This window comes from Bacillus sp. BSL6, assembly GCF_052928345.1.
The window spans coordinates 288358-403700 of record NZ_JAVGCW010000005.1; the positions used below are offsets into that span (position 1 = coordinate 288358).

Here is a 115343-nt window from a genome sequence, read left to right on the forward strand (position 1 = left end):
ATAAGCTGCAATTCCTTTTAACCCAAACACAATCGTATCTTGTAAACTCGCAATCGTTTCATTCTTGCCACAAACACCCATTACTTTACATCCGCCTGTTGGGGTTTGCTCACATTGATAACAAAACATATCATCCCACCCTCTCCCAATCATTAATTACACCCTAAGCATAATATCCATTGAAAAAAAGTGATGTGATATCAATCACAATAATATATAAGAATTTGTGACAGTTCATATTGTTGACATAATATTTTTACTATATCCTGGCATTCATACTTGCACATGATTTATTTGCATCATATATCGGTGCACTTTTAAGGAATACAAATATCATATCCACCTAACATTTCACAAAATTTTCCTTACTGATGGTACAATTAAAGTTATGGAGGGATAATATGATGGTTTACTACGGAACACTGTTTCTTATACTCGGTATTGCAGTATTTCTGTTTATTATGGCTGGGTCACGAAAAATTAGAAATAAAAATCTTTCATTCGTATTGATCGCTTTAGGGATAAATATACTTGTAAGCCCAATGGCACTTTTTATAGGTGGGATGGCGACGGATTCTCCATATAGTACTGCACTTGATTTTTGGAAAGGATTTTTCTTTATTCAAGGAATACCTCTTTTCTTACTACTTATAGCTTTCGTTTGGTGGCTTATTCGCCCGCCAAAAGTAATAGCTCCAACGAGTATTGAAAAAGACCTTGAACAAAATAGTAAAAGCACTAAGAAAAAAAGAACACGAGGTCGTCCAATTACTGCCTTACGTATTGTAATTCCAATTATTTTAGTAGTAGGCTGTTTGTCTTACATTTTGTATTTACAGGACATTACACTTAAAAAAAGTCATTCTCCAAATAATAAAAATACGATTAAAGTAGTGAAAATAGATTCAGACTCTTCTCATGGTTCCTCTCCCGTCAGAATTAAATACGGCTTATGGGAACATTTTGACATAAGTATTGCAAATGAGGGAGAACGTCTCGATTCCTCAAACGTTTTCGTAGATTGGAAAAACGATTATGAAGCAACGATAACACTGCGAGGCAAAGAATCCGTACCTGAAGTTGTGGAATTTAATGTATCAAATAAATCTAATGGTCCTGTTTTTAAGAAGGTACAAAAAGTGGTCAGTTCCTTTACCTTTCAAAAAAGTGAATCTCCAAATTTAATAAATATTATCGAGCTTAGAGAAACAATAAAATCAAAAGGACCAAGTCCCAGTTCAACTGTAAGAATCTATTATGGGAAAAGAGGTAGCATTTTAGAAAAATATAAAGAGGTCACTCTTAAGGAAATGTATACGACAGATAACTTTAATATCAATTGGAGAAACGATGAACAAGTACAGGTAGAAGTATTAGAGGAAAATGTAGTAACAGCTACCATCGTGATTGATTTGTCAAAATGAATTTATTTTTCACATGTTATAACTGTGTTCTATCCGGCACACGAGAGATACATAGCATTTATAAATGAATAGATTTACAGACATGATGAACCGCCCCTTTCTTTACAATACATTTACATTACCTTAACATTGTTTACATTATTTATATGATATATTTATATAGAATCTACTTAATAAATTTCATGTACATTGTTATCTTTATAATCTCTGATTTAATTGGTAAGAGATTATGTTATATTTTTTATACCAGGGGTGAATGAGGATGACTGAAACTTTAAAAACACTTATTATGCTTGATGCTACTTACGTTGTTATCGCAATTATGACGGTACTGGTATTTGTATACTTGGAATTAAAATCTCAGTAACGTATGCGGACTTCGCATTTAAATATAGTTAGAAGAAAGCGAGGAGAAAATTATTTCTCCTCTCTTTTGTATTTCTACAATTTCTTATTTTAATAAATCTAATGTATGTAAAAGTAATCCCCTGTCCCCTACTTCTCCATGACCAGGTACTACCAAATTTATATTTCTATATCGCTTCAGCACATTCTCAATTGATGTGGACCATTCATTTACGTACGCATCCGCAACGTTTCCTAAATCTTTGGCATCTGCAGATTTTACTAAACAACCTCCAGCTAAAATGTTATATTGCGGTAACCACACGACGATATTATCTTCTGTATGTCCCTTCCCTGGATAAAATGTTTCTACTTTCATATTTCCAAACTTCAAATTCGTAATGGTTTGTAAGTCTCCAAGTGGTTCTTCATATCCATTTTTCTTTGCTAGTTCCGCAGTCAATGCTGTACTATGCGCTTTAATGCCTCTTTCTTTCAATGTTTTCATTCCACCAATTCGATCAGCGTGTGCATGTGTAATAATGACATCTGTTACGCGCTTCTTAAATTTCTTTTCTACTCCTAATGTCAAAATCTTAGTTCCTATCATTATAATTGGACACGTTATAATCGCTGCTTATGTAAACACACGTATGGTGCATTGAAAAAAGATCACCCACATGGATGATCTTTTTATAATTTATCAACATATTGCTTCGCTTCTAGTAAAGAAAAGCCAAAAGCTTCTCTTACTCTCTTAACTGCTGTAACTGTTTTTCCTTCTTCCATAAGCTGACGCAACTCTTTATTAATCTCAGGTTCTCTATCTATAATTTCCATTTCTTTCGTAATTAGCTGTAATCTATCTTCCATTCGCTTTAAACGCACATCCGTTTTCTTTTCAATTTTGTTTAACTTTTCAACGATATAAATAAACCCAAAGATCGCTATCGGTATGATCATCCAAAACTCCATGAATATCCCTCCTCATTAGCTTTCATTTGTTTTATTTCACTAACTTATGTAAATTTTACCATTAAACACATTTAATGTATAATAGTAATATACAACACTGTTGATAAACCTTTTATTTCAGGGGGACACTTTATAAAAAGATTTTTTAAGACGTTACTACAATTTGTAGTTCTTTCAATTACACTACATGTATTATTTGATATCGTTGGCTGGCTTGTTTTCAATGCGCCAATTCAAAACAAAGTAAGCATTATTTCCTTACTAACAGCCACATGGCTTATGTACATGTACCGAGACAAATTTTTTAAAGCATTCACTTCGAATTAACTAAAAAAACTTCATCGATAAAAGATGAAGTTTTTTCTTTTCTATCATTCTCTCTATTAAATACCATATAATAGAACTAATATTCTGTCTCTTATAAGAAAGGAGTCACTATGAACTTAAAAAGTAACAATATATACGAGAAAATGAACCAATATTCCGTTGCATGTTTAAGTCTTGCCGTTATACGCAACAGCAAACTAGACGAAGCGATTGCTTTCGGAACACTTGAATCCGGAACAACTAGAACGGTAACTACGAATTCTATATTCAATTCTTGCTCAATTAGTAAATTCATCACTACAATGCTCGTAATGACATTGTCAGATCAAGAAATCGTGCATTTAGATGCAGACATAAATGATAGATTCACATCTTGGAACATACCTAACAATCTACTTACCTCACAGAAAAAAGTCACATTGCGAAACTTATTAAGTCATCAATCTGGAATTATTGATCCCCCTAATAGTTTTGAACATTATACACTTGCACATGGGCAACCAAATATGTCTGAACTCCTTGCCGGTAAAACACCATATTGCCCAGTACCGATAGAAGTAACTTATAAACCAGAAAGCGAATTTCACTACTCGGATGCAAACTTTTGTATAATCGAAATACTACTTGAAGATATAACTGGAAAGCCATTCAACCTTTTACTAGAAGAATATATATTTCAACCACTGCAAATGAAGAATAGTACAATCTTCTCTCCTGAAGACATAGATAAAACCGATGCTTTTGCTTGCGGACATAATAAAGATGGCACCGTTACAAATGAGAAGTATCCATTTTATCCATTCGCAGCTGCTTCAGGTATTTGGACAACACCAACTGACTTATCAACTTTAGTAATTGAAATCATTCATTCCTTACAAGGAAAAGGCAAACTAAAACTTTCTCAAAAAACAGTTCAAGATATGATTTCTCCTCAAGGTTGCTCAAAATGGACTGGACTGGGTGTTTTTCTAGATGATTCGAATGAAGACTTACAAATTTATTCACTCGGATGGGGCGTTGGATTTCAATGTATGATGATATGCTATCCATACCGAGGTAATGGCGCTATTATAATGACGAACGCTGACTTAGGTGTTCATCAAATGGAAGGGATTATTGGTGACGTTTTAAAAACGTTATCCTTATAATGAAAAGAAAGAAGCTGTTCCTTTCAGCTTCTTTCTTATATAACATTTTTCGCAACAATTTTTATCTGTTCCGGTGCGATAATCTCCGTTATACTTTCTTGGAAATCTTCCCGCAACATTTCTTCAATATGTTCTAGCTGCACTTCAACATGTGTGCATTCTAAATTATGTATATTTAATAATGCATAATGATCTTTTTTCTTTATTACTAAATATTGATTTTCTTCTGTTACAAGTACAGAACCTAATCGTACTCCTAGTAGGCGTTGATCATCAAACTTCACAATCGCTTCCCCTTTCTACTTTAAAAATGTAAAGGCTATAAAAACCCAATTAAAGGAAATAATTCCTATATAGACTATATCACACTTTAGTAAAATATAAATATCATATTTCCTTTTACTAAAAACCCTTATTCTTTTATATATTTCGATACAAAAAACTTTCTCAACATAAAATTAGAATTTTCAGTTTTTATTCTTTTGAAAGTCTATTATAATAAAGTTAATAAATGTTTGACCTCTCCTAATTCATGTACATATGGATGATCAGTAGTCGCTGCTACTGATCTATTTTTTTGATTTCAGAAAGTAAATACGCCGCATCCTTTCCTACACCACAAATAAGTGCAGAACCCCTTTGAGATTGCCATGGCAAGCCGATATAATATAATCCTCTTACTGGACTTATTCCCTTTATATGATTAGGCAATCCATTCTCATTTACCGCCTTTTCTATTTCAATCCAATTATAATTCTGAATAAAACCTGTTGACCATATAATACTCCCTGCACTATACGTGCTACCATTTTGAAACATAATGCTATCTTCTGATGCACCCACCACTTTTCCCTCTAGTTTAATTGCTCCACTACGAATAAGTTCCTTACCTTCAAATCCAAAAATGGGATCCTTTCTTTTCTGAAACCATTTTCCCCTCTTTGTATTTACTTCAGCGTACAATAAACCCAATTTGTCTAACCAATTGAAAATACTTTTTCTAAAAAGATGTAATGGTAAAAACGTTAAAGGATGACTAATAGACATTGTAACTTCATGAGTCTTTGCAAATTCTACTGCAATTTGCATACCTGAATTCCCGCCACCTACTACTAGTACTTTCCCCTGTGGAATTTGCGATGGTGATTTATATTGTGATGAATGTATTTGAAAAACATGTGATGATAGATTTGCTGAAACTGAGGGAATAAACGGTTGCTGAAAACCACCTGTTGCAATAATAACTTTTTTCGTTTGTAAAATTTCTGTAGGGGTATGTAATTCGAATATATCTCTTTCTTTCTTTATTTTAAAAACTTTAGTTTGCAATTGGATCGGTAATTGAAAATGTCTTGCATATTCTTCTAAATATGTTGCAATTTCATCTTTATATGGAAATTCATTTTTTTCATCTATTAACGCCATACCTGGTAAACTACTGTAAGACCGCGGAGTAAAAAGCTGTAAAGAATCATATCGATTTCTCCATGAATCACCAACTCGGTTTCCTGCCTCAAGTAATAAAAAATTATATCCTTCTTGCTTCAAGTAATATCCCATTGTTAATCCAGCTTGCCCCGCCCCAATAATAATTAGGTCTTTCATTCTAACCCCTCCTCTTCTTAAACATATGAATAATTGTTCATATATTCATATGTTTCCATAATCATAACATTTTATTTTTATATAATTCAATATGTACTCAAAATAAAAAAGAGGAGTTTACCATAAAGTAAACGCCTCTTTATTCTACCTTACCAGTTCTTAATGCCTGAGCCCAATCATGCCTTTCATGTTGAGCAGCTAACCGAGCAGCTTCTTCCCAATTATACGGAACTGAAATTTGTTCAATTATCCATTCTCCCAAAACCTCTTCTATCACTACATATTTTGCATGCGGAGTTCCTGATTCCATTTTATGCATAACAGGTAACTCATCTTTGTATGCTGGAAGTCCTACACTCCCCGGATTTATAACGATTTTTTCGTTTGCTAAATACACAACTCTAGGAATGTGCGTATGACCGCATACTATTATTTTTTGCTCAATATTTTGGAGTTGATCCATTATATTTTTTTCATTCTTTAATATCGCACCATTCTCGTCCATCTCCTCTAGTAAATACACCTCATCTGAAGTTGGTGTACCATGACAGCATAACATATCGTCTACAATAAATTGTGCAGAATGTTGTTTTAACCAATCTATATGATTTTTTGTTAATTGATTTTGTACAAAAGTTAGTGTAGCAGACTGCTGTTGTATAGGTTCCCAGAGCATGCGGTCACAATTGCCCTTAATATGTATCATCTCGTTATTCATTAATAATTCAATTGTCCCTAAAGGATCTAACGGCCCATACACACTATCTCCTAAATTTATTATCATTTCGACCTTGCGACGTTCCAAATCTTTTAATACTGCTTGTAAAGCGTGACTATTTCCATGAACATCTGAAATGATTGCTATTTTCATCTAAACCCCCACTTTACTATATTATTTATAAACATCTGCCGCCAATTCTCTCAAAACTTCCACGTTTACTACTTCAAAACAACCATCATTCTTCTTTATTATCTCTTTATCACAAAAAATATTTAATGTGCGCAATAAATGCCGATAACTTGTCCCTAACAATTCCGCTGTTTCCGTTAAATTCCCACTAAATACAATTCGATTCCCATGCTGCACAGCTCGTTCTCCCGCTGCTAACATGTAACTCGCAAGTCTGTTTTCAAGTGGATATAGTAAATTAATTGTACTATTTTTTGAAAGTCGGTTTAATTTATGAGCTAACGATTCACAAATACATCGTAAAAATTTCGCATCATGAAATAGTTGATTTCTCACTTTTCCTAAAGGCACACCAACACAATATGAATCTGCCATTACTTGTACGTTTGAAGCCGTCTTTTGAGAATGAATTAACTCCACATCTCCTAACAGCTGCAAACTATCATAAAAGCATAATAATACAGATTTCCCGTTACTTAATGTATTAAACGCTTTCGCTTTTCCTTCAACGAAGAAAAACAAATAATCTATCTCTTCATTTTCTCTACAAATAAACTCATTCTTTTTAAAAAATATAAGTTCCATATACGGTTTCATATCATTACTAAAAAAGGAGTCAATGTTATTTTGTTTCATATACTCTGCTAATTTAATTGAATTACATATTTTCTTCATAGTCCCCCACCTTTACAACTCATCCCCATTGTAATCAAAATTTTCTTCCTCCACTATGACATATGTCATAGTAATACACAATTCCAGCATGATACATTCATTACAAATATGAAATACAAAGGGGATATTACATTGTATAACTTTCTTTCTGTCTTTATTGGCGTGCTTATCGCCGTTATGCTTCCATTGAATGGGATTTTATCTGAGTTAATTGGCAAGTATACAGCAAGCGTTGTCATTCACCTTGTCGGTTTAATTGCAGTTATTTTCGTTTTAATCATAAACAAACATAAAATTCGTTTCGATAAAGAGATTCCACTTTTTCTATATAGTGCTGGAGCGATTGGGGTATTCACTGTTCTTTTTAATAATATAAGTTTCTCCGTCCTTGGTGCCTCTATTACGATTGCATTAAGTTTACTCGGCCAATCCATTGCTTCCATCGTTATTGATCATTTCGGCTTATTAGGAATGAAAGTTGCTAAATTTGAAAAGAAAAAACTAATTGGATTATGTTTCATCTCTTCTGGAATTATAATCATGACAATTTATTAATGGAGGCAAGAAAATGTTATATGTTACGATCGCTATTTTAGCTGGTGTTTCTATCGTCGTTGCTAGAATTATTAACGCAAATTTAGCAGCGAAAATTGGAAATTGGGAGGGCACGTTTTTTAATTATATTACTGGCTTATTTTTCTCTATGTTATTTTTAATTTTCAGTTCAGATTCAATGTATATTCCAATGCATACGTTACAATCCATACCTATCGCTGTATATTTAGGCGGATTAGTAGGCGTTATCGTTATTTCATTATCGAACTATATCACTCCTAAAATATCAGCATTTTATTTAACGTTACTCATCTTTATCGGACAGTTATTTGCAGGGACTATCATTGATTTCTTCCTGACAAATGAACTCTCAACTGGAAAGATTATCGGCGGTGTTTTCGTATTAATTGGGCTTACTTACAATTTACTCGTTGATCGCCCTCTTAAAACTGTTAAGAATAGCCACGTTCAACTATAATACTTTACGCTTACCTATCATATATTAATAGAAAAGCTCTTCATACGAAGTAATAGAGAGGAGAATATTCTATTAAGAAAATTATTTTACTGCTTTGTAGCACATTGATTATTTGTGGAATCGTATGGTTTATAAACTCTGGAAAATCTATTCAAAATCTCTATACAGCAAATAAGCCTAAGAAAAAAGCTACTATTATTTCCACTCAAAGGGATCCAAATGAGCCCCCTGTCTTTTTAGGAAAACAGGAAATAAAAGATATACATGTCGAATCCATTAAAACAAAAAAAGATCTCTTCCTCACAAAAACAGATGAATTAAAAACGTTTATTAATAGTATGGATACCGCAAAAAAAGGAAAATTAACATTAGATGAAGAAGGATCAGATTTAATAGATTGTGATATGTGGATTACTTTCGAAGATGGAACTTATAAAAAATATTTCATATGGGTAGTTGATCATCACAGTAGCGAAGTGATGATTGCTCAGCAAGATACTCCTGATGATGTAAACCTCAAGTACTATCAATTAAATGAAGATAGCTCAAAAAAGGTTTATAACTTATTCAAAAAAATTATTTAACCGAAAAAGTCATGAGCACGTAAGCTCATGACTTTTTGCACTATACATATTCAGGAAATACTTTACAACCCTTTTCCTGTTCTATATCATGTCCAAAGAAAATAATTGGTTTCTCTTTTGTCACAACTTCTTTTAAACGTTTAATTGAAGATAAAGCTAATTCCGAATCAAATCCCGCAAACGGCACTTCATCTTCAAAATTTTCTTTCGTATAAGATGCATCAATCGTTAATAGTACAGGACCGTTTTTTTCCGTCTCAATTAATAATGACTGATGTCCTGGTGTATACAATAACCGAACACCAGGTACCACTTCATAATCACCTTCAATAATTTTGTAGTTTAAATTTGGCAGATATGCTATTGTTTTTCCACTGTAATATTTCCGTTATGTGTGTTTAATTTAATTACATTTTCTCCTTTTCCAATAACCGTATTTCCATTATATTTATCAAGGATATTTGCTCTGCCATTGTCAACAGAAACATTAAATTGAACATTAGTTGGTTCTTTTTCAGTTTCAATATTAATTTTTCCATTGTGAGTCGTAAAATTGAGATTTCGATCCAGTTCATTCGTTTTCAGAGTAAGACTTCCATTTTTAGTTTGCCCCTCTATTTCACCTTCAACATGGTCTAGCATTATTCGTCCGTTGTTCGATTTCACATGAATATTTTGTGCCAATACATCTTTGAAATCCATAATTCCATTGTTTGTTTCCGCAATAATTTTTGGCGAATTGATTTCTCTTAATTCAACACGTCCATTGCTTGTATTGATATTAAAATTTGTTGCGTTTAGTTTTTTAGCAGAAACGTAGCCATTATTATTGGAAACTTTTAATGATTCATATTGTTTTTCAGGTAGATACACATTTAATGTTAATGGCGCCAACACTTCAGAAATATTAAAGTTGAACCAACTCTGTTGTTTTTCTTTATAAGAAATAAGAAGCGTTGAATCTTTCTCATCCGTAGCTAATGTTCTTTTTACGTTTGGATTAACCTCACCATCTAATTTTATTTTCACGTTACTACCTGTTGTAGGGTTGATGTTAACACGAACATTATTCGTATCGATAATGACGCTTGACACATTATTATTAATGACCTTTTCTTCTGAAATTGGTACCGCAGCAATTGAACGATAAGTGAATAAACTTCCGATAATACCAATAATGAAAATAATACCTGCAATGATTGAGAAACTCTTCTTATTTATCATGCTTCAAACCACCTTTTACTAGTGCTATATTGAACTTTAAATAACGAACAAATCCTTTCGTTGCTAACTTCGTTAAAAATAACATAGCAATAACAATGAAATATCCAAGTCCACAAAGTGCTAAAGAAACGAAAAGATTAAATAACAAGAATGTATTTGGATGTATAATCGTATCAACTAAAACAAGTAATGGTGCACCTAAAAATGAGATACCTAGAACCCAACCTGAAAAAATCAATGCCGCTAATGTAATTGCAGGTGCAAGTACGATTAACAAATTGAAAAAACCTAATCCAATTACTGCCCAAATTGCACGAAAAACATTTCCTGTTGTTGCACTTGTTGTTACTTTCTCAATATGATAATCTGCTAATAACTCTTTGGCGATTTGAGCTGGAGAACCTAATGAAGCTACAATTTCTTTTTCACTTTTCCCTTCCTCTAATCCGAAAGTAAAATGTTCTTCATAATCTTTTAAAATATCTGCACGCTCTTTTTCAGATAATCTTTTTAGAGATGCATTTAATTGTTGTAAAAATTCATTTTTCGTCATTACTTACACCTTCTTTTATTAATTGATTGACACCTTGTGAGAACTCATTCCATTCCCTCAAAAGTTGGTACAAATACGTTCTACCTTTATCCGTCAGCGTATAATACTTCCTTGAAGGACCTTCTGAAGACTCCTGTAAATACGTTGTAAAATATTCTTCTTTAGTTAATCTACGCAGTAGAGGATAAACAGACCCTTCTGATATTTCAATTCGATTGGAAATACTTCGAACTAATTCATACCCATAACGGTCTTGCTTATCAAGTAAGACAAGAACACAAAGTTCTAAAACTCCTTTTTTAAATTGTACATTCAATATTCATTCACCCTATTCTAATTGATATTCACTACTATTTATTGTTCAGTACCGTTTTATAATAAGTAACCACAAGTATAATATAACACTCAGTATTGTTCATTGCAAGGTACACTGGAAAAATAAGTATAACTTTCATCCGACGCCTATAAAATCAAAACGATGGCGAATCCTCTCCAGTTACACGGTACTACATGATGCTGAAACAGGCCTTTTACAAAATAGAAAGGACTTAACTTTTTTACATAATGACACTCCACCTACTATAATAAAAGAGTAAATGACTCTTACTTTAATGGAGGGAATACAAATGAAAGCAATTGGTTTACATGAATACTTACCTATTGAAGAAGAAAACAGTTTAATTGATCTAGAAGTTGAAAAACCTGTTGCCACAGGAAGAGATATACTCGTTAAAATTAACGCTATTTCCGTTAATCCAGTTGATACAAAAGTTCGATCTCCAAAAGAGAAAAAAGAAGAGGTAGCGAAAATACTTGGCTGGGATGCGAGTGGTGTTGTTGTACAAACTGGCGAAAGTTGTACGTTATTTAAAGAAGGCGATGAAGTGTTTTACGCTGGAAGCATTACGAGACAAGGTACATATAGTGAATACCACCTCGTTGATGAAAGAATCGTTGGTAAAAAACCAAAAACGTTAAGTGATGCTGAATCTGCAGCACTTCCGTTAACAGCTATTACAGCTTGGGAAGGTTTATTCGAACGTTTAGGTATTGATTATAATAAGAAAGATACGAACTCCTTTAAAAACATTTTAATTATAGGCGGTGCTGGTGGTGTAGGTTCAATTGCCATTCAACTTGCGAAATGGGCCGGACTAAATGTTATCACAACTGCATCCCGCAATGAAACGATACACTGGGTTGAAAAATTCGGTGCCGATTATATCATTAACCATCACCAACCTTTACAAGAACAAATATTAGAGTTTGGGCTAAAAGATGTAGATTATATTTTCTGCCTAAACAATACAGATCAACATTGGCAAGCAATATGTGACCTCATTAAACCACAAGGAAAAATTTGCTCTATCGTAGAAAATGAACACCCTCTTGAGATGGGCATTTTAAAAAGTAAAAGTGCTACACTCGTTTGGGAGTTTATGTTTACAAAAGCGATGTATGAAACTGGAGACATGATCACGCAGCATGAACTATTAAATAAAGTAAGCGAACTACTAGATGAAGGCATTTTAAAGACTACTTTAAATGAAACATTCACACCAATTAACGCTGAAAATGTAAAGAAAGCACATGCACTACTTGAAAGCGGACGCACCATCGGGAAAATCGTTTTAGAAAAGTTTTAATAGTAAAAAGTCCGATTTCTAAATAAGAAATCGGACTTTTTATTATCTTTATTTACTTGAAATCTCTTGATCATTTTGAACGTCTAACGGAGTTCGCTTTCCTATTCCGAAAGCATAGAAACTAATTGTAACGATAGCTAAGAAAATGATACCTACAATTAATGAAATACGCGTATCATCGTTAAACCACATTCCGATTAATACCATAATTAAAAAGGCAATTGTTAAATAGTTTGTAACAGGAGCAAATGGCATTTTGAAAGGATGATCTTTCATCTCTGCCCCTTTTTCTTTTCTAAAATTAATTTGACTAATTAGAATGACAAACCATGGTACCATACCAGGAAGTACACTCGCACTATATACATATACGAATAAATTTTTCGGTGCGATATAACTTAATACAACACCAATCGCTAAACCGATAATTACGCCAACTGTACCGAATAAAGGTACACCATTTCCAGAAAGTTTCGTGAAATATTTCGGTGCTTGTCCATTTACACCTAACGTATATAGCATACGACCCGCACTATAAATACCACTATTACAACCAGACATTGCTGCTGTGATAACAACAAAGTTAATTAATCCCGCAGCAGCCGTAATACCAACTTTCGCAAAAGTTGCTACGAACGGGCTACCAATTGTACTTAATTGATCCCACGGATACACAGTTACAATAACGAAAATAGCACCGATGTAGAAAATTAAAATACGCCAAATTGTACTTTGAATCGCTCTTGTAAGTGTCTTCTTCGGATCCTTCGCTTCACCAGCAGTAATACCGATTAATTCTACACCTTGATATGCTCCAACTACAAGTGATAAAGCAAAGAAGAATCCTGAGAAACCACCTGTAAAGAAACCGCCATTTGACCAAAGATTTGATATACCAATTGCTTCTCCGCCGTTACCAATTCCAAAGAAAATAAGTCCAAATCCCACAATAATCATTAATAGAATCGTAACGATTTTAATCATTGCAAACCAAAATTCAAATTCACCAAATGACTTAACAGAAATTAAGTTAGCTGCGCCAAGAATAACCATTGCAATTACACCTGGTATCCAAGCTGGTAAGTCAGGGAACCAATATTGCATATACGCCCCAACCGCGATAATCTCTGACATCCCAACGATAACCCACTGGAACCAGTTACTCCACGCTGTCATATAACCAGCTAGCGGATGAATATACTTATGACCGAATGTCGCAAATGAACCTGTACTTGGCTCCATATACAACATTTCTCCCATGGCACGCATGATGAAGAAGATAAAAATACCTGCAATTGCATAAGCAAGCATTACTGACGGACCTGTCCATTTAATTGTGCTGGCTGATCCCATAAACAAACCAACACCAATTGTTCCGCCTAAAGCAATCATTTGAATATGACGTGCTTCTAAACCTCTTTTCAATTCTTTGTTTGCCACTTCACTTCCCCCTCTTAGATGATTCATAGCCGCATTTTAAAACAAGATGCTTTCCCCTAATTCTTTTCGGCCCTGAAAATGATGAAGCAAACGTCATTTTACACTAGCTTTAAAGCTATCCTAAAATCGTTTTTATCGCTTCTTATAAAATTCTCAAAACCTTTCATCTTCCAATATTCTATAAATCTTAAAATTACTTACCTTATATTAATTCATTAATCTGAAAAATTCAATTATTTTTTCAATAAATTAATATGCATGATTACGTTTGAATTTCAACTGAATTAACAATAAAATACATCTATTCAATATGATTCCGGTATGAATATTATTACAGTATAAATAACCGAGGAGAGCATTTTTTCCTCGGTTTCACATCTCATGTACTTCAATCGTTATAGTTGATAACGTAATTTCCCACGCGTCCGATTCATATACCAACCAGAAATTTAATATATTAATAAACTACTAACTTTTTTAATCTAATTTTGAGGCAGAAATCTTACTGCCTCAAAACAGCGGGATAAAATATAAAAGGGTCTCATTTTTAATGAGACCCTTTTACCATTACATATTTAAATCGTTTTTGAAGTTTGTTTACCTAAAATAAACACTTTAGTAAACACTGTCATGATAACGACTATAGCTAGAAAATAAAGTGGCATCACTAGTAACGAGCCCGTATGCAGCTGACTCATTCCCCAAATTGTCATCGTTACAATTACATAGTACCCTAAGCTAAACAATGCACTCGCTGTACCAATGACATCTTGAAAATCTACTAATGCTAAACTTAAACAGTTAGGTAGCGCTACTCCGATTCCTAATAGCAATATAAACATCGCTACTAAAAATACAACCATATATATTACATTCGGATTTGATCCAACAAACGTAATAACAGATAAAAGGATAGCTCCTCCTGTCATTACGAGACAACCGATATATATAATTTTCTCTGGTTTATAAGTAGCAAGTAAACGTTTCGAAACTTTCGCTCCAACAATAGAAGCAGACGCTACAACAATTCCTAGAAATCCATACATACTAGGCGATAATTGAAAGTATTCAATAAAGATAAACGGTGCTTCTGCATAATAGCTAAATAAAACACCATTTGCTCCTCCAATTAATAGCCCATACGTTACTACTTTCGGATTTGTAATTAACTTCTTTAAGACTGAAAACACATTTATTTTATTCGTTACTGAGTCCGTCTTTGTTTCTGGAAGAGAAACAAACGTATACAGAAAAATACCGATACTCATAACTACTAAACTTAAAAATACGATTTTAAATCCAAACATTTGATCAAGAAAGCCACCAATTAACGGTCCTATCGCTGGTGTAAAAGCAATAACTGCCGAAATTTGAGCAAACATAACGTGGCGCTTATGCCCTTCTACACTTTCACGTAGAATCGTTTGTGTCACAACTGATCCTGCACTTGCTCCAAACGCTTGAATAAAACGACTTACCAATAAAACTTCAATGGAATTTGCAATAAAGCATAAGAAACTCCCAACGCCATATACAACAATTCCAAATAACATCGCTGGGCGACGACCAATTATATCTGATAGCCATCCAATAAAAAATACACCTAAAGCAAATCCAGCAAAATACACACTAAGTGTTAACTGTACCTCATTATTACTTACATGTAACGCCTTTGAAATATCCGGTAAAGACGGTGTGTAGATTGTTTCACTAATTTGCGGAAATGCGACAAGAATAATCATTAACAAAAGTGATGGTACTGAGACTTTTTTCATTTTTCATACCCTCCTATAACTTTGAAAATCTCAGAAATAAAAAGACTTTCTTTAGCTACGGAACAGGAGGGGCCATTATAGAAATTCGATCATAAAACAACAAAGAAAACACCTCAATTACGTATGTTAATACTTATAGGAGGGTAATATTAACATTGATTTTTAAAATATACTTTTTCAATTATATTACATATTGTGTTTCTTTTTCTAGTACTCGGCCTTGGCAGATTTATTAAAGAGATAACTTGAAGTAACCACCTTTTTTATGGAATAATTAGAAATAGTTTGAATCAATAGATCTAATTATTAAACGATAGACTAGCATATTTCTAATTTCGCCAAGCTTACAAACAGGAGGCCTTTCGTAATGATTGAAATTTTAAGGACAATATTAAACTTCCTAATCTCTCTATTCTCAGGAGAATTACCAATTGTATATTATGTATGGATTATTACCCTATTCCTGATTCAAATAATCCAATCTACTCTGAACTACAACTTCTTTAACAAGAAAGACAATTTCAGCACTTATATATCGGAAGGATTACTTGCTTTTATTATTTTATTGTTTGGAGGAATATTAGTATCTAAGTTACTTGCTTACATAATAGACGACCCTACTATTAGTATGACGAATGTAACACATTATTTTGTTTCTCTTATCATATTAACTATATTTGTCGTAATAACCTGTATTAAAGACTTTATAGAGACATCTATAAAGAATAAAAATATATCTCTTTTTAGCTTGTTAGTAATTTCCTTACTAACAAGTATACTTTCATTCAAGTTTTTATCACCTTTAATTGAAGGTTCTTTTTCTCTTTCTAAATCTTTTATCACCACTTTAATCATTCTTGTAACTATATCAATCCCTCTATTAATTTCCTTAGAGGATAAGTATGCAGATGAAAAAGAAACGGAAAATGTATAGCTTCTTATTTACATAAAAGAAAGAGGGAGCTCCCCTCTTTCTTTTAAATCATCCCTTTTAATATCAATCCTAAAACTGACATTATTATCGTACTAATAATAATACGCAAAATCCAAGTTGTATTTGTACTTATTTTTTCTAATTGCTTATTAATTGTTGCTATGTCTTTCTCATTAATAGTGGTACGCGTTTCTAAAGCACGAATGTCTCTCATCATTTCTTTTTGCTCCGTCTTGAGACTGTCAATTTTAGCATAAACATCTTCCATATATTCACACCCTCTGTTCATCTTAATAGAAAAATCTATATATATTATGAGACAACCCTTTTACCGGTGAATACATTTCGTATATGTGCGCACCAAATTATTTGTACAATCTAATTATGTTTCCATGCTTCTATATTAAAATTAGCGTTAGGATAAATTAAATATAGAAAAGGAATCCCTTGTTTATGTAACAGCAAACAAGGTGCTCTCCAGCATACGAGAGCACCTAAGATAATTTCTATTGTTTTCATCACCATTTTCATGTTTACTAACTCAATATAGTCAGTATGATTTTATGAAGAGTCTACTTTGTTAGCTGCTTACTGTATACTAATAGTAATACGAAATAGTTCCATTGATAAACTCTCTAGAACAATAAATATACTGGCGGAAACAGACCTATACCCAATATTTTTTCCAGTAACATAAATGGTTATTTCTAATAAATGCGTTTGTATACCATTGTTTTCAAAAATTCCATCCTCAACCTTTACAATATCTGCTTCACAATCTACTTCTTTAAAAGTTTTCATTAATTTTCTTTCCAATAAACTACAATCAAAGTTCTCATCTTTTATTACAGCAAATTTAACCTTCATATCGATTTCCCCATTTTAAAAAAACTAAAATCATTAAATCTATATAAATATATATTATTTTATTAATTAATTCAAAATATATGTTTCTTATAAACCATTACTAAATTCCAGTTCTAAGGCTTTATATAAAAAAGAAAACAAATAAAGTGAAATTCTAATCATTAAGAGGGGTATCTATCCCCCACTAATTGTTTAGTTGAACTAACCAGACATTTACAAGATTAAAAAATTACTCTTTCAATCGCTAAACTAATTAATATATAATCCCCCTGTTTTCAGTGGCTCAAATTTTTTCATTTTTAATTCATGGATTCTGAGAACTTTTTGCTTTAATATTAATTAGTCGCTTCTTAAATTCTGTAATATTGGAAATAACTATATAGTGAAACAAATTAACTATTAGGAGTGCTATTGATGTTTGATATACTTCGTCTCTTAATTTTTTTTCTCATTGCTATCTTTTTATTTTTCTCCATAATAATGGAATTTAAAAAACCTCAAAAAAGTGTATTTTGGTTTTCGATTGAAGTCTTATCTCTTCTAGGAATTGTAATGCTTTTTAAAGATTTTTTATCAAAAATATAACTTAACCCACGAATAATCACGTGTTTCAAATACGATATCTTTATCTGTTGAACAACCTTATCTCTCCTTAAAAGCTCTTGTTTTCACCCTATTTCTTAACAAGAGTTCTAACCTTAAGTTGTCTTTTCTTTATAAAAAATAGCCTACCTATTTCTGTAGGCGGGCTATATCTTTATTACACCATACAAAAAGTATACTCTCTTCTCCACTCTAACTTTATGTAATGATATAGATTACAAATACACTATTATCTTTTCTATATTCTTATCATTGATTTTTCGTTCATAAATTCGTAACACATATATATAAGTTTTCATGCTAAAATTAGTTTATTCAAAAGAAATTATTCTTAATGAACCGATAATTTTTAATACCCTGTTTTAAAGCCTCGCCCCCCTGCGAGGCTTTTTCCTATTTAACTTGAATAGTAGTTATCAACCGTTACTATGCTGCTACACATTCTTACCTTTAATTATTCAGCATCAGCACACGAAAATTTCTTTCCTGCATCATTTGATTTACAAATTTTATTTATCGATTTTTCGGTTATCTTTTCACTTTCACTAGAAACTTGATCTAAATCCATTCGAAATATTTGTTTTGGATTCTCTTTTGAATTCCCTTCAATATGAATTGTACGATCGAACATCTCAGCCGTGAAGCTGCTAGATGTAGTTATCATTTTCACTCCATTATTTTCACCTACATAGCGTTCAACTACTTTTTCAGCTTCTTTAAGTTGCTGAGATGTAGGATACGGGATCGATTCCGCTAAAGTGACTACACCTACTAAATAAGTAATATACAAACCACCTGCAATTAAGATAACTTTCTTTACTGTTTTATGAATCATGCTCTAACTTCCTTTTCTTATTTAATTATTAAAATATATAATTTTACTAATTTCTATCAATTTCTTTTTAATACATAACATTCGTTTTACATTTCATAAAAAGCAACTCTCTTACTAATTTTCAATTTGATAATACCATGTTGTTTATCGTTTTTCAATAAATAATTATTATATTACATTATTTATTTGCTGTTTTTGTTTAAAATAATGATAAAACCAAATAACTTTCTTATAAAATTCTTATTCTAGTAAGAAAGTAGCTAAAGCTCTCCTATCTTTTACAAAGGATGATGCTAATGTTGTTAATGGCACAAAAAAGCACCGTCACAAGTGACGGCGCTTTTTCTATGTAAGAGCTACTAGAAGGTTCCCTTCTAGTCTACTCCCATTTATAAGTCCAAAATTGTTCCAGTTGCAGCCATTTTAATGTTGCTGCATCTTTGTTTTTGATTTTTACATGCGTTTCTTCAAGCATCGCTTCTGTTTGCGAACGGTGCGCACCTAGTGCAGCTAATTTATGCTCGAATACTTCACTAATATTATTTACAACATCCGGCTCACCTAGTACAGCTTCGCGATTTTTCGTAATCGCAACCGCATGAATAACTGGACGTTCTTCTTTTGACATACGTGATACAGCGCGAACGACAGCGCGGCCAAATGCATCATGATCTGGATGTACGCCGTGCTCTGGATAAAATGTAATAATTCGAGATGGATTTACTTCTTGAATGATCGCTTCAATTTTATCTGCTACGAAATCAACATCTTCAAATTCTAACGTTTTATCATGGAAACCAAGCATTCTTAAGTCTTGAATCCCCATCGCTTCACATGCATCTTTCAATTCTTTTTTACGGATATTTGGAATCGTTTCACGGTTAGCGAACACGTTTTTTCCCATGTTACGTCCCATTTGTCCTAAAGTACCACACGCATACGTTACAGGTACTCCTTGATCTGTTAATAAGCGAATTGTTCCTCCCGCCGCAAATGCTTCATCATCTGGATGCGGAAATACAACAAGTACATGTCTCTCCATAAGTTTCCCTCCTTCTTACTTAAATGGCGTTAAGCTTAACTCAAGCGCTACTGCTAAACGGCCTTGATTATCATGCCCTGCTAGTAATAAACGATCTTTATCGTCTACTTCCCAGTGCGTAATACCTTCAGCATATACCCAGCCGTGATCCATCTTTAAACCAACTCGGTATGGGTTTGTTCCAGTTATTTTCCCGCGCTCAAAGCGAATAATTGCATTTCGAATGAATGCTCCAACTGTCATCATCTTTTCATTAAAGTGTGACGCGTACGCTCCGTTCGTCGTTTCTAAATGAATATATACATCTTTATTTACAAAACGTTCAATTTCATTTTGAATAAGAGAACTATCTTTTACTATTTCCATCGGAATTCACCTCTTTAAACCATTTTACGCAAAAATAATGTAAATTGCTATCTCTATATTAGAGGACAACGCCCACTTTTCCTAATAATTTGCACTGTGTTTCTTCATTTTTTTATATCATATTTGACACTCCCACGGCTAAAGCCGCAAGCTGACTAACGTCAATGGGATTCTTGCTACCAAAGGCGACGTCTATTTCTAGTATCGCTGACGTGCAAGATTGCGGTGTGCCATCACCACTCCGTATCCAGTGCATCTAGCAGATACGGCACTCGTTCTATTACAAAACGAGTCAGATTGTGAGTTCTCAAATGTGTTTTAGCGTCTTGTACTTGACGACTCAATACATTTTACGGAGTAGAAGAATTTGTTACTCCAACCTCATATGTATTCTGTTTTCAGAGAACAAGATTGTTTTAGAGACTTTTACTTGTCTGTTATGAAAATTATACCATTTCAAATACTTGATGTACAGAACATACTTTCGGTATTTTATCTGTACATCGCATTTGAACTCACTATCATCCACCCCTAAAGGGGGTACTATCGCACCGTAGTGGGCTTTCCTATTCGGAAAATCTGTAAAATCATCATTTTTTCCTTCACTTTGTTAAATAGTTTTCTTTCTTTTTTGAATTTGCTACAATATAAATTATGCAGAAGGATGCATGTTTACAATTGAATACATACTTTAAAGAAGGTGACATGATTGGAACAATCAGCACATGAAGTAGCAAATTGGCAATATTATTTTGCAATTGCCGTATTTTTAGTCACGTACGGATTTATTATTTCTGAGAAATTGAATCGTGCTGTAATTGCACTATTCGGTGCTGCTATTATGATTATTTTTGGAATTGTAGATTTACACGCTGCTTTCACATCACATATTCAATGGGAAACGATCACCCTCTTAATTGGGATGATGATTCTCGTACATATTACAAGTCAATCAGGCGTATTTGAATTTGTGGCTATTAAAGCAGCTAAGGCAGCTGGCGGCAAACCAATCCGCATTTTACTATTACTATCCCTATTAACCGCTGTCGGTTCTGCATTTTTGGACAACGTAACGACCGTCTTATTAATCGTACCTGTTACGCTATCCATTACACGTATTTTAAAAGTAAATCCTGTTCCTTATTTACTTTCAGAAGTACTATTTTCAAATATAGGCGGAACAGCAACATTAATCGGTGACCCACCGAATATTATGATTGGATCAGCAAATAAGCATTTAGACTTTAATGCCTTTTTACTTAACTTAGCTCCTATCGTAATTATTATTTCTATCGTGACACTTGGCATTATTTACTTCATGTATCGTAACAAACTAAAGACAACACCTGAGCAAATCGAAAAATTAATGGCATTAAATGAAAGAGATTATATTAAAGATCAAAGCCTCCTTTTAAAATCGATCACGATTTTGGGACTAACTATTTTAGGCTTTGTACTTCATTCGATTATTCACGTAGACGCTGCCGTTATCGCGATGACAGGCGCTACACTTCTTATGCTAATCGGCGTGAAAGAACATGATATTGAAGATGTATTTGCCCACGTTGAATGGGTAACTATTTTCTTCTTCGCTGGACTATTCGTTCTCGTTGGCGGATTAATTGATATCGGACTTATTTCTTCACTCGCAAAAGAAGTACTCGACGTAACAAACGGGGATATCGGTTTCGCTGCCGTACTTATATTATGGGTATCAGGCATCGCCTCTGCGACAATTGACAATATCCCATTTGTCGCAACGATGATCCCACTTATTCAAGATTTAGCTACAGGGCTCGGACTATCTGTCGATTCTCCGCAAATCGAAGTACTATGGTGGGCATTATCACTTGGAGCTTGCTTAGGAGGAAACGGAACGTTAATCGGAGCATCAGCAAACGTAGTCGTTGCTGGTATTGCAAAACGTGAAGGACATGCCTTCTCTTATATGGACTTCTTAAAAATTGGTTTGCCGTTAACAATCATTGCATTACTATTATCACATGCTTATATATATTTACGTTATTTAATGTAAAAGCTATAGTGCGTGAAATTATATCGACGATTTTTAAAATATATCGATCGTTTCTTTGAATATATCAACGATTTTCTAAGTATATCGACGATTCGACAGAGAATATCGATTTACCGACAAATAACGACAACAAAAAAGGTATGCAGCGCTAAACTGCATACCTTTTTTCGTTCACCAAAATATACCGATAATTGCTAACCCACCTAATATCATACCGCCAATTTGTCCGATAATTGTTGGTGATAATTGAACACCTTTTCGCACTTCAACAACCGGTCTTTCGTGCCTTAGTTGCTGCACTTCGCTTTGCAATTGATGTACACTTCCGTGCAATTCTTTAATTAACTCCTTTAATTCAGCGACCTCTTCATTTACTGGTTTTGCTTTTTCTAAGTTCATTTTGCATAACTCCTTATAAGTTCAATCAGTACATTGTAAATTTTCGCCAATTACCGTTTTATCTCCTGCATATTACACATATAAGAATGCATTTTTAATCTTGCAGCTCTATCCATTCATCCCGCAATATCCCCATAATGATACGATCAAAACACTTTCCATCTCTTTGAACCGCTTCTCTCATACAGCCTTCCATCTGAAAACCCATTTTTTTATACAACTCAATAGCAGCTTTGTTATAAGAAATAACATCCAGACCGACACGGTGTAAATTCAATTCATAGAAAGCATATTTTAAGATAAGGTGGATCGCTTCTCTTCCATATCCCTTCCCTCTATCATTTGCATTTCCTATACCAATTGCTAATAAACCCGTCCTGTTATTCCACTCTATGCCATGAATTGCAACAAAACCAATTAAGCGATCATCTTGAACTGTCCTCAACATGAAAGATACACTATTCGATCTCCGTCCCTTTAATAGCCCATCACTTACTATTTCTTGTAACGATTGTGGAAACGCTACATCTGTATCGACATTTCTTAAATACTCACTATCTTCTTGCCATTTAGCCATTACTTCAGCATCGTTTTCTCTCATAGCTGTTAATTTCATCGTTTTATTTTGAAAAAGTTTCATTGTCATTTCAAACTCCCCCTTTTTTAATAACGGGGATACTTATTTTAGCCTATTTATCCCCTTGTTCCATAAACTGCGTTATAAACGGGATACATACAATAAGCGCTGACATTGGCACATCTCCTCTACACGAAATTAACTTTATTGTATAATTTCCTGTTTATTCTAACAACAATAAAAAAGCCCTCCAAATTTAGAGGGCCTTTCCTAATAGGAAAACTATATTATTTCGTAAACATTTTCTCCGCTTCATCCATTGCCATTTTGTTACCTAAAGCAGAATAGTCAAGCCATGGCTGGTCATTGATAATATATACGTGTTTGCCTTTAACAGCTTTTAAGTCTTTCCAAATTGGTGTTTCTTGAAGTTGCTTAAATGCAGCTTTTGCCTTATCATCTCTGTTTACAACAACGAAAATAGCATCTGCATCAAAGTCAGGTAATACTTCTTGTGAAATGACTTCGAAAGGACGGTTTCCATCGATTTTCTCTACACCATTTGCAGGTTGTAATCCTAAGTCTTGGAATAAAATTGGTCCCATCGGTCTTTTCGTACTAAATACACGTAATTCTTTTGCAGTAACGCGAATTGCCATTACTTTTTCGTTATTACCTAGCTCTTTATCTATTAAACCTTTTACTCGTTTTGATTGCTCTTCGTAATCTTGAATATATTGATCCGCTTCTTTCTCACGGTTTACAAGTTTACCAACTTGTTTTAAATGGTCTCTCCACGTACCTTCATCTAAATTGAAAGTATGTGTTTTTGCAATTTTTTCGTATTTCGCTACATCTTTACCCGCGTATTTTTCATCCACATAAATGTCAGTAGGCTTTAATTGAAGTAATGCTTCCATATTCGGATCAGTTACAACACCAAGTTTTTTCGTATCTTTCAGTTGTTCTTTTGCATGTGGTAAGAAATCTTTTAAATCTCCACCAATTACAGAACCTACTGGTGTAATTCCTAATGCAAGTAAATCATTTGTTAAATGAATAGACATTGAAGCAATTTTTGGGTCATTACTTTTTTCCGTTTTTTTCGTTGCCTCTTCATTAGATTTCGTTTGACCACATGCTGCTAATACTAAAATACACATGATGCTAAATAAAATAGTAAGTTTCTTTTTCATATGTTCTCCTCTTTGAAGTATTTATTTTGTTTTTGTAAGTAAATAAAGAAAATACGGTGCTCCTAATGCGGCCACTACTACACCAGCTGGAATAGAATTTGGCTCAAATATAGAACGACCTATCGTATCTGCTAGTACTAAAATAATCATTCCGATAATACCAGCCAGTGGAAGGAAATGTTGATAGGTAGTACCTACTAACTTTCTTGCAATATGCGGAGCAACTAAACCGATAAAACCAATCCCTCCTGCCATTGATACACTCGCGCAAGATAATCCTACCGCTGTAGCCAAAAGGAATAACCGTTCTTTTTGAACAGAAACACCAAGTCCTGCTGCCACACTATCACCTAGTGACAATGCATTTAACGTTTTAGATTTTAGCCATGCATACGGAGTTAGTATGAAAATCCAAGGTAATAATGCAAGGACATGAATCCAATCCCTTCCCCACACGTTACCAACTAACCATCTGGAAGCGAATGTATATGTCTCATCATTTAACTTGAGAGAGAAAAATAACGAAATCGCACTAAATCCAGCTGAAATAGCAATACCAACGAGAATAAGTCTAATAGGAAGTAGACCTTGTGACCGATCATTCGCAAGTATAATAATTAAAAATGCAGCTAGCACTCCCCCGCCAAATGTAAATAACGGTATTAAAATCGATGCATTCTCATTAATAGAATGAAAGAAAGTAACGAATATAATTAGCCCGAAAGATGCACCTGAATGCAATCCAAGAATACCAGGATCGGCCAACGCATTCCTTGATAACCCTTGCAAAATTGCACCGGAAATCCCAAGGCCAATACCAGCTAACATTGTGATTATAATTCTTGGCATACGATAATCGTATAGCACGGTTGCACTCTCAAAATCACCATAACCGAAAAGCGTTTGAATTACTTTGAGCGGTGCAATGCTAAGTGTCCCCGTATTTAAGCTAAGCAAAATGACAGCGATACCAATACAACCAAATATTGTAGTTACAGTAATAACTCTCTTCTTATCTGTGTTTAAAATCTTCTTCACTTACAACTCCCTCCCAACTTTACGTGCTATATAGAGGAAAAACGGAACTCCAATGAGAGCTACCATAATCCCTATCGCAAGTTCTTTAGGAGGGTTTACTGTTCTTGCCCCTAGGTCAGCTAAAACTAATAACATAGCTCCTAATAATGCTGACATAGGAATAATGAGTCGATAATTCACACCAACTATTTTTCTAGCAATATGCGGGATAACGAGTCCTACAAATCCAATAGAACCAACAGCTGAAACAGAAACACCTGCTAGAATAACTACTATAATCATTCCAAGTATCCTCGTTCGATTCGTTTTCACACCTAAATTCGTAGCAACATCATCCCCCATTGATATGAGTGAAATAGACCGCCCTAACACTGTCGCAAAAACAATCGTTATAAAAATAATAGGAACTAAAAATTTCAAGTGTTCCCACTTAACTCCTGCAACACCACCAGCGTACCAAAACGCTAAATCTTGACTTAAGTCATAATAAATTGCAACACCTGAACTTAATGAATGTAAAAGTGCTGCCATAACTGCCCCAGCGATCGTTAACCTCATCGGTGTTAATCCGCCTGCTGTTGCTGATCCGATAATAAAAATGAGTACTGTACTTAAAACCGCTCCAATAAAGGAAACAACCATCAAAGAGGAATACGGCATATGCGGGAAAAAGGCAAAACTAAGTGCTACTACAAACATCGCACCTGCATTTATGCCAAGCACACCTGCATCAGCTAAAGGATTTCGTGTTACTCCTTGCATAACAGCGCCAGCTACTGCAAAAGCCGCTCCTACAACTGCTGCGCCAATTACCCTTGGGAGCCTTAATTCGTAAATGATTTGATGCTGTGTTAATTTCGGATTGTAATCAAAAACCGCTGCCCACACCGTTTGCAAATGAATATCCTTTGCACCAAATGCAACGGCCAAAAATATAGATCCAATTAAACATATAATTGTTAAGCTCATAAAACATATAAACTTAAGATGCATCCAGCGGTTATTGCCAGCACGTATAGTAGACTTATGTAACATGTTTCATTTCATCCTTTATATTCAGTTGTTTTTTATAATTATTTTTTATTTATAATTAATATTGATAATAATTATCATTTTCATTTAGATATTATATCCCCACTTTTTTTAAATAGCAAACTATTTTTTACTTTGTTACATATTAAAATATTTATTACAATTCCCCTCTAAAACTTACAAATACATGCAAAATAAACTACTGGTTTATTTTTTAAATTGTAGTATACTTAGTCATTATTTTTCGTTTTCAAACAAAAAACATCGAAGGAGACACAATGTTCTATATAAAACAACTACTACATTTCACTTACGAGCAAGCATTATCTTGCTTATTCCCAGTCGTCATTTTTTTAACACTAGCTCTTTCAAAACTCATAATGATTCCAGGTTTATATCGGTATGATTTCATACTCATCGTATGTCTTCTTATGCAGTGGTTTATGTATAAGACTGGACTTGAGACGAAAGACGAATTAAAAGTAATTACTGTCTTCCATCTCATCGGTCTTTTACTTGAAATATATAAAGTACATTTCGGTTCATGGAGTTATCCTGAAGAGGCGTATTCAAAGGTTTTTGGAGTTCCACTTTACAGCGGTTTTATGTATGCGAGTGTCGCGAGTTACATATGCCAAGCATGGAGAAGAATGCATTTACAAATGTATCATTGGCCGAAAGCTATTTTTGCAATACCTCTAGGAGCAATGATTTACTTCAATTTTTTCACCCACCATTTCATATACGATTTTAGATGGGTATTAACTTTACTTTTATTCATCGTTTTCTTTCGCACATTTGTGGAATTTTCATTACGAGGCGTTACATATAAAATGCCACTCGTTCTCTCCTTTTTCCTTATCGGATTCTTTATTTGGATTGCCGAAAACATCGCAACATTTTTCGGAGCATGGCAATATCCAAATCAACGAGAAGTATGGAATCTCGTTCACTTAAGCAAAATTAGCTCATGGTTTTTACTCGTTGTTATTAGCATTATGATTGTTACACAACTTAAACATTTGAAGCAGTTGAAAAAATAATGCTGATTATGTAAAAACAAAAAAACACTCTCATTATCTGTCGTACTTACTTTCGTCTTTTTTACTTTTAAATCACTTCCTTTTTTTCTTTTTAAGGACTTTTCCAATCATTTTTCTCTATCCTGCTCAACCTCTTCTTGTAAGCTTGTAATTTTCTTCTGTTACATCTGTGCCCTCATATTACAAAGAAAAAAGACAAAGCATCGAATAATCAAATACTTTGTCTACAGTCCGAGGTTGAGAAAGTATTTTCTCAACCTTTTTATTCGTTGTTTTTATTTTCACTCCATATTTTCTACATTTAAACACTTAGTTTCACAGTAATAGCCTTTGCCGCCAACATAAACCTTTTCTATTTCATTCTTGCTATTGGTTGCTAATTTAACTAATATTTCAGAAGGCGATTCCAAAGAATAACCTTGTTCAAATACATAGACTTCTTTTTGCAAGTTGTGCTGTTCATGAAGGTAGCAAGCTAATGCACCATTTGAAGTTCCAGTCGCTGCTTCTTCATTAATGTCGTATAGTGGCGCAAAATTCCTGCATATAATTCGATCGTCATTAAAAGTATATAGATGCATCCCAACAACATTATAATACTTGCTGATTTCTTTAATTTTTTCAAAACTAGGTTGCAGTGCATGTAATCGTGTTTCGCTTTTTATAGGAATTAAAATATCTTTTAAGCCCGTGGAGACAATTTGAATTGGATATTTATTATCTATAGCTTTCATGTCAAAACAGTCGATGAACTCGTTTGGAGATACAACATCATAGAATATCGGATTGTTTTGTTCCATGAATATGCTGTCATCTTTTATGGTAATAGTAAGAACACCGCTGTTTGTTTCAATTGTATAGCGATTCCTGAAGAGTTTATTTAAATGCATCAGTATCGCGAAAGAGCCAATTGTAGCATGACCACATAAATCAACTTCTTCTTTTGGTGTAAAATACTCAAATTTATAATCAGCAATTTCAGATTCTGATATAAATGCGGTTTCCGCATAACCCAGTTGTTTGGCTATTGCCATTTTTTGAGTAGTGGTCAATGAATTCTCAATAAATACCACTCCTGCTTTATTTCCGCCTTTATGATCCTTACTAAATGCACTTGCAACATAAACAGATATTTTCATAAGATACCTTCCTCACTTATAGTAAGTTGTAGCATAGAAAGCACTACGTATAAATCTTGCATAAAGCAAAAGACAAACTATTTTTTAGCATCTGGACTCTCCAAAATAGCTTATCTACAGTCTGAGCCCATCACTCATTAGAAAGTGACGGACTTTTTTTAGTAATATTTTTTAAACCATCCTTATCAAAGGACTTATAATTTACAAAAGCATAAGCAGTTACACATCATGAACTACTACTAGCAGAAGAAGTTGCTACAGATGAAGCGGCAATCGTGGCCACCATAGCTGCCTGTTGTGCTTGTATGAGGACTTCTATCATTGTTTGTAAACCTGTGTTGGTAGCTTTACTTTCCTCACCTTTTTGACTTACGAATAGTTGAATAGCAATAAGAATATTCGTATCTGTATGCCAACGGAACAATTTCTCTCCCTGCAATTTTTCAATCAACGCTTTAACAGAATGAATCTCTTTTTCTCCATCCTCAAGTAACGCTAGTAGCCCGATAGCTGGATAATGCATCTGTTTCACTTTTACCTTCTCTTGCTTTAATAACTTCCATATGTTTGTACATGTTGCAACTAACATTTCTTCACGGACATCCTTCTTTAGTGAAAGGATATGACTTAGAAATTGAAGATCATTCCCTTTACGCAGACCAGCTTCCGCTAGTTTTTTATAAAGACGTTCCACTCGGTCCATAAGCTTGTCTACATTCTCTGATTGTCCTGCTAGTAAAACCGCGAGCGGGTAATCATTTGTACCTGTAAGAAAAAGATGATCCTCTTTCATGCGTTTATATACTTGCATCGAACGCTGAATGTGCGTGCTATGCTGTTCATTTTCTTCTGTTAAAAGCACAGCTGCTGCAAGATAAGTAAATATACTGCGGCTAAAGCCACCAGCGACCAATTGTTCATATAAGTCTAAAAACTCTCGAAAAGCTTTCTTATAATCTGTAAAGTGAATATCTAATGTTGCGGCCACTACAAAGCGATGATAAGACTTTAAGTATGAAAACATCCCTACCTCATTCTTAATATAACTACTAATTTCTAAAAAACGTCCGAGATCAAGCAATTTATCACTACTTGCATACATAGCAGCAATCATCATTCCTGTTCGAGAATCACTCGTTTTCCATTTTAGTTCTCCCTTTAACTGTGAATATGCATGTATATATTGCTCTAGCTTTTGTTCTAATGTAATCATAGTATTCACCCCTATTTCTAGTTCCTCTCTATTATTATACGTATATTCCATATTTAGGAATACTATATTTCATAATCACACCATAAAAATTAGAAGGTTTCTTTATCCTAATAGATTGGTTTCTTGTCCTTCTTCATCAGTAGCACGATGATAATCCCTAATCCTTCAAGAAGTTATACAAAAAAGGTAGATAATAATTTATCTACCTTTTTTGTAAAAAATAAGAGTGTAACTATTTACAACTCAATTTTGACAAAACTACTGTCATTTCGTTTGTTATATGCAATTCAAACTAAAGAGCCTTAATAATACGTTCCATTGCTTTCATCTGACCAATATGATCTGCTTCATGATAAAGCATCATACCGTAAAGCTCTCCTACTGTTTCCAATCCTAGGAATGGCTCTGGCAGTTTATTCTCAAATGCTTCTGCTGGAATTTCGTTAATACGTTTTGCTTGTTCTTGTAATTGGGCTGTTAATACTTCTAATGATGGTCCTTCTGTTTTCCATTTAGATGGTCTTGATCCATATCCAAACATACCTGGATATTCCGTTGGTAATTGTTTGAATTCTTTTCCAAACATGAAAACTTCTGCTGCCGTTAACACATGACCGATATGCCAGCGAATTGTATTGTTAAAACCCTCTGGCTGCGTATCCGCAGTTTTATCATCTAACGTTTCCATAAATTTAAGTAACGCCCCGCGCGTTATTTCAAATTGTTTTAAACCAATTATTCTATTCATTTTATCGTTCCCTTTCTCCATGTTCAATTTATTATGAACTAAAAATGTTCAATTTATTAAACTTTCACCTTGTTTAATCTATCAGAAACAATGAAGAAATACATCTAATATGCTTAGTAAAAATAATAAAAAGGTTCCACCCTCGTAAATATAGAATTACTTACTACACAAATAGTTTAGTAAGTAAAAGAGGAGTGTTAATTTCATGTTACATGTTTTAAAACAGCAATATAATCTTATTAGCGCTACAAGAGAAACTCTATTCACATTTTTAGAAGAAATCCCATTAGAAAAATTACATAGCACTGTTCCGAATTTCGGGAGCGGTAGCATTATAAAGACACATATTCATGTAGCCGATTGCTATCGATACTGGCTTGGATCATTCGCATTTAAACAAAAGCGAGCAGATTTTTCATTCGCTAGTAATTATGAAATTGAGCATGCAGATGTCACGAAAGTACGTGCTAGATTTAAGTTAGTAGATGAAACTGTACAACGTTTTTTAGATGAATACAATGACCGTTGGCTCGAAAATATAGCAAATGAAGTGAAATGGCAAAAAGAACCTTGGAGTACAACACCGCTATGGCTTTTAACTCATACAGAGACGCATGAGTTTCACCATAAAGGACAAATTGTATCTATGGCTAGACACCTTGGATATGTTCCTCCTGATACAGACCTGATTAGTTAATATCAAAAAGCTTAGGATGAATACAAATCGAGCATGTTTTGAAAACCAATCAAAACATGCTCTTAAAATATTCTACCTTACAATCTCCATATCCTCATCAATACCAAATAGTCTCAGCATAATTATATGCATCACTATTCGGAATTGCATGTTTCCCCTGCGCTTGCGCTTTTCTTGGATCTAAATCATATACCATTGGCGTATAGCATGATGTTTGCCCTTTATTCACAACACCATTTCCTCCCGCACTCCCGCAAGTATATGCTTTTCCATCGGTTTTTCTGACTATCCTTGCATCAGCTTCGCTATTATAAACTGCTGGGCGGGTTACAGTAACTTTTGACCATGCTGTCTTACACGTCGTGCTAAATTTTAATTCCACATAAGAATTTGAATCAATCCACTTCTTCTCTTTCGTTACTGCTGATTGATCACAACTATTGTAATACGGACTTTTCCCATCATACGTATGGTCTTCCGCATATGCTTTATTATTATCGGTCGTACTAAACACACTAGTTACAACGAGCAACGCCAGACAAAGACATGCACTTACTTTTTTAAAAAGTTTCATAGAATTCCACTCCTTTATTAATAACGTCCAGTTTTCCCGTAACCATTATTAATCGTCACCGCTTCGGCATCAGCCGTATAACCAAAATCAGCAGTTAAATCAAATACCATTCCTGTATACGTACTCGTTTGACCTGTTTTTATTGCTCCATTACCACTATTAGAATCTACTGATTTTTGAAATACACCGTTTTTATATTTATTAATAACAGCGTAAGCATATACTCCTCCAGAAACGGAAGGTGCTGGTTGATCTAAAACAAGCTTAGACCATGCTGCATGACATTTATTACTGTAACGTAAATAGACTGTTCCTACTTTTTTACTACCTTCGTACACCGCTGTAGACTTTGCATTAAATCCATCAGCATCACACGTTGTACTTCCACCGTATACCTTTGTTGTTGCTGGATTTTTTCCGTCATAATAACTACTTAAATCAGTAGCTGCAAATGTACTTTCTTGAAAACTAAATAATACACCTACACTAGCTACACTTAACACACATACTTTCATTAGCTTTTTAAACATTGTAAATCTCCTCCCTCAAAATAAGTACGTATATCTTTCCCCTATGTACGCCCCTCCTTTCATGCTGCCTAGAGGCATCTTACAGAAACGAATAAAAGTTGTAAATTCCCTTACGATTATTGGAATATACGAAGAAATTTACTTACCCTTGTAAGAAAAAAAGTTGAGAAATACACATTTGAAAACATCCTTTATTTAAAACATAAAGAACCGATACTCGTTTCATGCAAGCATCGGTTCTCAATACAAAATTACCATTTTTTCTTTTATAGAAAACAAATATTTCTCCACTTAATCCGTTGTAAAAAACTCTCTTGTTACATCAATAAATTGCTGCAGTGGCACTGTCATCCATTTGTCTTTATGCCAAGCGATTTGTGTATAAATTGAAGGAATTGTTTCTTTTAAAACTAACTCCTTTATTGTCCCTTCTCGCATATCTTTTTCTACTACTATAGCTGGTAACACAGCAACACCTAAATCTGCAATGACGCATTGTTTAATTGCCTCGACACTAACAAACTCAATCTTATTTGCTGGATATATGTCTTTCGCACGAAATAACTCCTCAAATAAAGTCCGATATGAGCACCCTAGTTCTGTTAATAAAAGTGTTTCCTTCTCTAAATCTTTTATAGAAACGGAAGTTTGCTGGAGTAAATGATGCCCTGGAGCAGCTACTACTTTTAATTCTTCTTTCATAAGCGGCTCCACATGTAAAGCATCTTCTGTTTTACATTCATCCAAAATAAATGCAAGATCGACTTTTCCCTTCATCAATTGTTCCTTCGCATCTTTATTAGAATGTGCTGGTTTAAATATAAGTTTTATTTGAGGAAATTGTGCTTTAAATCTCTTTAATATAGATGGAAGCCTATATGTACACTGACTTTCTTGTGCACCAATCGTTAACGTACCAGCTATTTCTTCATCATCTTTCACAGCCATTTTCGCTTCGTTACTAAGCCCAATCATCTTATCAGCATATAATTGAAACTTCCTCCCTGCTTCAGTTAAGAAAAGACGTTTTCCTAATCTTTCAAATAACGGCGTACCTAGCTCAGCTTCTAACGTTTTAATTTGCGCCGTTACGCTCGATTGAGCAAAGTTTAATTTCTTCGCAGTTTGTGTAAAGTTCAAAGTATCCGCGGCTATTTTAAAGGTAATTAATTGTTTTATCTCCATTTATCATCCCTCTTTTCAATCGGAATTTCCGATTGATATCATCAAAATAATCCTCTTTGTCTATTGATATTTGTATTGTATGATAAAGAGCATCGACAAACAATATAAATGGAGGTATTCCATATGAAAGCACTTTGTTTCGAAACATTCGGAAATGCTGATGTACTTCAATATAAAGAAATCCCCGATCCAATCATTAATCCAAATGAAATTCTTGTCCGTACGAAAGCAATTGGCTTAAATTTCGCTGATATTTATAGACGCCGAGGCGATTATCATCTCGCTGGTAACCCGCCTTATATATTAGGTTATGAAGGGGCTGGTATTGTTGAAGAAATAGGAACTAACGTTACTACCATCAAGCCTGGAGACCGTATTGCATTTGCTGATGTTCCATTTGCAAATGCAGAATTAGTTGCCGTTCCAGCAGAAAAAGCAATCCCGCTTCCAGATTCAATTTCTTTTGAAACAGCCGCTTCTGTCTTATTGCAAGGCTTAACAGCACATTATTTAACGAAAGATAGCTATCAACTAAAACAAGGTGACACAGCTTTAATCCATGCTGCGGCTGGTGGCGTTGGTCAACTTCTTATTCAAATGATTAAACTGCTAGGCGGAAAAGTAATCGGCCTAACTTCATCAAACGAAAAAGGAAAAGTAGCCACATTAGCTGGTGCCGATCACGTATTTTTATATACGGAATCATGGGCTACGAAAGTACTTGAAATAACAAATGGTACCGGGGTAAATGTTGTATATGAATCAGTAGGCTCTACACTTGAGGAAAGTTTTAACGCTACTAAAGTTGGTGGTACTGTCGTGTTTTACGGAATGGCCGGCGGTAATCCTGCTCCCGTTGATCCGCGCATGCTTATGGATACTTCAAAAACTTTAACTGGCGGAGACCTTTGGAATGTGCTTACTACCTTTGAAGAACGTAAGCAGCGCTCCACTCAATTATTTGATTGGAGCGCTAGTGGAAAATTAAACATTGCAAGCCCTACTACATTCTCTTTACAAGACGGTGCTCGCGCCCATGAATTATTAGAGAGCAGAAAAAGTACAGGGAAGATTTTATTGATTCCATAATTCATAAAATGAAAAGGAATCTAGGTTAAGTTTTATGAAAACCTATAGTGAAAAAAGTTGATAAATGGAAGGACATAACTAATGTGTTATGTCCTTTCTTCTTCAAATCACTCGGATAATTTTCGATCTTTTTTCTCAATTAAAAGCATATGTTTTTTATTTATATATTGCTAGAAAATTATCATTTTATTTATGAATAAGGCTACATACCCATTTAAGCTAAAAACTAGCTTTCGACCCTATAACAACAGTAGCATCTAATTCCTCATTTCGAGCCACTTTCGTGGTAAGCCCAGCACCAGCAAAGATTTCAAAGGTCTGATCTGCCTGCATTTCGCTCGTCTCTATTAAAAGATGACCTCCAGGTGCTAGCCAGAGAAATGCTTCTTTCGCTACTCTTCGCTGAATGTCAAGTCCATCCTCTCCCCCATCAAGCGCCACCTTTGGTTCATGTAGGCGAGCTTCCTGTGGGAGCAGTTTTATTGCATCAGTAGGAACATAAGGTGCGTTTGCAAGTATGGTCTTCACGTTGCCTTTAAGTGAATGAGGCAACGATTTATACAAATCACCTTCAAAAACATGGCCACCGAAACTCGTTACATTGTGGCTTGCACATCGTACTGCAATAGGGTCAATATCAACACAATATAATTCAACTCTTCCTAAAGCTGCCGCTAGAGCTGCACCGACAGCACCTGAACCACAACAGAGATCAACGACAATATCACCAAAACATGACAGCGCTTCGGCTTGGTGAACAAGAAATTCGGTTCGTTGACGAGGCACAAAAACACCCCGCTCCACTTCTATCCGCATCCCACAAAATTTTGCGTATCCAACAACATATTCAAGTGGTAAACCATCGGCTCGCATTTCCACCATTCTCTTGAGGTCTTCTGGAGTTCGGGCTGCTGAAATAAGTAACCGGGTCTCTTCTTCTGCGAAAACACAACCCGCGCTCTGAAGCCTGTTAATTATACATTTTTCTGTTTTATTGTCCAAAAAGGAATTACATTCTTTTCCTATTTACCTCACCACTTTTCTTATTTATAACCCTGTATTCGCTAAAAATTGGAGATATCCTTTTTCAACAAAATGACCCTATTGTTGAAAAAAGAAACACTCTATATAATTTCATTAAAATATTCCAATACACTATATAAATGACATACTAAAAAATAAAAAGGAGGTTAGATTTCTCTAACCTCCTTTTCTTATCTCTATTTAAGATCTAATTATATTTCCACACTTTCTTTTCCTTTTGCAACATAACTCATATCTCCAACTGACTCGACTGTATATGTTCCGTCTTGATATACAATCTTCGTCACACTAGCATTTTCCACTCCAAGTTTTGTTTTACTACTGTCTAGCATTTCTATTAAGGTTGTAATCAACAGCCCATGAACAACAACTAAAACGTTACCGCCGCCATTTTTAGCTGCTTCTTCACTAATATTATCTATCTCTGCTTTTATACGAGTAGAAAATAATTCCCAATCTTCCGCCTGTTTCGTAGGATCTGCTGCTCTAATAAGATCAATAACTTCTTGAATAGAAAACTTCATAAGTTCTTCTGGTGATGCAACGCCTGCAGCTTTTCCAACCGCATCCCACATATTATCAAGTTTTTCACCTTCAAAAATACCAAAATTTAATTCTCGTAATTTTTTTCTTTGCTCAAGTTTCAATTTTGATTGCTCACTATATTTTAATACTAAATTAGCAGTTTCAATCGCGCGGCCGCTATCACTACTATACGCACTTGTAAAATGAATATCTTTTAATCCCGTTCCTAAATTAGAGGCAACTTCCACACCTTTTTCTACTAACGGAGAGTCTGCCCAACCTTGCGCGCGATGGTTCGTATTTAATATTGTTTTACCATGTCTTGTAACATATAACGTAACTACGTTGCTATCTGTTTCTCGATTCTTCATTCTTTTTTCTCTCCCTTTACATTTCTATCTCAATTTTAACACCTCAATTATTCATTGAGCAAAATATATGTAAGTAGCTTCGCTTAATAAAAAACGCTACCTTTCTGTATATCCATACAAAAAGGTAGCGTCTTTTATGATTATATTTCTTAACCGATACTCCTACTCAGCAAATGCACTCGAATATTGCACAACTCCTTCTATACTTTGCAGAGCGTTCTCACTTAACTCAACCGCCATAAACGCTTCATCTGGCACTTCAAATGGTGCTTTTATATTCCACTCACTTGCTTTCTTAAAACCAAATTTCGGATAGTACTCTGGATGTCCTAATACTATAACTGATCCGTATCCAAGTTCTTTCGCTTTTTCTAACGCAGCTACTATAAGCTTTCCACCAATTCCTTTTTTCTGATATCCCGTAGCAACTGATACTGGTGCAAGCGCTAATGAATCTACAGAAGCTCCATCTTGTTCTATCGTAATTTTAGATAATATAATATGACCGACTATTTCTTCATCTACTGCAACGATTGATAACTCTGGAATAAATGCGTCACACTCTCTAATACGTTTTACAAGTTCATGTTCCTTTTTATCACTAAATTCTTCATTTAAAAATGCTTGTTGTACAACTTCTTCCGTTTTTCTATAATCGGTTTGTCGTTCTTGTCTAATCGTTACCACTCTGGATTACCCTCTATTCTTTCTCATTTCTTTTTGAATTTTACGAAGTGCTTTTTTCGATCCCCGCTCAATATCATGCTGCATTTTTCTTTCTTTATAATCGACAAATAGTGTATTTAAATCGTATCCCTCTGGGTATAATTCCTTCGCTGCTACCTCTAACGTAATACGTTTTATATTTACTTCAACAAATTCACCGTTATAATATACAACGACGTTATAGAAATTATCTATTTCCTTATAGATAATACCAAAATCATCATAATCCAATAAGTTTACACGATCGCCAATTTTGTACTCATAATAATTTTCTCTTTTTTCTTGCACAAATTTTGGTTTTCTAATTTTACTTTCATTCAGTTTTTCTAGAGCGTATTCTTTATTTTCCATGTACTCTTTCGCTCTTTTCAGTACACGTTCTCTTACGTTCATTTTATTGGCAATCCAAAGTGCATTACTTTCACCTGATTTACCGATCACTAATTTATAAAGCGGTTCTAGCGTCTCACTATTAAATTGCATTGCTGCGTTCATGAAATCATCGTGCATTTCTGAGAAGCGTTTAATTTCACCGTAATGCGTACTCGCAACTGTAATACATCCTGCAAGATAAAACTCCTCTAAAATAGAAATTGCAAGTGCTGCTCCTTCATTCGGTTCAGTCCCGCTTCCTATTTCATCAAATAGTAGCAACGTATTATTATTTGACATCCTCATAATCTCAGATAAATTTTTCATATGTGATGAAAATGTACTTAGTGCATTTTCAATACTTTGATTATCGCCAATATCTACAAATACATTTTCGAAAATAGCAATTTCTGTTTCTTTATCTCCGGCAATATGCAAACCTGACATTGTCGCTAATGTTAACAATCCAATCGTCTTTAACACAATTGTCTTCCCGCCCGCATTCGGCCCTGTAATAATTAAACTACGATAGTTTTGACCAATTTCAAAGTTTAATGGTACTACTTTTCCACTCAAAAGCGGATGCTTACAATTTACTAAATGAACGTAGCCATGATCATTTAACTTCGGCTCTATTCCATCAATCGATTTACTAAACTTCGCTTTCGCAAACACCATATCATACTGACTAATTAATTCCATATTAATTTTTATATGATAAATATTTTCTACTACCATTCCTGATAAAGTCGCTAAAATTTGATATTCTTCCATCGCTTCTTCTGCTTTCAAACTTGCGAGTTCCGTATTTAGCTTTGTAACTATATGCGGTTCTACAAATACAGTAGAACCTTTAGCAGAAGCTTCAACAATACTTCCGGCAACTTGATTTTTATAGGAAGATTTAATCGGAATCGTATAACGATCATCTTTTTTACTAATAAAGAACTCCTGAATATACTTCTTATTTGCACTGCTATTTAAAAACTTCGTTAAACGTTCTTTTATTTTCCCATCTACCGAATCAATGTTATTTCGAATTCGTTTTAACTCTTTACTAGCGGCAGAATCAATACTATTACCTTTTATTGAAAAATTAATTTCCTCTTCAATACTTTTAAATTCAGTCATTGAATTTGCATAAGAAGCTAATACTGGCGCAAAAAATTCTTTATCTAACATAAACTTTTTAATCTTTCTACATCCACGTAAAAAGTCTGAAACACTGACTAATTCTTCTGGATCTAAAATCATCCCTTTTTCTAATTTTTGAATTGTACTAGCAATATTTGAAATACCGAAAAAAGGCACATGCCCTTCCGCATCTAATATAGCTCGCGCTTCGGTTGTTTCATTTAATCGGTTCCTTACTACTTTTATACTTGCACTCGGCTCTAATTTATTTATTAATTCTTTTCCTAATCCACTTACACAATAAGATTTCACTATATCCTTTAATTCGTTATATTGTAACTTTTCAAAAGTCATCGTATTCATTTTGTTTCTCCTCACTATGATTAATTTTTATCATAAATGAAGATACCTACCCATTAGATTCCAATGAGCCCTACATTATCCAATTACCATTTTTATACATTAAAAACATATACAAAAAAGCTGCGGGGATACCGCAGCTTTTACATTTACAAGGCATGAGTAATAACATATGAGGAAATAAGCCATAAAAACGGATGGCAATCCCCTTATTACACGCTTTATAAAGTATTGTAGGTATCTTCATAGGTATCGAAATAAATCCATGACAAAATTAGGGGTATGGTATACATAAAAATCCCCTGTTCTTATCCGATTTATTTCATTCAATTTTTCCTATTTAGTACCTACCGCACTCACAAAAAGCACCTCTCATTAATTTATATTATAGTCATTGAAATCTAATTTACTGAAATCATCATACTATATGTATAGCAAGAAGTAAAGGTGTCATACTTTAGTCGTACGCACATATGCAGATGTTTTCTTCTTAATGATTCAATATAATTTATTTAGAACAAATTTTGGAGGGATTTCTATGACCGACTTTCAAAAACAATTTTTCGCACGATTACATATAGAAGAAAAAGACAAAGTTTCATTTGAAGATTTACCTAACATTATGTACGCAATGGCACAAACTGTCCCATTTGAAAACTTAAATGTTCTCGAAAAGAATTTTAAGGAAATATCAAAAGAAAATCTAAAAGAAAAAATTTTAGTAAACAACCGTGGCGGTCTTTGTTATGAACTCAATCCTACTATGTATCACTTCCTTAAAGACGCTGGATTTGATGTTCATCTCGTTTCGGGAACAGTGTATAACGCTGCAAACTCCATATGGGCTGTTGATTCTGGCCATATCGCAACCGTTTTAACACATCATAATGAACTTTACTTAATTGAAGTAGGATTCGGATCATACTTACCGCTTGCACCTGTTCCTTTCTCAGGTGAAGTCATTCACTCCGTTACAGGAGATTATCGTATTCGTAAAGAAATGACCGAAAAAGGAAACTACCTGTTAGAGATGCGTAAAAACAATGAGTTTTTGGATCAATCTTCTACTGATGATTGGACGTTAGGCTATGCATTTTATATAGAAGAAGTGGATGAAGAAAAAGCAAATGCAGCACAAAAAATTATTGTTGAACACGATGGCTCACCATTTAACAAAGTACCTCTTATTGTAAAACTAACTGAAGATGGGCATGCATCTTTAACGAAGGATAGTCTGACAATAGCGAAAAACGGTAAAAAAACGAAAGAAAAAGTTACAGATATGCAATATAAAAATCTTTTACATTCAAAATTCGGAATTACATTATAATTTTTTTAGCCTTGCCTTTTAGCAAGGCTTTTTAATTTTCAGCAGGGATTTTTTGCAATTTGTTGTATTTCATAGTTATATAGGAATATAACTACATATTTAGAAAGGAAATGATTATGACAGAACTTAAAGATCGACTACAAGTAGCTGATAAAGAAAAATGGGATTTAACGGATATTTACGATACCATTGAAGATTGGGAAAGCGATTTTCATAAAATTGAAGTATTAACGAAAGAATTACACGAGTTTAATGGAAATATTCACGATGGCAATAGTTTATTAGCCTATTTAACAAAGAGTGAAGAAATTTCTAGCATAATAACTTTAATGTTCGCTTATGCACGATTACAATCTGATCTTGATACACGCGATACTGACGCTCAATCTCTTGTCGATAAAGTAACACAATTACAAGTGAAAGTAAGTGCAGCTAAATCTTTCTTTTTTCCATTCTTACTTAGCGTAGATGAAAACACATTACACACTTACATAGAAGAAGCTGAAGGCTTACAATATTATAAAGAAGATTTATTTGAATTATACCGTTATAAAAAACACGTATTGAATAAGGACCAAGAAGAGATTTTATCACAAATGGGCGAAGCACTCTCCTCTCCGCAACATACATATGGCATGCTAAATAATGCAGATATACTATTTGGTGAAGTGACTACTAATGATGGAGAAAAAGTTACTTTAACACGAGGAATGTATGCAAAGTTAATAGAAGATGAGAACCGCGAAAAACGTAAAGAAGCCTATAAAGCTTATTACAAACCATACGTTCAATTAAAGAATTCTATCGCTTCTACTTTATCTGCAGCTATTAAAAATAATGTTACTGTTTCTAAGCTAAGAAAATATCCATCAGCGTTAGAGAAATCATTATTTGGCGACATGGTTCCGAAAGAAGTATATGAAAATTTAATTGAAACGACGAAAAAAAACATTCAATCTTTACATACATATAATGAACTTCGAAAAGAGAAATTAAATGTCGATGAACTAAGACAATATGACTTAAGTGTCGATTTAGTAAAAGGTGTAAAACAAGATATTCCATATGATAACGCGTTTGACATCATGATTGAATCACTAGCTCCTTTAGGTGAAGAATATATTGAAACATTAAAAAGCTTTAAAGATAAACGTTATATTGACGTAAGAGAAACGCCAGGAAAACGTTCCGGTGCTTATAACTTTGGTGTATACGGAGTTCATCCTTTCATTCTTTTAAATCATCATGATGATTTAAATAGCCTTTTCACTCTTACTCACGAATGTGGGCACGGTATGCATACGCACTACTCACACGGATACCAACCAAGAATTTCTGCACACTATACTATCTTTGTCGCAGAAGTCGCTTCTACAGTAAATGAAGTGCTATTAATTCATCATTTATTAAAAGAAGCAAAAGATGCTAACGTACGTAACCATTTAGTAAACCATTTCATTGAGAAATTTAAAGGCACTTTCTTTACACAAATCATGTTCGCTGAATTTGAAAAAATCACGCATGAAATGGCACAGCAAGGTAAACCATTAAATGCCCAAGTCTTTAGCGAGGTTTATGAAAACTTATTTAGAGAGTATAATGGCGACTCCCTCGTATTTGACGAAGAAGTAAAATACGGATGGGCTAGAATACCGCATTTCTACCGTCCATTTTACGTATACAAATACGCAACTGGATTCGCTTCTGCAATCCAAATTGCTGATAAATTATTAAGCGGCGATCCAAATGCACAGAAAAACTATCTCGAATTCCTTAAAGGTGGAAGTTCAGATTATCCATTAAATCTACTCAAAAAAGCTGGCGTTGATTTAACTACGCCAGAACCGATTGAAAGTGCATTACATCGTTTTAGTGAACTTGTTGAAGAGTTTTCAACTTTATAAAAAAGAAGAGCCTCTCGCTAGAGGCTCTTTCTCTTTCATGCTCCCTTTCCTTCTATTAAATCATTCGCCATTTTCCTAAACTCTTGATTAAATGCATCATTCATACCATTTTGGACGTTAGAGAACAATATGACAAACGTTCTTTTATCCCAGTTAAAATTATTAAAAGTATTCCAGCCTGCTAATACCCCGTGGTTATGATAATAATCTGGATACGTATAGAAACTAAATCCATATTTTCTTGCAGGTGATGCAGTAAACATATCTAATACACTTTGTTTAGATAACAGCTTTCCATCCATTATTGCCTCATCTAATCTTTTCATATCTTCAACAGTTGTATACATTTCACCACACCCATACAACCAGTTCATTTTTAAGCGGGGAGCAGCTATTAATTCATTATCTTTTCTCGTATAACCTTCTGCTAAAAAAATATCTTCTGGGAGAGTCGCCCCCATTCCAGATTCATACATGCCAGCAGAAGTAAAAATATTTTCTTTCACGTATTCAGCGAGCGGTTTATTCGTAATTTTTTCTACAATATATGCAAGCACCATATAATTATAGTCTGTATATTTCCAGCCTGTCCCTGCAGGAAATTGCAATTTTTGCCCTCCAATCCACGTTACTAACTTTAAACGTGACCCTGCATCCACCCTACCTTGTCCTTGATCTGGCAAGCCAGATGTGTGTGTTAATAGATTTCGTAACGTAATGTTTTTATCTGCTGGAAACGATGGAATATACTTATTTACATTGTCCTCAATATTTAATTTCCCTTTTTCTTTTAGCTGCATAATAGATATTGCAACGACCGTTTTCGTAATAGAACCAATACGATATTTCGTTCTTGGCGTTGTTACTACTTTATCTTTCACATTCGCATATCCATAACCTTTTCGTAAAATCACATGATCTTTACTAGCTACAAGAACGCTCCCATTAAATCCTTTATCTTTTAAATATTCATCTAATTTACTAGCTACAACTTCATAGCGTTTTTTCTCAGTTGCATCAACTTCTTGCATATCGTCCTTTTGCTTACTATTTACATTAGAAAATGCCTTTATATCATATTTCTTACCTTTATTTGCATGTATTAGTGCAACGACACTCCCACAAAAAATAGCAAAAACAAAGAAAACGATTAACCATTTCTTTAGCATAATAGGAACCCTCTTTTATATAGTTTCACTTAACGTACATCCATTCTGTTCTATATCTTTTAATTTTCAAATATTTTATAATACTACCTATTATTCACCTAAATGAACTAGATTCCTTTTTCTCATATTCAGTTTTTGGCTACTCTCTATTGTATTTCTTTCTTGCAAAATTTCCACCCTACAATCGGATGCACCCTACTATAATTTCAACATATTATGTAACATTTGTTACACAAGATAAGAAACGGAGTTGTTACGATGAAAAACAGAGATAGAAACAATCGTTTAAATGATATGACGTTTCATTATCCTACAATAAAATATAGTTATAATTTAATATTAAGTAAAATAGATTATAACTTTAAAAGGAAATGATACTAAAAATTTTCAAACAAAATAAATCATGTAAATAACGATAAAGAAAAACAAATCATTATAGCTAAAATTACAGGCAATGAACTTCATTGAAAATGAATCTCATTTATACTTTGATTATACAACAAATAAAAAAAGAAATGTCGCTCACTCGGCATTTCTTTATATTTTCTTCATAAAAAATTTACATTGCTAACTTTCTTTTATTTTTTTGTTTTTTCTATATAAACTGACTGCCGAGATACTTAACAATACTACTATACATAACCACGCATACGTATACCCTTTCTCATCCACAATATAACCAAATAAAACAGGGGCAATAATAATTGCAATTTGATTTAATGTAAGTGCTACACTCACTGTTATTCCTACAGATTCTTCACTTGCCAATTCAGCAACTTCGGCTATAAAAAGACTAAACCATCCAATTGAAAAAAATCCTAACAATGCACTTACACTATACAAGATTCCACTCGTTATTGTATGTATATTCATTACTAACAATAAAATCAAGCCGATAGAAGCGCAGACAGCTATAAATAAAGGTATACGCCGATTCCCCTTATACAACACATCACTAATAGTTGCTAATGCAATACGACCAATCATTCCAGAAAAGAACATAACTGAAAATACTGTTCCGGCTACAATAGATGTAATCGATTGTTCCCCTGCTAAAAATTTCATGAAGTGTCCAACTAACACCATTTGTAATGAAATCATGCAAATACCCGTTATATAAATTGGATACAACTCTTTTTTGCATATCACTACTTTTAGCTCCATCCAAAAGGAAATTTTAATATGTCCTTTCCTCGCTTCCTCCTGAACATATGGCTCTTTATAAAACATAAAAAATAATAGCCCTCCAATTATACAAATGCATGCGATACTATTGATCGCGTAAGTCATATTATATTGTACGGTAAGAAACGGGATTAACACTCCCGCTAACGCGCCACCAATCGGTATACCAGCTTGCCTTATTCCCATCGCTAACCCACGATTTTCTTTTCGGAACCATTTTAAAATCACTTTACTTCCTCCTGGCTGGGAAACACTATAAAACATTCCTATTAATAAAAGTACAAATAATAACCCATTAAATCCACTTACTATATTAGTCAGTAAAAGCGAACTCCCTAGCAAAAATGAACTGATAGAAATTAATATTTTTTCATTATATTGATCAAGTAGCCGACCGACAAAAAGCATACAAAATAACGGTCCAACATTTACAACACTTACTAATAATCCACTCTCCGTATTCGTAAGTGCATATTCTTCTTTCCAAAATAAAGCGAAAACCCCGACACCATACGTTATAAGTGTCGCTGTTGTTTGAGCAATCGTCGCAACAATTAACATAACCCATTTATAAGTACTATTCACCCTTTCTTCAATCAACATAATAATCCCTCCCCCTTCCATTGTATGAAAGTTCTGATATCATATAAAATAAAGATTCATCATATAATCCATCAAAAAAATTGATACCTTTTTGGAGGAATGATACGTGGATATAAAAGATTTAACTGTATTTTACGAAGTCGCGAAGGAAAATAATATTTCTCACGCAGCAAAAAATTTGAACTACGTACAATCAGGCGTAACGATGCGTATGAAACAACTAGAAAACGAATTAGGTGTTCCTTTATTTTACAGAAACGGAAAAGGTGTAACTTTAACTTCTAACGGTGAGATTTTATTAACATATGCCAAACAAATTATCCACTTAATGGATCAATCTATAAAAGCGATTCAAAGTAATGGAACTGAACCAAAAGGCACTTTAAAAATTGGGTGTACAGAATCTACAACTGCGGTAAGGCTCCCCTCTATATTAACGGCCTACTATGAGAAGTACCCAGAAGTCGAATTGATTTTAGAAACAAATACGACTGAACAACTAATTAAGCTTGTATTAGAGCGAAAACTAGACGGAGCGTTTATAGCTGGCTCTACTCAGCATAATGAACTTCATACAAATGTATTTCGTGAAGAAGAATTGGTTCTCATTAGTAAAAAACCTCTATCCTCTCTTACAGACATAGAAGATATGAATTTACTCGCTTTTAGTCACGGGTGTTATTATAGAAGTTTATTAGAAGACTGGCTTCAAGAAGTGGGGATCTCCCCTAAACGAGTATTAGAATTCGGAACAATTGAAGCGATACTTGCCTGTGTAAAATCAAGTATGGGCGTAGCGATTATGATGAAATCAATTTTAAAGGAGCATGAACATGACGTATCATTCAATCCTTTACCAAATAGCTTCAAAAAAGTTCCTACTACTTTTATTACTAGAAAAGATATATTTCGCTCAGCTGCATTACAAAAATTTATGGAGATGACTCACAATGCATGAAAAGAAAATACGTAGGATGAAGCGAAAAACAAACGCTATGATAAAACAAATTGAGGAACATACAAAAACGTTCCCTTCTACTTTCTATAACGATGAATATTGGTATATGCCTTTACCAGTTTCTCAAGCTTTTATCGAGTCTCATAAAACACCTAGAAAAGTAAAACGATTATGTATACAAACCTTAATAGATCGAGTAAATCATTTAATAAAAATAAAACCGAGTGATACACATACATATCGAGTTGTTACTATAATTTCTATAGAAAATTTATGGAGATCGCAAATTATCGTATTTAAAAACGATGACTACTTTCAAAATTTTTTCAATAGAAATAATGAATTTCAAACATGGATCCCTCTTTCAAATGAAATTAATTTTTGGGAAACATGGGGAATTTCAATTCGCCCTACTGCCCAACTGTTGCACTTTCAAGAAGTCATTTATGATGAAGATGCAATCGATAAAAAAGAGATTTGGTTTATTGGAGAGTTATCTTAAAAGGGGTACTTTCAAATGAAAAGCTTCCCTTTTTTCACCTAACAAAATCACTATATAATGAATTTATCATTTTACTATATAGGAGGTTTTCACATGGTAATCCCTAAATATCCTGATGTCCCTACTCTTACGAAAAAACAAATCGATCAAATTACAGAAATCGCTTTTCTAAAAGAAATAACACCACAAAAATGTGATGCCATTTTCGTTTTCGGCGGTTCTCATCCCGGCAATTGGCAAGCTCCTCTAGAAGCTTATCGACAAGGTTTAGGAAATAAAATTATCGTTACAGGTGGTACTAGTTTGCATGGCATGAAACATCCGAGCTGGAATTACGGGGATTTGTCAGATGCAGAAGTAATTGTAAATAAATTACTTGAACATGGCGTACCAAAAGATGCTATCCTATTCGAGAAAAACTCCCTCCATTCTATCGCTAATGTAATGGAAGCGAAAAAGATTTTTGATTTTACAAAGATTAATCAGCTACTATTTATTTGCAAAAGTTTAGGCGCTGGTCGGCAATACAGAGTATTAAAAAAACATTTACCTAAAACTATTACTTGTATTCCATATACATTTGATACAAGTTTCGATGGTGAGTTTATCATTAATAGATATAATTGGATGAAAAATGAGAAAAGCCGCTCTATGATTTTTGGAGAATACTTGAGAAATGTTTGCTACGGTAGAAAAGGTGGTATTGAGCCACCTGAAAAAGAAGTTCAAGGCTTAGAAGAATATGTATCCTATTACTATAATCTAGCATAATAGAAAAAGGTATACCAAAACGTCGGTATACCTTTTCTCCTATTTATTTTTCTTTTAACACACTATGTAACCGATCCGGATAATTTGTAAACATTCCTGTAGCGCCCCATTTCATTAACAATCTCATATCTGGTTTCTCATTAATTGTATAAGGGTGAATTAACAATCCATTATTTCTAGCCATTTTCATATATGACTCATTGATAATTAAATCTCCGCTATCATTGCGTAAGTTCGGTCCAATACCGACTGCATACTTTTTAATTTCTTGAAAATCTTCATTTGTTACACTTTTCGGTTCATGTGTAATGCCAGACCATTCAACAATCTCATTGTTTTCATTTGGATAATACCAAAGCAGTTGAACTAACGGAATATTTTCATTCATACTATGAATCTTTGTTAAACTATCTTTACTAAATGATTGAATCATAACACGGCTAGAAGACATGTTTTGACCTATTAAATTATATTTTTCTAATAAAGCTAATAATTTCTCTTCCATTCCTGGATACACATCTGGTGATTTTGTTTCAATGTAATACTTCATGCTTCTTCCGTACTTTTGGAAAATTTCTTCAAGAGTCGGAACTTTTTGACCAACATACTCTTGCTTAGCCTTTTCTGGATACGCTTTATTGAACCACGATCCTGCATCTAAACTCTTTATTTCGCTTAACGTTTTATCTCGTACTTCACCTGTTCCATTTGTCGTGCGATCAACTGCTGTATCATGCATTGCAATTAATTGGCCATCCTTAGTTAATTGAATATCTAACTCCAAATAATCCGCTTTCATTTTTTTCACTAAATCATAAGAAGCAAAAGTATGCTCAGGTGCATGTCCACTTGCTCCGCGATGTGCAATATTTAAAAACTTATTCGTATTCCATTCATGCTTCCCTTCTGCTTTCGCATGAACAGCTCCCCCAGCAAAGATACTTCCCGTCATAAAGAAAATAACTAACACGCTAATAATTTTTCTCATCCTTCTAACCCTTCCTACGCTGCAAATTTCAACAAGTTAATGAGATTTACACGAAATAGAAGATATACTTTCATCATTTTTATAAGTTTATATTAAAATTCCAATCTTACAAATATAATTCCCCTATGTTATTACTATACTATTTATTTTCCATATCCCCCCTATTCACATGTAACTTCCTATTGATTACATTTCATCAATAAAAAAAGCCATAAATTATTTAGAGGACACTTCTATATCCCTAAATAAATTTATGGCTTATCTCAAATATCTCCGGCCTCGATTAACTTGTCGAAATTAATCATACCAAACCTATTAATATTTGTGAATATTATTTTTTCAGTAAAGTGAAGCATATAAAACAATATACTTCCATAGCTACTTAAAAACTACATAATAAATTACTCATTACCTTCTCCAGTATTACATCTGGATTTACCACTGCTTTTTCCGAACACCATCCAATAAAGCCGTCTGGTCTAATTAATACAGTTCCTTCATTTTCTATCCCATATAATTCACGAAAAACATTTTCTTGAGCAATAAAATCTCCGCTTCCCCCTACTCGATACACATTAATATTTATCCCTAATTTAGATGAAACATCATATACAGCTTCAGCCCAAGAACTATTGTCTACTCCAGTAAGTAATACAAAATTGTTACCAAATAAGTCTAATACAGAAACTTCTTTCCCTTTATACATCCCCCAAAAATGCGGTGCTCGTGTTCCAGGTCTTCCATTCAAATCTACGATATCCATTCTATGTGGAGTGCCTGATTCATCTATTATTGCATCTGAACTATAATGATACCCAACAGTCACAGCTAAACCATCCATATTATTCAAACTGCCTTCCTCTCTATTCGCAGCACGAAACAGTAAACTACTTGCATAATCTGTCGTTAATTTTGCAACAGGGTATCTCTCTTCATGATATGTTTCTAACAATTTCGGGTTTGCTTTTCCTTTTATAACAGCCGCTAATTTCCAAGCTAGATTGTGCGCATCTTGTATTCCTGTATTGGAACCAAACCCTCCAGTTGGCGGCATAATATGCGCTGAGTCGCCAACTAAAAAGATTCGATTATCTTGAAATTTTGCAGCAGTACTTTCAGTCGCTTCCCACGGTAAAACACTTACTATTGCTGACTTAACATTTGTGCTTCCAATTGCGGTTTGAATAATTTGTTTACAACGTTCTATAGTGAAATCCTCTGGTCGCTCTCCTTTTAATGGATCATAGGATACATGGTAAATCCATCTTCTTTCGTTATCAACTGGAATAAGCGCACCAATAACGTCTGGATGGAGTACCATAGAAAAACCAAATGCATCTCCTTGTATAAATTCACTTAAATCCGCTTCAAAATAAATATTCATATAATAACCACCAATTGTTCCACGGCCCTCGGTACTAATCCCTAACTGCTCACGTATTTTACTTTTCGCTCCATCTGCTGCAATTACATAGTCACAATGTATGACACTTTCTTTTTCTGTTTCACGATTTCGAATGGTTGCTTTTACCCCGTTTTCATTTTGTTCAAATGAAACTAATTCATGATAAAAAGATAGTTGCCCGCCTAGCGTTTTCGCTTCCTGTAACATCATTTCTTCTAAAATTATTTGATAACACGCAGTTTGTTTTGATGGACTAATCTCTTTTACTTTTCGAAGTAATTTTTCATCGTTTTCATACTGAGTCACCCTCAATTGTGCGAATTCTTCCTGATTCGCCTCAGCTATTGTATGAACAGCTATTCTTCCTCGGCAATTTTCTAATGTTTTACCCGCTGAACTAATTCTTTGTTCTAAACCCAATTCTCGAAATAACTCCATCGTACGAAAAGTGATTCCACCTGCTTTTGGATGAATTGCAGTAGACGGATGCCTTTCAATAAGTAAGTACTCAATATTATGTTTTGCAAGAAATAACGCAGATGCTAATCCTGATAATCCCCCTCCAACAATTAAAACTGGTACATCATTCAATTCCATATACTTATCCTCCACATCATTGTTCTGAGCTCAGTGACATAAATATAATCAAAAAAACAACAAAGATATAGACTTATATTTCATTTTAAATTATCATATAGATAGATTACGCCCCAAATTACTTTTACTTTTTCATACATCTATAATCCGTTTGAATTGTGCATGTATGCAAGAGTAAAACGAAAGAACTCACTTTAGTAGACATCAAAACAATAAAAACATGATAAGCGGTCGTAACCCTATAAATTATATAGGGTTACGACCGCTTAATTTTTTGCCCAATGACTTAACCATTCTCATTTGGAAACAACGTATTATTACAGCCTTTTTTATCCCCTACCATTTTCAACTCATAAAATTTCATTCGTCTCGATTTTCTTTCCCAATATTGCAGCTCATATAACAATCATGTAGCATTACCGTATCGAAGTAATGGTCCATCATCTTAAACCTTTCGATTAATTTTTTGGAGGTATAGTGATTGAAATGAATAAACAAGAACAATTAAATGTTATAAAAAAAGATTTTATTGATTCTCAAAAAGTATTATTGGCAATTGGTGATGAAACACGTCAAGCTATTTTGTTAGTTCTCATGGAAACGGAATGTCAAACCGGATTACGTGTAGGAGAAATTACGAAACAAACACACCTTTCTCGACCAGCGGTATCACATCACCTTAGAATTTTACGAGAAGCCGGTATTATTTTAATGCGAAAAGAAGGTACAAAAAACTTTTATTATATTGATATACGTACAAAATTAAGTTTATTAAAAAATCTTGTATTAGATATCGAAAAGCTATTGCACAACTTTTATCCCACTTTAACGGGCAGTAAGACCCCCACCTCAGAATTCAGCGAAAGCAAAGAATTTAGATAGGGGATCAACTGCCCATAAAAGTCCGATTGGTTCAACTAATAATCAGTGGGGGATGAAGAACCCCCCACTGATTAAAGTTTCACTTTATTGAAATTTGGAGGTATAAGAAATGAAAGCGATGATAATTGATAAGTACGGAAAAGTTCCAATGCGCATGGCAGAGGTACCTATTCCTGAAATAAATGAGCATGAAGTGCTCGCAGAAATTCATGCAGCTAGTATTAACCCAATTGATTTTAAAATACGCGATGGAAAAGTAAAGATGTTACTTAAATATGAAATGCCCCTAATCCTTGGGAATGACTTTGCCGGTGTCATCATAAAGGTTGGATCCAAAGTAACTCGTTTTAAAGTCGGTGATGAAATATATGCACGTCCAAGAAAAAATAAGATTGGTACTTTCGCGGAGTATATAGCCATTCATGAAGATGATATAGCTTTAAAACCGAAAAATTTAAGTTTTGAAGAAGCTGCTTCAATTCCACTTGTTGGCTTAACATCATATCAAGCATTACATGACATTATGCAATTACAAAAAGATCAAAAGATTTTAATTCACGCTGGATCTGGTGGTGTTGGTACTTTCGCAATTCAGTTAGCAAAAATAATGGGCGCTACCGTTACAACAACTGCTAGTGAAGCTGGTTCCGATTTAGTAAAGTCTCTTGGAGCAGATCAAATTATTAATTACAAAACAGAAAAATTTGAAGAAATACTAAAAGATTATGATGCAGTATTTGATACCATTGGTGGTACAACACTTGAAAAATCATTCAATATTATAAAAAGCGGCGGCAACATTGTTTCCGTTTCAGGAATGCCAAATGCTCGTTTCGGTAAAGAATTTGGTTCTGGATTTTTTAAAACATTCTTATTTTCATTAGCAAGTAAAAAACTTACTGCACTTGAAAAAAAGCATAATGCTCAATATTCATTTTTATTTATGAAGCCAAGCGGGGATCAATTACGCACTATTGCAAATTATATTGAAGCTGGAAAAATCAAACCGGTAATCGATCGCGTTTTCCCTTTTGAGGATGCTCAAAAAGCAATGGAATATTCAGAGGCTGGAAGAGCAAAAGGAAAAATAATTGTAAAAATAAAATAATAACAAAGACCCCATTTTCTTCAAATGGGGTCTTTATATTTACTGTTAAATAGACATAGTGCAGTGAAGTCCTTACAATAGATTGCAAGGGGAAATATCATATTATACTTTTAGCTAATTTTACAAAGAATACATACGTACAAATACATAATAAAAAAATAAACAAGGAGGAGATAAAATGACTAAAAATAATGAAGCTGGTTGGAATTTAGACCATAGTTATACGACTTTACCACAATCATTTTATACAGAAATCCCCCCTACTCCCGTAAGTTCACCGGAGCTAGTTAAGCTAAACCATTCACTTGCGATATCTCTTGGCTTTAATCCTGAAGAATTGAAGAAAGAAGCCGAAATCGCTATTTTCGCCGGTAATGCACTCCCAGAAGGAGCTCATCCATTAGCGCAAGCGTATGCTGGACATCAATTCGGACATTTTAATATGTTAGGCGACGGTCGTGCTCTTTTAATTGGTGAACAAATTACTCCTTCAGGTAAACGCTTTGACATTCAACTGAAAGGTTCTGGCCCTACTCCGTATTCACGTCGTGGTGATGGTCGTGCTGCACTCGGTCCAATGCTACGTGAATATATTATAAGCGAAGCAATGTATGCACTTGATATTCCAACTACCCGCAGTTTAGCAGTTGTCACAACTGGAGAACCTACATACCGTGAAACAAAGTTACCTGGAGCAATTTTAACTAGAGTAGCAAGTAGCCATATACGCGTTGGTACATTTCAATATGCTGCAGCTCGCGGCTCAATCGAGGATCTTCAATCGCTAGCTGACTATACAATAAAAAGACATTACCCAGAAATTGAAGATCATGAAAACCGATATACTGCATTGCTACAAGAAGTCATAAAGAAACAAGCAAGCCTCATCGCTAAATGGCAACTTGTTGGATTTATCCACGGTGTAATGAACACTGACAATATAACAATTAGCGGAGAAACAATTGATTACGGTCCTTGTGCATTTATGGACAATTACGACCAAGGAACCGTATTTAGCTCCATTGATACACAAGGTCGCTACGCATATGGAAATCAGCCGTATATGGCCGCATGGGATCTCGCGCGACTAGCAGAATCTTTAATACCAATTCTGCATGAAGATGAAGAAGAAGCATTAAAAATTGCTCAAGATGAAATTTCAAAATTTAGCGTACAGTATGAAAACCTGTGGTTCCTTGGAATGAAAAAGAAATTAGGACTATTTAGCAGTGAGGAACAAGATCAATCACTTATTGAGCAACTTTTAAAAATGATGGAGAAATTTAAAGCGGATTACACAAATACATTCCGTTCATTAACTCTTGATACGTTAGAAAATACGCCTCTATTCGAAAGTCTAGAATTTAAAGAATGGTACAAACTGTGGCAATCTCGATTAGAACGACAAGAAGAATCGAAAGAAAATACCTACGAGATGATGAAAAATAATAACCCATCCATCATCCCAAGAAACCATCGCGTAGAAGAAGCACTAGAAGCCGCTGTTACAAATGGCGACTATAGCATAATGGAGAAACTTCTTGAAGCTCTAGCAAATCCTTATGCGTATTCTACAGATCAAGAAGAATACTGCGTTCCACCTGCGCCTACGAATCGTCCTTATCGTACTTTTTGTGGGACTTGATGGTTTAATATGTAAAAAAGGTGTGTTCATACAAATTGTATGAACACACCCTTTTTTATATTTTCACCTCTCAACTAGAAATTTAAAATGCCCCCTCCCCCGACACCTTTTCTTTACTCCAAAACAAATTAATACTATTCCAATCGGCTTACTGAAAAGTTTGTTAAACAAATATTGAGAAATAAAAATCGTATTTCTAAATATTGTTATTTTTGATACTATATTTTATAAGAATATTCAAAAAGCGAGGGGATTTCATGAACGTTCAACTACAAGGTAATGAACAAATTACAAAATTATTTAATGATTGGTATTTGGCTATGCTAAAACAAGATGTGTCCCAAGCGACAAACTTAAAGCATGAAATTGAGGAAAAGGAACTAAACTTCGAGGAAGATAAAAATTTAGCATTATATCATTCCTTACTAGAGTTTCGACATAAAGTTTTGACAGATAGTTTAAGTATTTCAAAAGATAGCTTTGATAAAATAGATTCTTACGTAATCTCATCCAATCATCCACTGTCTTACTACTATCATTTCTTTAAAGGCATTTATGCAACTTTAACCACAGACTATAACTTAGCTAGCGAACATTATGAACAGGCTAAGTTATTATTAGTAAATAACACTGATAATCTAGAGCATGCTGAATTTTATTATCGAATGGCGATTTTCCATTATCACTTTTACCAACCAATTGAATCTATTGAATATGCAACTAAGGCTAAAGAGATTTTCGATAAACAAACTGGCTTTGAAGTTAAAGTTGGATTATGTAAAAATACATTAGGTGCCTCATTTGTCTATTTAAAACAATATGAACAAGCGGAAGAGCAATATAATTCAGCAATACACCTTTTACAGAAATCTGATGAAAAAGAATTAATTTTAAGTGTACGTAATAATTTGGGTTGGTTGTATGCCAGTCAAAACCTCTCCACACTTGCAATCCGTCACCTATCAGAAGTGACCGAAAAGAAACCTACACATTTCAAGGCTCTCTTCTTGCAAGCAAGAGAACACTCTAAACTAGATGAAACAAGTATCGCTGAAGGATTAATCCAAAAAGGGTTAAAAATTTGTACGGAATTAAATAATGAAGAATATATATATCATTTTAAAATTCTAAACGAACTAAATAATAATGTTGGTTCTGAAGAATTAGAAACAATTATCCTTAAAGGAATTACGTTTTTCGACAAAGAATTATTATATAACTACACTCAAGAATACTCAGAAAAATTAGCTGTTAAATTTCATAGTGAAAATAATCACATTAAGGCAAGTGAATATTTTCATAAAGCGTTACAAGCAAAAGAAAAAACGTTTGAGAAAGGGGCATTGAAATGATTAAAAAAATTAGCTCTGTTTTTTTAGGACTATCTGTTTTCGGTATTTTGGCTACTGGCATTCATAGTTCATTTACATACCAAGCGGGTCATGCTGATCTTCCTGCACCACAAAGACCTGACCTTGTTCAATCCGTTGACGTAAGTAAAGACTACAACTCAACAACAACTGAAAAAGCACTTTAAAAAACGAAAGACCTTCCATTAAGAAGGTCTTTTTAAATACGCTTATTTAGAATGTTTCCCTTTCAAGTAAACTCTCTTTTCTCATCAACCCTGCAATCGCCCTACTCTCCTCACTACCAACTTTCTCAAGTTTCTCCACAACTAATTTTCTTCTTTCCACAGAATGATTTTGACTTAACTTCGCTTTTCCTTCTATTTTATTTATCTTTACTTTGAACCCAACTATTCCCTTACTTAATCCTGCTATATAATTCGGGTCTACATCATTAAGTGAGTAGGCGCTCTCTGGATCTTCATACTTATGTACTAACTCTTGAAGAGAATCTATTAATTCCTGTTCATCTTCAACAATTTCTAATTCACCATATACATGCACTGCAACGTAATTCCATGTTGGTACTGCATTGTTTGTTTCATACCATGACGGAGAGATGTAACTATGTGGTCCTTGAAATATAGCTAGTACTTGCTGAGTCCCAATATCTTTCCACTGTTCATTCGGCCGTGCGAAGTGACCATGTAAAGTAAGGGTCTCTCTATTTAATAACAATGGTAAATGCGTTGCATATGGTTCCCCATTATGTTGAGAAAATAACGTTGCAAAGCTATTTTGTTCCATTATTTCGTACTTCATTTCTTCATCTTGTATTGCGAAATATTTTGGTATATACATAAACTCCCTCTTTTCCGGTCTTTTATTTCTCATTATATTTAAGTCTTGTGGCATTCAACAGGGCCAGTTTGTATTTGTTTTATAATGGCAGCGTTCTATTTCAAAAGAATAGGCAGCATGTATTCCATGCTGCCTTAGTTTATCTTTTCTAATATATTTGTAATAAATGCTGTCTTACCTTCACTATAGCTCCTTCTACTTTTTGCCTCTCTTGCTAACTCTTCCTTTAAATATCCATATTCAACAGCAACACCTTCATGTTCACGAAGATAATCCCGAAACGCTATATGTCTTCTTAGCTCTTCACTTTCTTTATCACACACATACAAATGATGTTCCATCCAATCTGTACTTTCTCCGTCCCACGGAACGAAAGCGTCCTTTCTGCCAAACGCCTCTCTCCCTTTGTAGCTCCATTCTGCCTGATGATAGTATCCTATCGCTTCAAGCTTTGTTACTACTTTAGGAAAAAACCCATAATCTTCTATTACGATATCAATATCTAATATTGGTTTTGCTGCAAGTCCTTTAATAGATGTAATCCCAACATGTTCAATGGATAAAATACTGTCTTCCATTACATCGTTAATGAGAGTTTGTAACTTATTAAATTCACTTTCCCATTTGATGTTATACTCTTCGATAGTAATTCTCTGTTTCAAAGTATCCCTCTCCTCAAAAGCAACTATAACCTCTGAATATGAGTATCCTTAAAATCCGTCTCATATTTCAATCCATATCCAAACATTCGATCCATTCCAATATGTGCGGTCCATATTAAACCAATCATAATAACTATATCTATCTTAAAATAAGCACCTATGATAACAATTAATATCGATATGATATATGTGTGAAATAAATTATAAATGTTAGCCCCAACATGATTATTTATACCATACGCTAACATTGATAAATCCGGAGCTAAAAGGAACAGAAAAAATATTATCCAACTAAATTCATATAATGAATACGCATAAATCGCAGCTATGAAAACAACTAGCCCTTCAAAATGTACAATACGTTTTTGCATTCTTTATCATTCCTATTTTTCTATATTTACCGATAAAGTTTCATCACTGAAAGTATCCTTTGCATTTTTTGACCAGATGGTTGCTAAAATCGGTCCTGCAATGTTATGCCATACCGCTGCTAACACACTTGGGAGGGCGGCAGCTGGTCCAAAATGTGCTGTTGCTAGCGCAACACCTAAACCTGAATTTTGCATTCCTACTTCTATTGAAATAGCTCTTCTTGTCCCTTCGTCTAGTCTAAGTATGAATGCTGTTATATATCCGAGTAAAAAACCGAAAGCATTATGGAGCATAACGGCAATAAAGATAAGAAGGCCTGAAGAAGTAATACTACTTACATTTGCTGAAACTACCGCTGAAACAATAATGATAATTGCTAAAACTGATATGAAAGGAATAACAGTCATTCCTTTCGTAACAGTTTTTGGGAAAAACTTCTTCACTACTAATCCTAAAATAATAGGTATGATAATAACTTGTACGATAGAAAGAAACATAGACATAGGATTAACCGGCATCCATTGTCCTGCAAGTAATAGTAAAATAAGAGGTGTAGCAATTGGTGCTAGTAACGTTGATAATGATGTCATTGCAATAGACAACGCTAAGTTCCCTTTCGCTAAATAAACCATAACATTTGATGCGGTGCCACCCGGTACTGAACCGAGCAACACTAATCCAGCTGCTAATTCTGCTGGCAGATTCATAACGTAGGCTAGTACGTATGCGACAAGTGGCATAATAATAAACTGAGCACATACACCGATAATAACTGGCAATGGTTTTGTAGCAATAATTTTAAAATCAACAGCCTTTAATGTTAACCCCATCCCAAACATGACAACCCCGAGTAAAATCGTTATGTAACTATTTAACCCGAGAAATGGAGCGGGAATAAAATACGCAATAGTTGCAATACAAATAACCCAAAATGCAAAATACTTTCCAGCTATATTACTTATCGCTTCTAGTACTTTCACCCCATCATCCCCTATCCTTTAACTGAAAAACTTTATTCGGATTCAAAATATTTTGCGGATCAAGAGCTTTCTTTATTTTTTCCATTACGAGTAATGCCGCCCCATGTTCTTCTTCCTGATACTTCCGTTTTCCAATACCAACGCCATGTTCCCCTGTACATGTTCCTCCTCGTTTAAGAGCATATAGAACGATACTTTCATTTATTTCATCTGCTTTTTCCACTTCTTCTTTATCGTTTGGATCAACCATTAAGAGCACGTGGAAATTCCCGTCTCCTACATGACCAAGAATACCACCAACAAGCCCAACCTTATCTAATGTATCTTTCGCATGTTGAATTGCCCCAGCCAATTCTGAAATAGGTACACATACGTCTGTACTCATAAGCTTTTTACCAGGATAGCTATGAACGTAAGCGTATGCTAGGTTATGCCGTGCATCCCATAATTTATTTCTCGCTGCAGTTTCCGTTTCAAAAGCAACTTCTTTACATTTATGATCAAAAACAATTTCTTTCGTAAACTCAACATCTTGCTTTAACCCTGCTTCATTACCGTGAAACTCTAAAAACAATGTAGGTTCTTCTCTGTAACTTGTTTCACTATAATGATTGACTTGTTTCATAGATAGTTCATCAACGAGTTCAATTCTCGCAATCGGAATACCCGCTTGCAATATGTTAATAACAGCTTCTACTGCATCATTTATAGTTGGAAACGATGCTCTCGCGGCCATAACATGCTCTGGTATGCCGTATACTTTTAATGTTAACTCTGTAAAGCATCCAAGCGTACCTTCTGATCCTACGAAAACACCATTTAAATGGTAACCTGATGACGACTTCACAGCTAAATTCCCAGTATGTATTACTTCTCCATTAGCAAGAACGACTTCTAAATCACGAACTTGATCACGCATAACGCCATATTTCACGGCTGTCGTTCCACTCGCATTTGTAGCGGCCATTCCACCTAACGTTGCATCTGCTCCTGGATCTACACTAAAAAACAAACCGTATTTCTTCAATTCTTTATTGAGCTGAGAACGAGTCACTCCTGGCTGTACTTTCACCAGAAAATCTTTCTCTCTTATTTCAAGAATTTTGTTCATTAATGAAAAATCAACCGTAATTCCTTTTTCATAAGGAATTACATGTCCTTCTAAACTAGAACCTACCCCAAACGGAACGACGGGTGTCCCGTGCTCACTCGCTATTTTCATTATCGCGCTAACCTCTTCTGTCGTTTTCGGAAAAACTACTACATCAGGTAAACTACTGGCATGATAAGATTCATCTTTACTATGTAACTCTCTTACTGTCGTATTGATTACTACTCGATCTTCGGGAAGCACACCCTTTAATTCATTTACTAAACGCTCTACTGTTATTTCCATCGTACACTCTCCTACTTTCTATAAATTTGAATTACAAAATATGTTAAGTATTTTATACATAATAATCCGAAAAATTAAATAATTCAAGTTTTATACATATGCAATTCGTTTCATACTGTCGAATAAACGAAAAGAACTTGCAATACCTATCGCAAGTTCTTTTCTATAAAACTACATTTTAAACGACTTCTTTATTAACAACATAAACCAAATTAAAGTAAATGCCATCAGCGAATGAGAAAAACCAACAATATAAGTTAATCCTTTAAAGTCCGCTCCATTTAACTGAAGAAGCCCTCTTGCTGCTAGCGAACCTAACATTAAAATTAATGCGATATTATGTACAACAAACCACTTATTAAAACTTTTCGCTTCATGAAACGCGAATACTTTTGCTAATCCTAAAGCAATTAAAAAGAAGAAAAAGCCGAGTACAAGTGTATGTGTATGTAAAAGGTTTAACAAAGTAGATCCTACAATCCCTTTATACTTTCCATACTCCCTAGCGAAAATCCCTGATAATAAACCGATAATCAAATACGTAAACGATGCATTATATAATTTCTTCATTATGTACCTCCTTGAGTAGAATGTGTAGTGTGTCATATTTAGTAATAATGATAGTTATATAGTAAAAACTCCTAGTCACCTAGGAGTCATTGTATAAGCATCTCACTCTTTACAATCAATTCTAATTATAAAATATCCCTTTATACAAAACAAACGAACTTTATGTGAACAATCCAGGCTCTTTTAAAATATGTTGCGATTTTGTATTACACAATCCATACTAATGATTATAAATGTTAAAGGTGGTGCAGTAGATTGTGATAGTTCTTGAAACGGAACGACTCGTTCTTCGCTGGTTTCATATAAAAGATGCTCCATTTATTCTCGAGTTAGTAAACGATTCTGCATGGATTCAGTATATCGGTGATAAAAGGATTAAAAACTTAGAAGATGCAAAAAAATACATCTTAAACGGACCCGTTGATATGTATAATAAAATGGGCTTCGGCCTTTACTTAGTAGAACGAAAAGAAGATCTCACTCCGCTCGGTATGTGTGGCCTTATTAAAAGAGATTCATTAGAAGATGTTGATATCGGCTTTGCCTTTTTAGAGAAATTCCGTTCGAAAGGATATGGCTACGAGTCAGCTTCTGCTGTAATCGAATACGGAGTACAAAAACTAGGTCTGAAACGAATTGTAGCCATTACTACTACTGATAACATCCAGTCAGGAAAGCTTTTAGAAAAAGTAGGATTGAAGTTCGAAGAGATCATTTCGAACTCAGGGGAAGATTTAAAATTATTCGGCTATAACGCGTAAAAAGATTTCGAAAGAAAAACCCTTGATTTATCTACGCTAAGCAGAAAATCAAGGGTTTTATTTATGTTCTAAGAGGCGTAATGATCAAATAGCATGCTCTTCAATATGTAAATCTGTTTCGTGATGTAGTAAACCATCAATGACATGAACGGCATCCCTAGCATTCGGATTAATCACTTTTGTATGAAAGCTAGAGAATTGATCACTCATAAAGCGATAAAGTGAAACTTTAATTAGTGGGGGTTTTCTTCATCCCCCACTGATTATTAGCCTTCACTAATCGGACTTTAATGGTAGCACCTTTACCTGTTCCGTACTGTGGATTTGCGTCTGCATGTAAAGATGAACCCCCCATTTGCATGCCCATCCCATCTGAAGACGAAGTGGTACCATCTCCCCAATAAGAAGCTAAATCTAGTTGGTACTGGTAATTTACTAATGTTGCTCGTGCCTTATTCATTGAATCTTCACTACTCGTTTTTTATCGGACTTCTTTTTACTGTACTTTTATTTTCTTTATGAGTTATTAGAAAAATAATTGTCTATATAAGTCTTTATTTTTTCAAAATCCTTTTCCATAAATAAGTTTGCTGGTACTTCAATTATTGGAAGATTATTTTCATTATCAAAAGGTGGACACGGTTTGGGAACTACCAAATAGTCAACTGAGTTTTTATCCCTAATATAATTAATCGAAACATCGTAATACTCAGAAAAATATTCCTTCAAATCATCCTGATTCCTTAAAAATGGTAGAGAAAATATTGAACCATAATTTATACCAGCGTCGACAATTAATACAAAGCATATTTTTTTCATGATACACCCTCCTCGTATAATAAGTTTTAAGTTAATAACTGTTCCTTGAAAATTAAATAGTTTTTATCTTCAAGAGCTACATCAAAAAAATGATGTATGGGTAAAATTTAGTCTTGGATACCAGGGGATTCCCCTAGGTAATGGAAGTACAGAAATGGATCCATCGGGAATATGCTTACTCCTCCTGTAGTTCGAGCACGTTAAAAGACTGCGACCCAGACCAAAATGCACTGCATACGCACAAGCTGTATCGGTTTCCTTTTTCTTTATATTCAATTAAATTATATCATTATTTTACATAAATTTACAGACTTTGTTTTTTATTTTATTGGTAAACTTATGCTTAGCGTATAATTTCCGCGTTTCGTCGGCAGGCCCCCTTATATGGAATCTTGTACAATACCGTATTGAAATTAAATATGCCTAAATGGACTGCACATATGGTAGCTACGTTATTTTCTCTTGGTAGTGCCTATCAAGCTTTTGTAAATTTTTTTGTATAACACGCAACAAAAAGGTCGCCACTTACGGCGACCTTTTTACTATTTCACTTCTACCGTATAATTCCCTGTTCCCCCGCCATACTGATACACATGTAAATAATATTTCCCTGGATACGTGTAGTAACTTCCTACTAACTTATTCCCTTCTTGCTGGGCATACGTAACATAATTATTTAAATCTGCTTCCGAATAAAGAACCCAGTTTACTCCAATATTATTTTCCTTCGTTACATTAATTTGCAGGTTTTTCGCCGTTTCCACATTTATTTCAAAGTAATCACTCGTATCACCGTTTCCTAAACTAGCACGTAAAACTTGATTGAATTGCAGTTTATTTGCTGTCTGGAATGAGTTATTCGGCTCTTTTTCCACATTGTTATCTTCTTTCTTTTGAACCGTTACATTCGTTGTAGCAGTATTCGTTAATCCTTTGTCATCTGTTACTGTTAATTTCGCTGTATATGTTCCTTCTTTTGTATACACGTGAGTCGGATTTTGCTCATTACTTACTGCTCCATCACCAAACTCCCATTTATACGAAGTAATTTTCCCATCTTCATCTTTTGATCCATCGCTTTTAAACGAAATTGCTTCATTTACATTTCCACTATAGGGCCCATTTATAACCGCAACTGGCGCTTTATTCACAGCACCTTCTTCTGTATTAATCCCATGGAATACAACATCATACTCAAATTGTCCTGCTGCATTCACACGGTAATTTACGAAATAAGCTGTTACTGTTTTATAGCCTGTCCATTCTTTCGCACTTAAACGTTTTAACGTATCATTTACGTTTTGTGTAATTGATTTCCAGTCTTCATATTCTCCTTTTGCAGTCGTACCTGTATATGTTCCTTGTAGTGTAAATGTATGAAAGAACTGTGATTTGTTTTTCTTAACTGATACATTACTTAATTTTGCTTCTGCTGTAATTTCTGCTGCAATATCTGAAACTGGTTTCGGTGCGTGCGTCGCTAAATAATCATCTGATACTAATGGAACATTATATTTCTCACGGTTATCTACTAACATTTGCATATAGTCTTGATACTCTTTATTTAAATTCGCATCTTTACTTAAAGCAGAGCGGTATGCATCATATGCTGTTACATCATTTTTCCTAATAAGATCATGAATTTTGTCAAACATATCATATCTCTTATTGTACATGTACGATTGTAAAGCGAAGGAATAATTATAGAAATCCCACGTTCCATATTTTGCGTTTAACGTTCTCTCTGCTGTATAACGTTCTGCTGGATTTGAAGATATGCCTCCTATAATACTCTTTCTCGGTACAACATTATCTGTTCTCGTTGCACCTGCAAAAAACTCCGCATTCCCTTCTTCAAACCAAGATAATCTCTCATTCTCATACATCTTCCCTTGTCCCCAAAGTCCTGGCACTTCATATCTACCTTGTAAATAATGCGTGAACTCATGTCGGAACAATTCTTCCAAACTATAAATGCTTTCTTCTGGCGTACGTTCATAAGTAAAGAACGTACCTGTTCCTTCTATATAAAGACCGCCGTTATTCGTTTCATACCCGTATAATTGACGGTTAAATTGATATTCAGCTGGGCTATTATAAATAACCATCGTTAATACATCATCAGGATTGCCTTTTTCTAACGGCTGGTCACTTTCAACCGTACGATGGAATTGTGCCTTCACTTCTTTTGCCGCCCAATATAGACGTTTTACTTTTTCCTCAGTCACCTTATCTCCAGCTTTTAACACAATTGCTCCATCATCGAACGTATACGTTTTCGGTAAATATTTTTTCTTACCATCTTCTCTTATTTGATCTAGATCAACCACTTTACCATTCGCATCTTTCCCGCCATAATTCGTCGCAATTTGCTCAGCAGCTACGAAATATTGCTCACCTAAATACGGATAGATTTTCATGGCATCTGTTACAACTTGTAATCCTTTCGTTTCTGTACTATGGAACGTACCAAGTCTACCTGTATAATAAATACCATTATTAATTAACCAACCATTTTTCGCTGTCACCGTTCCAATTAAGGCAGAACGACTTAATTCATTAATATAGCTATCAATTTTTTGATACCATATTGTATCTTTCGGTGCTTTTCTCGTATCGTACAAATACGATTGAATATCGTAATCAACACCTTGCATAATATCGTAAATCGCATTTCCAGCTGAAAGATTATCTACCAATGTAGAAAAATTATCATTATATTGTTTAAAAATCTTTGCAGCTGCTGTGATCGTTTCCACATCACTTGAAGCATTTCCAATTAATTTTCCATATGATGAGACAACTCTATTTTGTTCTAATGTACCGAGTTTAAAATTCGGGTTATTCGCAATCGTTTTTAGTGCAGGTAAGCATTTATCATGATAGCTTCGCTCATTTAGTTTACTTAATTCTGTATGATAAAATCCTAAATAAAAACCAGATCGTAACACCTCTACTAAAGTCTCAATCCCTTTTGAATCATCTTTCGTATAAGCTTGTCCTTGCTGGTTCAATTTATCAATAATTGCCTGCATTCTACTATCATTTTGATAGAATGCAAGACTATCCTTATTAAACTGAAATAGCCCAGTAATTTGCTCCCAATCAATTGTTACAAGTAAGTCCACTAACTGCTGATTGCTCAATTGATTTAATTCAGCAATTGTATACGTTTTCGCTACAGCTAATGGCTTACTTTCCTTTTTCACTTCAGGCGGTCTTTGTGACAAATCAGCAAATTTTAGCCTTTTCTCAAAAGACTTATTTTCCAACACTTTTGATGAATGAGCTAATTCTTGCACAGGTAATTGTACACCAACTGGTTCCATTTTGAGCACATTCCGATATGAAACTTGCTCTCCCTTTGTACCTTCTGCCAATGCGCCCCCTTGAAAACTCCCTAACATGAAACTAGCAAAACTTACCCCTACTAACACTTTTTTTGAATAGCCTTTCATGCTCTCCCCTACCTTACATTTTTTAGTGTACCGCACCATTATTTTACTATTTTTACTTTTTATACTGTATTGAGAAAAAATAAGGTAACGTTCACACATGTATCCATACCATGCAAAATTAACACTTGACTTTATGTGCGCTTTATATCAAAAAAAGATAGATTATAGCGAAATTCCCGCTACATCTATCCTCGTTTTCAAAACTATGATTTTAACTTTATGAATGTAACTTCTGGTAATGTTTGCATATGCTGAATAAATTCATTCTTTTCTTCTGACGATATGTTTTTCAGTTGCATCCCTACCTTATAAACAATTTCTATCCCTTGCTGTGAAGCTTCCACTTCATATGAAAGTATTGGAATGCCTTTCATATGAAGTGTTTCTAATATTTGTTGTACTGCTTCACGTTTATTTATACACATTTGCACCATTATATTTTGCGGAAATAAAAATTGCACCTTAAAAATACGACTTACAATCTCTAAACCAATTAAAACAAGAATCGTCGCTCCAATTCCTACTACATACATACCAGCACCAATTGCTAATCCAATTCCTGCTGTAGCCCATAAACCAGCTGCTGTCGTTAATCCTTTCACCGCCTGCTTTTGAATAATAATTGTACCTGCACCTAAAAAACCTACTCCACTAACAACTTGCGCTGCAATACGACTCGGATCTAGTGCCATATGTTCTTCATTCATAATATCTGAAAAAGCATATTTCGAAACGACCATTATTAATGCACTCCCTACCGCTACTAGGAAATGTGTTTTTAAGCCCGCTTCTTTTGATCGAATTTCCCTTTCAATACCGATTATTGCTCCTAACAAACCAGCAACACCGATTCGTATAATGAAATCAATATTTACACTCACGAGCCCTTCCCCCTTTCATTCATTATAGATAGATAAAATAAAAATTATCACACACATCCATGTATCGATATGAAGGAATTTTACTAAAATACACTTAATACCTAGGCCATTTTATGTTAATATTTTAAATATTAACATAAAATAAATAACTTCTAATTTTAAACATCCACTCATTTTCTTGAAAAAACAAAGGTGGATAACATGAAATGAGGTTGAGAAAATTAAGAAAACGTTTTCATTTCATGTCGTGATTTTTTTATACATACTACATAAATAAAGGAGCTTACTCACAATGAACGTCTCTTTGCTTACACCTACTACCGATTTACAAGACGAATACTTAGATTTTTATAACGAATGGAAAGATAGCGGTGAAACGATGATTCCGTGGGTTATTACAAAGGATCCTTCTAACTTCCCCGCTATGGTGCAAGAACTACTCGATGCACATAATGGAATAAATCTTCCTGACTCTTGGGTACCAGATTCTACGTATTGGCTCGTTACAGATCATAATAGGATCGTAGGAGCTGTTAATATACGTCATAGTTTAACCGAACATTTATTTAACGCTGGCGGTCATATCGGTTATGGCATTCGCCCTTCTGAAAGAAGAAAAGGTTACGCTACGAAATTACTAGCATTATCACTGGAAAAAGCGAAGCAATTAAACATCACGAAAGCACTGATCGTTTGCGATGAAGTAAATACTGCTTCAGAAAAAACAATTTTACATAACGGCGGGCTTCGTGATGAGGATTTCATTGAGGAAGATGGGAATGTAGTAAGGCGTTTTTGGATTGAGCTATGAAGAAGTCATCCAATGAACATAATCTTGTTATAGAGAGTTATAATAAAAGTAATGAATTAAAAGTAAAACAACTTATTGATTTATACAATGAAGAATCGTACCTATTTCACTTATTACGAAATAATAAAACAAAATGTGCATATGTTGCCTACTATAAAAAAGATGTAGTAGGCATCTTTTTCACCTGGGGCAGTAACTTCCATCCATACTGCACATACTTTCGAATATATACGAATCCTTTCTATGCAGAGCTACACATTGAAGAATTTTTATTAAACGAGATTCAAAAGCGAGAAAACTTTAAACTCCCATTACAAACCTCTATATGGGAAACATCAGCTCATTTAAAAACGTTTTTTGAAGAACATAATTTTACGGAAATTCGAAGAACCTATATGCCGATATTAGACTTACAAAAAATAGTTTCTATCGATATAGTTCCTAATTCAAATTATCATGTACAAACTTTATCGAACATCGTATCAAATAATAATTTATTAGAAAAACTAGCCTACTTAGTAAAAGAAAATTATGAGCAAACCCACCTAGCAAATCCCGTTGCCTCATTCCCACTACAAACTTGGCAAGAGATGATTTTAGCTGATGACGTACTACTAGATGGGAGCTTTCTCATTATAGATGAAGAGCATCAAATTATGGCATACTCTTTCCTCCATACATCAGAAAAGGATAATACGGTAGAACTAGGATGGTGCGGAACTCACACGAAAGACGATTTATCCTTACTGAAACTGCTCGTTTTCGAACAATTTATGTATGCAAATAAACACGGCTATTCTTTCATTCAAGGTGAATTCGATTCAACAAGTATATATGCAATGGAGATATTAAAATCCGTTCCTTTCAATCCTTGTGCTACCTGGATTACGTATCAAAAAGAAGTCGGAAGGTAATTATACACCTTCCGACTTCTTTTATGCTGTTTCTATTTCAAACTGTACTGTAATACCACTCGGATCGACTACAGTAAATCCATTTGTAATTTCGTGTATTTCATGCTGTTTTTCTATTAATCTTTCTTTTACTTCATCTAATGCTTCTTTATGCGGTAATACAATCGTATATACCTTAAGTCCAGTTGCATGTGCTGGTGGATGCGGGTTATTTACTCCGTTCCACGTATTTGCGCCTATATGGTGATGATATCCTCCTGCAGAAATGAATAAGCAGTCATCTTCACGTTGCTGCACTTCCAAGCCTACTGTATCTACATAAAAGTCATGTGACTCTTCTACATTAGCTATTCGTAAATGTACATGTCCAACGACAGTATTAGCAGGTAATCCATCGAACTCATAATCAACAAGCGTTGCTAGTTCTTTTAAATCCAGCGGGGTACTTCCTCCTGGCCCTTCCCCCCATTGATCGCGCGGACGATCCGCATAAATTTCAATACCATTTCCCTCTAAGTCTTGTAAATAAAACGCTTCGCTATACGTATGATCACTCGCGCTATTAAACCTTGAAATTGGTAAAATTTCATTTGAATATGTATAACGTCCCTCTTGCTCAGCCGGACTATCAATTACATTCTTATTACGAATCACACCAAATAATGCCGACGCAAAAGCCTCACGAGTCGGAACCAAAAAGGCTACATGATATATACCAGTCGTACGCGGCTCTTGCAGTACCCCGTCCTCTAACTTTTCAAGAACAAGTAATGTATTCTTTCCACCTTTTCCAGATAAATATGCTTTATTCCCCTCTTGCTTAATTACTTCTAAGCCTACAACATTCTCATAAAAGGAAATTTGACGTTCTAAATCTATCACCTTAAATTCAACATGACCAATACGTGTTTTCGGATGAATTTGTACCATAAATAACTCCATCTCCTTATCCCAATATTCTTCCATTACATATAACCGTTACTATGAAGGATACAACTAAAATCATCCTATGTAAATAAGAAAAGTCAGAATTTACAATTATTTTTATATTCATAATAAAAAGTCACCTCTTCTAACTTTCAGAAAAGGTGACTTTACAAAAATAGTCTGTTCTAATTCTTATCGCATTTTATGTACTTCAGCAACTAACTTTCCGCCCTGAATGCCCATATAAAGTTTCACAGGTGCATCATTCGTGTTTTCAAACACTAAATCTAAGTATGGATATGCAATTGTAGCATCTCTTCCTTGTGGAACGTAACCTACCGTTTTAGAATGTGTTGTTCTCTCTACCATTTTCAAACCAGCTTGATCTGCCGCATTGTATAATGTTGATGATGTTTGACAAACACCACCGCCATATCCATCTACTAATTTACCATCTACAATTTCTTTTCCTAATTGATATCCTTTATCTGGCGTTGTATCACCAATTAATGCATTGAAAGAGAAACGGTCTCCTTTTGCTAATACAACTCCATTTATGCTCGCTGCTGACAAACGAATATTTTCAATACGGCCACCTGTTGAGCCACCTAAATTCGTTTCATATCTACCAATTACCGTACCACTTCCTTGCGCATCACTTAATGTTGCAGTAGGCTTCTTCTCAACAATAGGTAATTGATAGGAAGAATCCCACATACCTACGTTTAATAGTTTATCTACTAATTCTTTTTCCATTAATTCATAAGAAGGTTTCCCTTCTTGCCAACTTCCATCAGATCCTAGACGTGAAGGGACCATCTTTTTGTCAACATTTTTTCCAACTTCCCTAGCAACCTTCTCAACTGATTTTTTAAATTTCGCTTCATCTTCAAAATAACCTAGACTCGACAAATCTAACTTTTTTACTTCCGTACCTGTACGACCATCTACTAAACTAATAGAATCCTGTACTTCTGCTTTAACCTCTACCGTGTGGCCACCAATATCACTTACTAATGCAACATCACTTACTTTTGTACCACAGCCACTCACTACAGCTACACATAAAACCCCAACTAATATACCCTTTACTTTACGGAACAATATACTCTCCCCTTTTCCCCAATACTACTTTTATGTATTATTTCATTTTTATGTATGTTTTGTTACAATCATTTTACAATATATTTATAAATTGTTACAAGTTATTTTTTACTCTATATAAATTACTCTTTTCTTTTCCAAATGTCTATATATATTTACATAAAAGTTTGAGTTTGATAGAATTGTAACCTTTACGTAACCTCTCCCTATTATCCAGTATATACCATAAAACGAACGAAATACAAATGTAAAACTCCATATTCGTATTTATAAAAAACATCCTGTGAACATAAATAGGTATTTGCCGTGCCACACTCCGCTTTTACACATACATTATGGTGAATTAACCTATTTTAAAGAAATGGAGGATGTTTTTATGTACCCCTACAATCCATACGATCCATATAACCAAACTGGTTATCAACCTCAATATGATTTACAAGCACAATACCAACAATATATAGATCCAGTAGAACAAGTTAATCCATATGATCAAACTCGACAATTCCAACTTCCAATCTCTTTTCCTGGTGCTGGAAACCGTCAATTAGAAAGACGAGTAAATGAGCTTGAACAAAGAGTACGTCAATTAGAAAACACGGTTGAACGTCATACACGTAGATTAAACCGCTTAAACCAACGTTTACGTACAGTAGAAAACAGACTGAACATTCCATTTTCAGCATTAGAAGACGGATTTTAATTTCGGAAATAAAAAATATATGAAGGAAGGGGGCTTCCCCTTCCTTATATAAATTGACGAAAGTTTTTTCCATCTCTATACTGATAAGAGTTAATGAAATGAAACAAGGTGATAAATATGGATTTTGAAATAAATTATCTTTCCTTTTATGTTGTACAAGTAGAAGGAAAAGGTGAAGCTGTTGATAAACGCTACAAACATTTTCAAACATTAGACGCTGAAGAGTATGAAGATAGCTCCTTAAAAGAATTTTTGAATGGAGAATTATTAAAAATTTCAAAGAGAAAAGTAGAACGTCATGCGAAAACAGAACAAGCTCCGACAAAAATCGGTCGCTTTATTGTAGAAGAAGGGCACGAACTTGATTCAAATCCTCATTACAACTTATTTAATCGCATCCGCTTTGCAGAAACGAAGGAAAACTTCAAAGATATGAGCGAACCTCTCGTTTATACATATCTTGACACAAGTGCTGTGCGCGGTGGTGTATTTTTAATTGCGCAAGCAAAACTACGCAAATACTTTGATGATCCATTCGTCTTCGTTATGAAATGTGACTTCGAGCCAAAAGTCGCTTCTATTTCCGATGAATCCACACTAATTCGTAACGTTGAAATGGCCATCACAACAAAAAATATGAAATCTATCCAATATCCGTACATGCCCGAAGAAGGTATGGTCGAAGTGGGCGAGCTAAAAATTCACCAAGCATCACACGCCCGTTACTTTGAAGACTTCTTAAAATTCGTCGAATACGAACGCTCTATGCCTGAAATTATGAAAACACAAGTAATGGACATGGTATACGACCAAATTGAAGATGTATTTGAAGAAGGTACGGAAGAACGTGAACAATTCGACCAAGCGATGGAAGTATGGGCTGCCAGTCCAAAACGCGAAATTATGGAACAATTTTCAACCGAAGAAGTAATGGAAGCTACCGCTCAAATCGTCGAGCATGCTCCTGAAGTGGAATTAAAGCTAAAAGCAGATCATATCTCTGTGAAGGCCCTGCTTGCTGATTTCGGGGATCAAATACATATCGCAAAGGTAAATGACCGATACGTATTAATGATTGAGGCTGATACACTTACATTTGAGAAAGGCTTCTCTCCAATTGAGTTTCTGAAGCCAGACGAGTTGCAAGACGTAATTGAGCGGATTGAGAATAAGCAGCAGTATTCTTATGATCCGAACGGGATTGAATAAATTCTTCCATTTAACTGTTTTTACTGGGCGCTTTTAATAAGCGCTCTTTTATTTGGGGCATAGTTTTCATTTATATTAAAAACCGATTCTACTAAGAATCGGTTTTTCTGCTTTATAACAAAATATGTTTATGTTTAAAAATAATTTTGATCCAAGATGACTTTTGTTGCAGAATCAAGTCCATCCCTTTCTGGTTATACAAACGTATTTCCATTAGAAATATCGGCTTCAATATTCCTTATAGACCAAACCCTTCTATAAGTTTTTGGTATTTTTCCTTTTAGTCACTATGTATGTTCTCAAAATTAAAATTTCATTTCACTACCTCAAACTTATTGTACTCGTAAAAAGATAACTGAAAACGATATTCCGGATGCTCTCTCACCCAATCATAGGCTTCTTCTAAAATTCCCATTTTATTTTGCAAGTCATTAAGTTCACTACATTCATTCCTTTTCTGTTTGCACAGAGGACAGAATCCATTCACTATTTCAGCACTCGTCGCCCTAATCGTTTTACTTTCTAAATCAACTACTAAACGAAGAAGAAAAGAATGCTCTTCTTTTGTAGTCACCGTCATTTCAGCAATCCCATCCTCATTCCAAAAGACTCCGTTTAATTCCATCTGTACGTTGACGTCTTTAATATCTAAGTCTATCACTATCACACCCACCTTTTCTAAAACTCTTATCTTACTCTTCTATTTTTATCTTTAACACACCACGACTTAAAGAGATATTAAGCTTTTTCCAATTCTTCTTCTTTGCTATGAAAGGAAGTGTAATTACCGCTAATAGCGTGGTAAATATTATCCCAAAAACTAAAACTGTTACAATGTTAAAGATTGCTTCCATTCAACTTTACCCTCTTTCATTTCTATGGGCTCTAATTTTATGAATATATTAAAAAATTTCTTACCACACCTTAAATTTCAAAGTAGCACAACAAATCAATTCCTATTTATATGAATACTTTATTCATCCATCAATACAATGACAGTAAATTTATGTAGCTAGAAATAGAGAAGAATGTTATTTAACCTCTGCATTCTTCTCCATCTCAGCCAAATACCTAATCTGCCTTTCCGCTTTTCGAACCGCCGTACGAAAATGTTTTTTCAGAAGTTCTATTGTAGGTTCACTTATATAATATCTTTCCGTTATACTTTCCCACGTGTCACTACTTTCAAATGTACTCCAAACGAAAGGACGCTCTGTATTTTTTCTCATTTCTTTAAATACCCATTTTCGCATCTTTTTTTTCGCTTTTTCTGTTAATTTTCCGTCCTTTACAAGCTCGAGTTCACCATGTCTTTTATACCTTTTAGTAATATCTCTCTCGCTATATGCTTTAAGAAGTATGTTCGCTGTATTCTCAGCATCCGCTAAAGCTCGGTGCTGCTTCCCTTCCCATATTAAACCGAGCTGTTCTACTGCAGATTGTAAACTTGGTGTATGCTCAAACAATTCTTCATACGCTTGAAAAACAAATTTTTGTAAATCAATTCTTCTTTCTTTTTCCATACAAGGGCATTCTACACTATGTAACGTACAATCATGAGATAGAAATCGATAATCTTCTTTTCCCCATGTAACAAATATAGAATCTTCTCCGATAAACCGAATAAATTTTTCTATAATTTGCGGGAATTTCTCGACACCAATTAAATCTTTCTTTGTAATTCCCGTTAATTTTGTCGTATGACGAGTAAGTCGTGCCCCCGGTTTTACTAACTCCGAAAATTCTCCAATTACCTTCATTGTACTTGCTTCTATTTTTACAGCTCCGATATCAACTATCTCTGACGGATCTTCTGATTTATACGGCCTAAAATTTCTCTCTATATCAAACACAATAAAATGTGTAGCGTTTTCCAATTTATTTACCTCTTTCTACATTCCTTTTCACACACATACTTTATTTTCAGTATTTATTTATTCATACACTTTATGCATGTAATACTTCGTCTAAAAAACGAAAATTCAATCTCATTATGCTATGTACATAGGAGGTTATTCAATAAAAATGCAAAAAAAAAGAAGGGCAAGCCCTTCTTTTTTCCACAATTACTTCTTGTTAACGTTTGTAGCTTGAGGTCCACGGTTACCTTGTTCTACTTCGAAAGTAACTTCTTGACCTTCTTCTAAAGTTTTGAAACCTTCGCCTTGGATAGCTGAGAAATGAACGAATACGTCTTCTCCGCCTTCAACTTCGATGAATCCGAAACCTTTTTCTGAGTTAAACCATTTTACTTTACCGTTTTGCATGTAAAAAATCCTCCTACAATGTACCTATATGTACATATTCATTTTCAACCACTTTACAAAAATAAGTCAGACATTAAAAAAACTGCAACTCTGAGGAGATTTAACATTGCTATCCTCCTCGGAAGTTACAGCTCATTTAAATCTCTATATTATTAAAAGTAAAATGGTTTAAATATAATATATCATATCAATATAATAAAAGCAAAGTTTTTTTGCTATACAACTTTTTTCTTCCACTGCATCGCTTTTGATTCACCTGATCCCGCTACAAAATAGGCTTCTTTTTGGTTCACAATGCGCCAGCCATGCCCTTTAACTGAATCACATACTGTTACAATTCCTTCTTCTAAAAGTACACGACAAACAGTACTAATCCCAGCCTTATTTTGCGTTGACGTTGTATATAACACATGTTGATCTACACTTAAGTCTAAATAGCTACTTGCTTTCTGCTCGCTTTGACATGTGTGCCAATATGTTTTTTCACTCTCAATACTTTCTTCTATTTTACAAAAAGAAATATTCCCGCTAATCCCTTTGCACGATCCACTGGCTGCTACTAAATAAGAGTTGTGTAAAGTCAACGCTGAGATCATTTGATTCATCACGATTTTAATCCTATTTAATTTACGTGTCTCCAAATTAAATAGCCAAACACCACCATATTTAGCATGTATTTTCGTACCGATAAATAAGTAATGTTTATATAAAAACAACGATCGAATAGATGGTGCCCCGCCACCATACTCAAGAAATGGATGAATGGTTTCCCATGTCGAACCAAAATCATTCGAATGATACAACGTTTTATCTCCATGAGCAATGACAGTTCCTTCTATATTACTACACACATTCCAACTCGTTGCCTTTGTTGGAAAACGTTGAACTGTCCAATTCTCTCCACCATTCATACTACGAATAAAAATTCCTTCATCACCTACACCATACACTACATTATCTTCGCTATGTAAATCCCTAATTCGTTTTTGAAAACCATTTAAAATTTGTTTCCATTCTCCGTTTTGTTCAATAAATAAACCATTATATGTAGTAGCTAACATAAGCTTCCCATCTCTTAACTTTGTAATAGCGGTCGCACTTAACATTGTCTCCACGTTGACACTCCCATTCTTAGAACTTCTCAGCAAATGCAATTGCAAAATTACTGCATTTTTCAACATCCTCTTCATCTTCTGGAGCTAGTTCGATTTTCAATCCTTCTTGTACAAGCTCTGCACCGCGTTCTACAAGCCTTTCTTCAAATATCGTTACCGCTTCACAAAACAGTTCATACGCCGTATCACCTGATCCAAATACCGCTACTTTCTTCCCTGATAAATCAATATTTTCTAAGTCCTCATGGAAATCTTCCGCTTCAAATGGCAATTCACCATCGCCCCACGTATAAGATCCTAAAATGATTCCATCATAAGCTAATAATTCTTCAGCATCCATGCCTTCCATTTCTTGCAATACTACTTCATGATCAAAAGCATCTAAACTAACTTTAATTAAATCAGCAATACTCTCTGTATTTCCTGACATACTTGCATAAGCTATTAAAATTTTCGCCACTTTGGCATCCCCCTCTAACAATAAACGATTCTCATTCTCATTATATTAATAATGAGAATCAATTTCAATTGTATTTTTTATTATTTCTGTTTACTTCATAAAAAAAGCACAGATGACTATACAATCATCTGTGCTTTTTTATTACTTTTTAAAAATACCAAACGGCTTTCCAACTGGTAAAACAACTTTTCCGAAGTGTGTATTTAACACTGCTGCTGCTGAACCATAGAAAGATAATAATGAAATAAGAAGTTCTGAATATGCTGCTAAATTATGCATCGCATGCGGCATAACACCTAAAGTACTTAATGAAAGACCGATAAATAAGAAATCAATAAGGACGAAAATCATAAATAATACTTTATGTGTTTCCATTGCACCAATTGTCATAAAGATTGTGAAAATTAAATATCCGATAAAGGCTACACCAAGCTGTTTTGAATCTGCAGCTTGTGCTAATTTTTCGCCAAATACTCCAAGTTGAATTAACCAAGTCATTCCAACACCTAGCCAAAATAGACCGTATGCACCGAATGCTGTTGTACCGAATGTATTGTTATGCTTTGCATCGTGAATGCAAGCAAAGATTTGTGCAAATCCTCCTAAAAAGATTGCCCATGGTAATACTAGTGAAACGCCATCTGTTAAGCCTAACTTTTGAGATGATGCTACAAGTGTTACCATCGCTAATCCAAATAGACCAATTCCAGATGGATCTGCTGTTGTCATTTTCACATGATGTGTAGTTGTTTGATTGCTCATATAAACCTCCTGATTATAAACATACTCGAATACAATACTTAAATCAGAAGACTATGTCAATGGTTTTTTTTGTATGTTGTCAGACCTTATATTTTATAATGTTCTAATATACTTTCAACCACTTCATACGGTTTTATATTCACTTTTTCCAACTCATATATCGGCAACCATAACGGAATATAAATCCCTCTATCTTTCATTTCGAATTCTTCAGGTGTTTCTCCTTCTTCAATTCCTCCACCTGGAAAAACATAGTACGTTTCATCTTCTCGGATACGTTTTATAAGAGCAATTTTCCCTTCCTGCACAATGATAGCCGCGCCACGATTTCTTGTCATTTTATTACCTCAATACCGATCGCAACTGTTCCCCACTTTTGTTCTTGTTCTTTCGTATATATTTTGTATGTACTTTCTAACATTTCCTCTAAACTATCATTTTCACAATCCAATAATTTTTTATCAATTTGTTCGTACATTGCTTCAAAGTTTTCATATCGTTTTATCTCCGTTACTTTTACAGCCATCGTTGCTGCTGTCGTAAGGTTCGTAAATACAATATGATCGCCTTGTTTTATGAGTTGACGCTTTTTATCGTATAAGCGCACTTCATACACTTTTTTTCCTGATTGAATTGACTGAAAAGGTTTATTATATAATCCCATTTCATATCTCATACATTCCACTCCCATTTATTCATTTTACCTATTAACACTGGTCACCTTACTACACCTTGCATATAATATTCCACGCTTATTTCTTGATTGAGAAAGAAGGTTGAAGAATCATGTTATATTTAAATCAAAAACCTGAATATAGTAAGTATGATATCGGTGATTATACTTATAGTAAAGTAGGTCCAACTATTTTTTCTTGGAATGATGAAACGAAATTAAAAATAGGTAAGTTTTGTTCATTAGGAGAAGAAGTTGTTTTCATACTTGGCGGAGAACATCGCGCGGACTGGATAACGACTTATCCATTTAACGCTCTTTTCAGCGAAGGAGCCCATATTACTGGTCACCCCTCTTCAAAAGGTGATATTGTAGTCGGCAATGATGTATGGATTGGTTATCAATCCTGCATTTTATCTGGTGTTACGATTGGTAACGGTGCCATTATTGGCGCAAAGAGTGTTGTTACAAAGGATGTACCGCCATATGCAATTGTAGCTGGTAATCCTGCAAAATTTGTTCGATATCGTTTCCCTCAAGAAACAATTGACAAACTAGAAAATATCGCATGGTGGGACTGGGACATTTCTGTTATAAAAGGAGCTATTCCATTTCTACTCTCCGACAAAATTGATGAATTTTTCAGCTCACCCGAAAAAGAATCTACATGATTCATACAGAAAGAGCATCCTTCTCTTACAGGATGCTCTTTCTGCATTTATTTTCTCTTTATTTGCAAGTGATCACACGGAGAACATTGAAAAGAAATTTTCCCTAAACAATTAAGATTCGTTTCGCAAATTTGTTCTATCGTTGGAACAAATGGAATAACAACTATATTACTTTCTACTATTTGTGTAACAGGTGGTAACACTGTGCCTACTTGATGTTCGAAACGAATACTTGCTTGATTTATATAATTCCCCGAACCACTTGGGGCACTCTGCACTACTACTTGGAACGAAACTGTTCGTGCTTCACCTGGATTTAAATTCCCTATAAGAAATCCTGATACCGGGCTTACATTTGGTACTGGTGCATTATCAACCGTTACACTTCCAAGGACAAATCGTACACTACTATCTAACATATCTTGAAAACGAATATTTTGTATGACAGTATCACCCGTATTTGTAATAACTGTCGTAAACGTAATGACATCTCCAATCGTTGCTGCCTGTAAATCTGCCGTTTTTACGACTGTCGTTGAGACATTTTGAGGAATAAACGGGATAACAACTGTATTGCTATCACCTTCAACTACTACTGGCGGCTCATTCGGGTTTACAATTGCAAGCCCATTTGCTATAGCAGTATTTGTAACTAAATTATTTATTTGTCCTCCTGTTATTACAACTTGGAAATTAATAATGGCTGCATCATTTGGCTGAAAATCACCTAACGGAATACCAGTATTCGGATTGGCAAATGGGAGAGGTACATCATTTACCGTTACCGTGCCATTTATAAATAACGTATTCGGATCAATGATATCTGTTAAAATAATATTCGTCACAGGAACTGTACTGTCATTTATAACGGCGATTCCATAAGTGATAACATCTCCTACCATCGCTACTTCAAAGTTTGCTCCTTTTGCAACGAATAAGATTGCAGTATTTACCGTTACAATAACTGTATTGCTCGTGTCCATCACTATAACTGGAGGCTCTCCTGGTACTAAAATATATTCTGCTAACGCCCCAGCAACGTTTACTACTGTACCACCATCTGGAAAACTGGTAATCGTAGCTTCATATGTTACAATCGCTGTCTCACCGACTGGAATGTCTACAATCGTAAATCCAACCTGAGGATTTACTCCCGGACGCGCTACTCCATTTACAGTTACACTATTTGGTACAAAAACAGCTTCCGGAGATAGCACATCGATAAATTGAACATTCATCGCATCAGCAGTACCAGTATTTAATATACGAACCGTATACGTTACCGTTTCTCCTACTCCAACGATTGAATTGTCTACTTCTTTCTGCATATCTAAACTACCTCTATTTACTGGTGTGACTGTCGTATTACTTGAATTCGTAATTGTAAACGGAGGTTCTCCTGGAATCAATTCGAAATCACCCGTTACTCTCGCTGTATTCATAATGCTACTAGAAGGCGGAATTGCGATTACATTTACTGCAAATGTAATTAATACGCTATCCCCTACTGCAAGATCCGGTAATGAAAAGCCTATAAATGGATTTAAACCTACTTGCGGAATCCCATTTATTTGTACACTTCCAGGAACGAATTCTAAGCTAGGTGATGGAACATCAATAAACTGAACATTCGTTGCTGTTACCGTTCCCGTATTTGTAACTTGCACACTATACGTTAACGTATCTCCTAAACGTGTCGCTTCTTTATTTACAGATTTTATAACGCTAAATCGTCCTCTATTCACTCTAGTTATCGTCGTATTACTCGGCTCTGTTACTACAACTGGTGGTTCTCCTGGCACTAAAGTAAAGCTTCCTGTTATATTTGCAACGTTCGTAATTGTTCCTGATGACGGGATGTTTGTAACTGTCGCTTGAAACGTCACTATAACCGTTTCACCAACTGGTATATCTCCAACTCCAAATCCAGTAATCGGATTTAAGTTTGGTTGCGGGGCTCCATTTATCGTTACACTATTTGGTACAAATGACGCTCCTGCTGAAATGGTATCAATAAACTGAACATCATTAGCTGTTACTGTTCCTGTATTCGTTATTTGCACTGTATACGTCAATACATCTCCAACTAGAGTAGCGGCTCTATTTACTTGTTTAATAACATTAAAGCGTCCTCTATTTACAGTTGTGAGTGTTGTATTACTTGGCTGGTTTACTATAACTGGTGGTTCTCCTGGTACTAATACAAAACTTCCAGTTACATTTGCCGTATTAGCAATTGTTCCGTTTGACGGAACACTAACAACAGTTACTTGGAATGTGACTTCTACACTTTCACCTGGATTTATATCTGGAAGCGGGAATCCATTATTCGGATTGAATCCAGGTTGTAACACACCGTCTATCGTTACACTGTTCGGCACGAATGCTATAGAAGAAGGTAGTACATCACTATATTGAACATTCGTTGCTGGCACTGTCCCTGTATTTTGAACGACTGTTGTATATGTGATTGTATCACCTACTGCAACAACCGGCTGACTTACTGATTTTAAAACATTCAAACCAGGCTCATTGATTTCTGTTAATGTCGTATTACTTGTCGTCGTCTCCGTAATCGGTGGTTCTGTTTCACTTACAGCAAATGTAGCTGTAACGTCTACAAAGTTAACAATCGTACCACCTTCTGGTATGCTTGTAACCACTTCCTGATATGTGACAAGTACAAAATCATCTACAGGTATATCTGGAACTGTAAAACCGATGAAAGGATCTAATCCTGGTGCAGACACCCCGTTGATGCTCACACTTCCTGGTACAAATGCTACACCAGCAGAAGTCGTATCGATAAATTGAACATTGGTCGCTGGCACTGTTCCGAAATTAAATATCAATACATCATACGTTAAAATTTCTCCTACAGTGGCTACTTCTTTATCTACTAGTTTTAACGGAAAAATAGACGCTATATTAATTGTCGTAACGACTAAATTCGTTAATATCGTTTCCGTAATCGGTGGTTCTTGCGGATTTGGTTGTGAAGTAAATGTAACGTCTGCATCATTTAATATGACTTCATTATCTGGAATTTCTGTAATCGTCACTTGGAATGTGATCTCAATACTTCCACCAGCGATTAATAATGGCGTAACTGTAAATCCTATTTCCGGATTTAAACCAAGTTGCTGCACTCCACCTATCGTTACACTACCTTCTACAAATGTCGTTCCTTCTGGGATGACATCTTGGAAGAACACATCTGTAACTGGTATAATTCCTACATTTGAAATGAGCACGGTATACGTTAATACATCCCCAACCGCTCCAGCTGCAACGTCAACTGTTTTTGTTGCTGTTACTTCACCAGGAGGAGGTAATGGTATTGTAACTACCGTTGTATTACTTGAGTTCGTTGTTGTTACAGGTGGCTGTAAAGGATTTAATAAGAAAGTGGCTGTAGCAGATGCTGTATTTAATACTGCTCCACGTGTAGACGGTGCAACTACCGTAACTTGGAACGTTACTGTCACTGATGTTCCAGCTGCAATATTAGGAAGCGGAAAACCAACATTTGGGTCAAATCCTGGTTGTGGCGTTCCATTTATCGTTACACTATTTGCTACAAATGTTGTTTCTGGAGCAATTGGATCAAGGAAAGAGACATTCGTTGCTGTTACTGTACCGTTATTTCGAATGACAACAGAATACGTGTAAATTTCTCCAAGTGCTGCTTGTTGTACAGAAGAAGATTTTTGTATATTTAACTGTGCTGTGTTTACTTGCGTCACTACAAAATTACTATTTGTAACAGTCGTTATTGGAGGGGTTGCTGGATTTATAAGAAAACTGGCAGTAACGTTCGATTGGTTTCTAACATTTCCACCGCTCGGAACACTCGTCACTGTAACTTGAAACGTAATCGTGGCCGTTTGCCCAACCGGAATATTTGGTACTGGGAAACCTGCCATAGGATTCGCGCCTTGCTGAACGACTCCATTTATCGTCACACTATTTGCTACAAACGCAGTACCGGATGGAATTGGATCTTGAAAAATAATATTCGTTGCAGGAACAGTTCCTGTATTTTGAATAAGAATCGTATACGTTAATGTATCCCCTACTCCTGCTTGTGGTGTATTTACACTCTTCATTATATTAAGTGATCCTACATTCACTCGCGTCACAACAATATTACTAATCGTTACAATTGTAATTGGTGGCTGGAGAGGACTTACTTGGAAATCAGCAGTTACATTCGCATTATTCGGAAGAACTCTATTTGGCGGTACACTCGTAATCGTTACTTGAAAAGTAACTGTTACTATCCCTCCTACTGGAATATTAGCAAGTGGAAATCCAGTTGTTGGGTTTAAACCGGGTTGAGGTAGCCCGTTTATTGTTACACTATTCGCTACAAAAGTGGTTCCAACTGGAATCGGATCAAGGAACGATACATTAGTTGCTGCTACTGTCCCACTATTTTGTATACGTACTGTATACGTTAACGTATCTCCTACACCAGCTTCAGTAGCGCTTACACTTTTTATTACATTTAATCCTGAAGAATTTACGACCGTCATAACAGTATTACTTGGTTCTGTTACAGTAATCGGTGGCTCTGTTGGATTTACAAGGAAATCTCCTGTAACATTCGCACTGTTTACAACATTATTTCCAAGTGGAACTTCATCAATTAATACTTCAAATGTAACAATTACACTCGCACCAGCGGGCAAATTATTTAATGGGAATCCGAATTCTGGATCTGCGCCTTCTTGTAAGATCCCATTCACAAAGACACTGTTTTCAATAAATAATGTACCTTGTGGAATTGAATCTTGGAAAAATACATTTGTAGCTGGTACACTACCTGCGTTTATGACTTCTATTGTATATACTAAAATATCCCCTACCGTTGCAACATCCGTATTTACTGATTTCACAACTTCAAAGTTACCTGATTGTACAGTTGTATTCACAATGTTACTCGGAACATTGATTGTTACGGGTGGTTCACTCGGATTCACTTGAAAACTTGCTGTTACATTTGCTTGATTTAAAATATCTTCATTTTCTGGATCCTGTATAATTAATACATCAAATGTGACTACAACGGTTTGAGCCGCAGGAATATTCGGAAGAGAAAATCCTGTATTCGGATTCAATCCACTTTGCGGTACTCCATTAATTGTTACAGAATTTGCAACAAATGAAACAGCGGAAGAAATAGCGTCTTGGAAAAACACATTTGTTAACGGAACATTCCCCGTATTTTGAACGGCAATTGTGTACGTTAAAGTGTCTCCTACTGCTGCTTGCGTTGTATTCACTTCTTTTATTACATTTAAACCGCCTGTATTAACTTGTGTCACAACTGTATTTGTTTGTCTATTAATCGTTATTGGTGGCTGATTTGGAATAACGACGAAATTAGCAGTTACATTTCCGCGATTCGCAATCGTGCCTCCTGATGGCGTCGATGTCACTCGTACTTGAAAAGTCACTCTCCTACTTCCGCCGGGAGATATATTTGCTACTGTAAACCCAGTAGCTGGATTGGCCCCAGGTTGAGAAACACCATCCACAGTCACACTATTTGTGATAAAAGTCGTTCCAATTGGGATCGGATCTTGAAAAACAACATTCGTTGCAAGTACATTTCCTGTATTTTGAATTGTTACCGTATACGTAAGAACGTCGTTAACCGTTGCAAAAGCTTTATCCACTGTTTTTCTCGTTGTTATATCAGCTATATTAATTGTCGTAACTACCGTATTACTTGTCGCTTGCCCTGAAACTGGTTGTTGACCAGGCACTGGAGTAAAGGTAAATGTTGCACTTGCACGGTTCGGAATTGGATTGACAAGAGGGTTCGATGTTACTCGAACTTGAAAGCGCACTACGGTCGTTTGCGAAGCATTAATACTTCCTAGATTAATACTACTTGCTGGATTCGCTCCTGGACGTGCTACTCCGTTTACCGTAACGCTGTTTGCTACAAATGTTGTTCCTGCAGGAATACTATCAACAAAAATAACATTGTTTGCAGTAACGTTTCCATTATTCGTCACATTAACCGTGTACGTTAATATATCATTAAGCGTTGCCGTCTGTAAATCTACAGATTTTTGCATACTTATAGTTGCTTGATTCACTGTCGTTTGTACTGTATTCGAAGAAGACATACTAGTAATAAGTGGACTACCGACGAAAGGACGGAATTGATATGATACCATTGCACGATTTGGAATAGGATTTGGGTTCGGAAACGATGTTATTCGCACTTGAAAGGTAACAATTCTTTGCGTATTATTTGGGATTGTACCTAAATTAATTCCAGTAGCAGGGTTCGCATTCGGCTGTGTTGCCCCTCCTACCGTTACACTACCAGCAACAAACGTCGTTCCATTCGGAATACTATCACGTAATACAACGTTTTCTGCACTTCCTGTTCCTGTATTTGGAACCGTAATCGTATAGGTAAGAGTATCCCCTACCCCTGCGACTGTTCTATTAACCGATTTAACAGGATTAATAATCGGACCTGTTGCATCAATTTGAACACCAAAACCAGCTGCAGCATATCCATCCCCATTTGTAACAAATCGAACCGTTGCTGACGTTTGGTTGTTTACTAAAGATGAGGAGGCATCTACATTCGTAATATCCCACCCTTGCCTTCGGACGGCCAAAGCTACTCCTAACGGCTGATTCAAATCTCCAAATGTACCGCTCGTATCTAAATTTCCACTGTCATTACAAATTTGTGACTGAAAGAAATTATTCGCGGGATTTCTCGGTCCAAATAAAGCAACTGTAGTATTCGCATTCGGTCCAAAACGAAGTTGATCTCCAGAAATGTTAGAATCACCTTCTTGTGCAGTTACAAGTACCCTTCCTGTTACAGCTCCTGTTGCGGGAGTTGCAAATCCTGAAATAGTGGCATCAACCGGTGGTGATGAAGCATCGATAATTTCTTGCCCTGCATATACTGACAAATTTCGAAGTGGTAAACTTGCATTTTGATACACAACCTCAAGCGTCCAGCCAGCTGAACGACTAATTGTTGGATCAGCTGAAGTTCTTGTAGCTGGCACGGCACCTGTTGTATATGTGCCCGCCCCACCTGCACTAACAAGGTTCGTTACATTGGCAGAACGAGCATAATAAAACTGGTTTCCTACTGAACCTTGCTGCGCGGTAGCAGGATCTGGCGTAACAGAAAACGTCCCTGCTGGCGTTGTAAATGTAATGCTATCATTTAAAAATGGTAAAACATCTTCCGTATCAGTCCGGAAAGTACCAGCCCAAACTAATTCTGCATATAACACACTGCTTCCCGCTGGAAGATTTAAAATTGCACTAGAAGAATTCAATCGCCAGTCATCCGTTGTACCCGCTGGGAATCCTGGTACTTGCAACGCTGTATTTACTGTCGTAAACACAGCAAGTGTACCAAAAATATTACCTGGTGCAGGTGATGTAGGGCTAAGTCCCAGCGTATTCCCAGTAAACGTGACGGCACCAGGCACTGTTGTCGTAAACCGATTTATAAAAGGCACACAATCATCTCATTTCAATTATAGTAAAAATTGCTCTATACTATAAAATGTAGACAAACTATACAATGTACGTTGTCCAACAAAATTCCGCACATATGAGAGGAGTTTATAAAACTATGCGCTACGTTATTATAACAGGAACTTCACAAGGTTTAGGTGAGGCTATTGCCACACAATTGTTAGAAAAAAATACAACTGTCATCTCTATTTCTAGAAGAGAAAATAAAGAGCTTACGAAAATCGCAGAACAATATAATAGCAATTGTGTTTTCTACTCCTTAGATCTTCAAGATGTACATAATTTAGAAACAAACTTTAAAGAGATTCTTTCATCTATTAAAGAAAACAGCGTATCCGCTATTCATTTAATTAATAATGCGGGTACAGTTGCTCCTATGAAGCCAATTGATAAAGCAGAAAGTGAACAATTCATTACAAACGTTCACATTAATTTACTTGCTCCAATGATTCTTACATCTACTTTCATGAAACATACAAAAGACTGGAAAGTAGATAAACGCGTTATAAATATTTCATCTGGCGCAGGAAAAAATCCTTATTTCGGATGGGGCGCTTATTGTACGACGAAAGCTGGTGTAAATATGTTTACACAGTGCGTAGCAACGGAAGAAGCAGCAAAAGAATTCCCAGTAAAAATCGTCGCTTTTGCACCTGGTGTTGTTGATACAAATATGCAAGCACAAATTCGGGAAACAAATAAAGAAGACTTCACAAATTTAGATCGATTCATCGCATTAAAAGAAGAAGGAAAGCTATTATCACCTGAATACGTTGCAAAAGCTATTCGTAACTTACTAGAAACCGAAGACTTCCCTCAAGGCGAGGTTATTAGAATTGATGAATAACAAAAAGGCGTGCTATTTTAGCACGCCTTTTTGTTCTACTTCTCTAAAAATATAAGCACAGACTCCGCAATTTGTTCATAACCAATTTCTTGATAAATTTTATTCGATGTTGGATTTGCCAGGTCCGTATATAATGTCGTTGTTTTGTAACCTTCATCTAACATACGTTGACTAAGTGCCGCTACACAATTAGATGCGTATCCCTTTTTCCTTTCTTCTTTCGGCGTATATACGAAATTAACTGTTATATTATTTTTAGTTGGACGTGTTTTTGCTGCTACAGAAACAAGTTTTCCATCTACTTCTAGACCAAATAAACGATGATTAGTAATTAATGTATGTGCCGTTTGTTTTGTTTCCTCTTTCGTAGTAGGAAGATTCACATCTTCGCAAAATTGGTATATCCACTGTTCTATTAATGTTAGCTCATCACTATTTACTTCTCGAAAGACTTCATCTCCGTTCCACTTTTTCTTCACTTGTTTTAATTCATATATACCTTGCTCCATCGCAACAGTAGTTTTCTTATTTTCTAACACTGCAATCTCTTCGGCTAATCTCTGTACAATTTTCTTATTACCGATTAATCCAGGAACATCTGGATATACTTCCGCTAATTTTTTGGCAAGTTCCACGATGTCCTCTTCCACCATTTCAGACGTAGCAACAATAATTTGTTTCTTCTCTTCTGTTTGAAGAAATACAACCGCAATTTCTTCTCCTTGTTTCGCTATCCCCATAAATATCGGTTGGTGGACCATTTGTAATACGCCTAATATGAGATTATTTTCCTGCTCATTCTTTTCTAGAAATGGTTTAACCTCTTCTTTAAAATTAAAAATCTCTTCATATACATGCAATTGAATCATCGACAATCTCTTCTCTCTATTTATAGTTTTATTAAGGTATTGGCGATTAATTCACTAAATTCCTCTTTTACGATTCAATAATATTCGAAGCTAACGTATTCAAATTATTTTCAGCTTGTAAAATTCTCTGTTTTTCCTTTTCAAATACCTCTTCTTGTCGAAATGACTCTTTTCGATTGTTAATCATGCGCTCCATTTCTTTTTTACTCGGCCCACCGTATACATTTCTTTTTTGTATAAAAGCTTCTGGCGATATAATTTCTTTCCACTCTTTTTCTAATAAAGTTATATTAAATTTTTCTTGTAAGTACATATTCACATCTTTCAAATGTAATTCATGAAGCTCCTTTTTCTGCTCCAATAACATATTTGCAATAGCACTCGCTGCATGATGCGCATGCCGAAATGGAATGTCATAGTTTTTTGTTAAAGCATCTGCGAAATCAGTTATCGTAATTGCATGTTTATAGGAACGATTTTTCAACGTTTCTTCCTCTACCTTCATCGTTCGAATAACTGCATTCATAATAGAAAAAACACGAATAGTCTTTTCAATCCCTTTATATAAGTATGGCTGCAAGTCATCCTCTGTATCAACAATATCACCAAATGGTGTATTATGAATCATTTGAAATACTGTAAATGCTTCTCCTAAAGCACTACTCGTAATTGCACGGGCGTGTTCAATCGAAACTGGATTTCGCTTTTGCGGCATAATACTACTAATTTGCACATATGGCTTCGCCACAGTAATACCATCATATTCTTTCGTCGCTAATAGTAAGAAGTCATGGATCCATCTGCTCGTATTCGTCATCATTACCATAAGTAAAGAGCTAACTTCTAATAAATAATCCGCTCCAGCAACAGCATCATATGAGTTCTCAATTACATTTGTAAACCCAAGTAACTCGGCAACTCGCTCTCGTTTAATTGGGAAACTTGTTGTAGAAAGCGCAGCCGCTCCCATTGGGGAATGATTTAAAAGTTTGTACGTTTTTTTCATGCGTTCTAAATCTCTCTGCATCGTATCATAAATCGCTAACGTATAATGACCAAATGTTGTTGGCTGCGCTGGTTGTGTATGTGTATAAGCTGGCATAATCGTTTCCTTATGATCAGCAGCAAATTGCAGTATACTTTCTTGCAATAACAAATGATGTTCCATTAATCGTAGCACATATCGCCTTAAACTCATGCGATACATCGTAACACCCATATCATTTCTACTTCTACCAATATGCATATTACTTACAAAATCGCTTTTCGCTTCTTGAGAAATTAAATGTTCCACTAAAAAAAAGAGATCTTCATGCTGCTCTGTATAGAGCAATTGCTCTTTTGGAATTTCCTCAACCTTTTTTAGTGCTTGTAATATAAATTTAGCTTCTTCCTTTTTCATTAAATTTTCTTCCATCAGCATCACAATATGCGCTTTATGCACTTGAAACATATCTTTCAATAAGTAATTTCGTTGAAACTCAAATACATGTTGTAATACGCAATTCACGTATGTTTTCCCAGGGAAATCAGCGCCTTCACTCTTTATAAACTCTTCTTTACTTTGTTTCATCACCTTTTCCCCTTTCACCTAAGTATTACTACCCATCATACCCAGAGATAGGAAAAAAGTGCTTGTACACAAAAATAAACTCGGTGCTCTTTGCACCGAGTTTATTTAATAAAAGTCGCATCATACTTATCACTTTGCAACACTTGGAAATGTAAGTTTGCTAAATGTTTCCGTATTTCTGCACTGTCATCTTCATTTAAATTATTTGCTAAGAACACTATTTCTGTACAGTTCCCGCGTTTGTCCATCGCATAAACTGCTTTTGTAACTGTCCATGGCGTATAGCCATTTTTTTGCCCTGCATGTCTAAATGTTTTACGGTATTTCTTAGCGCTCATATCTGTTTCAACGATATTGGCCCATACTTTTTCTTCTGCTTCTGTCAGGTCGCCTTTATGATTCGCCTTTTGAAGTAGTACCATATAATCGTTTGCAGAAGCAGCTGGCAATCGATCTGACCAAATTTTATCGTAACGTTCCTCTAAATAAAGAGGAATTTCCTTCTGTAATAATGGCCCCTTCTTTTTTAAACGCTCATGAATAATCATCGCATATTGACGATATTGCTCTTGAGACATTTCTTTTAACTTTTTCTCTATTTTATATTTCGGAACGTGTAGTTCTTTATGCAAATATCCTGGAATGTATAAAGATGAAACGATTGGAAATAGCGGCTGATGTGCTGGAAGCGATAAACTTTGTAAATTCCGATTAATATTATCTAATCCTAACACTTCCATTAAATATTCAGCATTCGCATTCGAACTAAACTTAACCATTCCTTTTGCCACTTCTTCTAAAGAAATCGCTCCTTCAGTTATCTTACCTGTCTTCTCCAAATACCTTTGCCATCTATCTTGCGCTCCACCATCTGTATTCGGCACATAATAACGATTCACATCATTAATTGAAACAAAACGAGACGAATCAATCTTCCCTTCTGTAACTTGTTTCGTATATTCAAGCGCCACAATTAATTTCATTGTACTAGCAACTGGCAATACAACATCTGGATTTACAGAATAAACAATTTTATCATTTCTCTTTACTAAAAGTGCACTATTTTTTTCATCTTTATGTTCTTCAATAAAGGATGCGATATACTGCGCATCATCATTATTTGAACTCCAAACTTTTTTCACTAAAAAATTACCCGATATTAGCAAAACGAAAATACCCACAATCACTGCGCATACTATAGTTTTTTTCAAGTAAAATTCCTCTCCTATTGTGTAGCTCTTCTCTATCTATCTCTTACAAACAAAATAATGGAGATGATTATTTTAGTAATCATCTCCATTATTTTAACTTGTATTCTCCCATTATGTCTACGTCATAATTTTAACGAAATCTTCGAGGAATTTTTTATAGTGTAACGACCAACCAATTCGAACCCAATTCTTTAAAGCTTTTGCATCAGGTTGAGGACGAAAATCAGCAATACTCTCTCCTTTTGCAATCCCTACTGTATCTACATCGACACGGCGGTATACATAGTCCAAAATAGAGGGATTTGCCGCAACCATCATTGTAACGACGTCATGTACTGGACTCCCTGTTATTTTCGGATTTAATTTTCTATAAGCTTTATAATAATACGTAAAAATCGGTTCAATTAATTTATTAAAACTCGTTTTAGAATGTTTCGTAATGTACTTTACCATCTCTGGCGTAATTATAGCTTCAGATGTAACATTAAGCGGCACCAATGTCACATTCTTGGCATTTTGCATTACTAATTGTGATGCAATAGGATCACCATGAAAATTCGCTTCTGCGACTGGTGTAACATTTCCAGGCATTAAAAAAGCACCGCCCATTATATAATATTCTTTCACATACTTCATCAATGGTTTTTCTAAAATAAATGCTGTCGCAAGTGTCGTTGACCTCCCGGCATCAACTATAATTAATTCTCCTTTATATTTTTCAAGAATGTCAAAAAACTCACAAAAAGGCCTTATATTTGGAGAAAGATTTTTTGGCGGTCGAATTGGTCCTAAACCTTCCGCCCCATGAATTTCTGGATAATACGTTGTAATATCTCCAGATAAAGGGATTTTCGCACCATTAATAATAGGTATATCTTCCCGCCCTGCCAGTTGCAATAAATATGCCGCATTACTTGTCGCCTTTTCTTGCGTTACATTTCCATATCCAGTTACTACACCAACAATATCAATATCAGGATGCAACAATCCATACATAATTGCTAAAGAGTCATCAATTCCTGGGTCTCCTAAAAATAATACTTTTTTCATCGCCCTCAACTCCATCCCCTCAATTGTTATTAATTTATGAATATTCACAGGATTACAGAATAAAAAGAACAAATTTATACGAAAAAACGCAGTCCTGTAAGGACTACGTTTTTCATCTAACCTATACTGTTTTTCTTCACAGCAACCATGCTTCCTAAGATATAAGCGATAAACGCAAAACAAATCGGGAAGACAACTGTATGTATACCGAACGGATTTGAATAGAAAAGATGAATGCACATATATGAGCTTACTCCAACTAAAATGGAGGCAAGCGCTCCTGTTGCATTTCCTTTCCTCCAATATAACCCTAATACAATCGGCCAAATGAATGCTGCTTCTAATCCACCGAAAGAAAATAAATTTAACCATATTAAAAAATCTGGTGGTTTAATTGCTGCTGCATAAACGAGCAATCCTACGATAGCCGTAATCCATAAACTTCCTTTTCTAATCGTACTGTCTGCCGCATCTTTATTTATGTAATTTACGTATATATCTTTAATGATTGATGAACTTACAAGTAATAATAGCGAGTTTACTGTAGACATAATTGCCGCCATCGGTGCGGCTAAGAAAACTCCAGCTAACCAAGGAGGTAACACTTCCATTGCAAGTAGCGGCATTACTTTGTCTGGTACCGCTATACCCGGAAGTACGACTCGTGCAAATACACCCGTTAAATGCATACCAATCATAATGGTACCGACAACAATCGTCCCAATTATTAACGCTTGATGCATCGCTTTTGAATTTTTATAAGACATGGCACGCACACTAATTTGCGGTAAACCGACAACGCCAATTCCAATTAAAATCCAAAATGATGTCACATATGATTTTGTTAAACTACCATCTGCTCCGAATGGTGTAATTAAATTCGGATTGATTTGAACAAGTTCCTGCATAATCTTTTCAATTCCACCACCGGCAACGACAGTAGCGATTAAAATGATTGTCGTTCCAACTAGCATAATGATACCTAATAACGTATCTGATAAAGCAACCGCACGAAATCCACCAATTAATACATACACAAGTACAGAAAAAGTAAATAAAAATAGTGCTGTTGTATAAGAGAGACCCGTTAGCGACTCAATTAATCGACCACCGCCGACCCACTGAGCTACTGTTGCTGAAAATAAAAAGATAATAATACATACCGCAGAAAGTATAACAACTGCTTTATTATTGTATCTTCCCTTTAAATAATCAATAAGAGTAATAGCTTCCATCTTCCTAGCGATAATTGCAAACTTTTTACCGATAACCGTTAAAACGATATATCCTGTTACAACTTGAATCGCAGACAACAATACCCATCCAAGCCCCATATTGTAAGCAATACCAGGACCACCAATAAAGCTACTAGCACTACCGTACGTAGCAATCATTGTCATTGCTAATAATAAACCACCGAGCTCACGCCCACCTAAAAAATATTCTTGCAAAAATTTATTATGGGCAGTCGCTTGTACACGTCTTGAAGCATATACACCAATTAAAAATACAACGATAAACGAAATTATCATTGGAATGATTACATACCAATTCATCTATTATTCCTCACTTTTTTCTTCCTCATCGAGTGAAATATCTTGAAATACAAAACGAACAACTAAACTAAGTAAAATAACCATAACGATAAATCCAACGATACAGCTATAAAAAAACCATGTTGGAAAACCGAATACATATGTATATTCACTTGGATTTTTACTACCAAGCCCATAAGCAAATCCGTACCATATTATAAAATTAATAATTGCAAGTCCAAGACCAATTAACGCTTCTCTATGGGCGATTCGAAAGCGTGGATCATCATGATAATTCTTCATTTTTCTCCCTCCTCTCACGATGTATTATTGTACCACTGTTCCTCTAGTTTTTCCTACTAGAAAGCAAAAACAAGCAGGATTTTTTATAATTATATAGAAGATTCTCTTACATTACATATTTTTTACAATTGTAACACAAATGAAATTTGAATTTTCAGTATTTGTTAATTATGATTTAAATTAGAGGCTTTCCATCTAGTTCCTACATCCTTGATCTCGGAATAAACGCCGTCTCGTACTGCGTTTACATTATATTTTCAAGGGGGTTATACAATGAGTCAACTAGCTGTAAATCTTCATGAAAAGGTAGAAAAGTTTCTTCAAGGTACGAAAAAGTTATATGTGAATGGATCATTCATTGAAAGCGCTTCCGGAAAAACGTTTAACACACCTAACCCAGCAACTGGCGAAACACTTGCCGTCGTTTCTGAAGCTGGTCGCGAAGATATTCATAAAGCTGTCGTTGCAGCTCGCATGGCTTTTGACGAAGGTCCTTGGTCTCGCATGAGCACTGCTGAGCGAAGCCGGCTTATGTACAAGTTAGCTGATTTAATGGAAGAACATAAAGAAGAGCTTGCACAGCTTGAAACGTTAGATAACGGAAAGCCAATCCGTGAAACAATGGCAGCAGACATACCACTTGCAATTGAGCATATGCGCTATTATGCTGGCTGGGCGACGAAAATCGTTGGTCAAACAATCCCTGTTTCCGGTGATTACTTTAACTATACACGTCATGAAGCTGTTGGTGTCGTTGGTCAAATTATCCCTTGGAACTTTCCACTTCTTATGGCAATGTGGAAAATGGGAGCAGCGCTTGCTACAGGATGTACAATCGTTTTAAAACCTGCAGAACAAACTCCACTATCTGCCTTATACTTAGCTGAATTAATTGAAGAAGCTGGATTCCCGAAAGGTGTTATTAATATCGTTCCTGGATTCGGTGAATCAGCTGGACAAGCTCTTGTTAATCATCCACTCGTTGATAAAATTGCATTTACTGGTTCTACTCCAGTCGGTAAGCAAATTATGCGCCAAGCATCTGAAACATTAAAGCGCGTTACACTTGAGTTAGGCGGTAAATCACCAAATATCATCTTGCCAGATGCTGATTTATCTCGCGCGATTCCTGGTGCACTTTCTGGTGTTATGTTTAACCAAGGACAAGTATGCTCTGCTGGATCACGTTTATTTGTTCCGAAGAAAATGTATGATAATGTCATGGCTGACCTTGTCCTTTACTCTAAAAAATTAAATCAAGGTGCTGGCTTAAGTCCAGAAACTACAATCGGTCCTCTCGTTTCCGAAGAACAACAAAAACGTGTAATGGGCTACATCGAAAAAGGGATTGAAGAAGGTGCTGAAGTACTTTGCGGAGGAAGTAATCCATTTGATCAAGGCTACTTCGTTTCTCCTACAGTATTCGCTGACGTAAATGATGAAATGACGATTGCAAAAGAAGAAATTTTCGGTCCAGTTATTTCTGCTATACCGTTTAACGATATTGATGAAGTAATTGAACGTGCAAATAAATCACAATTCGGCTTAGCAGCTGGTGTGTGGACAGAAAATGTTAAAACAGCACACTACGTTGCAAGTAAAGTACGTGCTGGTACAGTATGGGTAAACTGTTATAACGTCTTTGATGCAGCATCTCCATTTGGAGGATTTAAACAATCCGGTCTTGGTCGTGAAATGGGATCTTATGCATTAAATAACTATACAGAAGTGAAGAGCGTTTGGCTTAACTTAAATTAAAGAGAAAGAACCTGACCTATCCGGTCAGGTTCTTTTCATTATGTATGTCTTTAAACTTGCAGTCCCCCGCTCACATTTAATACTTCTCCTGTAATATAGGATGCGTATTCTGATGCTAAGAAGGCAGCTGCGTTCGCGATATCTTCTGGCGTTCCAATTCTACCAACCGGAATCGCGCCGACCATCTTTTCTTTCACTTTATCTGGTATCGTTTTTGTCATATCTGTATCCATAAATCCTGGGCAAATCGCATTACACGTAATACCGAAATTTCCAACTTCTTTCGCTGCCGTTTTCGTTAAACCTACAACGCCTGCCTTCGTAGCTGCATAGTTTGCTTGACCTATGTTTCCTTCTCTACTAATTGAAGATATATTAATAACACGTCCATATCCTTGTTGTCTCATGTAAAGCAGCGCTGGTTGCATACAATAAAAAACTCCAGTTAAGTTCACTTGTAATACTTGTTCCCAAGCAGACTTCTCCATTTTATGTAACATTGCATCTCTTGTAATCCCAGCGTTATTCACCAAAATATGTAATGTTCCGAATTTTTGAACCGCATATTCAATTAACGACTTTGCTTCATTTTGATTACTCACATCACATCGATATAAGCTCACTTCATATCCTTCATCCAAGAACTCACGTGTCGTTTTTTGTAATTTCTCTTCATTTACATCGCTAATTAATACTTTCGCCCCTAGTCTTGCATACACCCTTGCAATCTCTTTTCCAATTCCCTGTGCAGCTCCTGTTACAACAGCTGTTTTCCCGTTTAAAAACTCCATACCTATCCCCCATTTCTATTACTTATACTGTATATTTCGGCTTTTTACTTTCCAATTCCTCTTTGTATAAAAAAGTCTATTTGTGTCAAACTAACTTTGCAACGTCGCATAAAGTGAAACTTTAATCAGTGAGGATTTTCTTCATCCCCACTGATTATTAGCCCTCACCAATCGGACTTTTATGGGCAGCCCGCCCCCCACCTAACTTCTTTGCTTTCACTGAATTTTAAGGTGGGGGGCTTACTGCCCATTAAAGCGGGATAAAGTGCAAGGAGATTGTGTCGAATGAACAAAAAAAATTTCAAACAAAACAAAGCTACTGATGGCATTGATGTAGAGTTCTCTCGTGAACTTGCTGACCACAATGACTTAGAAGCAAACGCACGTGCAAATGCCGCTGATGCACGTCAAAAACGCCAGTCAACTGAAAAATAAGGAAAGCACAACCTTATTCTTTTCAACAGGGACCTACTACCCAACAAAATAAACCGAGAAACATCTCTCGGTTTATTTTCTATATTTTTTTGTATAATGTGCCAAAGTAAGTAGCGGATAAATTTGGGCATAGCTATGATAACGAATATAAAACCCACCAGGTAAACCTGTTCCAGTAGGATATTTTTCATTCACATAAGGATTCGTAAGCAAATATGAAATGCCTTTTCGAATAGCTGGCGTTTCTGTATCATAGTAAGAAATGAGAGCATCTAACGCCCATGCTGTTTGAGATGGTGTACTAAATGGTAAAGTAATGAATCTTTTCTCCATACTACTTTGGCATGATTCCCCCCATCCACCATCTTCATGCTGTATATGTTCAAGCCATAAAGCTGCTCGTTTCAATGATGGATTGTTAGATGGAATTCCGAGTGACCGTAAACCTGTCATAACAGCCCACGTACCATATATATAACAAATCCCCCATTTCCCATACCATGATCCATTTTCCTCTTGTGCATTCATTAACCAATTTATCGCACTTTGTTTTTGTTTCTCAGGTAATTCATTTTGCGTATATGTCCCGAAAAGCTCTAACACTCTTCCTGTAATATCTGGTGTGGAAGGATCTGTAATCATATCACTTGCATTTTCGATTGGTAAATTTGCTAATAATTTGCTCGTCACACCTTTTTCAAACGCTCCCCAGCCCCCATCATTATTTTGTAATCCTTTAACCCAATCAATCCCTTTCTGCCAAGCATTATTTACCTTTTCATTCTCTCTACTTCTTGCCAACACTCTTAGTACAGCGGTTGTATCATCAACATCTGGAACTGTCGTATTTACATCCGAAAAACCCCAACCGCCAGGAGTAAGTGCGGGAGCATGTACGCTCCAATCAGCTTTTTTTGTATGCTGTTTTTTTAATAAATATGTTATTGTCTGTTGAATCATCTTGTGATCTTTCGGAACGTGTGCCTCTTGTAACGCATAGCTGAGTAAAGCCGTATCCCATACAGTTGAAGGAGAGTTTTGCAAGTGACTCCCTCTTTCCATCTTCCATATATAAGATGTTATACCAGCTATAGCCTTTTGAATCAGTGATGATTGAAGAGAATGCCCTAACGCAAGTAAAGCATAAATCATATAAAACGAGGCAGTTGCGTAACTATATAACGTTCCATTTTCATCAATACGCTCTTTCATGAAACGTTCGACTTCCTCATATCCTTTATGATGTAACGAAAGTGGATACGAGATAATTTGTTTTACATCACTTAATAACGTTTGAAACAAAGGAGACCGATCCTCCCGAAACCATTCTCCACCCCCGCCCGCAATGTGATTTAAATTTGGCAATAACTTTTTCCCTACTCGAAATCTTTTATTTAAACACACCATCATCGGAATTAAATGGATACGTGCTGAGCTACTCAATTCAAATATACTGAGGGGGGAATCATTCTGTAGAAACATGATTGGTGTTGGTAAATGAAAGAGTGAAGGATATTCATATTCTCCATGAATTGCTAATAAAAACTTGGTCATAAAATGAGCACGCGCCACGCCTCCGCGTTCCTTAATAAAATTTTCCGCTCGCTTCATATTCGCATCTTCTTTTGTATATTTTTGCGAAGCAAGTAAGGCAGCATAAGATTGAATGGTAGCTGATAAATTACCTCCCACTTCATCTTCATACAATTTCCACGTTCCTTCATTTGTTTGAAGTGATGCTAACCTTTTTACAAACGGTTCTATCTCTTTATCTCTACCTAATAATTTTAATAAAAAAATCATATGGCAATCTGTTAATGGAGCTCCTTCAAAACAAAATCGCCACGTACCATCTTGCCGTTGCATCGTTTGAAGTGCAGTTGCTCTTCTCGCTATTTCTTCATGCACTTTTTCATATAATAACAAATTACTCACCCACCCTTTCGAAATCCGTATAACGATATTCAAGAAAGTAGCTGAATATGTATGAATACAAAGAAAAGCAGAACATATAAGATGCTCTGCTTATAAACAATATCCTACTCCGACAATAATCCCTAATAAAGCACCAACTACTACTTCATACGGCGTATGCCCGACAAGTTCATTTAACTTCTTATATTCTGTTTGTCTACCGTGAAAAAACTCATTCAATATTTTCGCCTGTTTACTTACTGCAAGCCTTACTCCTGAAGCGTCATACATAACTATAATGGCAAAAATAGCAGCAATTGCAAATAAAGTACTTTCCACACCTTCCACAACGCCAACACCTGTCGCCAGTGCTGTAACAGTTGAAGCATGAGAACTTGGCATCCCACCTGAAGCGAAAAACTTTGCAAAATCAAATTCACCCGTTTTAAATAATTTAAAGACTACTTTCGTTAATTGTGCTAAAAACCATGAAATTACAGCGGCCATAAGCGGATCGTTATGTAAAATCGTTTCCACGTTCTCAGCTCCCTACTAGCTATAATGGAAATCCTATAGTATCAGTATAAAGAAAAATGCGTAGAAAATACTACGCATTACGATACTTTTGCTGATTTATTTTTTATAAATTTCGGTTGTTTCTGCACCAAGAACTTTGTTTTCGCTACCGAGAATACAACTAATGCAACCCATATACAGAAAAATGCAATCATATGAGTAGATGTGAAATGTTCACCAAATACGAATACACCTAAAATCAAACTAATTGTTGGTGCAATATATTGTAAAAACCCTACCATATAAAGCGGAATAAGTTGGGCTCCTTTTGCAAAATAAAAAAGTGGCAATGCTGTAACAATGCCCGCCCCTATTAATAGTAATGTCGATGACATTGAGATCGAGCCAAATGAGCCGAAACCATGTACTCCTGTCATTACTAAATAAATAATCGCAAACGGCGTTACTAACATCGTTTCCATCGTAAGTCCAATTGTCGCATCATAGTTTAACATTTTTTTTGTTAATCCATATAATCCAAATGAAAGGGCAAGTGATAAAGAAACCCACGGAATAGCCCCGAAACGTACTGTTAAAATGATAACCCCTACTCCAGCTAAACCAACTGCAACGTATTGCCAAAAGTTTAACTTTTCCTTTAAAACGACTGTACCAAGTAAAATACTGATAAGCGGATTAATATAATAGCCAAGACTTGCTTCAATGACATGATTATGATTAACGGCCCATATGTAGACAAACCAGTTTCCGCTAATCAAGACTGAAGCTATTGTTAATGACATTAATAATTTAGGTCGTTTAAAAAGATTCACGAACTCCCCAATAAACTGACGAAATCTCTTCGTAACACCTAATACGATTAACATAAACACGAACGCCCAAACGATGCGGTGTGCTAATATTTCATCTGCTGGAACTTCCTCAACCCATTTCCAATAGATTGGTAGTATTCCCCACATCGTATACGCACCAGCCGCATATATAATCCCTTTTTTTTGCTCTGCTGATTGACTCCCCATCTTCCTTTTCTCCTCTTCTCGTTTTTCTCCATTATACGGCCCCACGTGCTCACTTTACCAATAATCAATCTTCAATTCTTTCGACATTTCTCATACAACAAAAAGTAAACATATTGTGATAACGACAAGTAACGGTATACCGAAAACAAATTTCTTTTTATGAGTTTTATGGTGAAACATATACATACCGATCCAAGCACCAACTGCGCCCCCAGCTGCCGCTGATAAAAACAACGTACTTTCTGGCGTTCTCCACTGTTTCTTCTTCGCTTTCCGTTTATCAAGCCCCATAAGGCTAAAAGCTATAACGTTAATAAGAATAAAATAAATCCATTTCATCGCTTTCTCTCCCTATGAAAAATTCGCTTAATCGTAACATGAAAAAACGATGGAAACAACTGAAGAACACTTTTTATCAAACTAGTTTAATTCATTACTTGCATATTTATATAACCAATTAAAATCGCAGTTATAGCAATTAAATAGAAGAATGTTATGAGCAAAATCTTATACTTCATTTCCTTCACCCACGACCATATCATCGAAAAAACTTCTCCCAATCACTTTTTCATCAAAGTGAAGAACTACAATTAGCCCTACATATAAAGAAACGAAATTTAAAAACCATTCCCCATTATCATCCTTATTAGCTAAACATTTAAATATCTCTTGAAATTGCATACGCTCGTCTATAGCAACAACCGGTCGCACACCAAAATATTTCAATACGAAATGTAAATCAAGCTGCACGGATAAGGATAAAATATATTTTAATAACTCCGTATAATGAGCAACATTTTTTTGACTATATAACTTCACGAGCTTTTGATGTAAATGAGCAATCGATAATTCTTCATCAGTCATTTTTGTTGCTTCTATCGTTTCAATCATCTTCTTCATATTCATTACATTTACCCCTCCTGTTACAAAACAAAAGCCAAAGCGTATTTATTTTATAATCAGCAATAATTGAGTATTTCTCGTCTCTCTCTCTTCTTCACTAACTAAGTCATACTTTTTTAGAAGGTGAAAGACATCATTTAATATTTCCTGTGAATGATTACCTTGCAAAAATCCCTTTACCTCTTTAAAAATCACTTCCGGTAAAAAACTCTTTTGGCTTTCAAGCTTACTCATTACATCTTCAATAGAATGATCGATATTACACCCCATAATAAAATTCCTCCTCTATCCTTTATAAATAATATCTTCTGCTAACGATGTAAACACTTCTCCAACAAGAGAATCTTCATCATATACAGATGAACCGTTATTTTCTTCACGTTTTGCAAAAGGTACTTGTGCGATTACTTCTGTTTGCAATTGTTCTGCTAACATTTCACCGCCGCCTTTTCCGAAGAGGTAATTTTTCGATCCATCTTGTTCTTCATAATAAGCCATGTTTTCCACAATACCTAAAATCTCGTGTTTCGTATGTTTTGCCATTACCCCTACTCTAGATGCTACGAATGAAGCTACATTATGTGGTGTTGTAACGATAATTTCTTTCGCCTGCGGAATCATTGCTGCAACATCAATGGCAACATCTCCTGTACCAGGTGGTAAATCAAGCAGTAAATAATCTAATTCTCCCCAGTGCGTATTCGCAAGGAAATTTTGAATCCATTTATTTAACATCGGTCCGCGCCACATAACCGGATTATTTCCTTCTGTAAAAAATCCCATAGACATGATTTTAATACCATGACTAATAACTGGAATTGCTGTTTGATCAATCATCGTTGGTTTTTGATTCGTTTCCATCATAGCAGGAATGCTAAAACCATATATATCTGCATCTAATATCCCCACTTTTTTGCCCATACGAGCTAAAGCAGTTGCAAGATTAATTGTTACAGTTGATTTTCCGACTCCACCTTTTCCGCTCGTTACAGTAAGAAATTGTACTCCTGAATCAGGACGAAGCATGCTTGGCATACCAGTTTCTGTTCTAGTATTTTTCTTTAACTTCTCTGTTAAGACTGCACGTTCTTCTTTTGTCATAGAACTAAATGTTACAGCCACTTTAGAGGCACCAATTGCGTGAAGCGATTCTTCAATATCTTGTTGAATTTTTGATTTTAACGGACACCCTTGAATCGTTAGCACTACTTCAAGTTTAACCTCTGTGCCATTCATTTGTATATTTCTAACCATGTTTAACTCTACAATACTTTTGTGTAATTCTGGATCCTCTACATGTTTTAACGCATTCATTATTTGTTCTTGAGTAAGCATAGAACTCATCCCTTCTCGTATTCGAATTTATATATAGCATCTTCTTATCGTTTCAAGAAACGCTTATTATCCACCACTAACAGGCGGGATGAATGCGACAATATCTCCAGCTTGTATCATCTCGTCATTCGTTACAAACTCTTCATTAACAGCCACCATCACTCTATCAAGCGATTGTAAACTATAGTTTGCTTTGAGCCATTCTTTTAATTGCTGCACAGTCATTTCTTGTTTTTCGGAAATTACGAATCGATCTAACCCGACTTCCTCACGCAAATTTGCAAACAGTAAAATTGTAATCATTTTCTCATTCTTCCTTCTTCGGTTTTCCTTCTGGATAAGGTGTATTTTCAAGCTGATCGCCAATCCACATCGTCCCATCTTCCCAAAATTCTTTTTTCCATATTGGAACGATTCGCTTTATCCGTTCAATTGCGTATTCATTCGCTTCATAAGCTACTTTACGATGCGGTGATGAAACTGCAATGACTACCGCAATATCCATTATTTCTAGCCGCCCTACACGGTGCGTAATTGCTACTTTTGCGTCCGGCCATCTTTCACTAATTTCTTCACCAATTCTCATAAGTTGCTTTACTGCCATCGGTTTATATGCTTCATACTCTAAATGTAGCGTTCGTTTTCCCTTTGTTAATTCTCTCACTGTACCAATAAAAGTTGTAATCGCACCTGCGTCTCTTCTTGCAACCTTATTTGTTACTTCTTCAACTACAATCGGTATATCTACAATTTCAAATAGCACTTGTCCCATTAGAATCACCTCTCACTTTATAAAATGTCCAAGGCCATTCACTACCTTCGTTATCTTCCAACAAGAGAACATCTACGAACATATCTTTTTTATACCCTCTCGTACCACCTGGAAGTACAATAAATATATTTGTCTCTGCTAGAGAAGAAACTGAGCTAGATTTATCAAACCCTGACGGATAAGCGATTAACTGCCCTTCGTTATATGTTAGTTTTCCTCGTACAAATCTTGTAAATGGATTTGGCTTTAAAAAGTCTTCTCCTAATAACGCTTTTTCTCTTTTTACATGTGCTTTTTCACTAAACATATACGTTCGAATACAAGGTCTTACAAACAATTCAAATCCTACGTAACAAGCAGATGGATTTCCTGATAATCCAAATAATAACTTGCCATTTAATTGCGCTACAGTCGTAACACTTCCTGGCCTCATTGCAACTTTATTGAAAAGAACTGATGCACCTAATTTTTCATATATAGCTGGCAAATAATCGTAATCCCCTACTGATACACCACCTGTTGTAATGAGCATATCTACTTGGCTTAATGCTTCTTTTACAGCCGTAAAACACGTATAAAAATCATCGCTAAACTTCCCAAAATATTTTACTCTTCCGCCTGCTCTTCGGATTTGAGACAATATCATATACGTATTACTATTTCGGATTTTCCCTGGCTGTAATGAATCGTTTACATCCAGTAATTCACTGCCAGTCGCTAATAGTCCAACTACAGACTTTCTCGCAACTGGCACCTCGCTATACCCGAACGTAGCAAGAAGAGCTGAAATACCTGGATGAATGTATGTTCCTTTCTTTGCAAGAACCGTTCCTTTACGAGCATCTTCACCTTGAAAAGAAATATTATCGCCCGTTTTGAATGACCGTTTCAATTCCATATACTTACTGCCAGCCTCCTCATATTGACGAGTCAGCTCTAGCATAACAACTGCATCACATCCACTCGGAATCTGTGCTCCCGTCATAATTCGAACTGCTTGAAACGGACCTACTTTCTCATCGAATAGCGATCCTGCACCAATTTCACCCACTACTTCAAATACAATTGGCGTTTCATAACTTGCTAAATTCGTATCTTCTGCTCTAATAGCAAATCCGTCATACGGGGAACGATTGAATGAAGGTACGTCATGGTCAGCTACTAAATCCTCCGCTAATACACGTCCATAAGCTAATTCAATAGGTAGTAGCTCCTTTAAACCCCCATTAGCAAATTCCATTACTTTACGAACAGCTTCTTCAACCGTAATTGGCACTCTTCTTTCCATTATTGACACCCCTTTCTATTAACCGAATACGTGATAATATAACTGTTTTGCTTTTAAAATATCATTTGTACCATGAATGAAAACACGACCATCTCGAAAAATAACGACGCGGTACTCATCTAATTGGCAAGATAGTAAATACGGATTCCGATCTACTTTCCCCAGTTTATTTAATACTTTTTCTATATCATCAAAATTGTACTGTCTATTTTCTACCGGTCTAATTTGAACTGTATTTCTTCCGCACAAAACAGCTACCTTCGTTTGGTTTTCGTATGATAAATAAGGATAAGTTCGATTCAAACCACATGAGAGACAAGCATCTGTTTTTATTTTCCCTAATTTTATAAAATGGTTTTGATTACTCCATATATCAAATATGAAAAATGTTTTTCTAATTGCTGCAAAATCTTCTACTAAAATTTTGAGTGCTTCCGCCACTTGATATGCTGCGACGATTTGTACAGTCGGGCTAATAATTCCAGCTGTATCACACGTCACACCTGTAACTGGAACGTTCTTCAGCACACAATGTAAACACGGTGTCTCTTGCGGAATAATTGTACAACTCATACCGTACGAGCCAACGCAAGAACCATATACCCACGGGATATTATGTTTTTGTGATAAGTCATTTATTATAAATCGGATATCGAAATTATCTGTTGCATCAATAATTACATCGACATTTTCTAATAGCCCTTCCAAGTTTTCTACACACGCATCCATTACGAAAGCATGTATTTGTACTTCCGAATTAAGTTTTTCTAGCCGATTTTTAGCAGCGATTGCTTTTGGCAATTTCTCTCTTACATCTTGTTCAGAGTACAATTGTTGCCTTTGTAAATTACTCCATTCAACGTAATCACGATCTATGATCGTCAACTTGCCAATACCTGCACGTACGAAACTTTCGGCACTTGCACTTCCTAATGCGCCTACTCCTACAATTAACACATGTTTATTTCGAATTTTTTCTTGCCCTCTACTCCCAATTGCTTTAAACAAATGTTGTCGTGAATACCGCTCAGCCATTGCATACCCTTCCTCTCACGCACTCTATTTCATATTAGAATGTTGTTTTTGATAACAAGCAAAGTACGCAAATCCAACAAAACCAGCTCCGCCAATTACATTTCCGATAAAGACAGGAACAAAATTTTTAGCAAGATCCATCCATGTGAGATGACCTGCAAAAATAACTGCTGAGATGACAAACATATTTGCTACCACTTGCTGAAATCCAATCACTACAAATGCCATAATGGGAATCCAAATTCCGATTATTTTTCCGACAAAATCACTCGTCCCATAAGCGAGCCAAAGCGCCAAACAAACGAGCCAATTACACCCAATTGCTAAAATTAAAGTTCTTCCAAAAGATTCATGTAACTTGCCTTCTGCTATCGCTACTGTTTTATTTAAATAATCCCCCTCTGTTAATCCGCCAAGATGACCGAAACAATACGCTACGAAGATAGCTCCTACAAAATTCATGAAAGTAATCCAAATCCAGTTATTTAGCACACTAACCAATGTAATTTTCTTTGCATATAGCGCCATAGACAGTGACATCATATTTCCGGTAATTAATTCTCCTCCCGCTAATACAACGAGCATGAGTCCAACAGGAAAAACCGCTCCTCCTAAAACATTTACTAAACTCCCCCAGCGCTCAGGCAAATTACCTAAAACGCGAATGTTAAGTAAAAAACCTAGCGAAATAAACGCTCCTCCTAAAAAACCGAGAATAAGCATTGCTGGCAAGGTCTGACTTACTTTTTGAACACCGGCCTCAATGACAAGCTCAGCAATTTGTTCCGGTTTATGAAATGCCATTACTAATTCCTCCATTTTCTCCAAATAAAAAAGCAGCTTCAAAAAACCTCCTCAAAATAAAGGTTTTTGAATGCTGCTTAATTTCTCTGCACATCTTTTACAGAGAGATCAACCATCACTTTTACTATAAAATAGAAAATCTACAACCGTTGCACATCTTCCATTTTGTATATACTTCATCATATTGTCACTTATATATATCAACCACCAATATGTGACATTTCAATTTTAGGTGCTCTTTTTTTACTTGTATGACTTAAGCGTTCATCTGAATAACGATCTTCTCGTTTGTTCCATATATCGCGTACGACATCTGTTATTTCCTCGTCAGTGTATTCTGATCGAAGCAGTTCTCTCAAATCATTTCCTTTAGAAGCGAACAAACAAGTATATAATTTTCCTTCTGCAGAAATACGAGCTCTCGTACATGAGGAGCAGAAGGAGTCTGTTACTGATGAAATAATACCTATTTCTTCATCACTTCCAATATAACGATAGCGAGTCGCAACCTCTCCTGCATAATTCGCTTCTATTCGTTCTAATGGCATAACTTGATGAATCGTATCTACTATTTCTTGTTTAGAGACAACCTCTTTTAAATCCCAACCGTTATAATTTCCAACGTCCATATACTCAATAAAACGAAGAATATGTTTATTTTCCTTAAAGTATTGCGCCATCTGCAAGATATCCTGTTCGTTTTTCCCCTTTTGAACGACCATGTTTATTTTAATTTTCATACCGACTTCAGCTGCAGCTTGTATTCCTTCCAGAACCCTTTGTACTTTGCTTCTATTACCATTTAAATAGAAAAACCGCTCTTCTTCTAAGGAATCTAAACTAACTGTCACACGTGATAAACCCGCCTTATATAAATCAGGAGCAAACTTTTTAAGTAACGATCCATTAGTTGTTAAACCGATATCCTCCACACCATCTATTTTATTCAGGCGCTCGATAAGCTGCGGAAGACCTCTTCGAAGTAACGGTTCTCCGCCTGTAATCCGTAATTTTCTAACACCTAAAGAAACGAAAATACGCGTTATCCTTTCAATTTCATCAAAAGATAAAATTTTATCATTAGACAAAAACGAGTAATCAGGACCAAATATTTCTTCTGGCATACAATATCGACAGCGAAAATTACAGCGATCAGTAACTGAAATACGTAAATCCTTTAACGGACGTTGTAGTTTGTCTAATGTGACAGATTTCATATTTATTGCCTCGCTTTTACTTATTTTATATTTAAAACACGCTCCGGATGCGTATATACATTTAAGGATTCATTCCGAATAAATCCTATCGTAGTAATACCTAATTCTTCAGCTAGCTGTAAAGCCAACTCAGTTGGAGCTGATTTTGACAGTATAATTTCACAACCAATTTTTGCAACTTTCAATAATATTTCCGAAGAAATACGACCGCTAAAAACAATGATTTTATCTCTTATAGAAATATTATTTTTTAAACAATAACCGTAAATTTTATCTAACGCATTATGCCTTCCGATATCCATTCGACTTAAAATAATACCATTCACATTGCACAAAGATGCATTATGAACGCCGCCTGTATGACGAAATGTCTCCGCAGATTGTTGCATTTCTTTCATTAATCGAAAACAGTCTTCTGCAGTAACCTGTACATGGACGCCATTCATTTTCTTTGCGCTTAGTGCATCATTTGCAAAAACAAATCCTTGTCTACTCATACCACAGCATGAAGTAATATAACGTTTATTTTGCATTTGTTCGTAATACGGATTTACTTTTGCCGTCGTGACATGTACAAATCCTTCTTTCTCTTGTACCCATATGTCATCAATATCTTCATACTTCCGAATGATTCCTTCAGATGCTAAGAAGCCTATTACCATATCTTCTATATATTCTGGAGTACTAACCATTGTAACAAACTCCTGTCCGTTCATTTTAATCGTGACTGGAAACTCTGTTACAATGCTGTCCTCTATATGTTTAAACGCCCCTTGTTCATAACGAAAGATTTCTCTTTCTACCTGTATCGGTTTCACGATCAGTATCCTTCTCTCACGTTATATTTTTATCAAAAACAAATACCGAAACTGCAATATCTTCTTCTACTTTCATATCTGAAAACAAATTCACTAATTTCGCTCCAACAAGTTCCTCCAAATGTTCACGGGAATTTGCAGCATACACTTCTTGAATCATTTTCGTTCTAGCCATATGAACCATTTCCGCACCGTCCATCGTACTTGAAATGAATTTTTCAGTAGGTGTTAAGTTTCCGTAAAGAGTCGCAATCGCCATATTTTCAGCGAAAACAGTATGAATTCGTTCTGGCCCTTTTCCGAAAAGTTCCTTTCGAAGTTTTCGAATCATATCATTAAATTCATGTACTTTTTTTGACATACAATTATACCTCCCAAAAAACCTCATTTTACTTTATTATATATTTTACCAAAATGAGCCTTCCGCCCAAACTATTTCGTACAAACATTTGGGCGAAAAGGTTCACTTCATGAAGTTTATTCTTCTTTTAATCCTTTTCCCATACCTTTTAAGAAATGAAGCCCAAACCCGATAGCACGGTTAATGTCTGGATCTTTCAATACTTTCATAAGATCGAATACCCCTACTTTTTTATTACTCTCTAGATGTTCATTACCTTTTTCTAGCCCTACTAATAAGCTACCTATAAGCTTTTTCGTAAGCTCCGGATCAAGTTCTGTTAAAGCACCCGCAGCCCCCATCATATTATTAATTAAATTTGTAACGGGCTCACGAGTCACTTGACCAAGAACAATCTTTGCGATTGGTTCTTTCGCCTTTAGCATAGAATTTGCTGCTTCTAGCATGCCAATATCATTCAATTCCCCTACTATATTAAACATTTGATTTAGAGCGTCTTCATTATTAGCTAGAAGCTCTTTTAAATCATCTAATTTTTGCTGTTTTACTTCTTCCTCAGTTAATTCTTGTTTTTGAATCATTTTTATAGGTGCAGCCATATTTTTCTCCTCCTACTTATCCGTTAAATGCACATACCCTGGACGTGCCCACTTACGATGTACCTCAATACCAGATTGAGGATGACGTTTTTTATTACGCGGGTTCGCTTTTGGCATCGGATTTTCGCCATCAACTTCCAGCACTTCCATACGCACTTTCGTCTGTTTATAAGCAGGTGTGTTCGTACGCGTATCAACGGCAGGACCTGTTAAGAAATTAATTGCTGTTTCATTATCTGTAGAGTTCATCGGTAAATATAACTCATTCGCTTTTACACGATCTGTTACAAGTGCACGTAATTTTAACGCTCCAAACGGAGAGACAAGACGGACTAATGAACCAGTTTTTACTCCACGTTCTTTTGCAAGTGCTGGAGAAACTTCAACGAAAACGCCAGGCACTTTCGTTTGAATACCTGTTGATTTATTTGTCATATTCCCTTCATGGAAGTGCTCAAGCATACGACCATTGTTAATATGAAGGTCGAACTCAGCTGGGAATTCAGCTGGGCGCACCCAGTCAGCAATCGCAAAACGAGCTTTTTTATCCGGGAAGTTAAATCCATCTTGGAAAAGAAGCGGTGTATTCGTTCCATCAAAACTTCCCCAATGGAAACTATTCCATCCTTCCAATACTTCATAGTTTGCTTGTGAAAATAGTGGTGATAAACTTGCCATTTCAGCAAAAATTTCACTTGGATGACTATAACTCCAGTTTGCACCTAATTTATTCGCAACTTCCTGCACAATCCACCAGTCTGGCTTCGCATCTCCAAGCGTAGGAAGAACTTGATATAGTCTTTGAACACGACGCTCTGTATTTGTAAAAGTACCTTCTTTTTCAAGAGATGGCGCTGCTGGTAATACAACATCTGCATATTGAGCCGTTTTAGATAAGAAAACATCTTGCACAACGAAGAAATCAAGGCTTGATAATACTTCATGTACATGATTCGCATTAGAGTCTACAAGAGCCATGTCTTCTCCGACAAGATACATAGCTTTCATTTTCCCTTCGTCAATCGCGTGAAGCATTTCAATATTATTCAGACCTGGTTCGCTATTAATTTTCACTCCATAAGCCATTTCAAATTTCGCACGTTCCATATCGTTCGTAACGTGTTGATATCCAGGAAGCCATCCTGGTAAAGTACCCATATCACAAGCACCTTGTACGTTATTATGACCTCGAAGCGGATATGCACCAGCGCCTGGACGACGATAATTACCTGTTGCAAGTAGTAAGTTTGAAATCGCAGCGGAAGTATCAGATCCACCTGTATTTTGCGTTACCCCCATTCCCCAAAGGATACATGTACCATCTGCATCACGAATCATTTCAGCTATTTGAATCAGTGTTTCTTTTGAAATACCAGTCATTTCTTCTGCATATTCAAGTGTATATGCTGTAAGGCTCTCTTTGAAATCTTCAAAGAAATTTACATTCTCATCAATAAATCGTTGATCGTGCCAGCCTTGATCAATCATATATTTCGTAACAGCCATTAACCATACTTGATCTGTTCCTTGTTTTGGACTAATAAAGACATCTGAACGCTCTGCCATTTCTGTTTTACGAAGATCAGCCACAATTAATTTTTGTCCGTGTAATTTATGTGCACGTTTAATACGTGTAGCTAAAACAGGATGACCTTCTGTCGGATTACAACCTACAATAATAACAAGACCAGATTGTGCAATATCTTTAATCGTTCCAGCATCTCCGCCCATACCAATTGTACGGAATAATCCGTCTGTCGCTGGTGATTGACAATAACGTGAGCAGTTATCAATATTATTCGTTTCAAATACTTGTCGAGCTAATTTTTGAATCACATAATTATCTTCATTCGTAATTTTAGATGAAGAAATAAAACCGATAGCATCTTTACCGTACTCTTCTTTAATCGATCCTAATTTACTTGCAACTACATTCAACGCTTCTTCCCATGTTGATTCAACAAACGTTCCATTTTTACGAATTAAAGGTTTCGTAATTCGTTCTTTAGAATTTACGAAATCCCAACCAAATTTTCCTTTTACACAAGTAGAAATTGCGTTAACTGGCGCATCAGAAGAAGGCTGTACTTTAAGAATTTTACGCCCTTTCGTCCACACTTCAAATGAACAACCTACACCACAAAATGTACATACTGTTTTCGTTTTCTTCGTACGAGTATCACGCATGGCCGCTTCCACTTCTGATACCGCAAAAATACCGCTATATCCAGGCTCTACTTCTTTAATTAAATCTACCATCGGTTCAAGAATATCTGGCTTTAGTCCCGTCATAAATCCAGCTTCACCGAGCATTGTTTTCTCCATTAAAGCGTTACAAGGACAAATGGTTACACATTGACCACAACTCACGCATGAAGAATCATTAATATTTACTCCTTCATCCCAAATCACTCGTGGGCGTTCCGCTTCCCAGTCTATCGATAATGTTTCATTTACTTGTAAGTTTTGACACACCTCTACACATTGACCACATGCAATACATTGATTCGGGTCATAACGATAAAACGGATGCGTCATATCAACTTCACTTACATCTACTTTCGGTTCATAAGGATATTTTTGATGTTCAATTTCCATTAATTCTGCTGTATTATGCAGTTTACAGTTCCCATTGTTGTTGTCACATACTGTACAGTATAATAAATGATTTTCTAGTAACCGATCCATCGCCTCTGTTTGTGCTTCTTTCGCACGAGTAGAGTTACGTTCAATGTTCATACCTTCTGTCGCTACTGTCGAACAAGAGCGCATTAACTTTCCGTCAACTTCTACAATACAAGTGTCACATGTTTGAATAGGATCTACTTCTGGTACGTAACAAATTTGCGGATGTTCAATCCCGTTCTCATTTATAACACCCAATATCGTTGAACCGGGCTCCGCTGTATACTTTTTTCCGTCAATTGTAATATGAACCATGTTGTTATTCATGGTCTTTCCCCCTTTTTGAGAATAAAAAAACTCCACCACGAAAATATACGCACCACATTTCGGCACGTTATTATCATGGTGGAGTAGTTTATTAGCACATCTTGCTAAAATACCAATCCATTTATTCATAAATAAAACGATAGAGTCATAACAGGTCATATCACGATTCCATCTTTAACACTATAATTATAGCGTTAAAGTTAAAAATATACAATATAAAATTTAAACTACGCATATGTACGTATGGAACTATCCATAATAACCCATATAAAGTGAAACTTTAATCAGCCCTCACCAATCGGGATAAAACATAACAAGGAGTAAGCAAACAAATGGGGTCTTTTAATAAATGGATTCGTGGTGAAAAATCTTTTTCTAACCAAGAGCAAGCTGATCACACATTAAATAAATCTATTTCTTCTTCCCTTTCCCTTAATTTAAAGCACTTGTCCAAACTGTTTAGCGGTATTCCAGAATTAATAACACGCAATTTTCCATTAAAAAACGGACAGGAAGCTGCACTTATATATATGGAAGGACTTGTAGACAAAACTGTTATTAACGTAAACATCCTTCGTCCTCTCTTATTTAAAGAGTGGAATGAAGACGATTTTTGGGAAGCCTCTGTTTCTATCGGAAATATTAAAAAGATTGAGCAGTGGACAGACATTGAACAATCTCTTTTACACGGCAAAAGTATTTTATTTATAAACGGGCAATTATCCGCTTTAGAGCTTGATACGCAAGCGGCACCAAAAAGGAGCATTGAAGAGCCTACAACAGAGAGCTCCATAAAAAGCTCACACGAAGGATTTAATGAAGTAGCGAGCGACAGCCTTGCACTTATTCGTCGATATATTCCAAATCGCGAATTGAAAGTGAAGGAATTCACTGTTGGTGAACGAGCTACTTCAAAGGTTTTTTTGCTTTATCTAGCAGATGTTGCGGACGAAGATGTCGTAAAAGAAATGGCATCCCGTATCGAATCAGTAAAAGTGGATGCGATTCTTACTACTGGTGAATTAGAGGGGTTTGTTGAAGATAATTCCTTTACTCTCTTTCCGCAATTATCAATAACTGAACGCCCTGACACAACAGCACATCATATTCTAGATGGGCGAATTGCTGTTGTTGTAGATCGTTCACCAGGCGTATTAATTGGACCCATGACCTTTTCAGCTTTTTTTCAGACGATAGATGATTACAGCTTCAGGCCAATGATTCCATCTTTTATACGATTACTTCGTTTCACTGGATTATTTATTGCAATTTTTGCTCCTGCTCTTTATATTGCTATGATTTCCTTTCATTATGAAGTGATTCCACTTAAATTATTGTTAACGATTGGAGAATCTCGAGCTAAAATTCCTTTTCCTCCTATATTAGAAGCACTTTTGATGGAATTAGTACTTGAAATGCTCCGCGAAGCTGCAGTTCGGCTTCCGGGTCCCGTTGGACAAACCATTGGCGTCGTAGGAGGGATTGTCATCGGACAAGCTGCAGTTCAAGCAGGAATAGTAAGTAATGTCATGGTTATCGTCGTATCTATTACTGCAGTCGCTTCTTTCATCATCCCTAATCTAGAAATGTCTGCAGGAATTCGACTTCTTCGCTTCCCAATGATGATAATTGCCTCTTTATTTGGTGTCATTGGCATTATGGTTGGGATGGCAATCATTATTATTCATATACTTTCTATGGAATCTCTCGGTGTTCCTTATGGTAGTCCTTTTTCTCCGTTATTTGCTTCGGATTTAAAAGATATTCTTATACGTTTACCATGGAAAATAATGAAGAAGCGCCCACTATCCCTTAACTTAAAACAAGAGAATCGACAACGCGATATAGAAGGAACGGAGGAAGAGAAGTGACAAAGCGTGCAAAGAGGGAGATTAGTTTATTTCAATACACTTTAACAATTAGTGGTGTTCAAGTAGGATTCGGTGTCCTTACACTTCCTCGTGAAGTTGCACAAGGGGCGAATACAGATGGATGGATTTCTATTATTATTGGATGCGCTATCACTACTTTAGTCAGTCTATGTATTGTGAAAATCATGGAAAAGCACCCTGGGTATACTTTACTCAATGTGCTAACTCGTTATCTTGGGAAGTGGCTAGGAAGAGCAGGAATGATTTTTTGGATTTTATATGCTGTCCTTGCAGCTATTTCCTTAATTTTTTCCCTCTTATACGTTATTCACATTTGGATTTTACCTAGAACTCCAATGTTTTTAATTATGATTTTACTATCTATTCCCATGCTTATGCTCGCATGTAAAGGCGTTCTTATTATAAGTCGTTACGCTGTTTTCACTGTGTTTTTCACACTGTGGATGCCTTTGCTATTGTTTATCCCTCTTAAAGATGGGCATTGGATATACCTTCTCCCTCTTCTTAAAGAGGGCTGGATACCAGTTTTAAACACCGTAAAATCAACTATTATTGCATTTCTTGGATTTGAGTTTGCATTTATCCTTTATCCTTATTTGAATAACAAATCCTCTGCCAAAAAAGGGATTGTTATCGCAAATTTAATTACACTATTTCTCTATCTTCAAGTCACGTTCGTTTCTTTCGTTTATTTTAGTCCAGATGGTATAACAAAGTTTTTATGGCCCACCCTTTCTCTTGTTACACCATTTCACTTTTCATTTCTTGAACGGTTTGAAATTATCTTTTTATCTTTTTATCTCTTCATTATTTTTGATTCTTGCATTCCTTACATATTTACTGCTTCAGATGGAATCAATCAATTACTTAACAAAAAAGGGAGTTCCTTGCCTATTTGGTTTTTATTATTCGGGTGTATTGTTGTCTTATTCTTTTATATCCCTTCCTCTTACCAAATAAGTGCTTTGCGAGACTTTTGGGGAACTGCCAGTTATTTTATCGCTTTTCTATTTCCAGTCGTATTTCTCTTATACATGACACTTTATCAGCATTGGAAAAGGAGAAAAATTTAAATGAGACGCTTTATTCATTTCACTATACTTTACTTTCTCATAACCTTTTTAACAGGATGTGGAGATCGACTCGACTTAGAAAAACAATCAATTTCATTAATTTACGGCTTTGACGCAAAAGCAAAAGGAAAATTAATTGTGTACCACGTAAACCCTATTTTTAATGAAGACGTAGAAAAAAAGTACGAAACACATGAAGCGAAAGTACGTACACCTCGAGAAGCAAAAGCAACGTTTAATAGTTCAAGTGGCGGTTTAGTATCTACAGAAAAGTTACAGCTCATTTTATTTAGCACAAATTTTTTAAAACAAGAAGGGGCTATGCCTTACCTTGATGTTTGGTATCGTGATCCTAAAAACACTGGAAACATGCGTATGGTTGCAGTAGACGGTCCAATTTCTTCAGTTATATATAATAACTTTAAAGATAAGCCTGCCCTTCCCGAGTATTTAACAGATTTAATTAATACAAATAAATTATACAATCGGACAGTTTTCACACCATTTCATGAATTTCATAGGCAAACGTTTAATAAAGGTATAACACCTGCTATTTCAGAAATAAAAAAAGGAAAAAAAGATGTTATCGTTACAGGCTCTGCACTTTTAACTTCTCGCGGAATTTATAAGATGTCTTTAAATCGCTATGAAAGTGCCCTTCTGCTCATGTTGCAAAAAAAAGCTAATATACCTGTTGCACTTACAATGAAAATCCCTTCGCATTCAGTTGAAAGTAATAGTCATCTAAAAGATACAGAAGGTGAAGATTTCGTATCAATAAATGTTCTTAGCATGAATCGTGA

Annotated in this window: 114 protein-coding genes and 5 pseudogenes (2 of these 119 only partly in view); 36 read left to right on the forward strand and 83 right to left on the reverse strand. The window is 35.3% G+C overall.

Annotated features, from left to right (window positions below):
• Positions 1-129: the 5' portion of a hydroxylamine reductase gene (gene hcp / locus RCJ96_RS18260; protein ID WP_316151992.1), read on the reverse strand. It extends 1158 nt beyond the left edge of the window; the window shows 129 of its 1287 coding nt (coding positions 1-129); the start codon lies at positions 127-129; its stop codon lies beyond the left edge, outside the window.
• Positions 130-371: 242 nt separating this feature from the next.
• Here hcp and RCJ96_RS18265 point away from each other — a divergent pair, with 242 nt between their 5' ends.
• Entirely contained in the window at positions 372-1424 is a 1053-nt protein-coding gene (locus tag RCJ96_RS18265) for a hypothetical protein (RefSeq protein ID WP_316151989.1), read from the forward strand.
• 451 nt (positions 1425-1875) lie between these two features.
• Here the strand turns inward: RCJ96_RS18265 and bla are convergent.
• A pseudogene (bla, locus tag RCJ96_RS18270) lies at positions 1876-2352 on the reverse strand (subclass B1 metallo-beta-lactamase); the annotation flags it as partial.
• Here bla and RCJ96_RS18275 point away from each other — a divergent pair.
• A pseudogene (locus RCJ96_RS18275) lies at positions 2342-2434 on the forward strand (DUF3784 domain-containing protein); the annotation flags it as partial. The pseudogenes bla and RCJ96_RS18275 sit on opposite strands and share 11 nt — an antisense overlap.
• Before the next feature lie 28 nt (positions 2435-2462).
• On the opposite strand, the gene RCJ96_RS18280 reads toward RCJ96_RS18275, so the two are convergent.
• Positions 2463-2744, reverse strand: coding sequence for a hypothetical protein (locus RCJ96_RS18280; RefSeq protein ID WP_074606762.1), 282 nt, complete (start codon positions 2742-2744; stop codon positions 2463-2465).
• Between the two features lie 132 nt (positions 2745-2876).
• On the opposite strand from RCJ96_RS18280, the gene RCJ96_RS18285 reads away from it, so the two are divergent.
• Together RCJ96_RS18285 and RCJ96_RS18290 are read left to right on the forward strand one after the other, a co-directional pair.
• The gene (locus RCJ96_RS18285; protein ID WP_270794420.1) at positions 2877-3071 is read left to right on the forward strand and encodes a hypothetical protein; all 195 of its coding nucleotides are present in this window, start codon (positions 2877-2879) and stop codon (positions 3069-3071) included.
• Positions 3072-3181: 110 nt separating this feature from the next.
• Complete coding sequence (locus RCJ96_RS18290; protein WP_270794268.1) at positions 3182-4219, forward strand: serine hydrolase domain-containing protein; 1038 nt, start codon at positions 3182-3184, stop codon at positions 4217-4219.
• Between the two features lie 35 nt (positions 4220-4254).
• Here the strand turns inward: RCJ96_RS18290 and RCJ96_RS18295 are convergent, their stop codons facing one another.
• From RCJ96_RS18295 to RCJ96_RS18310, 4 genes are all read right to left on the reverse strand, one after another.
• Positions 4255-4503, reverse strand: coding sequence for a hypothetical protein (locus RCJ96_RS18295; RefSeq protein WP_074606768.1), 249 nt, complete (start codon positions 4501-4503; stop codon positions 4255-4257).
• A 277-nt stretch (positions 4504-4780) separates the two neighbouring features.
• Complete coding sequence (locus RCJ96_RS18300; protein WP_074606770.1) at positions 4781-5824, reverse strand: flavin-containing monooxygenase; 1044 nt, start codon at positions 5822-5824, stop codon at positions 4781-4783.
• A gap of 139 nt (positions 5825-5963) precedes the next feature.
• A complete protein-coding gene (locus tag RCJ96_RS18305) occupies positions 5964-6695 on the reverse strand; it encodes a metallophosphoesterase family protein (RefSeq protein ID WP_316151983.1) in 732 nt (243 codons plus the stop codon).
• A 21-nt stretch (positions 6696-6716) separates the two neighbouring features.
• Positions 6717-7409 (reverse strand): cyclic nucleotide-binding domain-containing protein, encoded by a 693-nt coding sequence (locus tag RCJ96_RS18310; protein ID WP_316151981.1) that lies wholly within the window; start codon positions 7407-7409, stop codon positions 6717-6719.
• Positions 7410-7517: 108 nt separating this feature from the next.
• Here RCJ96_RS18310 and RCJ96_RS18315 point away from each other — a divergent pair, with 108 nt between their 5' ends.
• The 3 genes from RCJ96_RS18315 to RCJ96_RS18325 all read left to right on the forward strand — a co-directional run bounded on the left by RCJ96_RS18315 (position 7518) and on the right by RCJ96_RS18325 (position 9026).
• Positions 7518-7964: a DMT family transporter gene (locus RCJ96_RS18315; RefSeq protein ID WP_316151979.1), complete on the forward strand. Its 447-nt coding sequence runs from the start codon at positions 7518-7520 to the stop codon at positions 7962-7964.
• Positions 7965-7977: 13 nt separating this feature from the next.
• Positions 7978-8442: a DMT family transporter gene (locus RCJ96_RS18320; RefSeq protein WP_073541280.1), complete on the forward strand. Its 465-nt coding sequence runs from the start codon at positions 7978-7980 to the stop codon at positions 8440-8442.
• 89 nt (positions 8443-8531) lie between these two features.
• The gene (locus RCJ96_RS18325) at positions 8532-9026 is read left to right on the forward strand and encodes a hypothetical protein (RefSeq protein ID WP_074606777.1); all 495 of its coding nucleotides are present in this window, start codon (positions 8532-8534) and stop codon (positions 9024-9026) included.
• 40 nt (positions 9027-9066) lie between these two features.
• On the opposite strand, the pseudogene RCJ96_RS18330 reads toward RCJ96_RS18325, so the two are convergent.
• The 4 genes and pseudogenes from RCJ96_RS18330 to RCJ96_RS18345 form a co-directional block, all read right to left on the reverse strand.
• A pseudogene (locus RCJ96_RS18330) lies at positions 9067-9381 on the reverse strand (quorum-quenching N-acyl homoserine lactonase AiiA); the annotation flags it as partial.
• Between the two features lie 5 nt (positions 9382-9386).
• Positions 9387-10250 (reverse strand): DUF4097 family beta strand repeat-containing protein, encoded by an 864-nt coding sequence (locus tag RCJ96_RS18335; RefSeq protein WP_074606779.1) that lies wholly within the window; start codon positions 10248-10250, stop codon positions 9387-9389.
• Positions 10240-10803, reverse strand: coding sequence for an HAAS signaling domain-containing protein (locus RCJ96_RS18340; protein ID WP_270794262.1), 564 nt, complete (start codon positions 10801-10803; stop codon positions 10240-10242). The genes RCJ96_RS18335 and RCJ96_RS18340 overlap by 11 nt, the downstream gene beginning before the upstream one ends.
• A complete protein-coding gene (locus tag RCJ96_RS18345; protein ID WP_001102641.1) occupies positions 10790-11119 on the reverse strand; it encodes a PadR family transcriptional regulator in 330 nt (109 codons plus the stop codon). Before RCJ96_RS18345 ends, RCJ96_RS18340 begins: the two co-directional genes overlap by 14 nt.
• A 310-nt stretch (positions 11120-11429) precedes the next feature.
• Between RCJ96_RS18345 and RCJ96_RS18350 the strand changes: the two genes are divergently transcribed.
• Positions 11430-12449: a zinc-binding alcohol dehydrogenase family protein gene (locus RCJ96_RS18350; RefSeq protein ID WP_316151969.1), complete on the forward strand. Its 1020-nt coding sequence runs from the start codon at positions 11430-11432 to the stop codon at positions 12447-12449.
• A gap of 48 nt (positions 12450-12497) precedes the next feature.
• Here the strand turns inward: RCJ96_RS18350 and RCJ96_RS18355 are convergent, their stop codons facing one another.
• On the reverse strand, positions 12498-13889 hold the full coding sequence (locus RCJ96_RS18355) for an amino acid permease (protein ID WP_316151966.1): 1392 nt from the start codon (positions 13887-13889) through the stop codon (positions 12498-12500).
• 575 nt (positions 13890-14464) lie between these two features.
• Positions 14465-15664, reverse strand: coding sequence for a multidrug effflux MFS transporter (locus RCJ96_RS18360; RefSeq protein WP_316151963.1), 1200 nt, complete (start codon positions 15662-15664; stop codon positions 14465-14467).
• Positions 15665-16031: 367 nt separating this feature from the next.
• Here RCJ96_RS18360 and RCJ96_RS18365 point away from each other — a divergent pair, with 367 nt between their 5' ends.
• Entirely contained in the window at positions 16032-16598 is a 567-nt protein-coding gene (locus RCJ96_RS18365) for a DUF5823 family protein (protein ID WP_074606789.1), read from the forward strand.
• 43 nt (positions 16599-16641) lie between these two features.
• Here RCJ96_RS18365 and RCJ96_RS18370 read toward each other — a convergent pair whose 3' ends face one another.
• From RCJ96_RS18370 to RCJ96_RS18390, 5 genes are all read right to left on the reverse strand, one after another.
• Positions 16642-16866 (reverse strand): hemolysin XhlA family protein, encoded by a 225-nt coding sequence (locus tag RCJ96_RS18370; protein WP_074606791.1) that lies wholly within the window; start codon positions 16864-16866, stop codon positions 16642-16644.
• A 320-nt stretch (positions 16867-17186) separates the two neighbouring features.
• A complete protein-coding gene (locus RCJ96_RS18375; protein ID WP_242304252.1) occupies positions 17187-17465 on the reverse strand; it encodes a hypothetical protein in 279 nt (92 codons plus the stop codon).
• Between the two features lie 1057 nt (positions 17466-18522).
• Positions 18523-18903 carry a hypothetical protein gene (locus tag RCJ96_RS18380; protein WP_074610837.1) on the reverse strand — a complete coding sequence of 127 codons (381 nt, stop codon included), beginning with the start codon at positions 18901-18903 and terminating at the stop codon, positions 18523-18525.
• A 379-nt stretch (positions 18904-19282) separates the two neighbouring features.
• A complete protein-coding gene (gene bshB2 / locus RCJ96_RS18385) occupies positions 19283-19945 on the reverse strand; it encodes a bacillithiol biosynthesis deacetylase BshB2 (RefSeq protein ID WP_000439477.1) in 663 nt (220 codons plus the stop codon).
• A gap of 15 nt (positions 19946-19960) precedes the next feature.
• Positions 19961-20311 carry a YojF family protein gene (locus RCJ96_RS18390; RefSeq protein ID WP_000407038.1) on the reverse strand — a complete coding sequence of 117 codons (351 nt, stop codon included), beginning with the start codon at positions 20309-20311 and terminating at the stop codon, positions 19961-19963.
• A 709-nt stretch (positions 20312-21020) separates the two neighbouring features.
• Between RCJ96_RS18390 and RCJ96_RS18395 the strand changes: the two genes are divergently transcribed.
• Positions 21021-22346, forward strand: a complete 1326-nt coding sequence (locus RCJ96_RS18395; RefSeq protein WP_074610836.1) for an ArsB/NhaD family transporter — start codon at positions 21021-21023, stop codon at positions 22344-22346.
• Positions 22347-22517: 171 nt separating this feature from the next.
• On the opposite strand, the gene RCJ96_RS18400 is transcribed toward RCJ96_RS18395, so the two are convergent.
• The 5 genes from RCJ96_RS18400 to RCJ96_RS18420 all read right to left on the reverse strand — a co-directional run bounded on the left by RCJ96_RS18400 (position 22518) and on the right by RCJ96_RS18420 (position 26591).
• The gene (locus RCJ96_RS18400; RefSeq protein WP_001047303.1) at positions 22518-22745 is read right to left on the reverse strand and encodes a hypothetical protein; all 228 of its coding nucleotides are present in this window, start codon (positions 22743-22745) and stop codon (positions 22518-22520) included.
• Between the two features lie 94 nt (positions 22746-22839).
• Complete coding sequence (locus RCJ96_RS18405; protein WP_074610833.1) at positions 22840-23391, reverse strand: GNAT family N-acetyltransferase; 552 nt, start codon at positions 23389-23391, stop codon at positions 22840-22842.
• 218 nt (positions 23392-23609) lie between these two features.
• Positions 23610-24518 carry an iron-hydroxamate ABC transporter substrate-binding protein gene (locus tag RCJ96_RS18410; protein WP_000728195.1) on the reverse strand — a complete coding sequence of 303 codons (909 nt, stop codon included), beginning with the start codon at positions 24516-24518 and terminating at the stop codon, positions 23610-23612.
• A 21-nt stretch (positions 24519-24539) separates the two neighbouring features.
• Complete coding sequence (locus tag RCJ96_RS18415) at positions 24540-25556, reverse strand: FecCD family ABC transporter permease (RefSeq protein ID WP_074610831.1); 1017 nt, start codon at positions 25554-25556, stop codon at positions 24540-24542.
• Complete coding sequence (locus RCJ96_RS18420; RefSeq protein WP_074610829.1) at positions 25557-26591, reverse strand: FecCD family ABC transporter permease; 1035 nt, start codon at positions 26589-26591, stop codon at positions 25557-25559.
• A 275-nt stretch (positions 26592-26866) separates the two neighbouring features.
• On the opposite strand from RCJ96_RS18420, the gene RCJ96_RS18425 reads away from it, so the two are divergent.
• Positions 26867-27631, forward strand: a complete 765-nt coding sequence (locus RCJ96_RS18425) for a DUF817 domain-containing protein (RefSeq protein ID WP_074607071.1) — start codon at positions 26867-26869, stop codon at positions 27629-27631.
• Positions 27632-27912: 281 nt separating this feature from the next.
• Here the strand turns inward: RCJ96_RS18425 and RCJ96_RS18430 are convergent, their stop codons facing one another.
• From RCJ96_RS18430 to RCJ96_RS18440, 3 genes are all read right to left on the reverse strand, one after another.
• Positions 27913-28770 (reverse strand): PhzF family phenazine biosynthesis protein, encoded by an 858-nt coding sequence (locus RCJ96_RS18430; RefSeq protein ID WP_074607073.1) that lies wholly within the window; start codon positions 28768-28770, stop codon positions 27913-27915.
• Positions 28771-28996: 226 nt separating this feature from the next.
• Positions 28997-30034, reverse strand: a complete 1038-nt coding sequence (locus tag RCJ96_RS18435) for a DUF4003 domain-containing protein (RefSeq protein ID WP_139302734.1) — start codon at positions 30032-30034, stop codon at positions 28997-28999.
• Positions 30035-30275: 241 nt separating this feature from the next.
• The gene (locus RCJ96_RS18440; protein WP_139302735.1) at positions 30276-30752 is read right to left on the reverse strand and encodes a DinB family protein; all 477 of its coding nucleotides are present in this window, start codon (positions 30750-30752) and stop codon (positions 30276-30278) included.
• 184 nt (positions 30753-30936) lie between these two features.
• Between RCJ96_RS18440 and RCJ96_RS18445 the strand changes: the two genes are divergently transcribed.
• Entirely contained in the window at positions 30937-31428 is a 492-nt protein-coding gene (locus RCJ96_RS18445; protein WP_074607079.1) for a DinB family protein, read from the forward strand.
• A gap of 97 nt (positions 31429-31525) precedes the next feature.
• Here the strand turns inward: RCJ96_RS18445 and RCJ96_RS18450 are convergent, their stop codons facing one another.
• From RCJ96_RS18450 to RCJ96_RS18460, 3 genes are all read right to left on the reverse strand, one after another.
• Entirely contained in the window at positions 31526-32002 is a 477-nt protein-coding gene (locus RCJ96_RS18450; protein WP_316150843.1) for a DUF2690 domain-containing protein, read from the reverse strand.
• A gap of 17 nt (positions 32003-32019) precedes the next feature.
• On the reverse strand, positions 32020-32532 hold the full coding sequence (locus tag RCJ96_RS18455; RefSeq protein ID WP_316150846.1) for a DUF2690 domain-containing protein: 513 nt from the start codon (positions 32530-32532) through the stop codon (positions 32020-32022).
• Between the two features lie 291 nt (positions 32533-32823).
• Positions 32824-33717: a LysR family transcriptional regulator gene (locus RCJ96_RS18460; protein WP_316150847.1), complete on the reverse strand. Its 894-nt coding sequence runs from the start codon at positions 33715-33717 to the stop codon at positions 32824-32826.
• Positions 33718-33840: 123 nt separating this feature from the next.
• On the opposite strand from RCJ96_RS18460, the gene RCJ96_RS18465 reads away from it, so the two are divergent.
• Positions 33841-34806 carry a quinone oxidoreductase family protein gene (locus tag RCJ96_RS18465; protein WP_316150849.1) on the forward strand — a complete coding sequence of 322 codons (966 nt, stop codon included), beginning with the start codon at positions 33841-33843 and terminating at the stop codon, positions 34804-34806.
• A gap of 219 nt (positions 34807-35025) precedes the next feature.
• On the opposite strand, the gene RCJ96_RS18470 is transcribed toward RCJ96_RS18465, so the two are convergent.
• From RCJ96_RS18470 to RCJ96_RS18485, 4 genes are all read right to left on the reverse strand, one after another.
• Positions 35026-35808, reverse strand: a complete 783-nt coding sequence (locus RCJ96_RS18470) for a putative protein N(5)-glutamine methyltransferase (RefSeq protein ID WP_316150851.1) — start codon at positions 35806-35808, stop codon at positions 35026-35028.
• Between the two features lie 233 nt (positions 35809-36041).
• Positions 36042-36746, reverse strand: a complete 705-nt coding sequence (locus RCJ96_RS18475; RefSeq protein ID WP_242304260.1) for a histidine phosphatase family protein — start codon at positions 36744-36746, stop codon at positions 36042-36044.
• 162 nt (positions 36747-36908) lie between these two features.
• Positions 36909-37433, reverse strand: a complete 525-nt coding sequence (locus RCJ96_RS18480; protein ID WP_316150852.1) for a GNAT family N-acetyltransferase — start codon at positions 37431-37433, stop codon at positions 36909-36911.
• A gap of 6 nt (positions 37434-37439) precedes the next feature.
• Positions 37440-39341 carry an endonuclease MutS2 gene (locus tag RCJ96_RS18485; RefSeq protein WP_316150854.1) on the reverse strand — a complete coding sequence of 634 codons (1902 nt, stop codon included), beginning with the start codon at positions 39339-39341 and terminating at the stop codon, positions 37440-37442.
• A gap of 535 nt (positions 39342-39876) precedes the next feature.
• Between RCJ96_RS18485 and RCJ96_RS18490 the strand changes: the two genes are divergently transcribed.
• Positions 39877-40668, forward strand: coding sequence for an arylamine N-acetyltransferase family protein (locus RCJ96_RS18490; protein ID WP_000129176.1), 792 nt, complete (start codon positions 39877-39879; stop codon positions 40666-40668).
• Positions 40669-40784: 116 nt separating this feature from the next.
• Positions 40785-42572 carry an oligoendopeptidase F gene (gene pepF / locus RCJ96_RS18495; protein ID WP_316150856.1) on the forward strand — a complete coding sequence of 596 codons (1788 nt, stop codon included), beginning with the start codon at positions 40785-40787 and terminating at the stop codon, positions 42570-42572.
• A gap of 35 nt (positions 42573-42607) precedes the next feature.
• Here pepF and RCJ96_RS18500 read toward each other — a convergent pair whose 3' ends face one another.
• Positions 42608-43741, reverse strand: a complete 1134-nt coding sequence (locus RCJ96_RS18500; protein WP_242304269.1) for a serine hydrolase domain-containing protein — start codon at positions 43739-43741, stop codon at positions 42608-42610.
• A gap of 355 nt (positions 43742-44096) precedes the next feature.
• Between RCJ96_RS18500 and RCJ96_RS18505 the strand changes: the two are divergent.
• Positions 44097-44209, forward strand: a pseudogene (locus tag RCJ96_RS18505) (ABC transporter ATP-binding protein).
• A gap of 99 nt (positions 44210-44308) precedes the next feature.
• Here RCJ96_RS18505 and RCJ96_RS18510 read toward each other — a convergent pair.
• The gene (locus RCJ96_RS18510; RefSeq protein ID WP_139302736.1) at positions 44309-45529 is read right to left on the reverse strand and encodes an MFS transporter; all 1221 of its coding nucleotides are present in this window, start codon (positions 45527-45529) and stop codon (positions 44309-44311) included.
• A gap of 106 nt (positions 45530-45635) precedes the next feature.
• Here RCJ96_RS18510 and RCJ96_RS18515 point away from each other — a divergent pair, with 106 nt between their 5' ends.
• From RCJ96_RS18515 to RCJ96_RS18525, 3 genes are all read left to right on the forward strand, one after another.
• Positions 45636-46487 (forward strand): LysR family transcriptional regulator, encoded by an 852-nt coding sequence (locus tag RCJ96_RS18515; protein WP_074607094.1) that lies wholly within the window; start codon positions 45636-45638, stop codon positions 46485-46487.
• The gene (locus RCJ96_RS18520) at positions 46480-46989 is read left to right on the forward strand and encodes a DUF3916 domain-containing protein (protein WP_316150860.1); all 510 of its coding nucleotides are present in this window, start codon (positions 46480-46482) and stop codon (positions 46987-46989) included. The genes RCJ96_RS18515 and RCJ96_RS18520 overlap by 8 nt, the downstream gene beginning before the upstream one ends.
• A gap of 93 nt (positions 46990-47082) precedes the next feature.
• The gene (locus RCJ96_RS18525; protein WP_316150862.1) at positions 47083-47760 is read left to right on the forward strand and encodes a YdcF family protein; all 678 of its coding nucleotides are present in this window, start codon (positions 47083-47085) and stop codon (positions 47758-47760) included.
• A 43-nt stretch (positions 47761-47803) separates the two neighbouring features.
• Here the strand turns inward: RCJ96_RS18525 and RCJ96_RS18530 are convergent, their stop codons facing one another.
• Together RCJ96_RS18530 and RCJ96_RS18535 are read right to left on the reverse strand one after the other, a co-directional pair.
• Positions 47804-48748: a glycerophosphodiester phosphodiesterase gene (locus RCJ96_RS18530; protein ID WP_316150865.1), complete on the reverse strand. Its 945-nt coding sequence runs from the start codon at positions 48746-48748 to the stop codon at positions 47804-47806.
• 382 nt (positions 48749-49130) lie between these two features.
• Positions 49131-50750, reverse strand: a complete 1620-nt coding sequence (locus tag RCJ96_RS18535) for an FAD-dependent oxidoreductase (protein ID WP_316150867.1) — start codon at positions 50748-50750, stop codon at positions 49131-49133.
• Between the two features lie 477 nt (positions 50751-51227).
• Here RCJ96_RS18535 and RCJ96_RS18540 point away from each other — a divergent pair, with 477 nt between their 5' ends.
• The 5 genes from RCJ96_RS18540 (at position 51228) to RCJ96_RS18560 (ending at position 55922) form a co-directional block, all read left to right on the forward strand.
• A complete protein-coding gene (locus RCJ96_RS18540) occupies positions 51228-51632 on the forward strand; it encodes an ArsR/SmtB family transcription factor (RefSeq protein WP_000571882.1) in 405 nt (134 codons plus the stop codon).
• A gap of 109 nt (positions 51633-51741) precedes the next feature.
• The gene (locus RCJ96_RS18545; RefSeq protein WP_062821441.1) at positions 51742-52740 is read left to right on the forward strand and encodes an NADP-dependent oxidoreductase; all 999 of its coding nucleotides are present in this window, start codon (positions 51742-51744) and stop codon (positions 52738-52740) included.
• 178 nt (positions 52741-52918) lie between these two features.
• Positions 52919-54385, forward strand: a complete 1467-nt coding sequence (locus RCJ96_RS18550; RefSeq protein WP_074609574.1) for a protein adenylyltransferase SelO — start codon at positions 52919-52921, stop codon at positions 54383-54385.
• Between the two features lie 257 nt (positions 54386-54642).
• A complete protein-coding gene (locus RCJ96_RS18555) occupies positions 54643-55737 on the forward strand; it encodes a response regulator aspartate phosphatase (RefSeq protein WP_316150871.1) in 1095 nt (364 codons plus the stop codon).
• Positions 55734-55922 carry a Phr family secreted Rap phosphatase inhibitor gene (locus RCJ96_RS18560; RefSeq protein ID WP_000592016.1) on the forward strand — a complete coding sequence of 63 codons (189 nt, stop codon included), beginning with the start codon at positions 55734-55736 and terminating at the stop codon, positions 55920-55922. Before RCJ96_RS18555 ends, RCJ96_RS18560 begins: the two co-directional genes overlap by 4 nt.
• A 46-nt stretch (positions 55923-55968) precedes the next feature.
• Here RCJ96_RS18560 and RCJ96_RS18565 read toward each other — a convergent pair whose 3' ends face one another.
• From RCJ96_RS18565 to RCJ96_RS18590, 6 genes are all read right to left on the reverse strand, one after another.
• On the reverse strand, positions 55969-56595 hold the full coding sequence (locus RCJ96_RS18565) for an FMN-binding negative transcriptional regulator (RefSeq protein WP_316150874.1): 627 nt from the start codon (positions 56593-56595) through the stop codon (positions 55969-55971).
• 134 nt (positions 56596-56729) lie between these two features.
• The gene (locus tag RCJ96_RS18570) at positions 56730-57257 is read right to left on the reverse strand and encodes a GrpB family protein (RefSeq protein WP_270794230.1); all 528 of its coding nucleotides are present in this window, start codon (positions 57255-57257) and stop codon (positions 56730-56732) included.
• A gap of 23 nt (positions 57258-57280) precedes the next feature.
• Positions 57281-57628 (reverse strand): DUF4260 domain-containing protein, encoded by a 348-nt coding sequence (locus tag RCJ96_RS18575; protein WP_001172036.1) that lies wholly within the window; start codon positions 57626-57628, stop codon positions 57281-57283.
• A 12-nt stretch (positions 57629-57640) separates the two neighbouring features.
• Positions 57641-58609 carry a bile acid:sodium symporter family protein gene (locus RCJ96_RS18580; protein WP_219913246.1) on the reverse strand — a complete coding sequence of 323 codons (969 nt, stop codon included), beginning with the start codon at positions 58607-58609 and terminating at the stop codon, positions 57641-57643.
• A gap of 4 nt (positions 58610-58613) precedes the next feature.
• Positions 58614-60005, reverse strand: coding sequence for an FAD-binding oxidoreductase (locus RCJ96_RS18585; protein ID WP_242304294.1), 1392 nt, complete (start codon positions 60003-60005; stop codon positions 58614-58616).
• Positions 60006-60176: 171 nt separating this feature from the next.
• Complete coding sequence (locus RCJ96_RS18590) at positions 60177-60575, reverse strand: DUF2871 family protein (RefSeq protein ID WP_044793331.1); 399 nt, start codon at positions 60573-60575, stop codon at positions 60177-60179.
• 257 nt (positions 60576-60832) lie between these two features.
• Here RCJ96_RS18590 and RCJ96_RS18595 point away from each other — a divergent pair, with 257 nt between their 5' ends.
• Complete coding sequence (locus tag RCJ96_RS18595; protein ID WP_270794229.1) at positions 60833-61336, forward strand: GNAT family N-acetyltransferase; 504 nt, start codon at positions 60833-60835, stop codon at positions 61334-61336.
• A 93-nt stretch (positions 61337-61429) separates the two neighbouring features.
• Here RCJ96_RS18595 and RCJ96_RS18600 read toward each other — a convergent pair.
• The 4 genes and pseudogenes from RCJ96_RS18600 to RCJ96_RS18615 all read right to left on the reverse strand — a co-directional run.
• Positions 61430-61805 (reverse strand): annotated as a pseudogene (locus RCJ96_RS18600) (Tn3 family transposase); the annotation flags it as partial.
• 47 nt (positions 61806-61852) lie between these two features.
• Complete coding sequence (locus RCJ96_RS18605) at positions 61853-62155, reverse strand: hypothetical protein (protein WP_070806633.1); 303 nt, start codon at positions 62153-62155, stop codon at positions 61853-61855.
• 542 nt (positions 62156-62697) lie between these two features.
• A complete protein-coding gene (gene colA / locus RCJ96_RS18610) occupies positions 62698-65613 on the reverse strand; it encodes a collagenase ColA (protein ID WP_316150886.1) in 2916 nt (971 codons plus the stop codon).
• A 203-nt stretch (positions 65614-65816) separates the two neighbouring features.
• Positions 65817-66494 (reverse strand): MgtC/SapB family protein, encoded by a 678-nt coding sequence (locus RCJ96_RS18615; RefSeq protein WP_074540689.1) that lies wholly within the window; start codon positions 66492-66494, stop codon positions 65817-65819.
• A gap of 292 nt (positions 66495-66786) precedes the next feature.
• Between RCJ96_RS18615 and RCJ96_RS18620 the strand changes: the two genes are divergently transcribed.
• Together RCJ96_RS18620 and RCJ96_RS18625 are read left to right on the forward strand one after the other, a co-directional pair.
• Complete coding sequence (locus RCJ96_RS18620; protein ID WP_257810141.1) at positions 66787-67305, forward strand: GNAT family N-acetyltransferase; 519 nt, start codon at positions 66787-66789, stop codon at positions 67303-67305.
• Entirely contained in the window at positions 67302-68219 is a 918-nt protein-coding gene (locus RCJ96_RS18625) for a GNAT family acetyltransferase (protein ID WP_316150904.1), read from the forward strand. Before RCJ96_RS18620 ends, RCJ96_RS18625 begins: the two co-directional genes overlap by 4 nt.
• Positions 68220-68240: 21 nt before the next feature.
• Here RCJ96_RS18625 and RCJ96_RS18630 read toward each other — a convergent pair whose 3' ends face one another.
• Both RCJ96_RS18630 and RCJ96_RS18635 read right to left on the reverse strand, forming a co-directional pair.
• The gene (locus RCJ96_RS18630) at positions 68241-69149 is read right to left on the reverse strand and encodes a VOC family protein (protein WP_316150945.1); all 909 of its coding nucleotides are present in this window, start codon (positions 69147-69149) and stop codon (positions 68241-68243) included.
• Between the two features lie 189 nt (positions 69150-69338).
• Entirely contained in the window at positions 69339-70250 is a 912-nt protein-coding gene (locus tag RCJ96_RS18635) for a VanW family protein (RefSeq protein ID WP_316150906.1), read from the reverse strand.
• Between the two features lie 361 nt (positions 70251-70611).
• On the opposite strand from RCJ96_RS18635, the gene RCJ96_RS18640 reads away from it, so the two are divergent.
• Together RCJ96_RS18640 and RCJ96_RS18645 are read left to right on the forward strand one after the other, a co-directional pair.
• Positions 70612-70953 carry a hypothetical protein gene (locus tag RCJ96_RS18640; RefSeq protein WP_001997954.1) on the forward strand — a complete coding sequence of 114 codons (342 nt, stop codon included), beginning with the start codon at positions 70612-70614 and terminating at the stop codon, positions 70951-70953.
• A 117-nt stretch (positions 70954-71070) separates the two neighbouring features.
• Entirely contained in the window at positions 71071-72162 is a 1092-nt protein-coding gene (locus RCJ96_RS18645) for a DUF3900 domain-containing protein (RefSeq protein WP_000345047.1), read from the forward strand.
• Positions 72163-72475: 313 nt separating this feature from the next.
• On the opposite strand, the gene RCJ96_RS18650 is transcribed toward RCJ96_RS18645, so the two are convergent.
• The 9 genes from RCJ96_RS18650 to RCJ96_RS18690 form a co-directional block, all read right to left on the reverse strand.
• Entirely contained in the window at positions 72476-72823 is a 348-nt protein-coding gene (locus tag RCJ96_RS18650) for a hypothetical protein (protein ID WP_316150908.1), read from the reverse strand.
• A gap of 31 nt (positions 72824-72854) precedes the next feature.
• Positions 72855-73016: a hypothetical protein gene (locus RCJ96_RS18655; protein ID WP_000387290.1), complete on the reverse strand. Its 162-nt coding sequence runs from the start codon at positions 73014-73016 to the stop codon at positions 72855-72857.
• Positions 73017-73193: 177 nt separating this feature from the next.
• Entirely contained in the window at positions 73194-74039 is an 846-nt protein-coding gene (locus tag RCJ96_RS18660) for an exonuclease (RefSeq protein WP_316150911.1), read from the reverse strand.
• Positions 74040-74228: 189 nt separating this feature from the next.
• Positions 74229-74429, reverse strand: a complete 201-nt coding sequence (gene cspB, locus RCJ96_RS18665; protein WP_001179150.1) for a cold shock-like protein CspB — start codon at positions 74427-74429, stop codon at positions 74229-74231.
• Between the two features lie 215 nt (positions 74430-74644).
• Positions 74645-75544, reverse strand: a complete 900-nt coding sequence (locus RCJ96_RS18670) for a WD40/YVTN/BNR-like repeat-containing protein (protein ID WP_316150914.1) — start codon at positions 75542-75544, stop codon at positions 74645-74647.
• A 16-nt stretch (positions 75545-75560) separates the two neighbouring features.
• On the reverse strand, positions 75561-76004 hold the full coding sequence (locus RCJ96_RS18675) for a flavodoxin (RefSeq protein WP_001062763.1): 444 nt from the start codon (positions 76002-76004) through the stop codon (positions 75561-75563).
• 141 nt (positions 76005-76145) lie between these two features.
• Positions 76146-76766 carry an acetate uptake transporter gene (locus tag RCJ96_RS18680; protein ID WP_000070938.1) on the reverse strand — a complete coding sequence of 207 codons (621 nt, stop codon included), beginning with the start codon at positions 76764-76766 and terminating at the stop codon, positions 76146-76148.
• 86 nt (positions 76767-76852) lie between these two features.
• Complete coding sequence (locus tag RCJ96_RS18685; RefSeq protein WP_316150916.1) at positions 76853-77104, reverse strand: NUDIX domain-containing protein; 252 nt, start codon at positions 77102-77104, stop codon at positions 76853-76855.
• Positions 77101-77442: an ASCH domain-containing protein gene (locus tag RCJ96_RS18690; protein ID WP_074609610.1), complete on the reverse strand. Its 342-nt coding sequence runs from the start codon at positions 77440-77442 to the stop codon at positions 77101-77103. The genes RCJ96_RS18685 and RCJ96_RS18690 overlap by 4 nt, the downstream gene beginning before the upstream one ends.
• Before the next feature lie 110 nt (positions 77443-77552).
• Here RCJ96_RS18690 and RCJ96_RS18695 point away from each other — a divergent pair, with 110 nt between their 5' ends.
• Positions 77553-78110 (forward strand): CatB-related O-acetyltransferase, encoded by a 558-nt coding sequence (locus tag RCJ96_RS18695; protein WP_074609612.1) that lies wholly within the window; start codon positions 77553-77555, stop codon positions 78108-78110.
• A gap of 47 nt (positions 78111-78157) precedes the next feature.
• On the opposite strand, the gene RCJ96_RS18700 is transcribed toward RCJ96_RS18695, so the two are convergent.
• Complete coding sequence (locus RCJ96_RS18700) at positions 78158-85630, reverse strand: DUF7507 domain-containing protein (protein ID WP_446699829.1); 7473 nt, start codon at positions 85628-85630, stop codon at positions 78158-78160.
• Between the two features lie 116 nt (positions 85631-85746).
• Between RCJ96_RS18700 and RCJ96_RS18705 the strand changes: the two genes are divergently transcribed.
• Positions 85747-86496: a (S)-benzoin forming benzil reductase gene (locus RCJ96_RS18705; RefSeq protein WP_316150922.1), complete on the forward strand. Its 750-nt coding sequence runs from the start codon at positions 85747-85749 to the stop codon at positions 86494-86496.
• A 35-nt stretch (positions 86497-86531) separates the two neighbouring features.
• Here RCJ96_RS18705 and RCJ96_RS18710 read toward each other — a convergent pair whose 3' ends face one another.
• From RCJ96_RS18710 to RCJ96_RS18735, 6 genes are all read right to left on the reverse strand, one after another.
• The gene (locus RCJ96_RS18710; protein WP_316150924.1) at positions 86532-87365 is read right to left on the reverse strand and encodes a GNAT family N-acetyltransferase; all 834 of its coding nucleotides are present in this window, start codon (positions 87363-87365) and stop codon (positions 86532-86534) included.
• A 67-nt stretch (positions 87366-87432) separates the two neighbouring features.
• Positions 87433-88938, reverse strand: a complete 1506-nt coding sequence (gene argH, locus RCJ96_RS18715) for an argininosuccinate lyase (RefSeq protein ID WP_074609615.1) — start codon at positions 88936-88938, stop codon at positions 87433-87435.
• 101 nt (positions 88939-89039) lie between these two features.
• Positions 89040-90149, reverse strand: a complete 1110-nt coding sequence (locus tag RCJ96_RS18720) for a serine hydrolase (protein ID WP_316150926.1) — start codon at positions 90147-90149, stop codon at positions 89040-89042.
• 117 nt (positions 90150-90266) lie between these two features.
• On the reverse strand, positions 90267-91214 hold the full coding sequence (locus tag RCJ96_RS18725; RefSeq protein WP_009879443.1) for a nucleoside hydrolase: 948 nt from the start codon (positions 91212-91214) through the stop codon (positions 90267-90269).
• A gap of 101 nt (positions 91215-91315) precedes the next feature.
• On the reverse strand, positions 91316-92755 hold the full coding sequence (gene panF, locus RCJ96_RS18730) for a sodium/pantothenate symporter (protein WP_316150928.1): 1440 nt from the start codon (positions 92753-92755) through the stop codon (positions 91316-91318).
• A 3-nt stretch (positions 92756-92758) separates the two neighbouring features.
• Positions 92759-93037 (reverse strand): YhdT family protein, encoded by a 279-nt coding sequence (locus RCJ96_RS18735; RefSeq protein WP_316150929.1) that lies wholly within the window; start codon positions 93035-93037, stop codon positions 92759-92761.
• Positions 93038-93310: 273 nt separating this feature from the next.
• Between RCJ96_RS18735 and dhaS the strand changes: the two genes are divergently transcribed.
• Complete coding sequence (dhaS, locus tag RCJ96_RS18740) at positions 93311-94795, forward strand: aldehyde dehydrogenase DhaS (RefSeq protein WP_042514765.1); 1485 nt, start codon at positions 93311-93313, stop codon at positions 94793-94795.
• Positions 94796-94845: 50 nt separating this feature from the next.
• Here the strand turns inward: dhaS and fabG are convergent, their stop codons facing one another.
• Entirely contained in the window at positions 94846-95586 is a 741-nt protein-coding gene (fabG, locus tag RCJ96_RS18745; protein ID WP_270794209.1) for a 3-oxoacyl-ACP reductase FabG, read from the reverse strand.
• 285 nt (positions 95587-95871) lie between these two features.
• Here fabG and RCJ96_RS18750 point away from each other — a divergent pair, with 285 nt between their 5' ends.
• Positions 95872-96021, forward strand: coding sequence for a YfhD family protein (locus RCJ96_RS18750; protein ID WP_001035808.1), 150 nt, complete (start codon positions 95872-95874; stop codon positions 96019-96021).
• A 72-nt stretch (positions 96022-96093) separates the two neighbouring features.
• Here RCJ96_RS18750 and RCJ96_RS18755 read toward each other — a convergent pair whose 3' ends face one another.
• The 17 genes from RCJ96_RS18755 to fdhF all read right to left on the reverse strand — a co-directional run bounded on the left by RCJ96_RS18755 (position 96094) and on the right by fdhF (position 111575).
• On the reverse strand, positions 96094-97947 hold the full coding sequence (locus RCJ96_RS18755) for a terpene cyclase/mutase family protein (protein ID WP_074609139.1): 1854 nt from the start codon (positions 97945-97947) through the stop codon (positions 96094-96096).
• Between the two features lie 99 nt (positions 97948-98046).
• A complete protein-coding gene (locus RCJ96_RS18760; RefSeq protein ID WP_000447815.1) occupies positions 98047-98472 on the reverse strand; it encodes a divergent PAP2 family protein in 426 nt (141 codons plus the stop codon).
• A gap of 77 nt (positions 98473-98549) precedes the next feature.
• Positions 98550-99491 carry an EamA family transporter RarD gene (gene rarD, locus RCJ96_RS18765; protein ID WP_000535534.1) on the reverse strand — a complete coding sequence of 314 codons (942 nt, stop codon included), beginning with the start codon at positions 99489-99491 and terminating at the stop codon, positions 98550-98552.
• Positions 99492-99581: 90 nt separating this feature from the next.
• Entirely contained in the window at positions 99582-99830 is a 249-nt protein-coding gene (locus tag RCJ96_RS18770; protein WP_074609136.1) for a DUF1294 domain-containing protein, read from the reverse strand.
• Positions 99831-99998: 168 nt separating this feature from the next.
• Positions 99999-100397, reverse strand: coding sequence for a hypothetical protein (locus RCJ96_RS18775; RefSeq protein ID WP_074609134.1), 399 nt, complete (start codon positions 100395-100397; stop codon positions 99999-100001).
• A 42-nt stretch (positions 100398-100439) separates the two neighbouring features.
• Positions 100440-100664 carry a hypothetical protein gene (locus RCJ96_RS18780; protein ID WP_000501867.1) on the reverse strand — a complete coding sequence of 75 codons (225 nt, stop codon included), beginning with the start codon at positions 100662-100664 and terminating at the stop codon, positions 100440-100442.
• Between the two features lie 15 nt (positions 100665-100679).
• Positions 100680-101729 carry a P-loop NTPase gene (locus tag RCJ96_RS18785; protein WP_074609133.1) on the reverse strand — a complete coding sequence of 350 codons (1050 nt, stop codon included), beginning with the start codon at positions 101727-101729 and terminating at the stop codon, positions 100680-100682.
• Positions 101730-101795: 66 nt separating this feature from the next.
• Positions 101796-102032 (reverse strand): molybdopterin converting factor subunit 1, encoded by a 237-nt coding sequence (gene moaD / locus RCJ96_RS18790; RefSeq protein ID WP_000628476.1) that lies wholly within the window; start codon positions 102030-102032, stop codon positions 101796-101798.
• 4 nt (positions 102033-102036) lie between these two features.
• Positions 102037-102501: a molybdopterin synthase catalytic subunit MoaE gene (gene moaE, locus RCJ96_RS18795; protein ID WP_074609129.1), complete on the reverse strand. Its 465-nt coding sequence runs from the start codon at positions 102499-102501 to the stop codon at positions 102037-102039.
• A complete protein-coding gene (moeA, locus tag RCJ96_RS18800; protein ID WP_316150931.1) occupies positions 102482-103789 on the reverse strand; it encodes a molybdopterin molybdotransferase MoeA in 1308 nt (435 codons plus the stop codon). The genes moaE and moeA overlap by 20 nt, the downstream gene beginning before the upstream one ends.
• An 18-nt stretch (positions 103790-103807) precedes the next feature.
• Positions 103808-104824, reverse strand: coding sequence for a molybdopterin-synthase adenylyltransferase MoeB (locus tag RCJ96_RS18805; RefSeq protein ID WP_074609125.1), 1017 nt, complete (start codon positions 104822-104824; stop codon positions 103808-103810).
• 24 nt (positions 104825-104848) lie between these two features.
• A complete protein-coding gene (locus RCJ96_RS18810; RefSeq protein ID WP_000864003.1) occupies positions 104849-105628 on the reverse strand; it encodes a formate/nitrite transporter family protein in 780 nt (259 codons plus the stop codon).
• Between the two features lie 200 nt (positions 105629-105828).
• Positions 105829-106845 (reverse strand): GTP 3',8-cyclase MoaA, encoded by a 1017-nt coding sequence (moaA, locus tag RCJ96_RS18815; protein ID WP_000844136.1) that lies wholly within the window; start codon positions 106843-106845, stop codon positions 105829-105831.
• A 20-nt stretch (positions 106846-106865) separates the two neighbouring features.
• Complete coding sequence (fdhD, locus tag RCJ96_RS18820; protein ID WP_000802674.1) at positions 106866-107663, reverse strand: formate dehydrogenase accessory sulfurtransferase FdhD; 798 nt, start codon at positions 107661-107663, stop codon at positions 106866-106868.
• A gap of 16 nt (positions 107664-107679) precedes the next feature.
• Positions 107680-108024 (reverse strand): DUF2294 domain-containing protein, encoded by a 345-nt coding sequence (locus tag RCJ96_RS18825; protein ID WP_000039582.1) that lies wholly within the window; start codon positions 108022-108024, stop codon positions 107680-107682.
• Positions 108025-108140: 116 nt separating this feature from the next.
• Positions 108141-108623 (reverse strand): DUF1641 domain-containing protein, encoded by a 483-nt coding sequence (locus tag RCJ96_RS18830; protein WP_000729904.1) that lies wholly within the window; start codon positions 108621-108623, stop codon positions 108141-108143.
• A 12-nt stretch (positions 108624-108635) separates the two neighbouring features.
• A complete protein-coding gene (gene fdhF / locus RCJ96_RS18835; RefSeq protein WP_316150934.1) occupies positions 108636-111575 on the reverse strand; it encodes a formate dehydrogenase subunit alpha in 2940 nt (979 codons plus the stop codon).
• Between the two features lie 332 nt (positions 111576-111907).
• On the opposite strand from fdhF, the gene gerSA reads away from it, so the two are divergent.
• The 3 genes in view from gerSA to gerSC are tightly spaced (each overlapping or abutting the next) and all read left to right on the forward strand, a layout consistent with a single transcriptional unit that may run on beyond the window.
• Positions 111908-113446: a spore germination protein GerSA gene (gene gerSA, locus RCJ96_RS18840; protein WP_000534503.1), complete on the forward strand. Its 1539-nt coding sequence runs from the start codon at positions 111908-111910 to the stop codon at positions 113444-113446.
• Positions 113443-114540, forward strand: a complete 1098-nt coding sequence (locus tag RCJ96_RS18845) for an endospore germination permease (protein ID WP_074609117.1) — start codon at positions 113443-113445, stop codon at positions 114538-114540. The genes gerSA and RCJ96_RS18845 overlap by 4 nt, the downstream gene beginning before the upstream one ends.
• Positions 114541-115343: the 5' portion of a spore germination protein GerSC gene (gene gerSC / locus RCJ96_RS18850; RefSeq protein ID WP_074609115.1), read on the forward strand. It continues 334 nt past the right edge of the window; 803 of the gene's 1137 nt are visible here — the first part of the coding sequence; it begins with the start codon at positions 114541-114543; the stop codon falls past the right edge of the window.

Coding starts and splice junctions, on each gene's coding strand:
- RCJ96_RS18265 (WP_316151989.1), top strand. CDS start 372: ATGGTACAATTAAAGTTATGGAGGGATAATATGATGGTTTACTACGGA.
- RCJ96_RS18280 (WP_074606762.1), bottom strand. CDS start 2,744: ATGGAGTTTTGGATGATCATACCGATAGCGATCTTTGGGTTTATTTAT.
- RCJ96_RS18290 (WP_270794268.1), top strand. CDS start 3,182: ATGAACTTAAAAAGTAACAATATATACGAGAAAATGAACCAATATTCC.
- RCJ96_RS18300 (WP_074606770.1), bottom strand. CDS start 5,824: ATGAAAGACCTAATTATTATTGGGGCGGGGCAAGCTGGATTAACAATG.
- RCJ96_RS18305 (WP_316151983.1), bottom strand. CDS start 6,695: ATGAAAATAGCAATCATTTCAGATGTTCATGGAAATAGTCACGCTTTA.
- RCJ96_RS18310 (WP_316151981.1), bottom strand. CDS start 7,409: ATGAAGAAAATATGTAATTCAATTAAATTAGCAGAGTATATGAAACAA.
- RCJ96_RS18315 (WP_316151979.1), top strand. CDS start 7,518: ATGAAATACAAAGGGGATATTACATTGTATAACTTTCTTTCTGTCTTT.
- RCJ96_RS18320 (WP_073541280.1), top strand. CDS start 7,978: ATGTTATATGTTACGATCGCTATTTTAGCTGGTGTTTCTATCGTCGTT.
- RCJ96_RS18335 (WP_074606779.1), bottom strand. CDS start 10,250: ATGATAAATAAGAAGAGTTTCTCAATCATTGCAGGTATTATTTTCATT.
- RCJ96_RS18340 (WP_270794262.1), bottom strand. CDS start 10,803: ATGACGAAAAATGAATTTTTACAACAATTAAATGCATCTCTAAAAAGA.
- RCJ96_RS18350 (WP_316151969.1), top strand. CDS start 11,430: ATGAAAGCAATTGGTTTACATGAATACTTACCTATTGAAGAAGAAAAC.
- RCJ96_RS18360 (WP_316151963.1), bottom strand. CDS start 15,664: ATGAAAAAAGTCTCAGTACCATCACTTTTGTTAATGATTATTCTTGTC.
- RCJ96_RS18365 (WP_074606789.1), top strand. CDS start 16,032: ATGATTGAAATTTTAAGGACAATATTAAACTTCCTAATCTCTCTATTC.
- RCJ96_RS18370 (WP_074606791.1), bottom strand. CDS start 16,866: ATGGAAGATGTTTATGCTAAAATTGACAGTCTCAAGACGGAGCAAAAA.
- RCJ96_RS18375 (WP_242304252.1), bottom strand. CDS start 17,465: ATGAAGGTTAAATTTGCTGTAATAAAAGATGAGAACTTTGATTGTAGT.
- RCJ96_RS18380 (WP_074610837.1), bottom strand. CDS start 18,903: ATGATTCATAAAACAGTAAAGAAAGTTATCTTAATTGCAGGTGGTTTG.
- bshB2 (WP_000439477.1), bottom strand. CDS start 19,945: ATGGAGAGACATGTACTTGTTGTATTTCCGCATCCAGATGATGAAGCA.
- RCJ96_RS18390 (WP_000407038.1), bottom strand. CDS start 20,311: ATGGAAATAGTAAAAGATAGTTCTCTTATTCAAAATGAAATTGAACGT.
- RCJ96_RS18400 (WP_001047303.1), bottom strand. CDS start 22,745: ATGAACTTAGAAAAAGCAAAACCAGTAAATGAAGAGGTCGCTGAATTA.
- RCJ96_RS18405 (WP_074610833.1), bottom strand. CDS start 23,391: ATGACAATGAAACTTTTTCAAAATAAAACGATGAAATTAACAGCTATG.
- RCJ96_RS18410 (WP_000728195.1), bottom strand. CDS start 24,518: ATGAAAAAGAAACTTACTATTTTATTTAGCATCATGTGTATTTTAGTA.
- RCJ96_RS18420 (WP_074610829.1), bottom strand. CDS start 26,591: ATGTTACATAAGTCTACTATACGTGCTGGCAATAACCGCTGGATGCAT.
- RCJ96_RS18425 (WP_074607071.1), top strand. CDS start 26,867: ATGTTCTATATAAAACAACTACTACATTTCACTTACGAGCAAGCATTA.
- RCJ96_RS18430 (WP_074607073.1), bottom strand. CDS start 28,770: ATGAAAATATCTGTTTATGTTGCAAGTGCATTTAGTAAGGATCATAAA.
- RCJ96_RS18435 (WP_139302734.1), bottom strand. CDS start 30,034: ATGGAATATACGTATAATAATAGAGAGGAACTAGAAATAGGGGTGAAT.
- RCJ96_RS18440 (WP_139302735.1), bottom strand. CDS start 30,752: ATGGAGAAAGGGAACGATAAAATGAATAGAATAATTGGTTTAAAACAA.
- RCJ96_RS18445 (WP_074607079.1), top strand. CDS start 30,937: ATGTTACATGTTTTAAAACAGCAATATAATCTTATTAGCGCTACAAGA.
- RCJ96_RS18450 (WP_316150843.1), bottom strand. CDS start 32,002: ATGAAACTTTTTAAAAAAGTAAGTGCATGTCTTTGTCTGGCGTTGCTC.
- RCJ96_RS18455 (WP_316150846.1), bottom strand. CDS start 32,532: ATGTTTAAAAAGCTAATGAAAGTATGTGTGTTAAGTGTAGCTAGTGTA.
- RCJ96_RS18460 (WP_316150847.1), bottom strand. CDS start 33,717: ATGGAGATAAAACAATTAATTACCTTTAAAATAGCCGCGGATACTTTG.
- RCJ96_RS18465 (WP_316150849.1), top strand. CDS start 33,841: ATGAAAGCACTTTGTTTCGAAACATTCGGAAATGCTGATGTACTTCAA.
- RCJ96_RS18475 (WP_242304260.1), bottom strand. CDS start 36,746: ATGAAGAATCGAGAAACAGATAGCAACGTAGTTACGTTATATGTTACA.
- RCJ96_RS18485 (WP_316150854.1), bottom strand. CDS start 39,341: ATGAATACGATGACTTTTGAAAAGTTACAATATAACGAATTAAAGGAT.
- RCJ96_RS18490 (WP_000129176.1), top strand. CDS start 39,877: ATGACCGACTTTCAAAAACAATTTTTCGCACGATTACATATAGAAGAA.
- pepF (WP_316150856.1), top strand. CDS start 40,785: ATGACAGAACTTAAAGATCGACTACAAGTAGCTGATAAAGAAAAATGG.
- RCJ96_RS18500 (WP_242304269.1), bottom strand. CDS start 43,741: ATGCTAAAGAAATGGTTAATCGTTTTCTTTGTTTTTGCTATTTTTTGT.
- RCJ96_RS18510 (WP_139302736.1), bottom strand. CDS start 45,529: ATGTTGATTGAAGAAAGGGTGAATAGTACTTATAAATGGGTTATGTTA.
- RCJ96_RS18520 (WP_316150860.1), top strand. CDS start 46,480: ATGCATGAAAAGAAAATACGTAGGATGAAGCGAAAAACAAACGCTATG.
- RCJ96_RS18525 (WP_316150862.1), top strand. CDS start 47,083: ATGGTAATCCCTAAATATCCTGATGTCCCTACTCTTACGAAAAAACAA.
- RCJ96_RS18530 (WP_316150865.1), bottom strand. CDS start 48,748: ATGAGAAAAATTATTAGCGTGTTAGTTATTTTCTTTATGACGGGAAGT.
- RCJ96_RS18535 (WP_316150867.1), bottom strand. CDS start 50,750: ATGGAATTGAATGATGTACCAGTTTTAATTGTTGGAGGGGGATTATCA.
- RCJ96_RS18545 (WP_062821441.1), top strand. CDS start 51,742: ATGAAAGCGATGATAATTGATAAGTACGGAAAAGTTCCAATGCGCATG.
- RCJ96_RS18550 (WP_074609574.1), top strand. CDS start 52,919: ATGACTAAAAATAATGAAGCTGGTTGGAATTTAGACCATAGTTATACG.
- RCJ96_RS18555 (WP_316150871.1), top strand. CDS start 54,643: ATGAACGTTCAACTACAAGGTAATGAACAAATTACAAAATTATTTAAT.
- RCJ96_RS18560 (WP_000592016.1), top strand. CDS start 55,734: ATGATTAAAAAAATTAGCTCTGTTTTTTTAGGACTATCTGTTTTCGGT.
- RCJ96_RS18565 (WP_316150874.1), bottom strand. CDS start 56,595: ATGTATATACCAAAATATTTCGCAATACAAGATGAAGAAATGAAGTAC.
- RCJ96_RS18575 (WP_001172036.1), bottom strand. CDS start 57,628: ATGCAAAAACGTATTGTACATTTTGAAGGGCTAGTTGTTTTCATAGCT.
- RCJ96_RS18585 (WP_242304294.1), bottom strand. CDS start 60,005: ATGGAAATAACAGTAGAGCGTTTAGTAAATGAATTAAAGGGTGTGCTT.
- RCJ96_RS18590 (WP_044793331.1), bottom strand. CDS start 60,575: ATGAAGAAATTATATAATGCATCGTTTACGTATTTGATTATCGGTTTA.
- RCJ96_RS18605 (WP_070806633.1), bottom strand. CDS start 62,155: ATGAAAAAAATATGCTTTGTATTAATTGTCGACGCTGGTATAAATTAT.
- colA (WP_316150886.1), bottom strand. CDS start 65,613: ATGAAAGGCTATTCAAAAAAAGTGTTAGTAGGGGTAAGTTTTGCTAGT.
- RCJ96_RS18620 (WP_257810141.1), top strand. CDS start 66,787: ATGAACGTCTCTTTGCTTACACCTACTACCGATTTACAAGACGAATAC.
- RCJ96_RS18625 (WP_316150904.1), top strand. CDS start 67,302: ATGAAGAAGTCATCCAATGAACATAATCTTGTTATAGAGAGTTATAAT.
- RCJ96_RS18630 (WP_316150945.1), bottom strand. CDS start 69,149: ATGGTACAAATTCATCCGAAAACACGTATTGGTCATGTTGAATTTAAG.
- RCJ96_RS18640 (WP_001997954.1), top strand. CDS start 70,612: ATGGAGGATGTTTTTATGTACCCCTACAATCCATACGATCCATATAAC.
- RCJ96_RS18645 (WP_000345047.1), top strand. CDS start 71,071: ATGGATTTTGAAATAAATTATCTTTCCTTTTATGTTGTACAAGTAGAA.
- RCJ96_RS18655 (WP_000387290.1), bottom strand. CDS start 73,016: ATGGAAGCAATCTTTAACATTGTAACAGTTTTAGTTTTTGGGATAATA.
- cspB (WP_001179150.1), bottom strand. CDS start 74,429: ATGCAAAACGGTAAAGTAAAATGGTTTAACTCAGAAAAAGGTTTCGGA.
- RCJ96_RS18680 (WP_000070938.1), bottom strand. CDS start 76,766: ATGAGCAATCAAACAACTACACATCATGTGAAAATGACAACAGCAGAT.
- RCJ96_RS18685 (WP_316150916.1), bottom strand. CDS start 77,104: ATGACAAGAAATCGTGGCGCGGCTATCATTGTGCAGGAAGGGAAAATT.
- RCJ96_RS18690 (WP_074609610.1), bottom strand. CDS start 77,442: ATGAGATATGAAATGGGATTATATAATAAACCTTTTCAGTCAATTCAA.
- RCJ96_RS18695 (WP_074609612.1), top strand. CDS start 77,553: ATGTTATATTTAAATCAAAAACCTGAATATAGTAAGTATGATATCGGT.
- RCJ96_RS18705 (WP_316150922.1), top strand. CDS start 85,747: ATGCGCTACGTTATTATAACAGGAACTTCACAAGGTTTAGGTGAGGCT.
- RCJ96_RS18710 (WP_316150924.1), bottom strand. CDS start 87,365: ATGATTCAATTGCATGTATATGAAGAGATTTTTAATTTTAAAGAAGAG.
- argH (WP_074609615.1), bottom strand. CDS start 88,938: ATGAAACAAAGTAAAGAAGAGTTTATAAAGAGTGAAGGCGCTGATTTC.
- RCJ96_RS18725 (WP_009879443.1), bottom strand. CDS start 91,214: ATGGAGTTGAGGGCGATGAAAAAAGTATTATTTTTAGGAGACCCAGGA.
- panF (WP_316150928.1), bottom strand. CDS start 92,755: ATGAATTGGTATGTAATCATTCCAATGATAATTTCGTTTATCGTTGTA.
- RCJ96_RS18735 (WP_316150929.1), bottom strand. CDS start 93,037: ATGAAGAATTATCATGATGATCCACGCTTTCGAATCGCCCATAGAGAA.
- dhaS (WP_042514765.1), top strand. CDS start 93,311: ATGAGTCAACTAGCTGTAAATCTTCATGAAAAGGTAGAAAAGTTTCTT.
- fabG (WP_270794209.1), bottom strand. CDS start 95,586: ATGGAGTTTTTAAACGGGAAAACAGCTGTTGTAACAGGAGCTGCACAG.
- RCJ96_RS18750 (WP_001035808.1), top strand. CDS start 95,872: ATGAACAAAAAAAATTTCAAACAAAACAAAGCTACTGATGGCATTGAT.
- rarD (WP_000535534.1), bottom strand. CDS start 99,491: ATGGGGAGTCAATCAGCAGAGCAAAAAAAAGGGATTATATATGCGGCT.
- RCJ96_RS18770 (WP_074609136.1), bottom strand. CDS start 99,830: ATGAAATGGATTTATTTTATTCTTATTAACGTTATAGCTTTTAGCCTT.
- RCJ96_RS18775 (WP_074609134.1), bottom strand. CDS start 100,397: ATGAATATGAAGAAGATGATTGAAACGATAGAAGCAACAAAAATGACT.
- RCJ96_RS18780 (WP_000501867.1), bottom strand. CDS start 100,664: ATGGGGTGTAATATCGATCATTCTATTGAAGATGTAATGAGTAAGCTT.
- RCJ96_RS18785 (WP_074609133.1), bottom strand. CDS start 101,729: ATGCTTACTCAAGAACAAATAATGAATGCGTTAAAACATGTAGAGGAT.
- moaD (WP_000628476.1), bottom strand. CDS start 102,032: ATGATTACAATTTTACTGTTTGCAAATTTGCGTGAGGAAGTCGGGTTA.
- moaE (WP_074609129.1), bottom strand. CDS start 102,501: ATGGGACAAGTGCTATTTGAAATTGTAGATATACCGATTGTAGTTGAA.
- moeA (WP_316150931.1), bottom strand. CDS start 103,789: ATGGAAAGAAGAGTGCCAATTACGGTTGAAGAAGCTGTTCGTAAAGTA.
- RCJ96_RS18805 (WP_074609125.1), bottom strand. CDS start 104,824: ATGGCTGAGCGGTATTCACGACAACATTTGTTTAAAGCAATTGGGAGT.
- RCJ96_RS18810 (WP_000864003.1), bottom strand. CDS start 105,628: ATGGCATTTCATAAACCGGAACAAATTGCTGAGCTTGTCATTGAGGCC.
- moaA (WP_000844136.1), bottom strand. CDS start 106,845: ATGAAATCTGTCACATTAGACAAACTACAACGTCCGTTAAAGGATTTA.
- RCJ96_RS18825 (WP_000039582.1), bottom strand. CDS start 108,024: ATGTCAAAAAAAGTACATGAATTTAATGATATGATTCGAAAACTTCGA.
- RCJ96_RS18830 (WP_000729904.1), bottom strand. CDS start 108,623: ATGGCTGCACCTATAAAAATGATTCAAAAACAAGAATTAACTGAGGAA.
- fdhF (WP_316150934.1), bottom strand. CDS start 111,575: ATGAATAACAACATGGTTCATATTACAATTGACGGAAAAAAGTATACA.
- gerSA (WP_000534503.1), top strand. CDS start 111,908: ATGGGGTCTTTTAATAAATGGATTCGTGGTGAAAAATCTTTTTCTAAC.